We start from the raw sequence: 115,343 nt of genomic DNA on the forward strand, positions 1-115,343 counted from the left end.
AGCTGTCCTATTTTTGGGGAGGGGTACAAAAGCATGCGGTTGTAAAGCTCTACTCTCTCTATTATCACATCAGCAAGGCATATTTTTTACACAATGTTATGGTACGTTGCTTAATTGAACTTCCTCAATAAACTCTTAAAAATACTATCAGAATTTAATGATGGATTTAATTGAACTTTTGAGAACCCAACTTTAAATTCATAATCAGAAGGATCTCTAAAAACACAACTATTATTATATTCTCTTCCTGGGTCATGAGATTCAAACGCTTTACTTACAAATAAATCAAACGAATTTAAGTCAGATGAATCTAAAGTAATATATGTTTGAAAATCAGTATCCTTATCCTTAATTAAAATCCACTCATAAAGATCGTCTCCAATCGCGGCTTTCTTTAAAGTATAATTATTCGTTCCACCTCCTGCAATTCCACCATGAAAATTTTCTTTTATCTGGACTTCGTCAGCGTTTAATATCTTATCCTTTAACTTATCATTTGAAGAAGTACACGCAGTAAGTAGAATCAGTATTAAATTTGTTATCTGTTTTTTCATTTAATGTACCATAACATTTGAATATACGTCATGTGGCGTATATTTTTCTTTTATCACTAATCTAACTAATTTTTAAATTTCACAACGTCCTCAAATAATCATCAGATGCAGATGACCAAATTGCCAACCTCAAATTGCCAGAGCAGAACCGGATAAATTGATCCAACAATGGTCTTTTATAAATGTGATAATTAGATAAAATCTGCTTCTCTATCTAGTTCCTGCTTAGAGGTATGGATCAAAGTTTCATCATGGTTCTGTATTAAAAATATCCTCTTGTCTGCTTGCCTTTCCCAAAATCTTCAAAAATATCCCCGTCAACAAATATATAAAATGTGTTACAACTTACGATAAATTCCAAGCTAAGTTACCTGAGACATATAGATTTAAGTATTTCCCACAATATAATCTCAATAAATACCGCTCAATAAAGAAAGACCTCCAAAATTCATAGAAACAGCCATCAGCCAATGCCCTCAGGGCTTTCCCCTTCCTCTGCACTGCTTAAGCCCTTCCCCATAATACTTCAATAATATCTTCTCAGCCATTATCCTCCCCCATTTTTGCTTTAGCCTCGAGCTTTTGGGCTTTAGCCTGAGGGTTCCAGGCTTTAGCCTCACCGTTCCAGGCTTACTCCCGGAGCTTCCAGGAGCATCCTGATACTTCCAGGAGCGTTCCTGACGCTTCCGGGAATTCTCCTGGCTCTTTCAGTGGGCTGCTGAAAGGTCCAGGGATAAGCAAAAAGATAGGAGGCTATAGCCTGAGAATCCCAGGCTATAGCCTCAAATTTCCGGGCTAAAGCCCGAACGCCCCAGGCTTACTTCCGAAGCTTCCAGAAGTATTCCTGAAAACTTCAGAAACACTTCTGGAAGAGGCAGGAGCACTTCTGAATCTTCCAGGAGCAATAACTTAGAAAAAAAGTTGCACGACATTAATTAAAGTTCTAACATTGAAGCTGTTAATATTTTTATCTAAACCTAAACTTTTAATTACAGCTATGTCAATCAACAATGGATATCTGCCAAAGGCAGATAAAGAAAAAGCAATCTGGCTTAAAAATTTCTCTGGTAAACTTCAAATCCATGCAGCAAACGTGGGCATCGCCTCGGAAGAGGTAATCGGTGTCTCCAATGACGCATTAGCGTTCTTGTATGCCCTCGAAATGGTGGAAAATTCAAAGAATGAAGCGGCTCAGAAGGTCGCCTTCAAAAACCTGCTTGCAGATGGTTCGGAAGCTGTAGCGCTTACCTATCCGGCTTCAATCCCTGCTCTTAATCAACCTGCGTTGGTAAAGGCCGGTATCTTCAAGAGGACAGGAAAACTGGTGCAGAGAATCAAAAATCACCCCAACTACAATGATTCCATTGGTAAGGATCTCGGCGTTATCGGGGCAGAATATACTCTGGACAGAATTACCATGAAGCCTGAAATCGGTGGTGGACTGGACGCTCACCGTCCGCTTATCAAGTGGAAAAAAGGAACTGCGGATTCTATAGACATCTATGTAGATCGCAAAGATGGTAAAGGGTTTGTGTTCCTCGCCAACGATTCCACTCCGGACTATATAGACACACATCCTCTGTCTTCAGGCTCTGATACTGCTATCTGGTCTTACAAAGGAATCTATAAGATACAAGATGAACAGGTAGGTGAATTCTCCAACATCATCAACATCACTGTCACAAGACAGATAGAGGTATAAGGGAGCTTTTGCAGTTTTGAATAGATCCATAACCCTCCGGCTTTAATTGGTCTGGAGGGTTATTTTTTTGTGTGGCTGTGGAATAGGGATACTGATTTTAATAAATAATTTATTAATACTATTAATCTAAAACGAAGTTGGTATACCACCCAACAATGCTAGTGAAACCCCAAAGAAAGTAGAATACAATATTGACAATGATTAAGGTGACAAACAGCTTTTTTTCAATGTCAATTTTAGTAAAATAAAATTTTAGTATAAACACCATCGGAACAAACCCAATTAGAAATACAAGTGAATACATATAGGCAAGGATAATTTTAAAACCAATCTTCCCGGGAAAAATATTCATTGACTTTCCTGAATCACCAATTAACTCAGGAATATAATCTTGCGAAAACGGTACACTTCCAAAAGTTAGATACACACTTAAATAAGAATAAACCGAAACTATAAATAGCGTGCAAACCAACAACAATGAGAGATAGCAGATTACCTTAAGCGAGGTATTAATTAATAACATAGAAAAGATTTTAATAAAGTTTCTGCAATACAGATTTATTTTTTGTTTACTAATATACGCGGAAAAGCGATTAAACATTGGAACTATTGCAAGAAATAACTGGTGTTGAGTTTTTCAAAGTTGAACATAGCTTCATAAGAAAAGAAGAAGAGCAACAGTAACAAGTTGAAGATCTTGCTCACGCTCTTGATAACTAAAAAAATCTAAACTTTTTCTAAGACCAAATTAACCTTTATTCAAAAATTTGGTTTTCCATCCTGGAATTAACACTTAAGGAAAACTTCTGTATTTCCATACATCCTACAAAAGAACTGTATAATCCGCATCTACGGTTTAAAACATTTAAGTATCAAGAAATATTTTTATGAAGAAAGAAGCACATATTTCGGGCATTGGCACTGCCCTTCCCTACCCGGTTTCAACAGAGAGAATGCTGGAAGTTGACGAAGCAATGAGAAGATTTCATGGTCAACCAGATTCTGTTATCTCTAGAATGAAAAGTTTTGTAAAAGGTACTGGCATTCATACAAGACATTATTCACACCCAGTCTGGATCGAGGACAATAGATCCATTGATGATTATGAGGAAGCAAAACGTGTAGCGCTTTCACACGATATCTATACCCCTAATGATTTTATTCCACCGTATTGGCAACGTATGGAAGTTTTTAATGATACTGCAATAAAACTTGCTGTAGAAGCTGCCCGCAGAGCACTTGACAATTGGGGTGGAAAAGCTTCTGACGTTACTCATATTATTACGACCTGCACAAGTGGATGGAGTGAACCAGGTGTTGCCGTTTCTGTTATGGAAGCCTTAGGACTTTCAGATGATTGTCAGAAGGCAGAATTAAATTTTAACGGATGTTTTTGTGGCGCTACTTGTTTGCGAATCGCAAGAGATATCATTCGAGCCGGTGATGCCAAAGCTGTATTGGTCGTTGCCGTTGAAGTTGCCTCATCACATTATGATGTGAATGCCACTGATATTTCTTCACTGGTTGCACATTCTTTGTTTGCTGATGGAGCTGCTGCAATAATCCTTTCAGATGAAGGGAAATGGAAGTACACTCAAACAGGAATGTCACTTGTACCCCAAAGTCAACATTTATTAGGACTAGTGCCCCCAACAGGACCAGACCATACAAGTTACCGCATGACATTGAATCGTGAAGTAGGGAAAAAATTAGGTGAATATTTCTGCGATGGAGCGGGAAGTAAGATCCTTAATAAATTGCATCCTAATGCAGATAAGCCTACACCAGCATTAGGAATTCATCCCGGAGGACCAAATATTTTAGATCATGTGGGAAGCGTATTTTATGATTTGGGCTGGCCAACAAATGCACTTCAATCATCCTATGATACATTGCAAAGCATTGGCAATTTAGGTGCAGCAGCCATGATGTTTGTATTAGCAAGAAGATTAGACACAATAGAAGAAGACGAATTGATCACTCTTGCTTTTGGCCCGGGAGTAACAGTAGAGTGGGCTAAGCTTGAAAAAGTAAGTTCATAAATCAGCAAGAGTGTGAGCAACAGCAACAGATAAAGCTCTTTATCAAAATGCCTTTTGCCTTGTTGCTGTTGCTCCCTACTGTTGCTGTCCAAAGATCCTTTTATTTAAATCGTATCAGAATTCAAGATTTTTTTACAATTAAGCTTTCAGTCATTGCATACAACATTTTTGAAAGTTCTTCCAACTGGCAATAGAGTTTTTGAAAAATCTCTTTAGAAATAATTCCTTCATCTTTGAGAATATCAAAGATTGCGACACATTCAAAAACAGAACCTCTTGCAATTATAAAGAAGTTGCGCTTATCTGCATTGGTCTTTCTTCCTGAGCCCTCAGCAATATTCAGTGCAATACTTAAAGAAGATCTTCTTAATTGATTTTTAATGGCAGAGTCAAAAGCAAATTGTTTTAAAAGTTTACTAAACTCCAGATTATAACTTTTCGCTTTTAAATAAACGGTGAGTTTTTCAAAGTCAAACATAGCTGATATTAAAAAAAAGCAACAGTGTGAGCAAGAGCAACAGGTTGTAGCTATTTATTAAGGCGTTTTCCGTCTTGTTGCTGTTGCTCCTTACTGTTGCTGAAAATGGAGCAAGAGTGTGAGCAAGAGCAACAGATTGTAGCTTTTATCAAGCGTCTTCATTCTGTTGCTCTTGCTCCCCACTCTTGCTGTTCCTGTACCCAAGGGGGGATTTGAACCCCCACGCCTTACGGCATACGCACCTCAAACGTATATGTCTACCAGTTTCACCACCTGGGCATCCTTATTGGTTTTACAAACTTATGAGTATTTAAAGATAATTCCAAAATCATAAATCAAATATTACCATTTTTCACGATGATTTTCCAAAGCATGCCTCATACCGCCATAAAGATTATTCCGCATACCATCATTCACCAGGAAATCATGAGGAAATCCAAGTTCTATTTTACTTGCTTCATCCAACCTTTTTATCTGATCATGAGTAAGTTTAAAATTAAGACAAGCCATATTTTCTCTCATCTGATTTTCTTTTCTTGCACCTATCACCGGTATCACCACCTGATTTTTCTGTCTTAACCAGTTCAGTGCCACCTGTGCACAAGAACAGCCTGCCTCTTCTGCTATTTCTCTTACTGATGATACGATTTCCTGATTGCGGGCATTTAACCTTACACTATCAGCTTTAAGTCTGTTACCATCTCCTCCTCCACCTAAATATTTTCCGGTTAATGCTCCTCCGGCTATTGGGGCCCATGCAGTCACTGCAATATCAAGGTGCTTTGCCATAGGAAGAAACTCCCGCTCAGGTGTACGTTGCAGAAGACTATATTCCACCTGCATACCTGCAAAAGAAGACCAGCCTCTTAACTCTGCAATAGCATTGGACATAGAGATGATCCATGCTGGCGTATCACTAATGGCAATATAAAACACCTTACCTGCTCTTACCAGATCATCTAATGCTCTTAATACCTCTTCTACAGGTGTTGTGAAATCCCAGGCATGAAGATATAGAACATCAACATAATCTGTTTTAAGCCTCTTAAGACTTCCTTCCAAGGACTGCACAAGGTTCTTTCTATGATTACCAGATGCATTTACATCATGCATTCTGTTATAAAGAGAATATTTCGTCGCAACCACAAAGGTAGAACGCTCGCTGGCTATAAAATCACCTACAAATTTTTCACTTGTACCTTCAGTATAGCGGTTGGCAGTATCTATAAAATTCCCTCCTGCTTTTGTAAAGATGTCGAACATCTTCTGACATTCATCTTTATCAGCACCATATCCCCAGTCTCCGCCGAAAGTCATAGTTCCAAGACAAAGCTCAGACACTCTGAGACCGCTCTTTCCAAAAAGTTTATATTTCATTTTGCAATAATTAAGAAGTTACTGATACTGATTTGAAAAAGTATGCTACAAATTCAAAAGATTATTGTACCACAAAAGACGTTACCATTCTTTTGCATCGCTGCATAACTCAATTCAAGGTAAAAGTGTTTTGTAAAAAACTTATTTTCTATTTAATAATCTAGAAATTAAATGTCACCCCCGGACCAAATACAGCAAAGAATGTATTGTTCTTCAACAGATATCCACATCCCGCATACAAAGGAAAACTAAACTTGGATTCTTTTCTAACAGGGAACAATGAGCCCAGCACTACAAAACCAAGATCTCTCTGCTTGTTATTTTCACTTAAGTTAAAAATATCCAAAGCAATAAACCCCGCCCCAATCTTATATGGCTTTAGCTTACCCACCTTTTGCTGATCATAGAAACTGAACTGAGCAAGAAAGGCAATACTTATACCTGTTAAATTGCCAAAACCTGATTGTGAAAATTTCTTAACCAAAAGACCTGTAGGAAAGGAAACCTGAAGATCCAGGGCTGTTACCATTTCTTTAATAAAAGTAATCTTCTGAGAATATCCCGGAAGGCTATACTTCTGGTCATTATGTTTTATAATGATCTCTAGTCTCCACCAGCCTTCCATGTCATAGGTTTTATGCAGAAGATAATCATTAATATTGATCTCGCCTTTTTTACAGTCTTTTACATCATAGAAAAAATATCTTGGAGACGCTTCTCCAGGACATACTACAACATTATCTATCTTTTGAAATTCAATAAGATCACTTTTAGTATTATAGATCCTTACCTCAATATTCAGATATTGCTTACCATAAAACCTTGTTTTCGTATCAATATTATTTTCAAAAAACACAATATTGACATCTTTAATCGGGGCCCTTGTTAGAACGGGCTTATTGAAGACGTTCCCCGAAAGCGGTATTACTTCTTTATCATAACTTACCCCTACAAAGCCCAATGCCTTGGGAACCTGAAACTCTCTTAATTGCAAATCATACTTAGTGATAGTACCATTCATATAAAGAGAAATTCTTCTTTTAATAATATCTGTAGGAATTTTAATAAGATAGAATTTAACATTATCAGAAGTTCTTGTCGTGTCATAACTAACATCTTTCACACCATCAAAATAAAAATCAGCTTTGGAAAGTCCTCGCCCCTCTATCTTCACTTCTACTCTTTCTCCAGGATATACGACAGTGCTGTTCGTCCAGTCCTGCCCCTCTCTGAGCACTGATATATTTTCAACATTAGGTTTTTCCAAGACGTTAAAATTTGTAATAAACTCTAATTCATCACCGTCTTTAATAAAAAGATAACCTTCAGATATTTTATGCAGTGTATAAGGTCTCAACACTGCAAGAATTTTATTACTGTTTCCAACCACTGATACAGTATACAGTTCTGCAACAAGGCGTCCACCAGGTTTCTGTTGATTTTCTATCCTATAGGTTTTTCCAAGTTCAAAGTTTCTGTGAAAATCAATCTGTACTTCTTCAGTTTGAAGAGAACCAGGGTCAAGGAAAAATTCATTCCTGTCAAGATTTACATAACCAATCCGACTGGGCTTTATATTAAATTTTAATTTTACAGGAGGCAAATCAAAACTTAATTGGTTATTGTCTTTCAGAAAAGGAGCTACTGTCCTAAGATTTAAAATCAACTCTTTATAACCCAGGCTTTCCGGGTGAATAAAAAGTTTAATAGTATTATTATCTCCCTTTTGTAACCTGAACTTTAGAGGTCCAGCTACCTGCCAATCTGAAGGAATTCTGATATTAAAGATGTTTTTTGCCGGAAGATCAATAGTTCTGTCTTCACCTATGTACAGGTCCTGGGCTTCGGCAGGGGCTCCCACAAAGGTCTCGAAGAAAGGACTCATCTTTATTTCATCCGTGATCAACCCTGCATCTGTCTCCGCAATCATGATCAGTCTAAGGAATTTGATGTCCGGAAGATTCAGTAATCTTATCTTTCCCCGAAAATATTTATTTCCTATCTCTTTTAAAGAATCAAGTACCATGTAATCTGAAGATCCTGCAATATGTAGTCGCGTTATCTTTATCCCCTCTTCAGGAAAAACTGTAATTTCCATGATCTCATCTTTGTTTTCTGCTTTAAAAAACAAAGTCTTTTCATCTTTATAAACTCTTGAATCTTCAGGGTATTGGTATTCAGAAATATCTATACGAAAATTTATTTTCTTAAAAAAATTTGATTGTTGTGCTTGAGCAGATACAACAATCAACAGAAATATAATAAACAGAAATGCTCTCATGAATTACAATTGCGCAACATAAATAACTCTTCAATCCTGAAAAGATAAGGATAAAAAATCAGAATGAAAGATAATCCTTCATTATAGCAACAGAAGAAGAAGTGCCAATGCGGTCAGCTCCGGCATCAATCATTGCTTTAACATCCGCTAGCGTTTTAATTCCTCCGGAAGCTTTGATCCCCGTGGATGAAGGAATATTTTGTTTTATAAGCTTTATATGCTCAGGAGTAGCACCAGCAGGTGCAAGCCCTGTTGATGTTTTGATGAAGTCGGCTCCAGCGTCGGCTGCAGCTCTACTTGCCTTCACAATCTCTTCATCAGTAAGATATGCTGTTTCAATAATCACTTTTAAAATCTTCTGTTGCTCATGGCAACATTTGGCAGCTTTCGCAATATCAATCTTAAACCACTCCATTCCGGATTTAAAAGCTGAAATATTCATCACCAGGTCAAGTTCATCTGCTCCCATTGCAATGGCATGCTTGATTTCTTCAAGCCTTGTTTCTGTAAGCTGGTACCCTAATGGAAAACCGATCACGGTAACCAAACTGATATCTGCATCACCTATTTCCCTCTTTGCCCTTTTAAGCCAAAAAGTTGGAACACAAATGCCAAAGAGTTTAAACTCTTTGGCCTCTGCTACCAACTTATCTATGTCTTTATCGGTAATAACTGGTTTTAAATTAGTGTGCTCTAAGTATAAATTTATTTCACTCATCTTATGATATCACTAACTTACCGAAATGAATCGGAACCATTACCTTAATTTCATTTTTATCTTGATTCTCCATAGTAAAGGCTACCTCCTGACCATCAACTTCGCACTTTCTAGGTTCAAATGACAGACCATGTACATTGACAGCATAACTATGGTAAGTCGGAGTAAATTCTCCTTGAGCAGACTGTTCTATTACAAACTGATTATCCGAACCATTGGTATTGAACGTTCTAACATTATACTGCCCTTGTTCATATCCATAACCATCGCCTGAATCTTCATAAACAACAGAAGTATGAGACTTGGTATAGTAATAAGCATGAAGAATTAATTCTTTCAATTCAATTTCTCCAACATATTGCATCACAGGATACATTGGAATAATAGAACCAGCTCTCACGAAAATAGGCACTCTGTTAAGATCTGCTTCTGCCCATACTTCCATATTTCCATGGAAACGCTCGTCATCCCAGAAGTAATACCATACTCCTGAAGGAAGATACAACCAACGACCATCAGCTTCCGCTTGAGTAACAGGAATTACAAGCAGATTATCACCTACTCCGAATTCATCCTGACGGAAATAAGTTTCAGTATCGCTCTGATCAAGGAATGTCAATGGTCTTAAGAATGGTGTACCGAATTTTGAATACTGCCAGAAGGTGGTATACAAATAAGGCAACAACCTGTATCTTAACTCAATGGTCTTTTTAGCCAGCTCTGCATATTCATCCCCAAATGACCATGGCTCCTGATCTCCGTGATCACCAGATGAGTGTGTTCTGCAGAATGCATGGAATATACCAAGTTGCAGCCAACGTATATACATTTCACCAGAAGGAGTTTCAATAAACCCACCTATGTCAGATCCACAGAATGAAATACCTGAAACAGCAAGCCTTTGACACATTACATTAGCAAGCCACAAATGCTCCCATGAAGCTACGTTATCACCCGTCCACACACTTGAATATTTCTGTATTCCGGAGTAAGCAGATCTTGTAATATTGAAAGGACGATAGTTAGGGGCTAGGAATCTTTTAATGCCATCATAAGTGGCTTTTGCCATCTGCATTCCGAATACATTGTGAGCTTTCCTGTGACTGCATGGATCACCATCATAATTGTGTCTTACATCATTAGGAAATGTTTCAATCTCAAATACAGCAGGTTCATTCATATCATTCCACACACCCCGAACCCCTGTTTCTATAAGGCCTTTAAACAAGCCTGACCACCACTCTCTCACTTCTGGGTTGGTAAAATCAGGGAAGTTACATTTTCCAGGCCATACGGATCCTCGCATGAGCGGGCCGTCTTGTCTTTTACAGAAATAATCCTTTTCAATTGCCTCCTGATATACCCAATAATTTTTATCAATCTTGATACCTGGATCTATAATGACTACAAGCTTATAACCATCTTTGGATAATTCGCTGGTCAACCCTTTAGGATCAGGGAAATAATCTTTATTCCAGGTGAAGCACCTGAAGCCATCCATGTAATCTATATCAAGGTAAAGGGCATCGCATGGTATACTTCTTTTTCTGAATTCAGCAGCAATGTTCTTTACAACCTTTTCAGGATAGTAACTCCATTTACATTGGTGATATCCCAGAGACCACAGAGGAGGAAGCTCCGGCTTACCCGTCATATTGGTATAGGTTTCCACTACATCCATAAGCTCAGGACCATAGATGAAATAATAATTCATTTCCCCTCCATGTGCCCAGTAGCTATATACATTCTTTCTTTCAAAACCGAAGTCAAAAAATGTTCTGAAAGAATTATCAAAAAGAACACCATATCCGATTTTATGGTGAAGCCCCAGGAAAAACGGAATGTTCTTATATAAAGGATCTGCATTTTTCATAAACCCATAGGTATCTTTCCCCCAGAGTTCAAACCTCTTACCTCTAAGATTCAGATCTGTTGGCTTATCTCCAAGCCCAAAGAAGTGTTCTCCACTTTGAACCTTTTTACTCATCATTACAATCTCGCCACCATAGTCTTTGTGCTCTTCCCAATGAAACCCCTTTTCATCGTCGATCACAACTTTACCTTCTTTATCAAAGATGGTGATAAGAAGACGGTGCTTAGTAATTACGATATCCAAAAAGGCAGTGCCGATTGTAAACTTCTCTTCATCTTCTTTAATATCCAGGGCTTTCACCTTTCCCTCATAATTATGAGCACCTGAATAGGAAAAATCTCTTTGAAAAATGCTCTCGGGAGAATACCTGAAGCGAATCACCTTATCGCTTTTAACACTCACCTCTAACGCAGATTCCGTACAATAGAAATAAAAGGTATAACCATCGCGTTTCCAGCTTTGAACTGTATCGGGAAACTGTTGAACAGATATCTGATTCTGCCCTAGATTCATGTAACTTTCCATAAGAACAATTTTAAAGCCCTTTATGCAAAACCCGGCAAAAGGTTGCATAAAAAAGACATAGTACAATTTTAAATTCGTTTATTAACACTTTCCAATAAAGTTCTTCTTTGCTTTACTAGAGTAAAAACTTTTTTTAACAATAAAAAAAGAAAGCATGAAAACATCTCCTTTTTTTTATTCGTTAATACTCTCTTTGAGCAACTTTCCAATGGTTTCAAAAGTCTCAACTAAAACTATTTTTATAATGTTGAGTTATTGATAAACTGATTTTGTTCAATTAAGTTTATTTAAAAAAAAGAAAAACACTACGCTGATAATCTGGTTATAAAGTAGATTTTTCAAGGAAAGACTAATATGAGAAAACCAAGAGTACTAATGCTCGGATGGGAGTTCCCTCCCATTATAAATGGCGGCCTTGGGGTTGCCTGTCTCGGCTTGTGCAAAGCTTTATCCCAACATGTAGAGCTGTCCATGATCATCCCAAAATCAGATCCTAATTACATGGTTAATAATGTGGAACTGATAGGGCTGAATAACGTCGAAGTAGAAAATCTTAAAAAGATACGCACTAGCAAATACTATAAAGAATTTGCTCACGTCACTACTGTAGAGGCCAATATTTTTCCTTACGAAACTGCTGAATCAGATTTTGATATCATTAGAGGAAAGTCTATAGACTTCAAGTTGGATACCAACGTGAATATTTTCAAGGTAGGCGACCTTTACGGAGATGATGTCATCAACAAAGTGATTGAATACGCTAAGTTTTGCGCTCGTCTTGCAATGACAAAAGACTTCGATATCATTCATTGTCATGACTGGATGACTTTTCTTGCAGGCATTGAAATTAAAGCTCTGTCAGGCAAGCCATTGGTGCTTCATGTTCACTCTTTGGATTATGATAGAGGCGGACCTGATAGCAGAGGTTGGGTGTACGATATTGAAAGATGGGGTATGCACTATGCTGATGCCATAATTCCAGTAAGCCGTTATACAGGTTCAATTGCTAAAAACCATTATGATGTGGATGAAAGAAAAATTTATCCTGTTCACAATGGAGCAGATCCTGTTCATGTATTCCATGACACGAAGGATTTTCCAGAAAAACTTGTTTTGTTTTTAGGAAGAGTTACAGGCCAAAAAGGTCCTGAATATTTCCTTGATATAGCTTCTAAAGTTATAGAGCATGCACCCAATTCAAGATTTGTAATGGCTGGAACGGGAGATAAACTAAGAGGACTCATAGAATCAGGTGCTTACAGACAAATTGGAAATAAATTCCATTTCACTGGATTCTTAAATAAAGAGAAAGTACACAAGCTACTTTCAATTGCTGATGTTTATGTGATGCCATCTGTATCAGAACCTTTCGGACTTTCTGCTTTGGAAGCTGCTCAGTTTGGAATTCCTTGTGTGATATCCAAGCAATCGGGAGTATCAGAAGTGTTATATGGCGCTCTGAAAGCCGACTTCTGGGATGTTGATAAAATGGCAGGTCATATTATATCCTTGCTTCAGAACGATTCTCTAAGAGAATCCGTAGTTAAAGATGCATTCCGTGATCTGGAAAATTTAACATGGGATAAAGCTGCTGATAAAGTAGCAGATGTTTATAAAAGAGTACTTTAAAAATATTTAAAAATCATTCGGATTATGCCAGCAGTTTGTTTTTATTTTCAGGTACATCAACCATACCGGCTAAAACAGTATTCGTTCTTCAATATAGGTAATGATCATAATTACTCGGACGAAAGACTAAACAAAGAAATTCTGAATAAAGTAGCAGATAAGTGCTATTTACCAGCTAACAAGCTGATGCTTGAACTGATCAAAAAGTTCAACAAGCAGTTCAGAATTTCATATTCCATCAGTGGAATAGCTCTGGAACAATTCGAAAAATACAGACCCGATGTATTGGAGTCTTTTATTGACCTTGCTAGAACGGGCTGTGTGGAGTTTCTTGGAGAAACCTATCACCATTCACTAAGCTATCTTTATTCTAAAGATGAATTTGTGAGACAGATAGAACTTCATGAAAAGAAAATCAAACATTACTTTAATCAGGAGCCGGTTGTTTTCAGAAACACAGAATTGATATACAATAACGATCTGGCTGATTTTATTCAGAAGATGGGATACAAAGCAATACTCTGCGAAGGTGTTGATAGTCTTCTCCAAGGTAGAACACCTAATCAGATTTATACGGCTCCAAACAATAAGAAAATAAAATGTCTTCTGAAAAACTTCAGGCTATCAGATGATATTGCCTTCAGATTTTCAAACAGAGACTGGCCTGAATATCCGCTTACTGCACAAAAATTTGCTTCATGGCTTCACAATGCTCATTCAGCAGATACAATCAATCTGTTTATGGATTACGAAACCTTTGGCGAACACCAATGGAAAGAAACTGGCATTTTTGAATTTATGGAGCATTTGCCTGGAGAAATTTTAAAGAATAAAGATTTTTCATTCAAAACTGTTGGAGAAGTTGCTGATGATTATCAAATCAAAGATGTTTATGATGCACATGCAACTACATCTTGGGCAGATTCCGAAAGAGACCTCAGCGCCTGGTTGAGCAACTCAATGCAATCTGAATCTCTCTCCAAATTATATGCTATGGAAGAGGATGTAAAAAACTCTGGAGATAAAGACCTGATAGAAAGATGGGCAAGGCTGCAATCCTCAGATCTCTTCTATTACATGTGTACAAAATATTGGTCAGATGGTGTGGTACATAAATACTTCAGTCCTTATAACTCCCCCTACGATTCATACATTTACTTCATTAATGCACTTGCAGATCTGGAAGTAGAGGTAAATAAACATTCATTGGCTACAGCTAGAGTGTTTTAAGTTTGCCTTATATTCACTTACTTTGCCTTATTGCAAACTTTCTGAGTATGCAATAAGGCTTTTTATTTTACAAGAAATCAACTCAATGAATTATCTTTCAGGCGAATCTCTCGGAAAATCATACAATGAAAAATGGTTGTTCCAGGATTTAAACTTTGGCATTAGTAAAGGTGAAAAAATAGGACTGGTTGGCGCAAATGGCGCTGGCAAATCAACTCTGTTTCAGATTCTATCCGGAAAATTAAATCCTGACCGCGGCCATGTTGCTGTTTCATCCGGAATAACTGTGGGATACCTTGATCAGGACCCCGAATTTCCAGAAGGCATTACTGTAATGGAAGCATTATTTTCTTCAGAAAGTCCATCTTTACTTGCTATTAAAGAATATGAAAATGCACTGAACAATAGCGAAGATTCCAACGCTTTGCAAAAAGCCATGGAGAAAATGGATGCTCTGAATGCCTGGGATTACGAAAGTAAAGTAAAGCAGATCATCGGCAAAATGGGTATCACCATTCTTGATCAAAAGATAAAGGACCTTTCCGGAGGTCAGAAGAAAAGAATTGCCCTTGCAAGGTTATTGATAGAAAGCCCTGATTTGTTGATTCTCGATGAACCTACCAACCACCTTGATCTTGATACTGTGGAATGGTTGGAAGGATTTCTTTCCACCAGTAATACAACCCTCCTACTTGTAACCCACGACCGATATTTCCTTGACAGAGTTACCAATGAAATTGTAGAGTTAGATGGAGGTAAAATATACCGATACAAAGGTAATTATAGCTTCTTCCTGGAGAAAAAGGCTGAGCGGCTTTCCATAGAACAAGCTGAAACAGACAAAGCCAATAACCTTTTACGCAAAGAGCTTGAATGGATGCGCAGGCAGCCAAAAGCAAGAGGAACCAAAGCTAAATCTAGAGTAGATGCTTTCTATGAATTGGAGGAAAAGGCTGGCAAAACTAGAAACGACCAAGCACTTGAACTAAAAGTTGAAACTTCCAGACAAGGAAATAAGGTCATCGAAATTGACCATATAAGTAAAAAATTTGCGAAGCCGATCATCAATGATTTTTCTTATGTCTTTAAAAAGAAGGATAGAATTGGAATTATTGGTAAAAATGGTTCCGGTAAATCTACTTTCTTGAATATCATTACCGGAAAAATACAGCCGGACAGTGGAAAAATTGACGCCGGATCAACAACCAAGATTGGATACTTTTCACAAACAGGTCTTGATTTTAAAGAAGATCAACGAGTGATAGATATTGTTAAAGAAGTAGCTGAGCATATACCAGTTGGAAACGGTGAGACCCTCAGCGCTTCCCAGTTTCTTCAGAAATTCCTCTTCCCCCCTGCTGTTCAATATACGTATGTCAATAAACTAAGTGGAGGAGAAAAAAAACGCCTTCAGTTGCTAAGGGTTTTGATCAGCAATCCTAATTTCCTGATTCTGGATGAGCCAACCAATGATCTTGATATCCCTACTCTAAACGTTCTCGAATCATTTCTGATGACCTATGAGGGATCGCTGGTAATTGTTTCACACGACAGGTACTTTATGGATAAACTGATAGATCATGTTTTCATTTTTGATGGTTCAGCTACTATTAAAGATTTTCCCGGAAATTACACTGACTATCGTAATCATCTGGAAGAATTAGAGAAACAATCAGAGGGAAAATCAAAAGAAAAACCCAAAGAAAAGCAAGTAGAGCAAATAACACCTTCAAAACCGGCAGAGGAAAAGAAAAAGCTTTCTTTTAAAGAGAAACAAGAGTTTGAGACGTTAGAAAAAGAAATTGATAAGCTTGAGAAGAAAAAGGCGGAACTGACGGATAAGTTATCCTCTTCTTCAATTAGCCATGACGAGCTGACTAAACTTTCCAAGGAGTTTGAAAATGTAAATAGTACTTTGGAAGAAAAAACTTTACGCTGGTTAGAACTATCTGAAAAAGCTTAAAACTCAGAAATTAAGATTTATTTTTGAATTTGTACATTTACAGGAAAGAGTTGAAAATTAGTATATTTTTTCCCTTATAAAAGTACTTTTAAAGGTAAAAGACAGAAATTTTTGAACTATATTTATAAATTATTAAATATTTTATCCAAATAAGGTAAAAAACTATGATTAAATTGGTAAATATCAAAAAGTTAGCACTTTTTTCTCTTCCAATTCTATTACTTACTCCGGAAGCACAGTCGCAATCAAAACTTACGGAAGATATCCGCCTGAATCAGGTAGGATTTTATCCATCTGGTCCTAAAACAGCAGTCATTGTAGATGCACCTTCAGACAAATTTTATGTAATAAAAGAAAATCTGAAAGATACAGTTTTTACAGGGCAGTTAACCCCTAGTGTTATATGGGAACATTCTAAAGAAAACGTTAGCAAAGCTGATTTTTCCAAATTTAAAACTCCAGGTTCTTACCGAGTATTTGTACCAAAATTAGGATATTCATTCCCTTTTGAAATTAAAGACCAGGTTTTACTTCCTGTAGCCAAAGGAAGTATCAGAGGATATTACTATCAAAGAGCTTCTATCGACCTTCTCCCTGAATTTGCAGGAAAATGGGCAAGACCTGCGGGTCACCCAGACAACAAAGTAATGGTTCACGGATCTGCAGCTACAGCGACACGTCCTGAGAAATTCGAAATCTCCTCTCCAAGAGGATGGTATGACGCAGGTGACTACAATAAATATATTGTAAACTCAGGTATAAGCACATACACATTACTTTCTATTTATGAACATTTCCCTAAGTTTGCTGATACATTAAAACTGAACATACCGGAAAGCAAAAACAACATACCTGACCTTCTTGACGAGATTCTATGGAATGTAAGATGGATGATGACTATGCAAGATGAAGATGGTGGTGTTTACCATAAATTAACCAACCCAAGCTTCGATGGCTACATCATGCCTGCAGATGCCAAAGCTCCAAGATATGTAGTTCAGAAAGGAACAGCTGCATCTCTTGACTTTGCAGCAGTAACTGCCCAGGCATCAAGAGTATTTGCCAAATACAAAAAAGAACTACCAGGTCTTTCTGATTCTCTATTAAAAGCAAGTGTAAAAGCTTATACATGGGCTAAAAAGAACCCTAATATCGAATACAGACAAACTTCAGTAAATCAAAAATTCCAACCAGGCATCAGAACAGGTGAATACCCAGATACAAAATTTGAAGATGAGTTTCAGTGGGCTGCTATAGAACTCTTTGTTACTACAGGCAAAGGCGCATATTTCGAAGAATCTAAACTTGAATATGCTTTATCAGGTACCTATTCCGTACCTAACTGGGCAAACGTGTCTACTCTGGCTCTTTATACCATTGCACAAAACACCAATAAACTTGCTGAATTTGAAAACATCAATCCTGATGTCATTACCAATAAAATCTTGACCACGGCCAATAAGTACAAAGAAAATGCTCAAAAATCCGCATACGGAACGGCAATGGGTACATCAGGAGGAGATTTTAACTGGGGAAGTAATAGTAATGCTGCCAATCAAGGTGTACTATTAGTTCAAGCTTATTTAATAAGTAAAGATAAAGCATATCTGGATGCGGCTCAAGCTAACATGGATTATCTATTGGGAAGAAATGCAACTACATATTGCTTCCTAACTGGATTTGGAAGCAAAAAAGTAATGCATCCTCACACCAGACCTTCAGAGGCTGATGGTATTGAAGATCCGGTTCCTGGCCTTCTTGCTGGTGGTCCGAACCCAGGCCAGGAAGATAAGGCTGACTGCCCAGGATCTGTATATACATCAACAGCTCATGCAAAATCTTATATCGATCACAAATGTAGCTATGCGTCCAACGAGATTGCAATCAACTGGAATGCACCATTTGTATATTTAAGCTTTGCATTAGAAGCTTTAAGAGGTAAATAGATACTTTCAAATAATATAAAAGGTTTAACAAACCTAGCAAGAGGCTAAAGATCAATTCTTTAGCCTCTATTTTTTTTCTCCAATCAACAACCTGTAATATTTATCTGTTACTTTTTTGAATAGGTGTATATTCTTCAAAATTTAATCTTTTTTTGGGTATGGATAGATTTACAGCGGATGTTAGAAACAATTACAATAATTATTACCTGCTTTTCTCAACAATGGGGTCCGTGTGGCTTTTAGCAGGTTGTTTAGGCGCATATAACTACCCTCATTTGGCTATGCTTGCATTGCTGGGTGGAGCTACATTATTTCAACCAATTTACAGAGTTGTAAGAAAGACCTTTGGAATAAAACAAACTAAAACAGACCATCCCCTAAGGATGCTCACAACCCTGCTGGCAATAGGAATGCCACTTGGAGTAACTGTCGGTTTTTTCCCGTTCAAAGAAAACATGAACTTGTTTTTTCCGGCTTTCAGCCTGCTATTTGCAATGATCTTTGGTATTATCGGATATATATATAAGATAAAATCATTTATCATTCTAGGATTAACCAACATGGCCGGAAATGTCTACATTTCTCACTTCTATTTTGACCACTTTGCCTTTGCCGGCCTGTTTACAGGTATTTTACTACTGGCAACTGCAAGCGCAGGAAAAATTTACGGAGAAATTGACTTGAGATATATTTCATTAAAGAAGAAAATTAAAATTCCTCAGGGAAATTAAAAAGGGCCCGAAAGGGCTTTTTTTATATATGAAACTAGGCGTAAAAATCCTAACACTAATAAAAATCATTAAAAAAATCCACCAATATTACTTCAAAAAATACATCAAACCACAAACAAGATCCCTAAATAACTCAAAACATTCTAAATAAAACACAATTAACTAATTGTCAGAAATTTAACGTCATATACTCGTTAAATAGCCTAACACTTCAATACTACAGATCAAATGTAGTATTTATCACATAAACGCTATTTTTTATAAGTATTCAACCACTCTATTGCTCTCGACTTTGTTCTAAATAACTCAGTTTTAACCTTAGGTTTATCAAGCAACAAATACAGACGTCCACCATAAAATGCAACATAACTATGCATCAAAAATGCTGATGCACTTATAAATTGCAAGGAATGAGGACTTGAAAACAACCTCCTTGTCTCATTATCTACAGACTTAAGATTTGCAAAATCAACAAACAAAGGCATTGTAACGCCATTGGAAACTTTCAACCTATCCTCTATTACCCTCTTTGCTACCTGGGGAGTAAGAGATGTAATGTCAGGTTTAAAAACTTCCATTAAAATTCCATCCTCAATCCAGAATTCTGCAAATTCATTTTCAAAATATGAATTTTTAATCATCTTTTTTTCAACCATATCCGTATAAACTTTTGATAAAACCTTACACCTAACTAAAACTAAAATCTAAATTATGAAAAATGTTCTAGAACTCATTAATGAGATTGTAACAAATGGAAAAAATCGTGGGGTTGGGCAGTTTACTACAGAAGATGAATTTTATGACGGAAGAATTATTACCGTTGAGGGAAATAAGCTAATTAACTTTGGTTCTTGCAGTTACCTTGGTCTTGAACTAGATCAAAGACTTAAAGATGGAGCCATTGAGGCGATAAAAAAATTTGGCGTACAATTTTCATGTTCCCGTACATATATGTCATGTACATTATATAGAGAACTTGAAAGTCTGGTCAGGAAAATTTTTGATGCCCCAGTAGTATTATCAACTTCTGTTTCACTCGGACATCATGCAGTGATTCCTGTAGTGGTAGGAGAAAATGATGCTATAATAATGGACCAACAGGTTCATGCAAGTGTTCAAGATGCAGCTATAAAAATGAAAGCAAAAGGAGTCTTTGTCACAATTGTTAGGCATAATGACATGGATGAACTAAGAAAAAAAGTAACCGAACTTAGCCATTCATATAATAAAGTTTGGTACATGATGGATGGAGTTTATAGTATGTATGGCGACTTCGCTCCAATGGAGCAAATTTCCGAAATGTTAAAAAGTCACAAAAAATTCCATATTTATGCAGATGATGCTCATGGATTAGGTTGGATGGGACGACATGGACGCGGATATGTACTCAATCAGATAAACCTACATCCTAAAATGATTGTAGCCACTTCGCTTAATAAAGCATTTGCAGCCGGTGGAGGTGCTTTTGTAATTCCGGATGAAGAACTTTGCCAAAAAGTAAGAAACTGTGGAGGTGCATTTATTTTTTCAGGACCACACCAGATTCCGGTTCTGGGAGCCGGCATAGCATCCGCTAAAATTTTATTATCAGATGAAATTTACGATAAACAAGCTGCACTTGCCGAAAAGATAGCTTACTGTCATGAACTTTTGGAAAGTCACAACCTACCTGTAGTATCCAACCCCAAAACTCCAATATTCTTTATAGGATTAGGATTGGTAAGAGTAGGCTATAATCTGGTTAAAAGAATGCTTGGAGAAGGTTGTTTTGTAAATATCTCGGCCTTTCCTGCAGTGCCAGAAACCTGCACAGGAGTTAGATTTACCATTACATTGCACCATACCAAAGAAGATATTGAAAAACTTGTAAAAGGACTAGCATACCATTTTCCAAAAGCTCTTGAAGAAGAAGGCAGAACTATTAATGATGTTTACAGAGCATTTAGAAGAATAGCTAATTTTAAGGAGAAAGAGGAAATCTCAATTCCTACATCAACGTCAGGGTTTTCAATTCAATATGAACACTCCATTTCCAAAATCGACAAAAATCTTTGGAATAAACTTTTAGGAACAGAAGGAATTATCGATCACGAAAGCCTTGAAATAATGGAAAGAAGTTTTTCCCAAAACTTTGAACCGGAAAATAATTGGAACTTCCATTATTATATTATAAGAGACAAGATTGGCATACCGGTACTTGCTACTTTTTTCACAACAGCTCTAACAAAAGATGATATGCTTGCTCCCCCTGAATCATCAAAAATTATTGAATCTGGAAGGCAAAAAAATAAATATTTCCTAACCTCAAAATCCCTGATCATGGGTACATTGCTTACTGAGGGTAAACATATGTACCTTAATCAAAATCATAATGAATGGCAGAAAGCATTAATGTTATTACTCGACACTATCTGGAAGCTTCAGGATACAGAAAAAGCCGTCGTTTTAAACCTAAGAGATTTTTACAAAAAAAATACGGATCTATATAATTTCTTTAAAGACCAGGGGTTTATTCCTGTTCCTCTTCCTGACACACATGTAATTGAAAATTTCAATTGGAAATCTGCTGATGACTTCATTGATCAGGTAACTAGTGAGAAACGCTACTATATTAAGAAAAGGGCCCAAAATTTTGAATCTTTATATGATGTAAATATTATTACTAATCCTTCTGAAAATAGGATTGACGAATACTATGAGCTATATAAAAATGTAGCGGCAAAAAGTTTCGTTTTAAATACCTTTTTACTTCCTAAAAAACTATTCCTGAATATGGCAAAGAAAAATTCGTGGGAATTTATTGAACTAACCATAAAAGGAACCAATCATCCTGCAGGTATTGCAATTTGTCATAAGTCTGCAACAGAGTACTGCTTTCTGCTCACAGGAATGAACTATGAATTTGTTGATTCTCATAATTTATACCCTCAGATACTTTGGCAAATAGTTAAAAGAGCTGGTGACCTGAATGTTCCGACTGTTTCTCTAGGATTTACTGCTTCACAAAATAAAAGGAAATTTAATGCTAGTGTGATTGAAAAAATTGGTTTTGTTCAAATGAAAGACAGCTTCTCTGTTTCATTCATCAATACCCTTGCAGGTGGCGGAAAAGCAGCCTAAAAGCGGAAACCCTAAAGCTAAAAGCTAAAAGCTGAAAGTTTAAAGTCTCAAAATGACATTTTAAACTTTCAGCTTTTTTAAGTCGTGAGATTAAATTTTATGAATATTATGTGTATATCATATTTAAGCTTTGTGCTTTCTGCTTTAAGCTTTTAACTTTATCAAATAAATGATATTCTCTACCTTCCCTGCCTGCATAATTAAAGAAACATTCAATACAGAAGAGATCAAACTACCATTCCATCGAAATTGAATAGGAATATTATTAAGGCTGCCATCCCACAGCATCAATTCCTCAATATTGCAATAGTTTTCAATTATTGTCTCAATTTTTTGCCCAATCAAAGTCTCTTCCTTAAAATCAGTCAGATCTTTAGCAGTTGAATTGGCAAAAAATATGTTCCCATTTATTCCTGTAATGAAAATAACTCTGTCTTTATTTTCCATTACATCAATAACCTTATGAACTCCATGTTTTGAAAGGGAATTTTCAGCAAGCTGCTCATTAATCATATTTATCCCTAAAGTCAAGAAGCTTAAAAAATCATGCTTAAAGCCAATATCCGTCGGCAGTCTTTTACTGAAATCGTGTAAAGCCATAGAAGCAAACACATCTACCATTTCCTCATAAATAGTATCATATTTCCCCAAAATAAAATCAACTTCCTGAAGCATTTCAAAAATTTTGGTTTTATTCTCAGGTTTGATGTTTTGCTCTTCAAGGATTAGCTTTTTTAACTCTTTTAAAGTTTCAATTGTAAATGCTTTGTCCGAATCAAAAATGTTATCCTTCATTTCAATTAATAGTTAAGTACTGATTAAAAATATAAACTAGAAGATAAACAGGCCCTTATAAAAGACAAGTATAAAACGTTAATTCCTTAAAACCAAATGATTCCCACAATTTTATACCAAATATCCGATTAAAAATCACTGAAAAAAACAGAGTAAAAATATATCGTATTTTTATTCATTAAGATTTTACTCTTCATTCTCCTTACTTACTGAAAACTCATTTTCCCCTATTGTAGTTATTTATTTGAAGGGCATTTATTTGGATGTCTATGGTATCTGTGTCGACTAGAATTTATATTTCTGATGAGGGCATTATCAATAGTTTTTTTCTTACTTTTTTTGAATTCATGTGATTCTAAAAAAACAACTACTTTTCAGAGAGACTACAATGACAGTGTCTCATTCAACATTGTGATGCCAGAACAAATCACAATTTCTCACACTGAAATAAAAAACTTTATTAAGAAACATCCGGAATACCACCCCTTTCAGAAAAAACTGGAAAAATTTTACATGCGAAGGAACTTCCAGCCAGCCTGGTCAAAAGACTACAAGTTCATTCCTCAGGCACAAATGCTGGTAAATTATCTCAACCATATGAACAAACATGGCTTGCGAACCGACAGTGCAAATCTGATCGCATTAAAGGATGCCATAAAAAAAAGTAATGACGCACAATGGTTTAGATTTAAAGACAAGCAGGAGACGTACACCTATGCTGATATTCTGTTGTCTGCTTCTTTTTTTAAGGATTCCCAAAAGATCTGGAGAGGCCACTTTAAAAACGATGATTTGGAAAACTTATGGAAAATCAAACACAAAAAAGTAAAGTACGGCAAAACCCTTGATTCCATTCTGTCTTCTAACTCTAGCGATCCTTTTTCTGAGTTTGAACCGTTACATAAAGATTATAAAGAGCTCAAGACTGTACTAAATAAATATGCAGAAATTGCCGGAAACGGCGGATGGCCTACTATCAATCCCCAAGGCAAGGTACTAATCAAAGGAGATATTGATCCTGAAATTATACAGCTGAGAAAACGACTATATCTCTCTTCAGACCTTAGTCATTTTGAAGATAACAAAACCTTTGATCGAGAACTTGAGCAAGCTGTTATGCATTTCCAATACAGACACAAGCTGAAAGAGGATGGCATAGTCAAAGGTGAAACGCTTAAAGAAATGAATGTCCCGGTCGAAGATAGAATAGATCAGATTACGATCAATATGGAACGCTGGAGATGGGTACCTGAAGAGCCTTCGGAAAAATACATACTCGTAAATATTCCTGAATTTAAAATGCATATTTTCGAAAAGAACTCCGAAATTTTTAACATGAAAGTTATCGTAGGCAGAAGCGGAGCTTACACACCTATTTTTAGCGACCAGATAGAAAAAATAGTTATTAATCCATCCTGGATAGTACCCGCTAATATCGCGGTAACAGAGCTTGTACCTTTGATCAAAAGAGATACTAGCATACTTTCTAAGCAAAATATAGAAATCTATACAGATTATTCGTTTAACACAATGGTTAAGCCTGACTCCATAGACTGGCTTAATCTTGACAGTCAAAAATTCAACTATGTGTTAAAGCAAAAACCGAACTTCTACAATCCATTAGGACATATTAAATTTTTATTTCCCAACGAATACGATATATACCTGCATGATACTCCATCGGATTATCTCTTCGAGGAAAGTGAACGAAACTTTAGTCATGGATGCATAAGAATCGAAGATCCTGTATGGCTAGCTTCTTATCTCTTGAAAGATGAACCTGATTGGAATAAAAAGAAACTTTATCAGGCTATTTACAGACAGGAGGAAAAAACCATTTTATTAAAGAAAAAACTACCCGTTTACATCCTTTACTTTACTACATGGGTTGATGAGAAAGGAGCTATCCATTTCCTAAAAGATATCTATGACCACGACAAACAGCTCAGATCTATTCTGGAATCAAAAGAATAATTTCCTAAATTGATCCCGAAAAATTATTAACCGTTTAGATATTTGTGAAATCAAAGCAACTCCTAGTTCTACTTTTCTCACTCCTCAGTATGATTTTATTTTCCTGCAAGGGAAAAGTTAATTCTCAAAAAAAAGTACATTCCGTAAAACTTCCGGGTATTGAGAAAACAGATGAGAACCTTATAAATCTATATTTTCACAACCAACCTGAAGACAGCATTTGGAAGGAAGATGTACATGCTTTTTATAAGAAGAGAAATTATAAACTTGCCTGGTCATATAAAGGAAAATTCATTCCACAGGCTAATTATGTCATCAATATGATCAAGCATATTGATGAAGAAGGATTCTCTATGGAATGTTTTCCTACCAATGATATTTGGCATCATTATATTCAGCTTTCCGACTATCAGAAGTCTATACAACCTGAACATATAAAGGCCAGAGAAGAATTTGACATTTTCCTTTCCATAACTTTTTTTAAATATGCACGGAAAATCTGGGCAGGTATCAACAATCCGGAAAAGTACGATTGGTTTATCTCCAAAAAAACAATAAACGAAAGAGAACTACTAAGCTCCGTTCTCAAAGCAGACCTGGACAGCAATTTTTCTGCATCCAAATTCCATCCATTGCACAAACAATATAATCTATTAAAGAAAACACTTATTGAATACCGAAAAATAGCTCGTCAGGGAGGCTGGGGAAATATTGCCAAGAGCACTTATAACATTAAACCAGGTGATACTTCTGAAATTATAAAGCAACTGCGTTATCGACTTTCTTTTGAAAACAAAACATTAAAAGTAGATACAAGCTCATATTTTGATTCGACTTTGCTAAAAGCTCTAAAGAAATTTCAGTTCTGTCATGGTCTTGATACAACAGGAATTCTGGATCCTTTCACTACGGACGAACTGAATATTCCGGTTGAAAAAAGAATCTTACAAATCTCCGCAAATATGGAAAGATGGAGATGGCTTCCGGAAAAAGGCGGAGACCTTTATTTGGCCATTAATATTCCTGAGTATGCCTTACATGTATATGAAGATAATAAACATGTATGGCAAATGAATGTCATTGTAGGAAAGACGTTATCGCATACTCCAATATTTTCAAATGAAATTCAATTTCTCGTATTTAACCCTTCCTGGAACGTACCCAAAAGTATTGCGATTAAAGAATTACTTCCAATGCAAAAAAAGGATCCTGCTTATTTATCAAGCCATCATATGCAGATTTTCCTTGGAAATAAGCTGAACAACCCTGTACATCCCGATAGCATCGTATGGCATTCGATCAACGAACAAAATTTCAATTTAACCTTCATACAAACACCTGGCCCTGAAAATCCATTAGGCAAAGTGAAATTTTTATTTCCTAATACCTTTGATGTTTACCTTCATGATACTCCCTCCAAATACCTTTTCACACAGAAAGAAAGAGGATTTAGCCATGGATGCATTCGTTTGGAGGAACCCATGAAGCTTGCTCAATACCTTTTAGAACAACAAGGCATGTGGAAAGAAAAAGAAATTAACAAACTGCTGGGAAAGGAAAAAGAGGTATTTATGAAACTCAAGAAAAAAGTACCTGTTTATATAGTATACTTCACCACCTGGATGGACGGTAAAGAAAATGTCCATTTTAGAAAGGATATTTACGGTCTGGATAAGAAACTTATTGACGAACTGAACTTTTAATCCTGATTTTTAGGTTAATAAATATTAAATCTGCCAAACTGTCAGTTTGAAATAAATTTCTTATCTTTGCAAAAATAAATTATTAAATGGAAGACAGGATCAATCATAAGGAATCAATGACAGCAGAGGAAAAAGCCGCCTGTGACTTACCTAGAATTAGTACTGAACAAAATACTGGTAACAAGAGAAAATTATATATAGAAAGCTACGGTTGTCAGATGAATTTTTCTGACAGTGAAATCGTGACTTCTATTATGCATAAGAACGGTTTTGATACAACCAACAGCATGGAACTTGCTGATGTGATTTTTATCAATACCTGTTCTATTAGGGAAAATGCCGAGCAAAAGGTAAGAAACCGTCTTGCCCAGTTTAACGCTTTGAAAAAAAGAAAGCGATCACTCACCATCGGTGTTTTAGGGTGCATGGCAGAAAGGTTAAAATCCAAATTTCTGGAAGAAGAGAAAATTGTTGACCTCGTTATAGGGCCAGATGCTTACAGAGACCTGCCTAATTTAATGGCAGAAGCAGATGAAGGAAATAAAGCCGTTAATGTCTTTTTATCCAAAGAAGAGACTTATGCTGATATCAGTCCGGTAAGGTTAAATTCAAATGGAGTCAGTGCATTCGTATCCATTATGCGAGGCTGTGACAACATGTGTTCATTTTGTGTTGTTCCTTTTACGAGAGGCCGCGAGCGCAGCAGAGACCCTCAGTCTATACTAAAAGAAACCCGAGAACTTGTAGAACAAGGCTATAAAGAAGTAACTCTTCTTGGCCAAAATGTTGATTCCTATAAGTGGCAATCAGAAGACGGAAGCGAAAAAGTAAACTTCGCTCAGTTACTTGAAAAAGTAGCGCTTGTCACTCCAGATCTGAGAGTAAGGTTCTCAACTTCACATCCAAAAGACATTACAGATGAAGTACTTTACACAATCAAAAAGTATGAGAACATCTGTAACTACATACACCTTCCTGTTCAAAGCGGCAACAGCAGAATACTGGACTTGATGAACCGTACTTATACCAGAGAGTGGTACCTAGACAGAGTAAAGGCTATAAGAAATATTATCGGTGAAGACTGTGGTATATCGTCAGATATGATCACTGGATTCTGCACCGAAACAGAAGAAGAGCATCAGGAAACGTTATCTCTTATGGAAGAGGCAAAGTTTCATTTTGCATATATGTTTGCCTACTCTGAAAGACCTGGAACCCTTGCTCAGAAAAAGTATGCTGACGATATTCCAGAAGAAACCAAAATGAGACGACTTACTGAGGTAATCAACCTACAGCAAGAGCATTCTTTATATAGAAATAAGGAAGCGTTGGGGAAAGTACACAAAGTACTTGTTGAAGGAGAATCTAAAAAGTCAGATCTGGAATATAAAGGTAGAAACTCTGAAAACACAGTGGTAGTATTTCCTAAAGGAGATAGCAAAATTGGTGATTATGTGAATGTACTTGTGACAGACTGTTCGCTTGCCACTCTTTTTGGAGAGATTATTGAAATAATTCCTTCTTCAACAAAAATCAGTTAATTAAAATCGAAGGGAGAATCCGTGAATCTGAATGAAGAAATACAAAGCGTAAAGCAAAGATTTGGGATTATTGGCAATGCTCCTGTTTTAAATCATGCAATACAGGTCGCTATTCAGGTAGCACCGACTGATATGACAGTTTTGATTACCGGAGAAAGTGGTAGCGGAAAAGAATCCTTTTCCAAAATAATACATTCCCTAAGCTCTCGTAAACATGGGCAATTTATTGCCATTAACTGTGGTGCAATTCCAGAAGGTACTATAGACTCTGAACTATTTGGTCATGAGAAAGGATCGTTTACAGGAGCCCATGAAGCCCGAAAAGGATATTTTGAAGTAACTAACGGAGGTACTATTTTTCTTGACGAAATAGGTGAAATGCCGGTAGGAACGCAGGCCAGACTCTTAAGGGTACTTGAAAATGGTGAATTTATAAAGGTAGGTTCTTCCAAAGTTCAGAAGACAAATGTAAGAGTTGTAGCCGCAACCAACGTAGACCTATATCAGGCAGTGGAAAAAGGGAAGTTTCGTGAAGACCTGTATTACAGATTAAATACAGTGCCCATTTTCGTGCCTCCACTGAGAGATCGTGAAGGCGACAAAGAATTACTTTTTAGAAAATTCGCTGCCGATTTTGCCGATAAATACAAAGTACAGCCGATTAGGCTCAATGACGAAGCAAAGGTTGCCCTTAACAACTTTAGATTTCCGGGGAATATTCGTCAGCTTAAAAATATTGTTGAGCAAGTCTCTGTTCTGGAAACCAATAGAGATATCACTAAAGAGACTTTATTAAAATATCTTCCTGAGCCTCACAGTGGCATTCCAGCGGTATATAATAAAGATAAGAACAAAACCGACGATTTTTCAGAAAGAGATATTCTCTATAAAATTCTTTTTGATATGAAGAAAGACATGACGGAGTTAAAAAAACTCGTTTTTGACCTTCTTCAAAATGAAAATTATGGCTCACAGATGATCAAAGATCATCCTGACTTGTTTACAGGAATCACAGAAGAGATATATCCCAGAGAACAACGTCCGGCTAAGTTTTTGCTTCCTCCTCCTCCCGAAGAGCATATACACGAACATGCACCTATTGAAATAGAAAAAATAGAGGATGCAATTCAGGAATCGGAAGAAGAATCTCTTTCTCTTGAAGACAAGGAAAAAGAGATGATTTTAAAGGCTCTAAAAAGAAATCACAATAAAAGAAAAAATGCTGCACGTGACCTTGGCATTTCCGAACGAACATTGTACAGGAAATTAAAGCAGTACGAAATCGAAGAATAATTTTGATTTAATAAAAGAATTTTGAATATAGTATCATGAATAAATTTATCCCTGCCAGAAACCTGTTTAAATTAAGCATCAATGCACTTATTCTGGTATTTATTCTTTCTTTCCTTACAGGTTGTGGCGTATATTCCTTTACTGACGGAAGAATTCCTCCGGAAGTAAAAAATATTTCTATTCTGAATTTTCCAAATGACGCAGGTAACGGTCCTCCTACTCTTTCTCAGAATTTCACTGAAAAACTAAGAAGCTACTACCAGCAAAACTCTAACCTTGTTTTAGTAAAAAGTAATGGAGACTGGCAACTTGAAGGACGAATAGTTGGTTATAACATTACCAATGCTGGAATTCAGGCTAATGAAATTGCCGGTATCAACAGATTGGTCATCAAGATCGAAGTAAAATTTATTAATACACTGGATGAAAAGGCAAGCTTTACCAATGTATTCACCAGCCCGCCTACAAGCGGTGACTTTCCTGCCAATCAGTCATTGTCACAAGTTGAAGGAACATTGGTAAACAAGATGCTGGACCAGATGGTATTGGATATCTTCAGCAAAACAACTTCCAACTGGTAAAATTTTAAACACCAGATAATATTGAATAAGCAACGTTTCATAGATTTAATCACAAACTCCACGGAAGTTTCTTCTACAGATCTCAAAGATCTTGAAGAAGTCGTGAAGATTTTTCCTTACTGCCAGGCAGCACATATCCTGTTTGCCAAGGCTTCCTATGAAACAGACAATATGCTTGCTGAAAAAAGAATCCGAAAAGCAGCGGCCTATTCTTTTGACAGGAAAAATCTAAAAAAGATTATTCACCATTCTAAGTATTCTTTTAAATCAGAGAATAAATCATTTAATCCTATAGTGCAGGCTCCTGCACCGGAAAATCTTCTTGAAGAAAAAGTACTCATTGAAGAAATTGAAGAAGAAAACATTGCCATTAGTGAAACAGCAAATGAAACTTCCAGCATTGCTGAAGAGGAAAAAGCCGAACTGATTTCTGAACCACCTAGTAATGACAAAGCGATAGTTGAGGATGAAAAAGAAAGTCCTCCTCAAATAAAAAAAGCTGCTCCGGTTGAAACTGAAAAATATTCCCCTCCTACAGGGCAGGTTATAACGAATTCAAAAGAATTCTTCGAAGACCTTCAGAAAAACCTGCAAGATCTCAGAAAACTGAAAGAAGAAGCTGCCAGAGATAATTCTATCAATACAGAGTCCAAAGAAGAAAAACCTACTTCTGGTCCTCTTCCAACCGTCCAACCAGCGGTAATGCCTGAAAAAAAATATGCTTTTCCTGAAGACAAAATATTAGAAGAACTTTCTCAGAAAGAAGCATTTAAAGGCAAAAACAAAATCAATATCGAGAAATTCCCTTGGGAAAAAGTTGAAATCTTTTTAAAGAAAGAAGAAGAGAAAAACGCTTTTCTTGAGAAAAAAATCATCGAAAAAAATATTGATAATGAGGAAATCAGTAATAATGATGCAGATTTGCACATTCAATACCTTGAATTCCTTGATAGAGGTAGAAAACAGCTTGATAAAAAGCAAGTTGAAAATATCATAGACAAATTTATAAAAGAGGATCCGACAATTCCTCCATTAAATCCAAGAACTATTGCTGAGGAACAAGAAGACCTATCTGCAAAATCTGGCGTAGAATCCAAAGGATTGATATCTGAAAATTTTGCTAAAATTTTGATAAAACAAGGTAAAATTCAGAAAGCCATTGATATTTACACACAATTAAGTTTGAAAAATCCTGAAAAAAGTACTTACTTTGCAGGCCTTATTAATGAATTAAAAAACGAAAAATAATTTATAATGGAAATTTTAGTCACGGTTTTAATATTTATTGCCTGTTTTTTCCTTGTTGTTCTGGTACTTGCGCAAAATTCTAAAGGTGGTGGTCTTTCCGGAAACTTTGCAGGTGGTTCTACTCAATTCATGGGTGTGAAAAAAACCGGTGATTTACTTGAAAAATTAACTTGGGGATTTGCAATAGCACTAGTTGTTCTTTGCCTTGGCATTAATCTTCTTTACAAAAACAATGTTGAAGATAATGATGGAGGTATAAACAGTGTGAATGTTGAAAGAGCTCAGGAAGGAAATAAACTGATGCCTAAAGCTCCGGGAGAAGGTCAGGAAAAAGCTCCTGCTAAAAATGATACAGCTAAATAATGCTATTGTAAAAAGAATAAAAAAAACGCCTCTAAATCAGAGGCGTTTTTTTTTATCTCTACCATAATAGTTCTTACTTTAATTTATTGAGCTTCGGAATAAAGCTTTTTTACTAGCAATCTTTTGGTTATCGGCATTACAGTTTCTTCAAAAGGATAGTTTATTTTTGAATTCACTAGAAAGGTAGCGGGGTTGGGTAACTTTTTATACTTTTTAATCAACTCCAATTTTATATTTTCAAAAGTATTCCCAATAGTCTTACTTATACTTTCGACAAAGTGTGTATGAATTCCTCTGTATTTAGCTTCTGCTGTTTGAAATAACGTCACCTGATACTCATAAACCTGCGTTTCACTTCTGTTATTTGTATGAAATAAAAGGTATCCAGCATCCAAATTAAGAGGAGACAATCCTATCGGACTTATTGACAGCTTGTCTTCAATCTCTTCATAAATCTCCTTTCCTTCCACCAACTGATCTTTAAGTTTAGGTATTGCGAACAAAACAATTTCCTCAAGTTCCCTCATAATCTTGTCGTCATTGACTAATTCCTCATAGATGACTTCTAGCTTTTCGAAATCAGCACTAGAAATTTGTTTAGGAAAATGTTCCTTCAGAAGCTGTTTATTTTCCTTTAAACGCAAAAGATTCTGATAGTGAAAAAGTAGATCGGAAAGGAATGGATAAAGTTTTTTTTCATTAAAGCTTCCCTTTACATCGTGAAGGTAAGCGAGGAGCATATATTTTTTATACTCAAAATCTATAAGTCCTTCTGTCAGCCAGTTTTTATTTAACTCTTTCATAATCCCAAAAAAGTTATACTAGATATACGATTTCAATGCCATTTTGTTAGCTCTCACATAATTTATCCAATTCTCCTCAAAAAACCAAATGAAAAAATGACAGGTTTTAAAACAAAAAAGGCAGATCTTGGTTTAGTTGCCTCACCGTTCACTGACAAATCTTCAGCTTTTTACCTCTGGCACAGGAAATGCAGAACTGGCAGTATCCAAGAATTAAATAACTTTTAAACGTATAAAATTAAACGCTTTAACAAAATGAGTAACAACGTAAATATCAGACCACTAGCAGACAGAGTTTTGATTCAACCTGCTCCTGCTGAAGAAAGAACCGCTTCTGGTATCATTATTCCTGATACAGCTAAAGAAAAACCTCAAAGAGGATCTGTTGTTGCAATTGGAACAGGGAAAAAAGATGAGCCTCTGACTGTAAAAGTAGGCGATACTGTTCTTTACGGTAAATATTCAGGCACTGAGATCACCATTGATGGAAAAGAGTATCTTATGATGCGCGAAGCAGATATTTTCGCAGTTCTTTAATCACTTAATTGTCTAAAAGCAAATCAATTACAAAAACCAAAAAAATTAAAAATACCATGGCAAAAAATATATTTTTCGATACTGAAGCCAGAGAAAAACTGAAAAAAGGTGTAGATGCATTGGCGGATGCTGTAAAGGTGACATTAGGACCAAAAGGAAGAAATGTAATCCTTGACAAAAAGTTCGGTGCTCCAACAGTTACTAAAGACGGTGTTTCTGTTGCGAAAGACATTGAATTAAAAGAACCAATCGAAAATATGGGTGCACAACTTGTAAAAGAAGTGGCATCTAAAACTGCTGATGCTGCCGGTGATGGTACTACTACTGCTACTGTACTTGCTCAGGCTATTTTTAACGCTGGTATTAAAAACGTAGCAGCAGGTGCAAACCCAATGGATCTTAAAAGAGGTATCGACAAAGCTGTAGAAGCTATCGTTGCTGATCTTAAAAGACAATCTAAAAAAATCGAAAGCTCTCAGGAAGTAGCTCAGGTTGCTACAATCTCTGCCAACAACGATGAGGAAATTGGTAAAATGATTGCCAATGCTATGGATAAAGTGGGCAAAGACGGAGTTATCACTGTAGAAGAAGCTAAAGGGACAGAGACTGAAGTAAAGATCGTTGAAGGTATGCAATTCGACAGAGGATACCTTTCTCCTTACTTCGTAACCAACGCTGATAAAATGGAAGCTGATCTTGACAATCCTTTCATCCTTATCTACGACAAGAAGATCTCTTCAATGAAAGAACTTCTTCCAGTATTGGAGCAAGTAGTTCAAACAGGAAAACCATTGTTGATTATTTCTGAGGACCTTGATGGCGAAGCTCTTGCTACTCTTGTTGTAAACAAAATCAGAGGTGCATTAAAAATTGCTGCTGTAAAAGCTCCAGGCTTCGGAGACAGAAGAAAAGCAATGCTTGAAGATATCGCAGCATTAACTGGTGGAACAGTAATCTCTGAAGAGAGAGGATACAAACTTGACAACGCTACTCTTGATTTCCTAGGTACTGCTGAAAAAATCATTGTTGACAAAGACAACACTACCATTGTTAACGGTGCTGGTCAAAAAGAAGAAATTAAAGCGAGAATTAATCAGATCAAAGCTCAGATTGAATCTACTACTTCTGACTACGATAAAGAAAAACTTCAGGAAAGACTTGCTAAGCTTTCAGGTGGTGTAGCTATCCTTTATGTTGGCGCTGCTACTGAAGTTGAAATGAAAGAGAAAAAAGACAGAGTTGATGATGCATTACATGCAACAAGAGCTGCTGTTGAGGAAGGTGTTATCCCTGGTGGCGGTGTAGCTCTTATCAGAGCTAGTGCAGCACTTGATAATTTAAAACTATCTCACGAAGATCAGATCACTGGTGTACAAATCATCAGAACTGCAATCGAAGCTCCATTAAGAACTATCGTATTCAATGCAGGTCTTGAAGGTTCTGTAATCGTTCAGAAAGTAAAAGAAGGACAAGGTGATTACGGATACAATGCCCGTGATGACAGATATGAAAACATGTTTGCAGCTGGTATCCTAGATCCTACAAAGGTTACAAGACTAGCTCTTGAAAACGCTGCTTCTATTGCTGCTCTTCTTTTAACTACAGAATGCGTAGTTGCAGATCAGCCAGAAGAAAAAGCTGCTCACAGCCACATGCCTCCAATGGGTGGTGGAATGGGCGGAATGATGTAATAGCCTGTTTTACAAAACAATAACAAAAATACCTCTGTTAAATTAACAGAGGTATTTTTTTGTTATTTACAAAAGGATTAAATTTACAATGTTAAACCTTTTAAGTTTATGGTTCATCAAAATGTGACGATGAATTGGGTTTACGAACACTTCCTTGCTTATTTGCATTTAAGCATTGCGGACTGTGATTGTATCGTATCCCAAAAAGAGCTGAGCAATCTTTCATGTTTCACTCTTCTTAAAAATCTAAGCCCTGAAAGAGGCTTAAAGCTTGTAAAAGAGGTCTATATAGAATTTCTTTCTCACACGGAAGAAGAAAAGAGGGCTTATATCAGGGAGAATGTCTCCAAATTTCTCCGCACAGATTCCATTAAAAACAGAGTAATAGTCGATTTAGAAGACGCTGTCGTTCAAAAAGATGAGGAAAGTGAAGAATATATCATGTTTAGATATATCAGAAAAGTGATCAATAATTGTAAATAGCCAATCTCCCCTTTCCAATTTACACCTCTCATACTTTTCAGGGGAAAAGTATGCTTTTATAATTAAAGCGACCTGATACTTAACAGTATTGCTGCAGTGATAACCATTATTAGAGTCAGCAGGTCAAAATCCGGTAAATTTGATTTTAAGAAATTAAAGTTCATTTCTTTTCTACTTTGTTTTTTACAACACAAAGGTAGAATGCTAATGTAAACTTATTGTAAGCCTAAAATTAAAAAATCCTTTTTCCCAACTTAACTCACAGCCTTACGGACATGTGATTGTTCTTTATATTTAAGTCCCACAAAAATAAATATAACAGCTGTAATCAACATAAGTCCGGAAAAAAACCAGAAGTATGCAGGACCAGCTAACTTTGAAGTTTTATCAGGATTCTGAATAAACCAATTTATTAAAGCTGTAAACAAACTTCCCAGAGAAACCGAAAGTAGGAAAAAACCCATGATAAGTGATTTCATATCATTTGGAGCTTGAGTATATGAAAACTCCAACCCAGTTCCATAAATCATTACTTCTGATATAGTAAGGATCAAATATGCAAAACACTGCCATAAAATCGAAATATCTTTTCCTGCATAAAGGCTTGTTTCCATATACGCAACAATGGCGAATGAAGAAGCACACACAAACATGCCTATCGTAATTTTTCTTAATGAAGTTAAATTCATAAACCTCCCAAGAAAAGGATATACAACCAAATCAAATAAAGGCACCAAGATTAATACAAAAATCGGATTTAAAGCCTGAACCTGATCAGGAAGAATTTCAATTTTATATCCAAATAATTCAAATGATTTAATCATATGTGGATTCATAGCTTGAATCACCCATGAAGAACCTGTCTGCTCATATAATGACCAGAAGACTGCAATAAAAAGATATATCACAACAAGTCCTCCCAGTGCCTTCATCCCTTCTTTACTAAGTATCTCTTCTTTATATTTTTTCCAACCAACAGGAGGTATAACTGCATATTTTGATCTACCTAACCAAAATATCACAGTAGCTAAAAGCATTAAAGCTCCAGGAACGCCAAAGGCTACGGAAGGACCAAATCTTCTCAGAAGGATGGGTGTAAAAATGGTTGAAACAAAAGCACCCATATTTACTGATAAATAAAAATAGTTAAATATTTTAGGTAATAAGTCTTTATTCTCCTCTGTAAACTGATCTCCTACATTCGCAGATACACATGGCTTAATACCTCCTGAACCAATTGCTATCATTGTTAATCCGAAAGAAAGTCCAAGTCTGGTTTCATCCAGAGACAGTGCCAAGTGGCCTAAGCAGTATATTATAGAAAGAGAGATAATGGTTTTGTATTTTCCCCATAAAATATCAGAAAGTAAAGCTCCTAGAATTGGGAAAAAATAGTTAGCACTCACAAACATGTGATACCAAAATTTACTTTCCTCTCCAGACATCACATCAAGGTTTCCTGTACTATCCATTAAGTATTTGGTCATGAAAACAGTAAGAATAGTTTTCATCCCGTAATAACTAAATCTCTCAGCCAGCTCATTACCTATAATATATGGTATACTCTCTGGCATTCCTTTCCTTCTAACTTCTCTACTGCTCATAAAAAATCGAATAGTTCAAAAACTAAATTTAATGTGTATGATTTCTTAATTGTATTTTATATTTAAAGATTTAAATATACAAACTTTAAAGAATTTAAAAATCACCCTTGTCGAGTCTCAAATATTAAGTTTATTCTCTTTTAACATTTGTTTATCCACCTTGTTTAATTTGCATAAAACAATATAACCATGCACTTTATTATACATCTTTTAGTAGATGCTTTTGCTGTTTGGCTGGTGTCTGCAATATTGCCAGGCGTATCAGTAAAAAGTTTTGGCACTGCATTATGGGTCGCCATACTTTTGGGACTTATCAATGCAACATTAGGTTGGCTTCTCAAATTTCTAGCATTTCCATTAAATTGGCTTACACTCGGTCTTGTTAACTTTATAATTAGCGTATTTATGATTATGCTGGTAGACAAGCTTGTAAAAGGATTTGAGATCAAAAACTTCTGGTGGGCAGTTATATTTGCCATTCTGATCTCGGTTGTAAATAATATTGTATTCTGGATCTTTTAACTAAAGATCTGAATTAGGCAAGAAACAAAAATGGCACTTTAAACAAGTGCCATAAATATTTCTTCTGAGATCTTATCTAGCCTGTTGTCCTGATCATATTCTTCATCCAGGCATTTCTGAAGAGTTTCACAATCACTTTTATAATCCAGAATTTTAGCACAAGTAAGAGCGCTTGAATATGAAGCAATCTCAAGATGTTCGATTTTTTGCAAAATCATGGTGAGATTTGCTGCATTATCTTCTTTCTTCTGCATTACCAAAGCACGCGCTTCTTCAAAAAGTTTTTCCATAGGTTCGGAAACTGAAGAAGCTACTTTTGATATTCCAAATCTTCTCATGATCTCAATACATCTGGAAAAATGCTTTTGGGTATAATACAAATGCTCCTTTATGGCTTCTCTTAATTCTTTATTAGTAGTATGTTTGAGAAGAACCGGTAATAACTGAGCCTGCTTTTTTTCCATTGCATATAGCTCAGTGAGACGAGTCAGGTAAACTTTATCCAATCCTTTTTCCATGGCACCAATCCATTTCCGTTTATCTAGAATTAACAATTAAACCATTAAGAGAAGGTTTTTGTTATTTGTAAAATATTCATGTTTTAATTAGCTTATTCAAATACCAACCAATAATCTACTGAGAATCACTTAAAGATAACAATCAGATCATCAGTAGTTATCAGGATTACAGCCCTATCAATTAAAAGAATAATCGTTAAAATCCGATTTTTAATTGTATCTTTACAGTTATTCCAAATTTCTTTGGGGTATTTTGAATATTTCTTTCTTTTATTTTGTTTCAATTTTCAATGACAAAAATCAAATTTGATTCGCTGCCTCTTTCAGAAGAGACACTCAAGGCATTAACAGAAATGGGCTTTGAAGAGGCATCACCAATCCAATCGCTTGCTATTCCAGTCGTACTTCAGGGAAAAGACGTAATCGGGCAGGCGCAAACGGGGACAGGGAAAACAGCAGCCTTCGGCATACCGGCCGTAGAACTATGCGACCCTGCAATTAAGTCTCCCCAGACAATCGTCCTATGTCCTACACGTGAACTTGCCGTACAGGTTAGCAATGAGTTAAAGAAAATTGCCAAGTTCAAGAAAGGTATTAACGTACTACCTATTTTCGGTGGAGAGTCTTTCGAAAGACAAGTTACTGCACTTAAAAGAGGCGTACAGATTGTAGTCGGAACTCCAGGTAGAGTGATCGACCACTTAACAAGAAAAACATTGTCGCTTCAAAATGTTAAGCAAGTAATTCTTGACGAAGCTGATGAAATGCTGAACATGGGTTTTGTTGAAGATTTGGAAAGAATTTTATCTTCTATTCCAAAAGAAAGACAAACAATCCTGTTCTCTGCTACAATGGCAGAACCTATCATGAAACTGACAAGAAAGTATCAGACTAATCCTGAACTTGTCAAAGTAGTAGGAAAAGAACTTACTGTTGATTCTATCGAGCAATTGTTCTACGACATTTCCGATAATCAAAAAGTTTTATTGCTTAAGCACCTTGTAGAAATCCACCAGGTGAAACTTGCTCTTGTCTTCTGCAATACTAAGAGAGCGGTTGATGAACTAGTTGAAGAAATGCAGAAACATGGCCTGAAAGCTGAAGGTCTTCACGGTGATCTAAGCCAGAATCAGCGTAACCATGTAATGGGCAAATTCAGAAATTATACATTAAATCTACTTGTAGCGACAGACGTTGCAGCTAGAGGTATAGATGTAAATGGTGTTGATGCTGTATTTAACTATGACGTTCCTCTCGATAATGAATTTTATGTTCATAGAATCGGAAGAACCGGTAGAGCTGGTAACACAGGAAAAGCCTTCACATTTGTATCCAATGGTAAAGACTTCTTAAGACTAAAAGACATTCAGAACTACTGCAAAGTTAAAATAGCAAGAGGTCCGCTTCCTACGGGAGAAGAAATTCTGAAATTGAAAAAGCAGAATTTATTCGATCAGATCTCTTCCCTATTAACTCAAGGTGTTCCTGATTTTTACTCATCAGTAGCTGAAGAGTTTAATGGAACAGGTATTTCAAATGAAATGCTTTCTGCTGCTCTTGTGAGAATTGCTTTAGGAACTGTTGAAGAACTAAAAGACGATCGCAGAAGAGATGGTCGATCAGACAGAAACTCAAGAGGTGATAGAGATAGATCCGACAGAGGTTTCAGAGGTGATAGAGATAGAGGACCAAGAGGTGATAGAGACAGAGGTTCTAGAGGGGACAGATTTGACAGAGGCTCTAGAGGGGATAGATTCGAAAGAGGTTCTAGAGGCGAAAGATCTGAAAGAGGTCCAAGAGAGGATAGAAACAATGGAGAGAAAATGGTTAGACTCTTCATCAACCTTGGAAAAAAAGACAGAATCAGTCCTGGTGATATTGTAGGTGCATTTGCATCAAACTCATCTATTCAGGGAAAATCAATAGGAAGTATAGATATCTATGATAGCTATTCTTTTATTGAAGTTCCTGAAGCTAAAGTTGATGTTGTGATGAGCTCAATGGACAACAATAAAATCAAAGGCAAAACAGTTAGCCTTGAACTAGCAAGTAAAAGGAGAGCTTAATCAATGCATTTATTTTATTTACCTGGATTTATTCCCGGAGAAATAAATGAATTACCGGAAGATGAGTCTAAACATGCTTTAAAAGTATTACGACTTTCTTCCGGTGATAAAATTGAAGTAACTGACGGAAAAGGCACATTATACCTTGCCGAGGTTAAAGATTCAGGAAATAAAGCATGCCGCTTTAAAATCCTTTCACAGACCACCAGCAAACCCAAAGATTTTTATATCCACATAGCAATTGCTCCCACCAAGAATGCTGATAGAATAGAATGGTTTGTAGAAAAATGTATAGAAATAGGCATTGATGAGATAAGCTTTATTCAATGTTCCCGTTCTGAAAGAAAAAATATCAATCTGGATAGAATTGAAAAAATTGCGGTCAGTGCCATGAAGCAGTCACAGACAACATCATTTCCAATATTGAATCCTTTGACTTCTATTAAATCCTTTGTTGAAAACTGCAAAGAAAACGATAAGTTCATAGGATACCTTTCTGAAGAACACAAAGAACTCCTTCAAAAAGCAGCACCGGCCAATTCAAGGTACTGCATTTTAATAGGACCTGAAGGCGATTTTACAAAAGATGAAGTCTCTCTTGCTTTTAAAAATAATTTTAAACCTGCATCTTTGGGAAACAGCAGGTTAAGAACAGAAACAGCAGGTATTGCAGCTTGTCACATTTTGAACATCATCAACAGCTAACACAATGAAAAAGATATTTCGATTCTCACTTCTACTGCTTTCTTACATACTCATTTCCAATTTTACTTTTGCCCAGCAGCCATCATTTAAAATAGCAAAACTTAAGTATAACGGAGGTGGAGACTGGTATGCCAACAAAACGTCTCTACCCAACCTAATAAAATTTTGTAACCAGCAGTTAAGATTAAATCTATACCAGGAAGAAGATGTAGTCGAAGTAGGAAGCCCTGAGCTTTTCTCCTACCCTTTTGTACACATGACGGGGCACGGTAACGTAGTCTTTTCAAGACAGGAAGCTGAAAACCTCAGAACTTATCTCACCGGAGGAGGTTTTCTTCACATAGATGACAATTATGGTATGGATAAATTTATTAGACTGGAAATGAAAAAAGTATTTCCGGAGCTGGATTTTGTGGAATTACCTTTTAATCACCCTATTTATCATCAGAAATTTGAATTCAATAATGGCCTGCCAAAAATCCATGAACATGATAACAAGCCTCCCAAAGGCTACGGTATAATTTTTGAAGGAAAACTTGTCTGCTTTTATACCTATGAAACAGATCTTGGCAATGGATGGGAAGACCAAACTATTTACAACGATCCGGAAGAAAAAAGGCAAAAGGCACTTCAAATGGGGGCAAATATTATCTCATTTGCATTAACAACCTTTTAACTAATAAGTTAAATATACCCAAAACGAATTCATCGCATAATTTAGGCAAACAATTATCCTTCTTTATAGAATTTTTGCTTAACTTGCGACGTATTCAATAATTCCCATTACACTCATGGGAGCTTATTAAATAATATTTACAAAACAATTCAATCCGATAATGTATATAGTTCTCACATTCTTTATTATTCACTGGTATCTCTCTCTGTTTAGTCAGACATTCTTCCTGCACAGGTATAGTGCACATAAGATGTTTACCATGTCAGCTTTCTGGGAGAAATTCTTTTATTTTCTGACTTATCTCTCACAAGGTTCTTCATATCTGAACCCAAGAGCATATGCAGTGTTACACCGTATGCACCATGCTTATAGTGATACCCCTAAAGATCCTCACTCTCCACATCATACCAAAAACCTTTTGACTATGATGGTTAAAACTAAAGATACCTACAATGATGTCCTTAATCACAGAGGCGACATTGAAGAAAAATTCCAGAAAGACGTACCTACTTGGAACTTCATAGATACTTTAGGTGACATGTGGGCATCTAGAATTGGCTGGGGAGTTGCTTATGCATTATTTTATATCTGGATTTCTCCCCCATGGTTTATGTTCCTTTTATTACCAATCCACTTTTTGATGGGCCCTGTTCATGGTGCCATTGTAAACTGGAGTGGTCACAAATACGGTTACTCAAATTTTGACAACAACGATAAATCAAAAAACAGCCTTTTTATCGATTTCCTTCTTGGAGGCGAGTTATTTCAGAATAACCACCACAAGTATGCAGGAAGAGCGAATTTCGCAATGAAATGGTTTGAATTTGACCCTACATATCCTGTTATTAGAATCTTGTCCTTCTGCAGAATAATAAGACTAACTAAAACAGCTTTGGCTTAACTTATCTTTTAAAAATTATAAAATAAAAAACTCCCGGGGTAATAAACTTCGGGAGTTTTTTTATTTTACATGCTTCCATTAACTAATTAATAACAAGATTTTTACCTCAAAATTTAACAATAGTATAATCTTAGCTAAATAATCAAGCATATTTTGACTAAGAAAATATTCACTACTTATCCCCAGTCTAAGAACGTTTTTGTTGATAATCCTGTTGAGAAAAACGGTTCTCTGCACTACTATATATCCGTTAGTATCCTGTAATTTTAAACTTCCATAATTCCAAAAAAGGGGTTAATTCATGCAGTTAAGCAAATTAGAGATTAAAGGATTCAAGAGTTTTGGTGATAAAGTAACCATCAATTTTGATGAAGGTATTACAGGTATTGTTGGGCCTAATGGCTGTGGAAAATCCAATGTTGTAGATGCTATAAGATGGGTTTTGGGTGAACAAAAGACAAAGGCTCTCCGGTCCGAAAAAATGGAGAATGTGATCTTTAATGGTACCAAAACACGTAAGCCACTGCAAATGGCCGAAGTTTCCCTAACTTTTAATAATACAAAAAATCTCCTTCCTACTGAATATTCTCATGTTACAATCACCAGAAGATATTACAGATCCGGTGAAAGCGAATATTTGCTAAATGGTGTAACCTGCCGTCTTAAAGATATTACCAACCTTTTCCTTGATACAGGTATCGGTTCAGATAGCTATGCCATCATTGAGCTAAAAATGGTGGATGACATCCTTAATGACAAAGACAACTCCAGAAGAACATTATTTGAAGAAGCTGCTGGAATTTCCAAGTTTAAGGTTAGGAAAAAACAAAGTCTTAAAAAACTTGAAGATACAGACAAAGATCTTGAGCGCGTAGAAGACCTACTTTTTGAGATCAATAAAAACCTGAAATCACTAGAAAAACAGGCCAAACAGACAGAAAAATACTTTCAGGTAAAAGAACAATATAAACAAGTTAGTATCGACCTAGCGAAGGTCACCATTCAGGGACAAAAAGAAGATTTCTTATCAATTCAGAAACAGCTTGAGGAAGAAACAGACAAGAGAATAGGATACAATACTCAGATAGCAGAAAAAGAAGGTGGAGTTGAAAAAGAAAAAGCTGAGCTTGTAAACAGAGAAAAAACGCTTGCTTCCAGACAAAAAACGCTGAATGAACATGTTAATAAAATAAGAAATTACGAAAGTGATAAGAAGATAAAGCATGAAAGACTTTCTTTCCTGAACGATAAGAATAATAACCTTCGTGAACAAATAGAGCAGGATAAGAAGAGTAATGAGAGAGCCGAATTCAGCATTTCCAGTCTTCAGGCAGAAGCTGAAACTGCTGAAAAAATAATGGCGGAAATCGAGGTTAAAGTACAGGCATATAAAGAAGAATACGAAAACCAAAAGGCAAGTACAAGTCGCTTACAGGAAGAACTTTCGGTATTGAGCGGACAGCTAAGAAAAAAACAGGAAGAAGTATTTCATCTAAACAAAAACATTGAGATATATCAGATTCAGGCAAGTTCATTGAAGCAGGAGCTTGAGAAAACTACATCTGATTCATCAGCACACTCTGCCAGCCTTGCTGATTTTGAAGGAAAGGTTCAAGAGATTTCAGAGGAACTTGAATCCAAAAACCTGAAATTGGAGAAACTTGAAAATCAAGAAAAAACTCTTCAGGAAGAAATCGCCCAGCTTGAAAAGGAAATTGAAACGATAAAGGATCAAATCACTCAGATCAACAGGAAGCTCGATTCTAAACAGAACGAGTATAGTCTTACTAAATCTCTTGTTGATAATCTTGAAGGATTTCCTGAAGCAATAAAGTTCCTGAAGAAAAACTCTCATTGGGGAAAGGAAGCTCCTCTACTTTCTGATATTCTTACCTGTGAAGATCAATATAGAGTCTCTATAGAAAATTACCTGGAGCCTTTCATGAACTACTATGTAGTTGAAAATGAAGCCCAGGCTGTGCAGGCTGTAAATCTCCTTAGTGATTCTGCAAAAGGAAGAGCCAATTTCTTTGTACTATCCACCTTTGAAAATTTCAACTCTACTCCTGCCAAGTCATTTGACCATTGCAAAGCGGCAAAGGACATTATAGAATTTGACCCGAAATACAAACACCTGGTATCATTTATACTGGACAATGTATACATCATTACCAACAATCAGGAAGAACTTCCTAATGATAGTGATGCTATCTTCATTACTCAGAATGGAAAACTCACCAAAAGAAAATTCAGTATTTCCGGAGGTTCTGTAGGTCTATTTGAAGGAAAAAGAATCGGACGGGCCAAAAACCTCGAAAAGCTTCAACAGGAAATCAAAGACCTTTCTGCAGAATTGGATGAGTTAAAGCTAAGTCTAGAGAAAAAACAAAGAGAACTTTTCAAATTCAAGGAAAGCACTTTAAAAGTAAGTATAGAAGAGCTTAAAAAAGAAATCAACCTAACCAGTCAGAACTATATATCTGTAAAAACAAAGCTTGAGCAGTTTACAGAAATGATCAATAGCAATGCTCTGAAAAGAGATGATATTATTGACAAATTAGAAAAACTCGAAGAGGATATACAGGACGCCAAACCAAGAGCAGAAGAAGAAAAATCTTTTCTTCGAGACCTTGAAAGCAGACAACAAGAGCTGAATGAAGATCTGATTATCCAAAATGAACAACTCACCAATAAGAGTGCAATATTCAATCAGGAGAATATTATTTACCATCAGCAAAAAAACAAGATTTCAAGCCTGCTCCAGGAAATTGAATACAAACAGGCTGCATATGACAATAGCAAACAAAGGATAGAAAAAAACCTTGAAGATGCTCAAAAAACAGAAGAAGAGATAAGTATCCTTCTGGAAAGAGCTGATGTCAGTGATGATGAGCTTGTTGAGTTTTACAAGGAAAAAGAAGCTATAGAACAAGGAGTTAATGAAGCTGAAAAAGAATATTACGGAGCAAGAGCATTCATTGACGAATTAGAAAAAGAATCCAGGGATTTAAGGAGATTGCGCGACAACTGCGATGCCCTCCTTTTAGAACTTCAGACAAGATTAAACGATAATAAACTAAGCCTTAGCTCAATCAAAGAAAGATTATCTGTTGAATTCAACATAGATATAGATGAACTTCTTTCTCAGGATAGTAATGTTGACGCCAGTGAAGAAGAGCTAAAGCAAAAAGTAGTGCAAATAAAGAACTCTCTTGATAAAATGGGGCCGATAAACCCTATGGCTATGGAAGCATACCAGGAAATTCAGGAGAGACATAAGTTTATAAGTGAACAAAAAGATGACCTTACGAAAGCTAAGGATTCTTTATTGCAAACGATCAATGAAATTGACTCTGTTGCAAAAGATACCTTTATGGAGGCTTATGATAAAATCAGAGAGAACTTCGTGCGAGTGTTCAGGTCTTTATTTTCAGAAGAGGATAGCTGCGATCTTAAACTAGAGCATCCTGACAATCCACTTGAATCTTCTATAGATATCATAGCAAAACCCAAAGGTAAGAGACCGTTAACGATTAATCAGTTGTCTGGAGGGGAAAAAACACTTACAGCAATTTCACTATTGTTTGCGATTTACCTGATAAAACCAGCACCATTCTGTATTTTCGATGAGGTAGATGCACCATTGGATGATGCCAATATTGACAAGTTCAACAATATCATCAGAAAGTTCTCACAAGAATCACAATTTATAATTGTGACACACAACAAGAGGACAATGTCAAGTACAGATATTATTTATGGAATTACAATGGTAGAGCAAGGCGTATCAAGGCTAGTACCGGTGGATTTGAGATCGTTAGCCTAAACAATAAAAGTCTTTTAAGAGCAAATCAACAACTTGAATTCTACCTTCGTCAGAAGCTGATCTCTTAAAAGACTCTTAACCAACTCCTTATTTTCCATTTTTAAACGATATACTTCGTAAGCTTTTTCAATGATTATTTTCAAATGCTGCTCTTCCCAGGGCTTGCTAATGTATTGATAGATATGCCCTTTATTTACTGCATCTATAACTGCCTGAAGATCTGAATATCCCGTCAATAAGATTCTGATAGGGTCAGGATAAGTTTCAATAATTGATGAAAGAAACTCAACACCTGTCATTACCGGCATCCTCTGATCGGTAATAATGATCTCAACCTTTTCAGCTTCAAGAACTTTCCTTCCCTCCTCAGCAGATTCAGCTATAAATATTTTAAAATACGGTCTGAATGTGGCCTTGAAAGCTGTCAGATTATTTTTTTCATCATCTATATATAGAATCCGTATCTTATCTTCCATAATTTTTTTGAAAAGTTTTTACGCAAAAACAAACGTATTTGTTGAATTTTTCCTTATTAAAGATATCTTAAATTGAATCAAGTAAAAATATAACCAATAATTAACTTTTTATCGTAAACGTAATCTTAGCTAAAAAATACTCAGATGCATAACAAACTAAATTTACTAATTGAAAAAACAGAGAACCTGAGGGCTACCTATAAGCCTCTGTTATTCAGACTTAATAGAGAAGAAGAGTTTGTTAAATTTAATGATCTCCTTAAATCCGAGTCTAATCTTTTAGTATTTGACGAGTTGCGCGGCCAGGTAAAAGAGCTGATTAAGTTAAGAAATCCTAAGACGAATCTGACTCAGGCAGAAATGGAGAATGAGATAAATAAATATTTTGCCAATAAAGATTCTGATAAATTAGGTGTTTGGGCATATTATCCATGGGCAAATAAAATAGTACATTTACTTGATGAAGAGGAATTTGTAGAAGTAAGAACAAACAGAAATTTTTACAAAATCACTCCTGAAGAAAAAGATATACTTGCTCAGAAAAAAGTAGGAATTATAGGGCTGTCGGTAGGCCAGTCTGTATCGATGACAATGGCTATGGAAAGAAGTTTCGGGGAGATAAGACTAGCGGACTTTGACATACTTGAACTTAGCAATTATAATAGAATAAGAACTCCATTATCCAATCTTGGAGTTTCCAAAGCCATCTCAGTAGCCAGAGAGATTGCAGAAATAGATCCGTATCTTAATATTAAATGTTTTCCAGAAGGCCTTAATCAAGAAAACATGGACAAATTCTTCTGCGAAGGAGGAAAACTAGATTTGCTAATTGATGAATGTGATGGTTTTGACATAAAAATTTTAGCCAGGGTAAAAGCAAAAGAGTTAAAAATTCCAGTGGTGATGGAAGCCAGCGACAGATGTATGCTTGATGTCGAACGTTTCGATCTTGAACCTGAAAGACCTTTACTTCATGGACTTGTTGGTGAATTGAATTTGGAGACGCTAAAATCATTAAAAACCAATGAAGAAAAAATTCCATATCTACTGGCTATGATTGGCGTAGAAACCATTTCTACCCGATTAAAATCTTCAATGCTTGAAATTGAAGAAACAATAACGACCTGGCCACAACTTGCTTCGGCAGTTACATTAGGAGGCGGTATCACTGCAGATATCTGTCGGCGAATATTTACAGACGAATTTAAAAGTTCAGGGAGGTATTATGTAGATCTCGAGGAACTAATATGTGATGACAAAGAGGATCATTCAAAATTATCAGAACCTGAGCATAATTCACCTCTTACCAAACCAGATCTAATTGAGCTGAGTAAGACCATTGCAGTAAATAGTCAGCCCTCGATTAAAGTATCCTCAGATCAAATTCAGGAACTTGTCTCTAGCGCTATCTTAGCGCCATCAGGGGGAAATAATCAACCATGGAAGTGGTTGTTTTCTGATAATAAGTTATACCTCTATCTTAACCCTCCATTTCAGAATTCATTACTTGACTTTGACTATAATGCTTCAACGATATCATTGGGAGCAGCTACAGAAAATCTATTACTTAAAGCAAAGGAAATAGGATTAAATATAGAAACTCATCTTTTTCCTAATCCGGAAGATGATAAATTGGCAGCTATTTTTAATTTTATAAGGGAAAAGAATGAAGAGAATCAAAAAACAGAACATGGTTTTGAATATCTTTCAAAATACATCGATAGAAGAAATACAAACAGAAGTTTAAAAAATACTGGCAAAATTTCTTCCAAAGATATAATAGAATTAACAAAGGTAGTTGAATCAATCCCAGGCGCAAGCTTACAGATAATTTCAGAAGAAGAAAAACTAATAAAACTCGGAATGATGATGGGCGTTGCTGACCGCCTAAGGGTTACTAATCCAAAAGGACACGCTGAATTTGTCTCCGAAATTAGGTGGAGTAAAGAAGAATCTGAAGATAAAATGGATGGAATTCCGGTAAGCGCCATAGACTTCACCCCTACAGAGTTGATAGGATACAGACTTGCTAAAGACTGGAAAGTTGTGGAAAATCTGATTAAGTGGAACAAAGGCAAAGGATTTGAAAAATTATCCAGAAAACTAACGAATGCTTCCTCTGCATTTGGACTAATTACAATGCCCTCTACATCTAAGGAGGATTACTTTAAAGGTGGCAGGGCTCTTCAAAGACTGTGGCTTCACGCAACAAGCATGAATATTAATATCCAACCCAATACCGCACTGATATTCTTATTCGCCCAAATGTTCGGACAGAACAAAACATTAAATAAAAATTTACTAAGTGAACTTAATTTAATTCGGCCAGATTTCGAATCATTATTTAACCTTAATAATGCACAATGTTCAGAAATTTTTCTTTTCAGACTTTTCAAAACAGATATGACATTTGAAATTTCTAAAAGAAAGCCTATTGATAGTGTTTTATATTTCAATTGATAATAATGTATTATTTCAAGGCTTTTAAGGCAACGAGCAGTATAGAAACTTGCAGAAAATTTAGAGAAGGCCATAAAAAAGTCTTATTTGATTACGGAATTTCCAATATCACTACCAATAATGATGATTGGATGTTTTATGAATCGGTCTATGGAATTACTGCAGAAGATGAACACGGCGAAATAGTTGGCGGTATTCGTATACATGTTGCAGACGATGACCACCCTTTGCCTGTAGAAGATGCGGTAGGAGAAATAGATCCTAAGATATTTGGGCTTATCAGGCAATACTCAAATACCGGAACAGGCGAACTTTGTGGCTTATGGAATGCTAAATCAGTTGCAGGAATAGGCATTAGTTTGCTTTTGATCAGAGCAGGTATTTCTGTTGTTAATCAAATTAAACTCAATTCGCTTTTCACTATTTGTGCAGACTACACAATGCCAATGGTTAAAAAAGTTGGTTTTGAAGTAGAAGATTCTTTAGGCAATAAGGGCGAATTTATTTATCCTAATGAAAATTATATAGCAAGGGTCTTAAGAAGGATGAATGCCATTACCCTTGAAACTGCTCAGCCAGAAGATAGAGAAAGAATTTTAAATCTAAGAAACAATCCTGTTCAGATTACCTCAGAACAAGGACCAAAGGGAGATATCAGCATAAATTATAATCTCATTATTTCCAATGTCTGAAAGAACTTCAATAGTTAAGGTTTTTATTACACTTTTAACCATAATATTATTCCAGGTATGTTATTCAACGCATTCTTTTGCAGCTGAATCAAATAAACCACTCATTGTAAAAAACAATGATACACCTTACATGCTGGGAAAATATATCTCAGTTTACAAAAGCCTTAATAACTCTGAAACTATTAGTGATATTCTTAATGAAAATAAATTTGTAAAATCGGAAAATGAAGTCCCAAACCTTGGAATATCACCTTATTCCTTCTGGTTAAAGTTCTCTATCAAAAACGAAAGTGGACAGGACACCCTACTCCTATCTATAGAACAACCTTATCTCGACTCTATAGAATTTTATTCTCCTGAAAAAGGTACTTATAAAGTCTTTAAAACAGGTGATAATTATACCTTCAGCAAAAGGCAATTTAAAAATCATAACTTCATCTTTAAGTTACCTGTAAAAAATAATCAGCTCCAAACCTATTTTCTAAAAATCAAAACAGGAGAACAACTACTACTGCCCATGAAAGTGGGCACTTCCAAATCTATCTTTGAAGAAAACCATACAAAGGATATTATCTTCGGAATTTACTGTGGAATCATCTTCGTGATGTTCTTTTACAATCTATTCTTATTCTTCACCGTGAAGGATAATATTTACCTGTCGTATGTTATTTATATATTATTTATCGGTTTAACTCAAGCATCAATATTAGGTTATCCAAATCAGTACCTATGGCCTGAATCTCCTTACATTGCCAATCTTAGTGTTTATATATTTTCATGTCTGGTCAGCCTTTCTGCACTTGAATTTGTAAGGGTATTTCTATTGACTAAACAATATCTACCTACTATCCATAATTTATCTTATTTGATTATTGCCGCATATTTAGTAACTGCTATTCTTGCCATATTAAAAATATATAACATAAGCTATTTCCTGGTTTTGTTTAATGCAGCAATGGTTTCTGCATATATGTTAATTGTCGGTTTTTTGATATTAAGGAAAGGATATAAACCAGCTAAATTCTTTTTACTCGGCTGGTCCTGGATGCTTGTTGGAATTATTATTTATGTTTTAAAAGATTTCCAGATACTTGGTAACAATATTTTTACAAATTATACAATGCCAGCGGGATCAGCAATGGAGGTCATTCTTCTTAGCTTCGCTCTTGCTGATCGTATTAACACTTTAAAACAGGAAAAAGAAATTTCTCAAGCTGAAGCTATTAGAGCTATGGCAGAGAATGACAGAATTATAAGAGAACAAAATATAATCCTTGAGTCCAAAGTAGAAGAGCGTACGTCGGAACTACAACAATCTAATCAAGACCTTAACAAAGCACTGACTAACTTACAGGAAGCTCAATCGCAGCTTGTTGATGCTGAGAAAATGGCATCCCTCGGTCAGCTTACTGCTGGTATTGCACATGAAATTAATAATCCAATTAACTTTGTAAGCTCAAGTATAAATCCACTTAAGAGGGATATCCAGGGCCTAATGCAGATTCTTGAAGAATATGAAAAACTTCATAAGCAGGAGCCTCAGAATGTAAATCTCAAGGAGATCGAAAGATTAAAAGAAGACCTTGAATATGATTATCTGAAAGAAGAAATAGATATGATGCTCAGCGGAATTGCAGAAGGTGCCACCAGAACAGCTGAGATAGTTAAAAGTTTAAGAAACTTCTCTCGCCTCGATGAGGATGCTTTAAAACCTTCAGATCTAAACCAAGGTATTGATTCTACTTTAGTGCTTCTAAACAACAGCATGGATGGAAAAGTAAAAATTTCCAAATGCTACAATGATATACCATTTATTGAATGCTTCCCTGGAAAGATCAATCAGGTATTTATGAATATCCTTACCAACTCTATCCAGGCTGTGAAAGCAAAAAACATTGTAGATGGAGAAATTTCAATATCAACATTTGAGAAAGATGAATTTATAGGAGTTTCAATCAAAGACAATGGGATCGGAATGTCAGAAAAAACTAAGATGAAAATTTTTGAGCCCTTTTTTACTACAAAAGATGTTGGGGAAGGCACAGGCTTAGGATTATCTATCGTTTACACCATTATTGAAAGTCATAAAGGAAAAATTGAAGTACATTCTGAGGAAGGCATTGGAACTGAATTCATCTTATACCTTCCTAAAAATCTCCAATCTTTAAAATAAGCAATTAAGCTTTATACTTTGAAATGGAAACCTTATTGGAAGATTTCCAGTATAAAAGGTTCGTTTATATGCAAGCGTGGGATCTGAAACATTAGATTTTACTTCTTCCTAACTACTATACTCTTATTTTTTGGTACTTTTCACCTTTTTAAAGGGAAAGAAATATAAGTAATCCGGGAATAAAGTATTTGGTATAAATTTTATATTATATTTACTAAAAAAACAAAACACTTTGAAATAGAATAATTTTCAACACCTTATGGAAGACAAAATCAGGGTTTTGTATGTTGATGACGACGAATACAATTTGAGAGTGTTCAAAGCTTCTTTTCGATTTGATTATCAAATTTTTCTTGCAAAATCAGCAAAAGAAGGTCTTGAAGTACTTAAGGATAACGAAATTCACGTAATCATAGCTGACCAGAAAATGCCTGAGGTGACCGGTGTTCAGTTTTTTGAATCTCTGATCAGCCAATACCCGGAAACCATTAGAATATTACTTACCGGATATAGCGATATAGAATCCGTTATTGATGCCATTAACAAGGGAAAGATTTTTTATTATATCAAAAAACCCTGGAACGAGACAGATATCAAACTGGCTATTGAAAAAGCAGGAGAAATATATCTTACCAAAAAACTTCTAAAAAAAAGAACTGAGGACCTGCAGAAGGCAAATGAAGAACTTACAAGATTTGTGTACAGTGCTTCACATGAGTTAAAAGCCCCGCTTATGACCATTATTGGGGTTTTGAAAGTAGCAGATATGGATCAAAATAAAACCGACGATATGTATCTCAGCATGATCGAAAAATCTGTCAAAAACCTTGATCTCTTTGTAAGAAACATTGTCAACTACTACAAAAACTCCAGAATAGAAGAAACACTTTCAGAAATCAATTTTGACCAGATACTGGATGAAAATATAAAAAGCTTTGATGGCTTTAATGGAATTAATTTCGCAATCGATATTGTCAACCTTTCTCCTTTTAAAAGTGATGATTTTCGGATTAAGGTAATCCTCAACAATATTTTATCAAATGCGGTCAAATATCAGAAGAAAGACAATCCTGAAAAGAAAATAGAAATCAAAATCCATACTACACCCGAAAAAGCAGAAATTTCTATCACAGATAATGGTATTGGCATTCAGGAAAAACATCTTCCAAGTATCTTTAAAATGTTTTTCAGAGGTACTCATTATAGCGATGGTTCTGGTATAGGATTATACATTGCCAAAGAAGCTGTTGACAAGCTAAATGGTTCTATCAAGGTTGAATCTGAAGAAGGAAAATTTACCAGATTTATGATAGAAATTCCAAACAGCTTTGCAACATCTCTTCAGGCAGCTGCTTTGAGATAAACCTTAAATGTGGTTCCTTTGTCAGGAGCTGATTCCACTTCAATTCTCCCTCCATTTTTATCTACTATTCTTTTCACCAAGTACAAACCGATTCCGCTTCCATCCACATGAAAATGTAATCTTTTGAACATTGAAAAAATATTATTTTTCAGACTTGGGTCAAAACCAATACCGTTGTCACTCACTTCAAAATATACATAATCATTCTCACAACCTGTCTTTATCACAACACTCGGTGTTCTGAAAGGAGATCTGTATTTGATAGCATTAGATAGAAGGTTATATAAAATGCTCTTTAGATTCGTGCGAGAAAACCGGATATTGGGACAATTAGAGAAATCTGTGATTACTTCTGCATTGCAGGAAGAAATCATTTCTTTAATATTTTGTTTGATTTCATCAACGACCTGACCTATTTCAATTATTGCATGATCATCAGAAGACGCGTCACTTATTTTTGCTATGTCTGTAAGACCTTGCAAAGTATCTTTAAAGTTACCAATTGACCTGTGTATTAAATCCATTATCATAGAGGTAGCTTTGCTGTTCCCTGCTTTAAGCTCAGCATCCAAGGTAAAAATTAACCCTTCAATGTTCGACATCGGAGCTTTTAGATCATGAGAAGCGCTATAGACAAAATTGTCCAGGTCATCGTTAATTCTGAGTAATTCTTCATTCCTTTGTTTTAACTCTCCTTCAGCTTTCTCTCTTTCAATTACTTCCTTTTGAAGCTCTTCATTTAATACTGAAAGCTGAAAAGTTCTTTCTTCTACCCTTTCCTCCAATTCATTATTGATTACAATCAATGCCTCTTCAGCTTTTTTGAGTTCTTCATTCTTCTCTGACAAAGCCTGATGTTTTGCCCTTATCTCCTCTTCTATTCTTCTACGTTCAGATATATCCAGAATGATGCCTTTAAGCTTATAAGGGCGATTATGAATTGAAATGACCTTTCCCTTTATAAATAAAAACTGATCTTTATCTTTTATCCTTATCTCTGTCGAAAATGACTTATTTCCCTCAACAGATTCCTTAATAAGCTCTTCTAATATTTCACAATCAACAGGATTAATAAAATCCTTAAAGCTTGTAAAGGTTAAATCTCCAGTATTATCCAGATTAAATAGTTTTAAAATCTCCTCTGAACATTTTAGTTTATTGGATTTTATATTCCATTCCCATATGCCTAACCTAGCTATATCCTGCACTTCCTTTAATTCCGCAAGGCTGTTCTTCAATCTATCTTCAAGAACCTTCCTTTCTGAAATATCATTAACTATGCAGATCCCACCTGTAATCTTCTTTTCCTCATGTTTCAAAGGTATCAGGACTGCATCGAAAAAACCTTTTTTACCATTGCGGTTTAAATCTTCTAGGTTTATAATAACTCCTTCCAGTACATTTCTAAAAAACACTTCTTCGCCTGAAAATTTGTATTCCGGGAACAAATCAAATAAGTGTCGCCCTATAACATCTTCTTTCTTCAGATTATTATGCTCCTCTAACAGTCTATTCCATGTAGTTATCCTGAAATTTCTGTCAAAAGAAAGAACACCGAAATTCACATTGTTGATCAAGGTATCTTTAAATCTCCTTTCTCTGGCTACAATTTTCACAGCTTTTTCTTTTTCCCTGATTTCTCTTATCAGCAGCTCATTGGAAATTTGTAACTCTTCATTTTTCTTTCGGATTATATCATTATGAATTTCTGAAGAAAGCTTTAAAATAAGCTCTTCTATATGCAAATGGTAATCATTCAATTCCTGTACAATGGAAAGAGCCTTCTTTACATCTTTTGTAAATTCTGGTAAGAACTGAAGTAAAATATCTTTTCGAATTCCAAATCCTATAAGCAAATCAGAAGGTTGTACTGAATATTTATTCACCTCATAAGGCAAAGCACCATGCTTCCATTGGTCAGTAAGTTGCATTATCTCCTCCAGACACCTGTTGGCAATAGCATCATTTAAAAATAACACCAACCTGTCTCTGAAAAATGACATCAGCACTTTTTCCGGAACATCCCGAAACAGGGTGATCAAAGGCAAATCAAGTGACTTTATATTATTAAAATAACTTACACAAATTTCCTCCAAAACATTGCTCAAACAAAACTCAGCAAACTCTTTAAAATGGTTAAATATAAAACTTGTAGTTTTCATCCTTATGATATTGCCTATCAAATGAAAAAACAGGGTATACCTAGAATTGTTTGTTATTACAATAATTGATTATGGAATCCTTAATTTTAAGGAGTAGTTTTTTTTATAACATTCATGAATTAAAAAAATGTAAAAAATAGATATCCTTGAAATATCTAACCAAAATCTTATGACTCTTTAACCTAATTTTTTATTCTATTACATCCGAGGATATCAATTCAAGGGTATTTGAAATATTAGCACTTAAAAGGTCCGCAAAATATCCCCCATGGACCATAGCAGAAGACTGACTCGCAAGGGAATAAAAGGAACCATTTCCATTTACTAACATTTTCTGAATATCAAACTTCAATATAATCCTTGTAGTTTTTCCTTTTTCAACCTTAAACGAAGTTTTAGGACTAAGCACATTTCCGAAGGAGAAAGGCATAATCCTTTTATCTTCTCCTATGCCAAAATGGAACTTATTCTGATAAACATCCGGACCATTCCCTTCAGCCAGGAAAAATATGTATCCTGAATTCCAGCTCCAGTACATATCTGATTGAGCTAGGTTCAGCGGAGGCAGCGCAACTGTAGGATCTGCATGATTTACATCTCTTGGTAGTCCAATATTAAAGCGTAATCCTTTATATTCCCCTGTTTTCACATCAAACTCTAGTTTTTCACTATTCGGTAAAGAGGTGAAATTTACAAGAAATATATTCCTACCTGAACTATCTTTAGCAGCCTCTTCAGAGGAATTACCTGAAGCCAGGCCAATATCTGACACAAAAAACTTTAATTTGGTTAGTCTGAATTGTTCTCCTGCCCCATTTATGTAAATAGAATCCATCAACAAATTATCGCTTCCTGCAACTGGAACAAAAATCAATTCTACCTTGCCATAATCCTGATCCGCGGCAATAGGTAATACTCCTTTATCTTTTTTGCAGGCGCTTATCAGTAGAAGCAGAAATACCCCGAAAACAATATTTTTCATAGTAATAAGAATTTATCTCTTTGTATTAGCATTCACAAAAGAGGTATCTGTAAGAGTTTTGAGAAAGTTAATTACATCTTTCTTTTCCTGATCGTTAAGACTTTCTTCATGGTAATGCACATGCGGTGATTTATTGGTATTGAATTTTCCTCCCCTTAGATAATGTTCAAGAACTTCTTCCAGCGTTGCTATGCTCCCATCATGCATATATGGTGCAGTCAATTCTACATTTCTAAGAGTCGGTACTTTGAACTTTCCCTTATCTGATTCATCTCCTGTAATTAAATATCTTCCCTGGTCAGGGTAAACTACATAAAGCCCGGTATTCTGAAATGAACCATTAGTGAAGTTTATTCCACTATGACAAGAAGCACAATGTAGTCTATCACTGAAGAAAAGATTCATACCATTTATTTCTGATTCAGAAAAGATCTCTTTTTTCTGATAAAAATATTGGTCGTACTTTGAATTTCCACTTATAAGGGTCCTTTCATAGGCTGCAATAGCCCTGAACAATGAAAAATCATCGGGGTCTCTGTCATATGCCTTTTTAAATAAGGAAGGATAAACAGGATGCTTTTTAAGGCGGGAAATAGCTTCTTCTAAGGGTAGATTCATTTCTAAATGATTCGTAACAGGAGCCAATACTTGTAGCTCCAAAGAAGGGATTCCGCCGTCCCACATGAATGAATTAAACCAGGCTAGATTCATGAGTGGCATTGTATTTCTGGTCCCCATTTGTCCATCCACTCCCATACTTAGAGAAGACATATCACTGAAAGCTATAGCCGGATTATGGCATGATCCACATGAAATGGATGAATCGGCTGAAAGAATCGGATCAAAAAATAACATTTTACCAAGTGCTATCCTTTCCCTCGTAAGCTGATTGTCTGTTGGAATTTCAGGTTGAGGGAAACCTTCAGGGATTATTAACTCATATGCAGGTTCAATAGAATTCTCTTTTTTTCCTTCTTTTTTGCATCCAGAAATTGATACTATAAAAAGAAACAAAGCGAAGCCAGCAAACGACTTTAAAACGGAAGTGCTCATTAGTTCAAATTTAATTCAAAATCGGAAATTCAGTGTTTCCAGCTTTCCTTTTAATGAAGTCAAAAGGAAGAGACTTACTTTTTCGGAATAGTATTTTTTTTGGTAACTTTCCATAAATATGGTAAAAAAGCTATTATTTCTATTGATTTTCCTGGTTAATTCATTTTACGTATTTAGCCAAGATACACTTAAGCATATACATCTTGGAGAAGAAATGACAGCATACAGGTCTGATTACTATGGTTATACTTGCGGATATGCTACAGGCCAGAATTGCTGGTTTTCTGAAAACTATGCCGAAAAATACAGAATAATGGGATCTGCTGAAGTTATAGGAGTTATCAGTTATCATAAAGGTTATCTGAATAAACCAAACCGACAGCTGACTTTTGATATATGGTCTGTTGGTCCAGACCACCTTCCTGCGGATTCCTTGGGTGGAAGATTTATGAGTTACAGAAATATTCTTGTTTATGGAACCCCTGTTCAAACCCTTTTCTATGAGCCTGTACCTGTACAAGATTCATTTTTTGTAGCTTGTAACTTTTTACTTTATGCCCATGAACCCTTTACTGATACCCTTGCTATTTTAACTTCTCTGGACGGCTCACGCCCAGACAGTGATCTTGCTAATATAGGAACGAATGCAGTCAGATATCATCATTCCAATTGGAAGGATTTGTATAGTAAACTTGGATATAAATTCCATCTTGCGCTTTTTCCGATTGTAAAATACAATACTGTTGCTGGAAATATAAATTATCAAGATGCAGTTAGCTTCGTGTCAGCATATCCAAACCCTTGCCCTGATGAGGCACTTGTTTCCTTTTCCATAGGAATTGAATCAAATATCAAAATAAAAATTAACAACTTAGATCAGAAGGAAATAATGTCGATAGATCTTGGTCGAAAATATCCCGGACTATATCATGAAAATATTAACGTAAATGAATTGTCTTCCGGAATATATATGTTAAGGGTTGAATCGGATTTTTCCAGTCAGGTTTACAAATTTATAAAGGGACAATAAAGTCTTTTAAATGTGTGGGAGAATTAAAGATTAAGAGAATATTATCTAAATTAGAGTTTTAATTAAATTTTTGAATTAAGTTTTTTAATGACATCTACATCTGCACAATTGGAATCAGTAATGATTATTGATGATAATGAAATGGATAACTTACTGAACAAAATTATCCTGGAAAAATATAACTACTCTCAAAACATTCAACTTTATAATAGCCCTACAGTTGCTATCAAAGACCTGACAGAGGGGAAAATAACGCCAGATGCAATTTTTGTAGATATAAATATGCCGGAAATGACCGGATTTGAATTTGTCGAAGCATTTGAAAAAATTGAAAGGCCGGAACTACTCAAGTCAAAGCTATTTATCATTTCCTCCTCGGATGATAAGCAAGACATAAGGAAGGCATTCAGCTTTAAATCTGTTTCTAAATACTTGACCAAACCATTGGACATTATTCAACTAACATCAGAATAAGATCCATTCTGATTAAATAAGGACAATTTCCGGATTAACTCTAATAAAAACAGAGAAGGTAGTACCTTTACCCTGTTCACTATCTACTTCTATTCTTCCTCCACAGTTTTCTACAATTTTCTTCACTATGTAAAGGCCAATACCTGTGCCTTCCACATGATCATGGAGGCGTTTAAACATGGTAAAGATTTTTTCTTTATCATTCGGATTAAAGCCAAGACCATTATCAGATACGGATATTATGATATATTCATCTATCCTTCCGATATTGATTTCCACTTCGGGAATTCTATCTGCGGACCGATATTTTATTGCGTTGCTGATGAGATTGTACAATACACTTTTAAGATTTTTTCTTGAGAAACTGACTTTAGTATCGCCATCATGAACAATATTTAAAATGGCTCCAGTGTTCTCTATCATGTCCCTTATGCCAACCTTAACATCCTCAATAACATCCAAAATATCAATAGTATTCACATCTTCATCTATACTCTTCTGTATCTTGGTAACTTCAGTAAGATCATGAATTGTCACCTTAAAACGGGATATTGATTCATTGATCATTCCAATAATCATTTTCACATTGTCATCCTCAAGCATATCCGGAGAAAAGAAATCGGTAAGAGAGGCTAACAATCCTTCAATATTTGAAACCGGAGCTTTCAAATCATGCGAGGCTGCGTACACAAAGCTATCAAGATCATTATTAACCTTCTTTAATTCGAAGTTAGCTCTCTCCAGCTCTACGTTTTTATCAGTAAGTTCTTCTGTCCTTTGGCGCACACGATCCTCAAGTTCATTGTTCATTTCCCTGAGCTGCTTTTCATGAGCAACCAATAGATGTGTCTTCCTGTATAATTCAGCAAACACATTAACCTTAGCTCTTAAAAGTTCCGGGTTAATTGGTTTATAAATATAATCTACCGCCCCTGCCTGATAGCCTTTGTAAACGTACTCATCACTATAGCTATGAGCTGTTACAAAAATAACAGGAATGTGCTTAAGCTTGTCTCTTTCATAGATAAGAGAAGCTGTCTCGTATCCGGAGAGATCCGGCATCTGTACGTCCAGCAATATCAGGGTGAAATCATGTTCTTTCAAAAGAATCTTCAGTGCTTCCCTTCCCGATCTTGCTGTGCGAATTACATAGCCATCCCTTTCAAGGACAGTACTCATTGAGAACAAATTATCCTCCCGGTCATCTACTAATAATACTTTAATCTCGGGCTTGGTTTCCAATTCCTTAATAATTTTAAAGATTCTCTATTATATTTACTTTCTCATCCATACTCGCATCAGCGCCAAAAGTTGATCAATTTTAACAGGTTTGGTAATGTAATCTGAAGCACCTGCTTCTATACATTTTTGCCTATCACCTTTCATAGCCTTTGCTGTAACAGCAATTATAGGAAGATTGAAATTCTTATTTTCTCTTCTGATTTTCTGAATGGTTTCATAACCATCCATCTCCGGCATCATAATATCCATTAAAATCAGATCAACGTTATCGTTGGAATTTAAGATATTTATTGCTTCTTTCCCACTTTCCGCCGTAATTGAATTGATATTTAATCTCTCAAAAACAGTGGTTAAAGCGAAAAGATTCCTAATATCATCATCTACTACTAGAACATTCTTTCCATTTAATATATCCTCTTCACGTTGTATTTTTATTATTCTGTTTTTAATATCCTGAGGCAAATCATTAAATGAAATATGCATGTGAATGATAGCCTCTTCAAGTAATTTGTCCAGGGAATTAACATCCTTCAGAAGGATGCTTTTGGTTATTTTTTTGATTTGAGTTGCTTCTGCTGGAGAAAAGTCTTTAGCAGTGTAAATTATCACCGGTGTATACTGAAGCTGCTTCTTATCATTAAACTGACGTATAAGGTCTTTCACTTCTATATCAGGTAGTTTATAATCCAGTATTATCGCATCAAAGCCATTTGCATACCATTCACTTACTGCTTCTTTGCCGGTGGAAACAACAGTTACATTGATTGTTTGGATCTGTAGAAAAAGATCTTTAATTCTTGAAGAATCAATTTCATTATCTTCTACTACCAGGAGATTTCTGGTCTTCCTCGAATGAAAGTCTTGAATATCCTTAAATAATTGATCGAGGACGTCCTTTTTCACAGGTTTCATCAAAAAGCTTCTAGCTCCTCTATGATATGCCAGATCTGCGTTTTCTTCACCTGAGATCATATAAACAGGAATATGTCGAAGGTTGGGATCATTTTTGAAGAGGTCAAGTACACGCCATCCACTGCTTACTCCTGGCATTTTAATATCCAGAGTTACAGCAGCGAGTTTATATGTAATGGCCATTTCAAAGACTTCCCCATAGCTCGCAGCAATTATTGCTTTAAACCCATAATCGTGGGCCTTGTCAAGAATAATTTTTGCAAACCTCTGATCATCCTCTACGATCATCATCACATTATCTCCAGGCTTCACTGTATTTCTATCATCCCCAGGATCGGGAAACATTTCAGATAACAACTCAAAGTCAGGAATCTCAATATCCAGGCCTCCTACTTCAGAAGGATTAAGAAGACTTCCCAATGTTTTAGCTGTTCCGGAATTAACCGCATCAAGTGATACTATTTTGGTTTCCGGTACTTTGGTGATTTTTAAATCTTCCGGAGTGGATTTTACCGGAATATATAGAATGAATGTACTTCCTTGGTCTACTTCACTTTCAAGTTCAATGGTTCCGCCTAAAAGTTCCGCAAGACCTCTGGAAATTGAAAGTCCAAGCCCTGTTCCTCCATATTTTCTTGATGTAGATCCTTCTGCCTGTTGAAAGGCTTCAAAAATAATATTCTGTTTGTCAATTGGAATACCTATACCAGTATCCGAAATTGCAAATGCTATAACTTTATCAGCATTTTCAAGCTGCCTGTTTCTCTGTTTCCAGGATTTTTCAGCATTGTATATTTTTAACCTTACTTCACCTTTTTCAGTAAATTTAAATGCATTGGAAAGCAGATTTTTTAATATCTGATTTAACCTTTGCATGTCTGTTTCTATTGATTCAGTGAGATCTTCAACTATAATGTTGAACTTAACTTTTTTAGTCTCAGCGACAGGCTTAAATGTTGTCTCAACAAAGCCAGTAATTTCACTGATAGGAATTTTAGATACCTGAATAGATATATACCCAGATTCAATTTTGGAAAGATCAAGAATATCATTGATCAATTGTATCAGATCGTCTCCGCATGAATATATGGTGCGAGCGTAATTAACCTGTCTATCCGAAAGATTTCCTTCAGGATTTTCAAACAGCTGTTGTGCAAGTATTAACAAGCTGTTAAGCGGAGTTCTCAGCTCATGTGACATATTCGCCAAGAACTCCGATTTATATTTGGAAGTCAGAGTAAGCTGTTCTGCCTTATCTTCCAGAGATCTTCTTGCTTCTTCAATAACTCTGTTTTTCTCTTCCACTTCCTGCTTTTGTTTCTCCAACAGGAAGGCTTTATCCTGAAGCTCTTCATTGGTTCTTGTAAGTTCGTCAGCAAGCGACTGAGACTGTATAAGCAGTTCTTCTGTTCTTGTATTGGTTTCAATAGTATTAATTACTATACCGATACTTTCTGTCAGCTGATCAAGGAAATCAAGGTGAGTGCTGGAGAATGTATCAAAAGAAGCCAGCTCAATTACGGCCTTGATCTGATTTTCGAATAATACCGGAAGCACTATAATTGACAAAGGACTTGCTTCTCCAAGGCTGGAGCTTATTTTAAGATAGTCTATAGGTACATTCTGTAAATGTATTTTCTCTTTTTCAAGCGCACATTGTCCTACCAGGCCTTCTCCAATATTAAACTCTCTTGGAATGCTGGTATCATCTGCATAGGAGGCAAATAGCTTCAGCTTTACCTGATCCCCTTCATCATTCAGGATATAGAAGGATCCTTTTTGAGCTACCACTACCTGAGCAAGTTCTGAAAGAATTTTCTTAGCAACAGTATTTGTGTCTCTTTGTCCTTGAAGCATTTGAGTGAATTTGGCAAGGTTGGATTTTAGCCAATCCTGCTCGTGGTTTCTGAGTGTAGTTTCCTTCAGATTGGCAATCATCTGATTGATTGTATCTTTAAGTGCCTCCACTTCTCCACTCGCTTCTAGCCTGATCGTTCTTGTTAAATCGCCTTTGGTAACAGCAGATGCTACTTCTGAAATAGATCTAACCTGAGTGGTAAGATTTGCAGCAAGCTGGTTTACGTTCTCTGTAAGATCTTTCCAGATACCTGAAGCACCTGGTACACTTGCCTGTCCACCCAATCTTCCTTCTACTCCTACTTCCTTCGCCACAGTTGTTACCTGATCAGCAAAGATCGCAAGGGTATCAATCATTTCATTGATAGTATCAGTCAGCTGCGAAACTTCTCCAGAAGCATTAATATTTAATTTTTGTTTCAGATTACCTTTCGCAACAGCAGTTACAACTTTAGCAATTCCACGGACTTGACTTGTAAGGTTTGAAGCCATGAAGTTTACACTGTCTGTCAAATCTTTCCAAGTACCTGCAACACCTTTTACCTGTGCCTGTCCTCCTAGTTTACCTTCAGAACCTACTTCCCTTGCAACACGGGTTACCTCAGATGCAAAAGAATTCAGCTGATCCACCATGGTATTAATAGTATTTTTCAAATCAAGGATTTCTCCTTTTACATCCACCATGATTGTTTTAGAAAGGTCGCCACTGGCCACGGCTTTAGTTACTTCCGCAATGTTACGCACTTGGGAAGTCAGGTTACCGGACATGTGGTTTACAGAATCAGTAAGGTCTTTCCAAATACCAGCAACACCAGGTACAAATGCCTGACCACCCAACTTACCTTCAGTACCTACTTCCCTTGCCACACGGGTTACTTCTGATGCAAATGCTCTCAACTGGTCCACCATGGTATTGATGGTTTCCTTTAACTGAAGGATTTCACCACGGACATCAACGGTAATTTTCTTAGACATATCACCGTTTGCCACTGCTATCGCAACATCTGTAATATTACGTACCTGAGCTGTAAGGTTACCAGCCATCTGGTTTACGGAATCTGTAAGATCTTTCCAAACACCTCCAACACCTTCTACACTGGCCTGGCCACCAAGTTTACCTTCCGTACCCACTTCCCTAGCAACACGGGTTACTTCTGATGCAAAGGCTCTAAGCTGGTCCACCATCGTATTGATGGTATTTTTAAGTTCAAGAATTTCTCCTTTTACATTTACTTCAATCTTCCTAGAGAGGTCACCTTTTGCTACTGCAGTTGTTACCTCTGCGATATTTCTTACCTGGGCTGTAAGGTTACCTCCCATTTTATTAACAGAATCAGTAAGGTCTTTCCAGGTTCCTGCAACACCGGGAACATAAGCTTGCCCACCCAGCTTTCCTTCAGAACCTACCTCACGGGCAACACGTGTTACTTCAGAACCAAAAGCATTAAGCTGATCCACCATGGTATTAATGGTATTTTTCAATTCAAGAATTTCCCCCTTAACGTCCACAGTAATTTTTCTTGAAAGATTACCTTTGGCCACGGCTGTTGTTACTTCAGCAATGTTACGCACTTGAGCAGTAAGATTGCTGGCCATCTGATTAACAGAATCAGTCAGATCTTTCCAAACACCGCCAACGTCTCGTACTTTAGCTTGTCCGCCCAGTTTACCTTCTGTTCCTACTTCCAAAGCTACACGCGTTACTTCTGATGCAAATGAATTAAGCTGATCCACCATCGTATTGATGGTATTTTTAAGTTCAAGGATTTCTCCTTCAACGTTTACTGTAATTTTCTTGGAAAGGTCTCCATTTGCCACGGCTGTTGTTACATCTGCAATGTTACGCACCTGAGCAGTAAGGTTACTAGCCATTTGGTTTACGGAATCTGTAAGATCTTTCCATACACCTCCGACATCTCTTACTTTAGCTTGCCCGCCTAACTTACCTTCAGTTCCCACTTCCACAGCAACTCTGGTTACCTCAGAGGCAAAGGAGTTCAGCTGATCCACCATCGTGTTAATGGTTTCCTTTAATTCAAGAATCTCCCCTTCGACATTTACTGTGATCTTCTTGGAAAGATCTCCATTTGCCACTGCTGTCGTAACATCAGCGATGTTACGTACCTGAGCGGTAAGATTGCTGGCCATTTGATTTACAGAATCTGTAAGATCTTTCCATACACCACCAACTCCTTTTACTTTGGCCTGGCCCCCTAGTTTACCCTCTGTTCCTACTTCTAGTGCCACACGGGTTACCTCAGATGCAAAAGAGTTCAATTGATCCACCATCGTATTGATGGTATTTTTCAATTCAAGGATTTCTCCTTCTACATTTACAGTGATTTTCTTCGATAAATCTCCTTTGGCTACAGCGGTCGTTACATCAGCAATGTTACGCACCTGAGCTGTAAGGTTGCTAGCCATTTGGTTTACTGAATCTGTAAGGTCTTTCCATACACCTCCGACTCCTTTTACCTTAGCCTGTCCACCCAGTTTTCCTTCTGTACCTACTTCCAGCGCCACACGGGTTACTTCTGACGCGAAAGAATTCAACTGATCCACCATCGTATTGATGGTATTTTTTAACTCAAGAATTTCGCCTTTTACCTGAACAGTGATTTTTTTTGATAAGTCCCCTTTTGCTACGGCTGTAGTCACATCAGCAATGTTACGAACCTGAGCTGTAAGATTACTCGCCATTTGGTTTACGGAATCTGTAAGGCCCTTCCAGGTACCTGCCACACCTTTTACCTGCGCTTGTCCACCTAGCTTACCCTCAGTACCCACTTCAAGAGCCACACGGGTTACCTCAGACGAGAAAGAATTAAGCTGATCCACCATCGTATTGATGGTATTTTTCAGCTCTAGAATTTCTCCTTTTACATCGACAGTGATTTTCTTAGACAAATCACCTTTAGCAACCGCAGTGGTAACTTCAGCAATATTTCTTACCTGGTCAGTAAGGTTGCCTGCCATTAGGTTTACAGAATCTGTAAGATCTTTCCAAACACCTGCTACACCTTTAACTTTAGCTTGTCCACCCAATTTTCCTTCTGACCCCACTTCCCTTGCAACACGGGTAACTTCCATTGAAAAGAGGTTAAGCTGCTTAACCATGTCATTAACCTCTTTGGCAATCCGGTAAAATTCCCCTTTCAGCTTATGATTACTGACTGCCAGAGGCATTGTATTTGAAAGATTACCTTTAGCCACAGAACTGATTACATCTGCAATTTCTATAGTTGGTTGTACTAAATCAGTGATTAGTGAATTAATAGAATTAGTACCTTCTTTCCAGGCTCCTTTTCCATCGGTAAATGAGATCCTATGCTCAAGTTGTCCATTTTTACCGATTATGGTAGCAGCTTGAGTTAGCTCAGCCATGAAGCGCTCGTTCATTTCGACAATGGTATTCATGGTATCCGAAATTTTTCCTTTTATACCAGTCTGGTCCAATGCCATCCGGGCAGAAAAATTCCCATTTTTAATTTCAGTCAAAACTCTGAGCAACTCTTCATCCAAAGAAGAGATTTCCCTTGTTGCAGCTTTTACTTTCATAAATCAATTACTCTGAAAAATTTACCTGGACTTTTTTCCTTAGTTTGGAAATTTGATAACATGCATCATTGACAAGAATACTTTTTTGCCAAAGAGCAAACCTGAAAAGGCATGAAATGTTTTAAATGTAATCTTAAATAGATCCTATTTTAAAAGCAATATATTGCTTATCAAATGGATTAAAAAATAAAAAAAGTGAAAATTATAGGCGTAATAATCCCTATCAGATTCATGTAAAAACCATAATCTGAAATTTATTCAATTTCAAATTATGGCCTGAAAACTATTAAAAATGTGCCCAACCTTGAGCTTTTATAGGGAAAAAATTTCCTCCTCCTGTAATCAACTGCACTCCATCTGAATTGTCAGTTATATGCCCGATGATTGTAATATCAGGATGGTTTTTAATTTTATCAAATGCACTTTGATTAACTGTAAACAATAATTCATAATCTTCTCCTCCATTAAGAGCAACCGTAGTAGGATCAAGATTAAACTCTCTGGCAGTATCAAAGGTCATGCTATCCACCGGGAGTTTATCCTCATAGATTCTAGCTCCTACATTAGATGCTTTGCATATATGAAGAAGCTCACTCGCTAATCCATCTGAAATATCAATCATGGAGGTAGGTTTAATTTTAAGCTCTTTCAGATCATAAGTTACATCCATTCTAGCCTCAGGCTTGAGTTGTCTTCTTACCACATATTCCTTATCTGAAAGTTGAGGCTGCATTTCAGGATCCTGTTTGAAAACCTGTTTTTCCCTTTCTAACAATTGTAACCCTATATAAGCGCCGCCTAAGTCACCAGTAACACAAATCAAGTCATTTACCTGAGCGCCTGATCTGTATGCTATTTCTTCTTTTTTTGCTTCACCAAGCACCGTCACTGAAATAACGAGGCCAGACCTTGAAGAGGTAGTATCTCCACCAGCCAGATCAACTTTATAATCTTCACAAGCTTGATTAATTCCCTCGTACAACTCTTCAATTGCTTCAAGAGAGAATCTGTTACTTAGTGCTACCCCTACCACAATTTGCTTGGGTATACCATTCATTGCTGCTATATCAGAAACATTTACAGCTACAGCCTTATACCCTAAGTGCCTTAATGGGGTATAAGTAAGGTCAAAATGAATACCTTCGGCAAGAATATCTGTAGACACTAATGTCAATTCATTCCTGTTTTCAATAACAGCTGCATCATCTCCTATGCCCGTTTGAGTTTCAGGATTCCTTAAAACAACTTTTTCCTTCAAACGATTAATTAATCCAAATTCTCCTAAATCACTTAATTCCGTCCTTTTATTATTTTCCATCAGATTTTTTTTGTATATTGTATAAGTTTTGTAAAATCTTATTTATTTACTTTATCTAAGATTTCATTTAAATTTGCCAAGCCATCAATCAATCGAAAAACATATTAATTATGAAAAAAGCAACGATACTCTCAATTTTCCTTGTTCTTTTTGCTTTCTCATTTTCGGCAACTTCTTGTGTAAGAGCTAATCCAAAGTGTAAGAAGAATGCTAAGAAGGTAAACAAAATGAGAAAAAGCGGACAAATTAAGATGTAAATTTATCCTTTTCTTTGGATTTCTCCTATCACTGGTCTATGACCGTTTAAGATAAAACGGATAATAAAACTATTCAAAAAGGGATCTTAAGATCCCTTTTTATTTTCCTGACATAGCTCTATCAAAGTTCCTCCAGTTGTTTTGGGATGCAGAAAACAAATCATTTTATTATCTGCACCTGTTTTGGGTTGGTCATTCAAAAGAGCAAAACCTTCATCTTTCATTCTCAGCATTTCTTGATTAATGTCTTCTACTTCAAATGCAAGATGATGAATTCCTTCACCTCTTTTTTCTATAAACTTTGCGATAGCGCCGTCTTCAGTCGTTGATTCCAAAAGTTCTATCTTAACATTTCCACATTTAAAAAAAAGTGTTCTTACCTTTTCCCCTTCGACAAATTCTTCTTTATAGGGTTCTCTATTTAACAGCTTAGAAAAAAGCGGAATAGCAGCTTCAATACTTTTTACAGCAATGCCTATATGTTCAAGGTTTTTCATAATTATTTAAAGGTTCGCCAATTATCAGGATTTTTTATTAATAATTAGTAAATTTAAGTGTTCTGAAATGAACTTATTCTAAAATAAGTACGTTTCCGATTTAACCATAAAAATGTTCTAATCATGATTAATATTACAGAAAAAGCTAAAGAACATGTCTTTGACCTGAAACAAAAAGAAGGTTATACGGACGATTATAATATCAGAGTAGCTGTTAATGGTGGAGGTTGCTCAGGATTAATGTATGATTTGAAATTTGATAATCAGATCAATCCGGCTGATCAGATTTTTGAAGATAAGGGAATTAAAATTCTGGTTGACAAAAAAAGTCTTCTTTACCTTTTAGGCACAACTCTTGATTTTTCTGATGGATTAAACGGAAAAGGTTTCCAGTTTATTAATCCTAATGCTAGCAGAACTTGCGGCTGCGGTGAGAGCTTTGCAGTTTAAGTAATGTGATCAAAAATTATTAAATAAAGACGTAAAAAAAGAGCAGCTAAGCTGCTCTTTTTTTATTATCACTTATGTAAGTTCTTATTAATACGCTCTAACAGTTTTTCCTTCCATAAAGAACATATAGGCTTTATTAGCAACTCTGTTTCCACCAGGAGTAGCATAATCACCAGTGAAATACCAGTCACCAATATGTTTCGGACAAGCTTTATGAAGGTTATCTATCGTCTGAAATACAACCTGAACCTCTGCTTTACAGTTTTTAGGAGTTACAATCTCCGATACCTTTTGAGAGATTTCATCATATGAAAACTGAGCATAAAGATTTTTCACATGATTTTCCATATTCCCACTTAAAGTTTGAATAGCTCCTTTACATTGTTCATATACATCTTCCAGATGAAATTCTCTTCCCGATTCTTTCAACAACTCAAGCACAGCACGGAATGCAACGAACTCTTTCATCTTGGACATATCTATTCCATAGCAGTCAGGGAACCTGATCTGAGGAGATGAAGAAACTATTACAATCTTTTTAGGACCAAGCTTATCAAGCATCTGAATAATGCTTCTTTCAAGAGTAGTACCGCGAACAATTGAATCATCAATGATGACAATAGTATCTTTACCTTTTTTGATTACATCATAAGTTGTATCATAAAGGTTTGTTACAAACTTGTCACGTTCGCTATCTGCAACAATAAATGATCTTTGTTTTGCATCTTTAATGACAAGTTTCTCTACTCTTGGCTTTAAAGACAATACTTTTTCGGGATCAATCCCATTAGGCTTACCTTCAAGAATTACCTTTTTTCTGTACTGAGTCAGGTAATCTTCGATACCTTCCATCATACCCAAAAAGGCTGTTTCAGCTGTATTAGGAATATAAGAAAATACTGTATTCTCTAAATCAAAATTAACAGCTTCAAGAACTTGAGGTACAAGTAATTTACCGAGCATTTTTCTTTCCTGATAAATTTCAGGATCAGAACCTCTGGAGAAATATATTCTTTCAAAGCTGCAGGATTTTTTCTCTAACTGATCGATAAACTGCTTTTGAGCATAGTCACCATTTTTCTCTATTATAAGAGCATGGCCCGGCTCAATTTCTTTTATCTGATCATAGTTGATATTGAAGGCAATTTTAATAGCAGGCTTTTCTGATGCTACAACAACCACTTCATCATCAGCATAGTAATAAGCAGGTCTGATACCGGCAGGGTCTCTGGCAACAAAAGAAGCGCCATAACCAGTCATTCCCGCCATTGCATATCCTCCATCAAAATCTTTGCAAGAACGCATCAAAACTCTTTGAAGATCAAGCTCATCTTCAATTAATGAGGAGATTTCGTGATTGCTATGCTGGTTTTTAAATTTATTGAATAACAGTTGATTTTCTTCATCAAGGAAGTGCCCTATCTTTTCAAGAACTGTAACTGTATCATTCTTTTCCTTAGGATGTTGACCAAGCTCGACGAGTTTATTGAAAAGCTCATCAACGTTAGTCATATTGAAATTTCCTGCCACAACCAGGTTACGGCTCCTCCAGTTACTTTGTCTGAGGAATGGGTGACAGTTTTCAATTTCATTGCTGCCGTGAGTTCCATAACGGAGGTGCCCTAATAACACTTCTCCTGAAAATGCAGTATTTTCAAGGATCCAATCAGCATCCAGGTACTTTTCTTTATTATCTCTTAGAGCTTTTCTGAATTTTCTGTTGATTTTATTAAAAATCACAGAGATAGGTTGAGGATCAACAGATCTGTAACGGCTGATGTACCTTTTTCCTTCTGGAACACCTATTTTTACAGCTGCAACACCGGCTCCATCCTGGCCTCTGTTATGCTGTTTTTCCATCAGGAGGTACAGCTTATTGATGCCGTACATCGGGGTTCCGTATTTTTCTATATAATAAGAGAAAGGTTTACGTAACCTGATTAAAGCGATACCGCATTCGTGTTTTATTGCGTCACTCATATATTAGCTTAGTAAGCTGCCTGTATTAGATCAATTCAAAAACGTTTCTACTAGATTAATTAACCAGTTCGGTTTGAAGAATAAAACCAGCAATGGAATCGATAATAAAGATACGAAAATATCAGATGCAGAAATGGTCGATGTAAGTATAAGGTTATTATTTTCTGCTTTGCGGAAATACAAGTAATATGGTATTCGTAAATAATAAAAAAGTGCCAGCACAGTATTGAGCAAACCAGCCATCAAAATCACCAGATTCAATGTTAATCCGGATGATTGATAACTTTCCCAAAGTGCTGAAAAAACTAAGAATTTCGCATAAAATCCTGCAGTAGGAGGCAATCCTGTCAATGATATCATTATAATTACTGCTAAGGTTCCGATAAATGGTAATTTTCTTCCTGCTCCGTTAAAACCAGATATATCATCTGATCCGGTGTATCCTGCTAATTTTTCAACCAATAAAAAAGCGGCGAAGTTCATAAGTAAAAGAATTAACAGATAAAACATTAATGCTTTCACTGCCAATTGATTTAATGCAAATAATCCTAAAAGGATAAACCCTGTATGAGCAATTGAGGAATAAGCCAGCATCCTCTTTGCATTTTTTTGAAATAAAGCCGCAAAATTTCCAACTGTAAGACTTAAAATGGCAAATGCTGCTATCATTACTTTCCAATTGTAATGGAAAGGTGATATTTTAAAAAATGTATATGAAAATTTAAAGAGAACAGCCATTGCTCCTGCTTTTGGGGCAATAGAAAATAAAGCTGCCACAGGGTAAGGAGCTGCTTCATATACATCAGGGGTCCACTCATGAAATGGTACTGAAGCGATTTTAAAAAGGAAGCCGGAAAGAATTAGTATAAATCCAAGAAACAATGGAAATTCCTGTGCTTTTCTCACTCCTTCAATAAAGATGGAATCAGTAAATATCAAAGACCCAGTAAGTCCATAAACAAGAGAAATCCCATAAAGCATTAATGCTGAAGAAAATGCCCCGAAGATAAAATATTTAAACCCTGCTTCAGCGCTCTTTTCCTTTTTACCATAAAATGTAAGGACAAAAGAGGATATAGAAATAAGCTCAATTGCCAGATAAATAATCAGAAAATTATCTGCCATTACAAGAAATGAAAGCCCTGCAATCAGAATTATGATAAATGAATTATATTCACCTGTCCCTGATTCCATCTTCTTAGTATCCTGCGAAACTATTGAGAAAAAAGAGGTAACTAATCCCGCTATTGCAAAAAGGAATTTAAAAAACAGAGACCATTTATCTAATGAAAGCATTTCATAATAGATCTCCCTCGAACCTTCCAATTGAACTAATAACAGCTGATCCAGAACAAGTTTTAAATATATTACAAAACCCAGCGAGCTCATTCCTGCAAAAACAGTTTGCCCTGTTTTGGGATATATAATCTGGATTACTAATAGCAATATAAACAGAGAAACCAGAAATAATTCCGGCCCTATAAATCCGGTACTTTGCAGAATATGAAAGAGTTGTTCTTTCATTATTTTAAGTATTTGTTTATCTGAAAAACGGACAACTTACTTGATACATAAATCGTCATTTCCCATTTGTTAAATTTTGTATTTTTCTAACATTACAGAGATCTGAAATTTTGCATTGTTTTCAGATTATCCAATCCTGAGCTGAAAATCTGTCCTATTAGGACCTCCACCGAATCAGAAACAGGTTCAAGAAGGATACCTGGAAAAACACCAAGCACGAGTGTAATTATAATCAATGGTACAAGCATGATCATTTCTCTTGAATTCAGATCATTAAATTTATTATTGAATGTAATATTTTTTGAAATCCAGAATTTTCCGAAAAACATTCTTTGTAATGTCCACAGGAAATAAGTTGCTCCGATCAGAATACCGAGAACTGCAGTGATGGACATCCAATATGGAACGAGGCCATTGGTGGTTGAGGAATGAAAGGCTCCCAACAAGGAAAATAATTCTCCTATAAAGCCGGAAAATACAGGTAATCCGAGAGATGCAAAGAATAATATTGTTACTGCAATTGTATAAACAGGCATTTTAGAAGCAAGGCCTCTGTAGTTTTCGATTCCTCTGTCATGCGTCCTGTCGTAAAGTACGCCAGCAGCAAGAAACAACCCGCTTGACAAGATTCCATGACTGAACATCTGAAAGATCGCGCCATTGATACCTTCAGGTGTACCGCTAGCGATACCAAGCAGAACAAAGCCCATATGCGATACTGATGAATATGCTATCATCTTCTTCAGATCTTTCATTCCCAAAGCATTCATAGCCGCATAAACTATGGATAGCACAGCCAGAAAAGAAATGAATGAGCCGAAATAAACCATACCTTCAGGAAATACCGGCAGAACGGTTCTTATCAAACCATATCCTCCTATTTTCAACAGAATCCCTGCCAGAATAACAGATACAGGAGTCGGTGCCTCTACGTGAGCATCTGGCAACCAAGTATGAAATGGAACAGCCGGCAGTTTAATCAAAAAACCTAATAGTAAGGCGAGGAATGCTGCCATACGAATCGGCAATCCCATAAAGTTGATTTTAGTAAATACATGGAAGACAGATCCTGGAATAAAATTTTTAGGACTGGTCATATCCGGTATATTGAATGAATGTACTATTGCCCTTTTGGGAATCTGCTTGCTTTGAAGCATGCCTTGTACATTCGAAACATCATTTACAGTAACTGCTTCTATGTTTTCTGCCAAGCCTAATCTGACAGAGGTTTCCACTGGATCTGCAACAGAAAAATATAATCCGATAATTACAGCCAAGATCAATAAAGAACCTGCAAGCGTATATAAAAAAAACTTTATTGAAGCATATTCTCTCCTCGGCCCTCCCCATATTCCAATAAGGAAATACATCGGAAGAAGCATAAATTCAAAAAACAGAAAAAACAAAAACAGGTCAAGAGAAAGAAAGCAACCTAAAACTGATGTGTTCAAAATAAGGAGAAGCGCATAATATCCTTTAAGATGCTTTTCTACCGACCAGGAAGATATTGCTGCAATAAGCATTACAATAGCAGACAATAATACCATTGTTACATTTAATCCATCTAGCCCAATGAAATAATTGATTGAAAGGCGTCCTATATTTCCAAGGTCAATGGTAATCCAGTTAAGTCGCTCAGTCAGTTTAAATAAGCCATATATAGGATCTGTTACAAGGCCAGGTTTTGAGTACAAACAAAAAACAAAAACTGCCAATATGGTTTGCAACAAACATACCGCCAGGTTAATATATTTATAAATACCAGATCTGCTTTTCGGCAGCACCAGTAAAGGGATTAAACCTACAAGAGGTAAAAAGATCAGTATACTTAACACTTTTTCCGTCACGATGGGTAAGTAAATTATTTCAGCAAATATTTTAATTCATTTTTCATAGCCTGCTATTTCATCCAATTGAAAAAGATATAAATCAATATCATTACGGTAGCAAGCGTATACACAAAGTATTGTTGAACTTTTCCGGACTGTAAATTCTTGAAAAATCCAGATATAAAGACTGCGAGGGTTGCCATCAACCTAACAATACCATCAATAATATTTTTATCAAACCATGCCACAATATGGCTCAATACTACATATGCGATAGCTGTACCTTCTATTAATCTGTCAATCAGATAATCAATTTTGGTAGTATAAAAAGCCAATCGAAAACCAGGAAGAACCATTGCTTTGTAGTAGAATTTTTCAAGGTACCAGTTATGGCCGAATAACTCCAATACATCTGATTTTTCTGCTTTATCCGATATATAAACTTTATTTCTATATGTAAATATACCAAGTACAATTCCAGCCAAAGCTAATAATACAGTAGTATAAGTTACCCAGTGTGCAAACTCGAGATTGCTTTCAAATAATTGGTTAAATTCCTTTAAGAACCAGCTGGATTGAGGGGAAAATGGATTTAAAGAAAATGGTAGCGCAAAGGATAACACACAAAGTACTACCAAAGGTAACGAAATCAAAAGTGATTGGTGGTGATGCTCGTGTTTTGCATTAAGGTATGGAATCAGGTTCTCAAGTCTGAAATCGCCGAAAAAAACCATCATCAGTTGTCTTATCATGTATAGAGCAGTAAAGAATGCCGTTACAAAGCAAGATAGTGGAATCAGATAATAAACAAAGCTATTATTCGTATTACTATACGAATCAGCCCAGTTAAATGCAGCTCCTATAACTGCTTCTTTTGAAAGAAAACCAGACAACAATGGTAATCCGACTAAAGACGAAGAACATACTATAAAAACAATAAATACGAGTGGTACTCTCTTCCTTAAACCACCCATAAGTCTCATATCCTGGGCATCAAAATCATTATAGACACCTTCATGAAACAATACATGTTTTATTTCATGCATATAGTGGATTACAGCACCAGCAGAAAGAAACAAACCTGCTTTGAAAAAAGCATGGGTAAATAAATGGAACAACGCAGCTTCAGGAACACCGGCTCCGATTCCAACAAACATATACCCTAATTGAGAAATTGTAGAATAGGCCAGCACTTTTTTGATGTCATTCTGAAACAATGCAGGAATAGCACTCATTAACATAGTTATAGCACCTATTGTCGCTATTGTTGTAAGAACATCTTCACTAAGCAAGAAGAATACTTTTGCCAGAAGGAATATACCAGCTGCAACCATTGTAGCAGCGTGAATTAATGCCGATACAGGAGTCGGTCCTTCCATTGCATCCGGAAGCCACACATATAAAGGGAATTGAGCTGACTTACCGATACATGCAAGCACTAAACCTAATCCGGCCAAAGTAAACCATATACTTTGGTCTTCAAAACTATCACCCAGGTATTGAAACTCAAAAGTTCCCGCAAATGACCATATAATCATCAAAGCCAATAAAAAACCAAGATCCCCTATCCTGTTGAAAAGAAAGGCTTTTTTACTCGCTTTAACAGCCTCTTCTTTAGTAAACCAGAAGCCAATCAATAAATATGAAGTAAAGCCAACCAATTCCCAGAACATAAAAGTAATCAGAAGATTATCAGAGATAACCAAACCAAGCATTGCAAAGGTAAATATCGACAGATATGGAAAGTATCGGGTATAATTCAATTTTCCCTTCATATACTCCATTGAGTATAAGTGCACCAACAATGAAATGAGGCAAACTGTCAGTATCATAAAGCTTGATAACTTATCAATGCTCACAGATATAGAAAAAGCATTTTCCGGAATACCCGACAAGGCTATCCATTGGAATGTCATGGAACCTGCCCTTCCCTCCCAAACAGAAAAGAAAACAAGTAATGAGAGAATAAAAGAAAGACCTATCAGTAATGTAGCAAGCCAGTCACCTTTGCGTGGTAATTTTTTGCCGAAAAAAAACAGAATAAAAAAAGCACTTAGCGGTAATAATGCCGCAATCAGAGAGAAATATACGAGGTTGTCAAGGTCTGTTATTAAATACGAATTCATGTCTGACCTAGCCTTTTAATTTAGAAATTTTATCCAGGTCTGAAGTTTTATAACTTTTATAAACCTGAAGTAATAAAGCTAATCCTACAGCAGCTTCCGCCACAGCAACAACAATCACAAAAATCACAAACATTTGTCCATCCATCTGCCTGTTCAGGTTGCTAAAAACTACAAGATTGATGTTCACAGCATTGAGCATCAATTCTATTCCCATCAATGCTGCAATTGCATTTCTTTTTATTATAAGTATTATGATACCTATAGAAAAAAGGAATGCTGCAATTATCAGAAAATGCGTAGATGGAATCATTTTTTAATTTTGTCTTTTATTAAATACCCCGCTACAATGGAAGCTCCGATTAATGCTACAAAAAGAAACACTCCTGCAAATTCAAATGGTAAGACGTACGATGTCATAAGTTCAACTCCGATACCTGAAACCGTGCCCTTATCAGGATAATATGAAAGCTGCTCTTTATACCCTGCATTTAAAATAGCTGTGGCAAAAATAATAAAAACCACAATGCCAAGGATAATTCCAGAAAGAAGGTTTTTATGCTCTGTGATGATATAATGCTGTCCTGTAAGCTTATTTGCAAACATGATCGCAAACATAAAGAGCAATAACACACCACCTATGTAGATGACAATTTGCATGATACCCAGAAAGTCCGCAGATGCCAGTACAAACAATCCGGCTACTCCCAGCAAGGTACTCAGTAAGGCAAAAGCCGAGTAAACTACATTTTTTGTAATAAGTAAAAACAAAGCTGAGCCCACAATGATGCTGGCAAAGAAATAAAAAAAATATACTTCCGGATTATTGATCACCTTGCTCTCCTTCCTGCTTTGGTTTTGGCTTAATTACAGGTTTAAAGATTGGCTTGGCCGGTTTCTTAACCTCTTCTGATTTGGGTTCTTCTGAACCTTTATTTTTTTCTTCAGCTTTATTTTCCTTATTCTCTTGATCAGCTTGCTCTTCTCCAGTTTGATGAGCTTTGGGAACAGGTGGTTTTATAACGGGTTTAAAGATTGGCTTCGGAGTTTTCTTCTCTTCCGCCTTCAATTCTCCTGTTTCTGAAGGTTCTACCGTGTTTTCTGGCTTTTCGCTGCCTTCCTCTGCAGGCTTAGGAGAAGAACTCGGTGCTTTTATTACTGGTTTAAAAACTGGCTTCGGAGCTTTCTTCTCTTCCGCCTTCACTTCTCCGGAGTCTAATGTCCCAGCCTTGTCCTCTGGCTTGACACCGGTTTCCTCTGCAGGCTTAGGAGTTGAAGTGGGAGATTTTATTACTGGCTTAAATACTGGCTTGGCAACCTTCTTTTCCTCTGACTTCACTTCTCCTGACTCTGAGGTTCCAGATATTTCTTCTGATTTCACATTGCTCTCTTCTGCAGACTTAGGTGGTGAAACTGGAGGTTTTATAGTAGGTTTAAATGCAGGTTTAATGCTTGATTTTTCTCCTACTTCTTTAGTATTCTCAACACCAGGCTTTGCTGCCTCCTGAGATTTAGGTTTAGCTTTTTCTTTTTGCTTTTCTTCGTAAAGTTTCTTTTTTTCTTCGGCCTGCTCGGGTGTAAGATTGGTGAAATGGTAAACCATGTTTCTGATGTCTAACTCACTGTAATCGTAAGTTTTGGTCATCGTAAGGCATTCTGTCGGGCAAACTGTAGTGCATAATCCACAGTAGCAGCATTTGGCCATATCTATGTCAAAAGTACCGGCATAAATCCTTTTAGTAGAGCCATCAGAGGTTTTGCCTATTTCCTCCGTCGATTTGATTGCGTCTATCTCTATGCAATTTACAGGACAAATCTTTGCACAGAGGTCGCAAACGATACAATCATCTATTTCATTATGAAGACGATATCGACCATTATCTGGAACCGGAATGGCCTCATGCGGGTATTGAAGCGTAACAATTCCTTTATCAAACGAAAAGTAATCTTTATTTTCAACTCCTATAGGCTCTCTTTTAAATCTCAGAGCCTGGAATAAATGTTTCAATGTTAACAGTATACCTGTCCAAAGTGAAACGATGCCCTCTGCAATACTTCCCCAGTATGTATTTTTAGCTCCTTTATTTATATGGCCTTTAGTCATCATGCATCTCCTCTATTAATTCATCATGAGTCGCCAGAACCCAGAAATTAAAATGATAATCAATGCCAGGGGAGTAAGGACTTTCCAGCATAAAAACATAAGCTGATCTACTCTAAGCCTTGGATAAGTCCATCTAATTACCATTTGTAAACCAATTAAAGAAAAAGCTTTTGAGATCAACCAGAAGGTTCCCCAGGCAATACCTGAAAAAGTACCTGGATATCCGTTTGTCCAGTCTGCAAGTCTTAAGAAGCCCATATTGGGAAAAGGGCTGTTCCAGCTTCCTAAAAATAAGATAGAGGCTAGAAAAGATACAAGCAACATGATTGCATATTCTCCAAGAAACAATATTGCGAATCTGAATCCAGTGTATTCTGTATGAAAACCTGCAACAAGCTCTGATTCTGCTTCAGGAATATCAAAAGGAGCTCTATTACATTCTGCAAGTGATGCAACAAAAAATACTACAAAACTTAACATTAAGACAGGATTTCTGAAAATATTCCAGGTAAGAAACCCTCCCACTTCTGTGATATTGATACCTAAACTTTCTATGCCCAATAAATAATTTGAATCTGATATTTTTGAATAATCTCCAATCCACAAACTTTGCTGATAGCTTATTTCCTGCAAATCAAGCGACTGACAGGTCATAACAACTGCTAGAACAGAAAGACTCAATGGCACTTCATAGGAGATCATCTGAGCAACCGCTCTAATGGCACCATACAATGAAAACTTATTGTTGGATCCCCAACCAGCCATCAATAAGCCTATTACATCTAATGAAATGATTGCCAACAAGTAAAAAACTCCGACTGAAACACGCGAGGCTTCCAAACCTGGAGCAAAAGGTAGGACTGCATACCCAGCAAATATTGCAGAAAATATAATTGCAGGAGCCGCAATAAATAACTTTCTGTCAGCTGATTGAGGAACTATATCTTCTTTAATAAGAAGCTTGATAAGGTCGGCAATTGTCTGTAATATTCCATAAGGTCCCACTTCCATAGGCCCGTATCTATCCTGAATAAACCCTGAGATTTTTCGTTCTGCATACACTGCAAATACAGTATAGACAAGGATGATTGACAGAAATACCGGAATTAATATCATTACTGTTTAAACCAGGGGAGTAAAGTTACTGCATTGAAAGAATAATAAAAACCAAAAACATATAATTCAATAAAGACATTTATCAACAACATTATTAAAAAAAAATCAAAAAACTGAGGATACTTTTTTTCTCTTAAAAGGATTAACCATTTAAGGAAAAAATGAGCAACAGTAAGCCCTGGAAAAAGTACATTTTAGGAAAAACCATACATTACTGATTATTAATATTTTAAAAATTTTGTAGATTTTTTTAAAGAAATCTTCTCATTTTTTTTAAAAAATAGATTAATCTTACACAAATTTTGATTTACCTTTAAAGAAGGAGGAGCCTACTTTCTTTAAAGAATAAAATAGATTTCATACCGCCATGAAAAAAATCAAAAGCATTTTATTAGTTGACGATGATAGTATCAATAATTTCATCAATGAAAAACTAATTAAAAGGCTGAATGTAGCAGACGAGGTAAAAATAGTTCTTAATGGGGAGGAAGCTTTAAACCTTCTTCAAGAAATAATAAATTCTGGCCAGAAATGTCCTGAGTTAATTTTATTGGATATTAATATGCCGGTCATGGACGGATTTGAGTTCCTTGAAGCATATAAAACACTTGATTTCCCCGATAAAAAATCTGTAGTAATAGTAATGCTTACCACTTCCACAAATCCTCTTGATATAAAAAAATTAAACGATTCAGGTGTTTTTGGTTATGTGAACAAACCTCTTACGGATGAAAAATTCTCCAGTATTCTGAATGAGCATTTTGTAATTAACTGATTAAATAAAAAAGGCTGTACAAATTGCACAGCCCGATATTTTTAGCAGATTTTTTTCTAAACAACTTTTGCTGGATTCCCAAATACTGTTTCTCCGTCTTTAACATCACTGATTACTACAGAACCGGCTCCCACTCTGGCATTTTTACCAATAGTAACTCCTGAAATAATTATTGCTCCGGACCCTATGAATGCTCCTTTTTCAATCTTGACACCAGAATTAATAATACTTCCGGCTCCAATCTGAACAAAATCATCAATCTGAGCATCAAAATCTATCAATGCATTGCAACTGATTATACAATGATTAGAAATCTTTGCATTGCTATTAATAATAGCTCCTGCATTGATCATATTGCCATAGCCAAGAAAGGAATATTCCGATATAAATGCTTTGGAATGGACAGCATTTACAGGCATAATCTTTCTTTTCTCCTTAAGCATTTGCACAAGATTCTGCCTTAGTTTATTGTCATCACTGGCAACAAAAGCTGAGCATTTTTTCCCTAAGTATTTTAAAAAGCCATCATCATCTGTGCGGCCAAGAACTGCGACATCGCATATTTCCTTGCCGTGCAGTTTATCATCGTCATCTAAAAAACAATAGGTAACAACATTATTACTTTGAAAAATATCCAGAGCAACTTTTCCTAGTCCCTTTGCCCCGAAGATAATTACAGGATTATTATCCATGCTCATATTTTTTTACCAAATATAAATGTAAAATAGTTTGTTTCTGAAAAGAATTAACGATCCAGTAACATTTAAGAACTCCGATAAAGTTCAATTACTTCTCATATATACTACAACGTACTGATTTTCAATAAATAATTTATATCCTTTATGATAAAAATTGCTATGTGGCTTTAAGATCAGAAAGTCATAATCTACAAAGGCTTCAAAATTATCATCCACATTCAAAGGTACATGATGCTTTATTCCATAATAGTTTAAAAAGACGTAATATGTGTCTTCCTCACAATATACGTTTTGAGGAATAGCTTCAAATATTTTTGACAGGGTCTGATTCATTTTATCATAAAACTCGAAATCATTCTTAAACGCTCTGAGATCTATAAATAACGTAGCTACTGTCAAAGCTAAAATATAAGTCAACTTCAGATAGCTCTTTTTCAAACCTGCACATATGCCACCAATCCAGTAACTTATAACTGGAATCAGATATATCCAGATTCTGAAAAATGGCAATACTCTTTGAACTCCAATCAGTAGAACAGGACTAAGCAGATGAACTATCGAAAGCAATTGAAAAACCCTTGCAGACCTTTGAGTATGTATAAAGATATTACAGATCATAATAAACATCAGTAATAATCCTCCTCCCATTTCTAAATTTAATAACCAATTGGTCGAGTCACCCAAATATGAAGGGATCTCCTTGATCCAATTGCTTAACTGCAGAGGCTTTACCCAACTGTTAGAAACTACAGAAGAAACTCCGCTTACCAAAAATACTGGAGCATAAAGCAGCAAAACTCCTATAAGAACAGCACAAGACGCAGCATATATTTTAAACAACGGATTAATATTTTTATTCAGAATAAAATAAAAATGAAGAAAGATCATTGAGGCGACGAAAGGATAAAGGAAGGTTGGAATTGTATAAAACCCAGCAATAGAAATAAGGATAAATATCCAAATATATGGGCTTTTCTGGGTGATTGTATACTTGAAACAAATTATTGTCAGAATGAATACACACAATGTCAGCAGCAAATAACCCCTCCCTTGAACTGCATAAAAATTCATTTCAAAGCTTAATGAATAAAATAAATAGGCTGTAATGGCCGTAAAAAATGAAAACTGTTTTTTGTAAAACAGAAATAACAACCCTCCTAGAAATATTGACAAAATAAATGATGGCAAACGCATTACCAATAATGCATTATCAGTAAAAAGCTGAACGATACAAGACAACAAGTTACTTAATATATGATTATTCGGAGCAGGGTAATAACTAGCCGTAACAGGAAATCCTTTACTTACAAAATACACATATGAAAAGGCTTCATCAACCAAAAAAGGAATTTTAAAGAAATACCAGAGTTTCAAAAGAAGAGATAAAAGGGTTATTAAGGAAAAAGCAATTACTTCCTCTCTCTTTAAATGAGAAAATTCTTTTTTTACCAATGCAGCGAATCTAAAGGCATTTGCCGTAATTAAGCCTGAGAGTGAATTTGATTTTCTAAGCAATTTTGGAAAAAGCAGAGAATAAACTAAGGCTACCAATAAAGTAAAATAACGAAATATAATGAAGGTAACCGATGTCAGATATTTATTCCTTAATGCAAATTCCTTATCCTGAATATTGTAGCGCAACACTATAGAATGAAGAAAATCATTATAAGTTATAGTCCAGAGGAAAAAAGGAATCGCGATTACTACTAATAATCCTGTAAGAAATAGTAATTTTAAAACTGAAGAAAAAAAGTATTGGTTTTTAGGATTCATTTAGCTATCATTCCCGTACGTGTATTCAATGAAGATAAAGTTAAAAAATATTATCATTACAGTTTTTATTGCTGCACTTATTCTTCCATTTATTTTAATCACTGATTTTTTTCCATTTGCGAGATTTGGCATGTTTGCCGAACCTGTCAGCTCAGTCGACACCCTCAAAATATTTGAAACAGAATATTACCAATATCATCAATGGCATTACCTGGATGGTAAGCAATTTAATATGGCTTCAGAATCTTTTATGTATCTTGCTGGTAATTACTTCTACAGAAATCAGTCGAAAGAATTTCTCCTCAAATTAAGCCAGGCCATTCCCGATACTTCTATCTATGCTTGGAGATTAAAGCAAATACAGATTCATGGAAACAATCTGAAACAATCCGATACTGTCATCATTGAAACATTAAAGATACGATGAGCAAGCAAGACAAGGTATTTATCTTCTTTTTGCTATTTGCAGCCTTTACTATACCTGCAATTTATCTTTCATTCTTTAACCCATTAGTAAAAGAATACTTTAATGGTTCAGCTCCAGATTGGTTTAGCTCATTGGTTGAACATATTTATCCAAGATTGACAACCGAACGAAATCGTTTCCCGGTTTCATTCTTTGAAGAAAAAGCTATGCAGATCGTTGTACGCATTTCCTTTGTGCTGTCAGCCTTTGCTGTTTTCATTTTTTTAAAAAAGAGATTTATTTCTTTCAGAAAATTCACTAAACAATTCTTCCACGGGTATGCGGCTTACCAGCAAATAAATATCCTCAGGATTTTATTCTACTCATCCTTATTATATTTTTCTCTAGAATTCTACAATGATCTTCTTGTTTTATCATCAATCAAAGTATTCTTCAAACCTGTACTTTTGCTAAAAATAACGGGGTTAGGGTTTCCTTCTGAACTCTTGGGATTGAGCTTATATGTGATTTTACTAATCTCTTGTATTCTGTGCATCCTGAATATTTATCCTGTTTTTACAGCTACCACTGCAGTATTAACCTTTTTATATTTCCAGGCGATATTCTTCAGTTTTGAAAAAATTGACCATGGTTACACTACTTTAAACTATGCTGGCCTGTTAATGCCATTACTTCTTTATCAGCAGAAGAAGAATATTAACAGCGAATCCCTACTCCTTCCTGACTGGCCATTAAAACTCATAAAACTTGCATTGTGCCTTTGTTATCTTCTAGCAGGTCTTGAGAAACTATTTATATCCAAAGGTGCATGGCTATCACCTATAACATTCAAAAGTTATCTATATCTTCATCAGGCTCCGTTGGGCATGCAGGTTCTAAATTATCCTGTACTCTGCGCTGCATTGCCTGTAGCTGCCATGATTTTCCAACTTGGATTTATAAGCATTCTCTGGAATGAAAAACTAAAATGGATATTCCTTCCTGCAGGAATACTGTTTCACATAGGCACCGTGGTACTTTTGGGCATTTCATCAATTATAAATCCATGGATTTTCACATACCTATTTTTTATTCGATGGGATGAAATCGAGCCATTAAAGAGGCTTTTTAAACCTATGGACTATTTTTCCAATAGGAGGAGAATACCATAATAAAAGAAAAATGAAGAAAGGTAAAAAGCCAATCTTATATCTAGCCAGTGTGCCTAAGTTAGGTGATGAGAATGCAAGTAAAGAAGCAAGCAACACAATGTAAAATGTACCACTTGTAACAAGTAAAATATCTGTGTTTCCCTTACTCCTCTTCAGATTAAAAAAGACATAAAAAGTTAAAATTACAAGACAGGTGTTTTCGATTCCTGTTATGATCATAAATACATTTCTGGCTTCAAATATCAATGGTCTGAAGAGGCCGGCAAATATAGCTATGGGAAGGTTTATCAAAAATGAAGAGATAGCAGGTCTAAGGCTATAAAAATGAATAAGCTTTTCATCTGATGATAAAAGAACTGTAGCTACATTATTTTGATAAACTGACTGGAGGAATGTATTGATCGATAGATATGGATTCAGAAACGATACTGCAATAAAGAGGATAAATAATAGGATAAAAAATGCTGTCACCTGCATTGACGATTTAAGCACTACTCTTCTGCTCAAATACTGTGTAATTCCCAAGGCTATCAGCACAGAGATGAGTACAACTGCATAGTAGAACTTAATAAAGAAAACAAGACCGCACATCAGCACAGTAAAAATAGCTGACAAAAAATTAATGCTTCTTTTTTCGTATAACCATGAAAAAAAATTACCTGTTATAATAAGCATTGCAGGCATTACAATACTTTCCTTTATGAATCCTGAACTCCAGAATACTACAGATGGAAAAAATAAAAATGCAACAGCTATATGCCACTTGGATTCTGGCAAAGCTGATACTACTTTATTGGCGAAATAAAAGAAGCCACTAAAAGAAATTAAAGAGAAATATACTGTAGCAATCCAATAGTTATTAAAAGAGATAAAAGTTATCAGGGATGCAATTTTAATAAAAGCCACCACACGTGGTTGAGAGGTTAAAAACTTATCATCTGTAACATTTTCAAAGAAAAACTCAATAAACCCATAAGGGTCATTTGAGATCATTTTTGAATATTTTACTGCATATTCAAAAAAGCTAAAAGTATCTCCAGTTCCATTGTAAAACTTGAGAAAAACAAATCCAAGACAAATTCCGGATATTAATTTCTGTAACAAAGCAGGAAGAAATACTCCACCGAGCGCAGTATTTCTGGTGTTTTTATAATAAAAAAAACAGATTAACGAAATTAAAATTAAATGGATGCCCCACTGATACATGTTTCCTTCAAGATATTTATTCCAATTTTACACTTCAGACACTGTTTTTTCAAGCAGAAATTGGTATAAAGTTCTATGGAAGCCTGCGTATCGAATGCTGACTTCAACTTCAGTGTATTTTTTTTCCATTTTTGAGTAATGAAATTTTCTTCTGCTGGCAATGCTTCCAGGAATTCAATTGCCTTATCTACCAGACCAGGTATATCCCTTTGCTTTCCATAAGCAGCCATAAGAGGTACTACTGAATTAATAATGAGATTATAAATAGAAGTCTTTCCAAGCTTTTTTTCCTTCCCATCTGACAAAACATCAAAAGTATAATGATTTATCCAATATGGACCTGTAGCAATATCAAATACTGCAAATAATTCTTTGCGAGATTGGCTTTCAATGAACTTATAAAACAACTTTTGGTGATGGGCCAGCAATGCTGCCAGCTGAGCAATTCTCATACTTGGAAATCCTGCTGGCCTTACTCGGAGAAATTTCCATTCAGCACCAGACATTTCTTTATTCTGTAGTGAAAACTTCACGGAGAGATAGGTAAACTCCTTTTGTAATGCCCGTGGATATTCATCTTCAAAACGTCCTTTCAAAAGACCTGACATTCCAAATAGCAATGCCTCTATCTGGAATTGATTGCCCGAACATTTATTGATAAGCTTATAAGGCAGTATTTTACTTAGCCTGAGAAATGGATCATTGTTAAGTTTAAATCCGAAATTGGATGCCAGCATCTGGTAGCAGGTTTCTTCCCAGTCATTGTTGTTTCTCCCAAGCTCTGAAATTATCTTTTGTGATTTCCTTTCTAGACGCTCTGATAATGCGGAATCCAACATATTGAACTTAATCACCTCAGGAACATCCGAAAATCTGGAAAGACAGGGAATTCCTTCGTCTTGTATAAAAGCTCTGTATTTTTCTATCACTTCCGGAAAGATTCTTTCCTTCAGTTCAAGTACCGGAACTATTGTTCCATCTTTCCTATAAACATTTTCATCATTAGAAAAAACTATATGAAGGACTACAGAATTGTATGTCTCATCCTGCTCATGATGGTGGTCTTTCCAAGCCGAACTATTGACGTGTATTTCAATATTTCCGATCCACTCTACATTCTCAATTCTGATTTTGCCGTTAAAAAAATCAGGTCCTGCATCTGTATTTGGATGGCCTTGAAAAAGCACATGCAATGGTTTTCCGTCAGTGGTTTGGAGTTCTTCTTTATGGAAGTACTGGTACTGCCATATAAAATGGAGTAAATCTTCTTTCATAGCTTATAAAAATTGGTTGAACTGCTGGTAAAAATCATGGAGCTGCTTATTCACTAAAACAGCTCCGTACTAAAATTACAAATATTTGCTGAGATAAACCTTCATCTCATCTCTGAGCTTAATCGCTTCTTCCTTCGCTTTTGTGGTGAAGTCATCACCTGATGAAGCATATATAATGCTTCTGGAGGCATTTACCAGCAAGCCACAGTCTTTATTCATTCCATTCAGAGAAACTTCTTCTAAGCTTCCACCTTGCGCACCAACACCGGGTACCAGAAGAAAATGATCAGGTATTATTTTTCTGATATCCTTTAATAAACTTGCCTGGGTTGCCCCAACTACATACATTAAGTTAGATGCATTTCCCCATTTACAGCTTTTCTCTAGGACTTCCTGATAAAGATATTTACCATTTTCAAGTTTCATCATTTGAAAATCTTTACTTCCTGAATTGGATGTCAAAGCAAGCAAAATAACCCACTTTTCTTTGAAATCAAGAAATGGAGTAACAGAATCTTCTCCCATATAAGGCGCAACAGTGACAGAATCAAAATTCATGTTGTCAAAAAATGCCCTTGCATATAATCCTGAAGTATTTCCTATATCACCTCTTTTTGCATCAGCAATTGTAAATATTTCTTTAGGTATGTACTCTAATGTTTTTTCGAGCGTATCCCATCCTTTTGAGCCCATAGCTTCATAAAAGGCAATATTAGGTTTATAAGCAACACAATATTCATGTGTTGCATCAATTATCCTTTTATTGAATTCGAAAATCGGATCATCATATTTCTGAAGGCTTGCCGGAATTTTTTTAAGATCTGTGTCCAAGCCAATGCACAGATAAGATTCTTTGGATTTTATTTGCTTTACCAGTTCTTCTCTTTTCATCATAAATCAGGAATGCATAAAAATAAGGCGGAAAGTTGAAAGTTGAAAGCAGAAAGTATAAAGTTCGTAGAGACGCCATGCATGGCGTCTCATTTTATTGTGGTAGAAAAACCAATTTAATTATATTAAAAAGAAAGAAGCCTGAAGCTAAATTTTCATTTTAGACTTCAGGCTCTTTTATAAATTCTGGGTTAATTTATCTTAAATCGACAACCTCCACATTTTTATACTTTGATTTGTCAAATGAAAACAATGACTCGTCCACTTTAAAATCAGGGAAAAAGTTTTTCACAGTGTAAAGATATCTGTTACCATTCTTTTCAAATATTTTCCAGCTTCTTATGGTCTTGTCCTTTTTATTAATCTCCAATCTTACTTTAAAAAACTGATTGTTTTTATCTTCAGGAATGAGGTCAATAATTTCATAGACTTTGCCACCTTCTTGCTTTTCTTCCAGGAAAGCGTATTTGTACCCTTTCTTGTATATGCTGTAGATTCTTGAAGGAGTGATATCCTCCTCGCCAGGTTCATAATTAGTAATATTCACTTCGTTGGATTCTTTAAGATAGGTCCATACAGTAGTGCCATTATTAATGATTTCCTGCCCACTTAATTTCAGGTTAAATTTGGGTCCCTGAACTATAATTTCTCCTTCAGAGGTTTCATTGATTCCCGCTGTAGGACTTTCCAATGAATAGGTAAACTTTGCCTTAAAGGATTTTATTTGTTGATACTTTTTACTTACTGCGTCAAGTGTTGCGGCGGCTTTAGGATCCTGTTGAGCATAAACTGCTCGGAAACTTAAACAAATTGCTAAAAGCCCCAGGGTGATTTTTTTCATTGTCTCTTTTTTGACTCTCTATCTTAATTCAATCACTTCAACGCCTTTATGTTTTGAAACATCAAAACTAAAATAGTTGTCTTCCACTTTAAAATCTGGAATAAATTCTTTTACCGTATAATAATACTTGTTTCCGTTTTTCTCAAATATTTTCCAGCTTTTCAGAGTTTTATCTTTCTTATTTATTTCCATTCTAACTTTGAAAATCTGAGGTTTTCTGTCTTCAGGGATTAGATCTACAACTTCGTAAGTTTTGCCATTCTCATTTTTCTCTTCCAGGAAGGTGTATTTATAGCCCTTCTTATACATTGTATAGATCTTTGTCGGACTCATATCATTTTCATCCGGCTCATAATTTGAAACATTCACTTCATTAGCATCCTTAATATAAGTCCATACAGTGGATCCGTTATTAATGATCTCCTGACCGTCAAGTTTCAATGTAAATTTAGAACCTTTTACAACAATTTCACCCTCAGCTGTTTCTTTTACATTATTTGGAGCTTCAAGTGTATAGACAAATTTTGCCTTAAATGAAGGCATGCTTTTATACTTCGAACTCATTGCATCCAATATCGCTGCAGCTTTTGGATCATACTGAGCGAAAGATGCTTTTGAAAGACTAACAAAAAGGATTATTAGAAGGCTTGCAATTTTTCTCATTTAAATAAAATTTCGTATTCCTATTTTTTCTTATCTAACTCATTCAATAATTGTTCCAAACTATATTCGTCGGTCACAAGTACCTCTCTGGCTTTGCTTCCTTCGAACGGACCAACAACTCCCGCAGACTCCAATTGATCTATGAGACGACCTGCTCTGTTGTATCCCAGTTTTAATCTCCTTTGTAATAATGAAGTACTTCCCTGTTGGTGTGTAACAATAATCCGGGCTGCTTCTTCAAACAGACTGTCTCTTTCTGCAAAATTGAATTCACCCTTATCGCTTCCCTCTCCTTCTTCATCTACATACTCTGGAAGCATATACGCCGAATCGTAACCTCTCTGATTTCCAATAAATTCGCAGACTTTTTCAACTTCCGGAGTATCTATAAAAGCACATTGAACACGAATTAGTTCAGATCCCATTGAAAATAGCATATCTCCTTGCCCAATAAGCTGCTCTGCGCCTCCAGCATCTAAAATTGTTCTGGAATCTATTTTAGAAGTCACTTTAAAAGATAACCTCGCCGGGAAGTTCGCTTTTATTATACCCGTAATGACATTGACAGACGGTCTTTGCGTTGCAACAACCAAATGAATACCAATAGCACGGGCCAGCTGGGCAAGACGAGCAATTGGGGTTTCTACTTCTTTACCAGCCGTCATCATTAAGTCGGCAAGCTCATCTATAACGAGTACGATATAAGGCATAAAGCGATGCCCTTTATTCGGATTAAGTTTACGCTCTACGAATTTCTTATTATACTCTTTTAAATTTCTGCAATTGGCATCTTTGAGAAGATCATAACGCATATCCATTTCCATACAAAGGGAATTTAGAGTATGAATTACCTTCTTAGTATCTGTTATAATAGCATCTTGAGTATCAGGAAGTTTAGCCAGAAAATGTCTTTCTATTTTATTAAATAGAGAAAGCTCTACTTTTTTAGGGTCAACCAATACAAATTTTAACTGAGATGGGTGCTTCTTATAGATAAGGGAAGCTAACAACACGTTCAAACCTACAGATTTACCTTGCCCTGTAGCTCCTGCCATCAGTAAGTGCGGCATCTTAGCAAGGTCACCGACAAATACTTCATTTGAAATAGTTTTACCAAACACAACTGGGAGATCTTTATCACTCTTCAAAAACTTTTCCGTCGAAAGCACTGAACGGATAGATACTGTTTCCTTATTGCTGTTTGGGACTTCAATACCTATCGTACCTTTTCCCGGAATCGGTGCTATAATCCTTATACCTAAGGCTGCAAGGCTCAATGCGATATCATCTTCAAGGTTTTTGATTTTTGAAATCCTGATACCAGCATCCGGCACAATCTCGTATAGTGTAACAGTAGGACCAATAGTAGCTTTGATATTAGAGATACCAATGTTATAATGAGAAAGCGTTTCTACAATTTTATCCTTGTTTGCCTCTAGTTCTTCTTTACTTACCTGAATTTTGGCTCCTTCGTATTCATTAAGTAAATCAAGTGTAGGATATCTATAAGAAGATAAATCTAGCGTTGGGTCATAGTTTTCAGCAATTCCCTCTTCAACAATTTCTTCTTCCGGCGCTTTAGCGACCATCAGACCTATCCCGCCTTCTTCATTGGAAGGAATATACTCATGAACCTCATCTTCTTCTGAGTTTTCATCATATTCGTATTCTTCCTCTGTACCTTCCTCTTCACTAACTTCTTCTTCATATTCTTCTTCCTCATATTCTTCCCCTTCTGCAGTCGCTGCTTCCTCTGATTCTTCTAAAGCTTCTTCAGCTGTCTCCTCTTTTTCATCTACAACTTTCACCAGCCAGTCTTCATCTGAGATCTCTTCTTCAGCTTCTTCCTCATCTTCAGAAGCAATTTCTTTCAAATGGTTTTTAGCATCAGCAACATTTTCAGCAAGCACCTCTTTAGCACTTAAAATGGTAGTGATGTTAAAATAAAATATGCTGAAAATTACCAAAGTGAGAAGCATAACAAGTGGTGTTCCCCAGCCAATCATGGCGTTTGTAATAAATGCAAGTTCAAAGCCAATACCTCCACTCAGAAAACCAAGGACAGACTGATTATCAATCGCAAATACAAAATAACCGGAGGTAATAGAAATCCAGAATATAAAAAAGGTACAGAATATAAATACTCTTCTGAAATTGAAGAGGTCCTGTTGAAATACTAATTTAAAACCTATTAGGAAAACCAGTGGAATAAACAGAAAAGATGCGATTCCAAACCACTTAAATATAAACCAATAGGATAAAATTGATCCAAATAACCCCAGCCAGTTTCTGGACTCTAGCCCCGACTCCTGAACGTTTGTAGAAAATAATGCCTCTACGACACTTTGATCTTCAGTACCATTAAACAGGAAAGAGATAAAGGCAATGACCAAACAAAGAGAAAATACCAATAATGTAAATCCTGAAGCAAGCAAAAATCGCCTGTCTTTTACAAAACCTAAATTAATTTTAGGAAGCTTGCTTCCAGAGCTTTCTTTTTCCTTCTTTTTATTAGGTTTCTTATAGGTATTTTCAGCCATGGTATTTGAAATAAAGGATTACAAAATTAAGAATTTTTACCAAAGATTCGGTTTAAAATGTGAGTAGGTCTTACTAATAAAAATCCTATTTTTCTTTAAGTAATTTCTTATTAATTGCACTGACGAGCGCCGGTCCTTCATAAATAAAACCTGTATACAACTGTACCAGGGCAGCACCTGCTCTGAACATCTCCATAGCATCTTCGGCAGAATGAATCCCACCAACGGCAATGACAGGAAAGGCATTTCCTGATTTTTGCACTAAGTATTCAACCACTTCTACAGATCTTTTATGTAAAGGTTTTCCGCTTAGACCTCCCAAGGTACCAATCTGATCTAACACAGCCTGATCAGTCTTAAGGCCAGACCTTGAAATAGTGGTGTTAGTAGCTATTATACCTTCAATTTTAACATCTTTTAATATAGATATAACATCGTCTAATTGTTCATTGGTAAGATCTGGAGCTATCTTAAGAAGGATTGGTTTGGGGGAAGACTTTTTAAAATTTCTTTCCTTTAAAGTTCTTAATAATTGAGTAAGAGGTTCTTTATCCTGAAGTGCTCTCAAATTAGGCGTATTAGGAGAACTTACATTCACCACAAAATAATCTACATAGTCAAACAGTACTTCAAAACTATATTCATAATCCTTCACTGCATCTTCATTTGAAGTCACTTTATTCTTGCCAATGTTTCCTCCAATAATAACTTTTTCCTTTCTGTTTTTCAGTCTTGCAACTGCTGCCTCTACCCCTTCATTATTAAAGCCCATTCTGTTTATAATGGCTTCATCTTCTCTTAATCTGAACAAGCGTGGTTTATCATTACCGGGTTGAGGCTTAGGCGTCAGAGTCCCGATTTCTACAAACCCAAATCCCATGCAAGACAGCTCATTGAATAACCTGGCATCTTTATCAAATCCTGCTGCCAGTCCAACCGGATTAGGAAATGTAATACCAAAAACTTTCCGCTCTAGCCTTTTATCTTTTACCCGATAAAGCAATTTGAACAGCAGTGATATTCCCGGTATTTTAAAGAAAAAACGAACTAGGTCGAATGTCAGATGGTGAACTTTTTCAGGATCGATTTGAAAAAGAAGCGGGCGTAGAATTCTTTTATACAAAACTATTTGTCTTTTTCTATCAAATTTAGGTCAGAGAAAGGGATTAAAAAAGCAAGCTTAACAGGTTGACAAAACTTTTTTAAAAAAGACTGGAAAAAGGATTTTTTATCACTAAATTATTATTGGTTCTGGTCATTTTTAATTTATGAAAAATATATTTCTGCAAGCTCAATGGAGAAACCTTATTCTAGCCAATTACGAATTCGATCCTTCTGATTTAAAAAGATTTCTTCCGCATAAAACCGAAATAGACTTCTTTAATAATAAATGTCTGGTAAGCCTGGTAGGATTTAAATTTTGTAATACAAAAGTTAAAGGATTGAAAATCCCTTTTCACACAGATTTTGAGGAAGTCAACCTGAGGTTTTATGTAAAATATAAATCACAGAATGGCCAATGGAAACGAGGTGTTGTATTTATTAAAGAAATTGTTCCCAAACCCGCTATTACACTTGTCGCCAATACACTTTACAATGAAAATTATGAAACGATGCCAATGAGGCATTTGTGGAAAAATGGAAATAAGTTTGAAGTAGCATATGAATGGAAATTTCAAAACTCCTGGAATCGATTAAAAGTAAGTGCTGATAACCAAACTACCAGTTTTGCTCCAGATTCAGAAGAGGAATTTATAACTGAACACTATTGGGGTTATACAAAAATTAAAGAGAATAAAACCGCTGAATATGGCGTGGAACATCCAAGGTGGAATGTATATCCAGTGGAATCCTTTGAAATTGAAGTTAATTGCAAAGAACTTTACGGCAATGAGTTTGCTTGCCTGGGTAATCAAATACCAAACAGCGTCTTTCTTGCTGAAGGTTCGGAAATTTTTGTACTTAATGGAAATCAAATTTAGCATTCTGATAATGGTCTTTTATATTTAATAATTATATAAATTGCTGCTTCATTTTTCTTGCTGAAGTTGAGTTTATGAATCATTGTATTGTTTATCAGGCCTATGGCCATAAAAATGTATTAAATGAGTTGATTTATTCCATTTATACATTGATCAGACAACATGATGGTCTACAGCCTCCTTATAAAATCATTATCTACACAGATAGCATTCAGTATCTGAAAGAATTCCTTCCAGAATACATTGAATACAAAGAAATTAACAGGCCTCTTATTGAAGAATGGAGTGGCCCGAATAAGTTTGTGCATAGGGTAAAAATTGAAATGCTGAAAGACGTATTGATGTATAATCAATGTACATCATTACTTTATGCGGATACTGACACTACATTTCTTTCGAAACCAGATCAGCTGTTTGCCCAGATAGATGCTGGAAATTTTGTGATGCACAGAAAAGAAGGCTTGATTGATTCAGGTTCAAATATCATTTTTAAGAAGCTAAAAAGAATTCTAAACGACAAAAATCTCCAGAGGAAAACTACCCTTCCTTCTCAGACTGATATGTATAATGCAGGAGTGTTAGGAATCCCCTATTCACTTAAACATGTAGTGGATGAAGTTTTAGAACAGACAGATATCTTATATGATCATGCCAGTAATCATTGTATGGAACAATTGTCTTTTTCTTATACACTGAATCAACATTCAAAAGAAAAAATCATTGAGGCGGAATCAGACATTTTCCATTATTGGAATTTTAAGGAATTCAGAGCGATACTTGATCACTTTTTTACTTTTTATTCAGCCAAACCTTATCAATTTATATTAACTAAAATTGATATCATAAATCCAAAAGTGCTCATAAAGCCTAAAATGCATTATGAAAGTCTTCGCTTTTTTCCAAAGACCATCCAGAAACTTAAAAAGAAGAGGTGGAACATGCCTGTTTATACACTTGATTGATCTCTCGATTGTATTTTTTTTATTTTTTTTTACAACACAGTTATATTTTTCGTTAAAAAATTGTTAAATTTTATACAAAATACACTAAAGTATTACATACGTTAGTTATTTTAGCAAACTGCAATTCATCATTTCTAGGGGTATTTATAAATTCCGTTGTTTATCAGGTAAAACCAACGGAGTTCATTTCGTAACTAATTAAAAAATAGGGGAAAACCCTCAAAAAAACTGAGGTTAGAAAATTTTAATCTCCTATTATTTTACTTTATATTCAAAAAAATAATAAAAACTTAAAATTTTTTGATACAGGGATTTGTACAAGAAATTATTTAATTAATAAAATTTGCTAAATGGCAAAACATATTGGAAAATTGATTCTTTCGAGACTTGCTGAGCTTGGAATGAATAAGAGTGAATTCGCAAGGCGAATAAACAAATCGCGACAGAATGTGCAGGATATATTTAAGAGAGAAAGTGTAGACACAGATCTTCTCCTGCAAATTTCAAAAGTATTAAACTTTAACTTCTTCACTTTACTTGCAGCAAATGAGGAGCTTGCAAAAGCAGAAGTACATGAAGACGGAGTAATGTACAAGAAAAAGCAAAAAGGAGATAAGGTAAATGGTGGTTCTGAAGACATAAAAAAGCAATTAGATATTGCCCGGAGGGAGATCTCTTATCTTGAGAAAATTAACACATTATTAGAGAGTAAGATTGGTAAAAAATCAGCTAAGCCTGCCTTAAAAGTATCCGCCAAAAAAACTGCCAAAAAGGTTAGAAAATAGGCACTTACGGAAATTCTCTTATTGAAATATATTTCTTGAAAACATTGTGAATCGCTTCTCAATTATTTTAATATGAGAAGACAGGAGAATATTGAAAACCTCAGAGCGATTCAGGATCAGATTCATGAAAATATGTTTTCAATACTGGTAAAATCCAAGGTGATTTCCCATTTGAGCTCTACAATAAAGACGCAAAAGCCATTATTTCAGTTTACCACATTGTATGATTTGGTAAGAGAAAAAATGCCTACTCACGCGGATAATTTTCTTCAGGCATTTCACAATTTACTAAAAGCTAATTTTCTCTATCTATTAGTGGTAGACAGGGATTCGCACCAAGTTCAGTTTATGCTGAAATCTGACTATAATGAATTACATCTTGTAGAAAAGATGTCTTTCTCTATAGTTCCTATGGAAATAGTTTTAAGTATGCAATGCCTTAACTAATTATACTGCTTTCCTGCAAATAAAAATCTTTGCACGAGTCTTGGGTGGGTTAACTTCGAGGATGAAAATCTTTAATAATTTGTTTTAGATAATCTCTGTCCAGGTGGGTATAAATCTCTGTGGTTGTGATGGATTCATGACCGAGCATTTCCTGGACTGCTCTTAAATCGGCTCCCCCTTCTATCAAATGGGTTGCGAAAGAATGTCTGAAAGTATGGGGACTAATACTTTTTTTCATTCCTAAATTTTTCGCCAGGTTTTTGATAATTGTAAATACCATTACTCTCGTAAGGCCTGCTCCCCTCCTATTCAGAAATACATGATTTTCTGACCCCGGTTTGGCAACTACGTGACAGCGTAATTCTTTCACATAAATATTTATATACTTCAATGCCTCTCTGCCTATCGGCACCAGCCTTTCCTTACTTCCTTTACCTATTACTCTTAGAAAACCCTGATCTGCAAAAACATTATTAAGTCGGAGTTCTACAAGTTCAGAAACCCTAAGACCTGAGCTGTACAAAGTCTCCAGCATTGCTCGATTTCTCGTTCCTTCCATGGTTGACAAATCGATAGAGTTAAGTAAGTCTTCTATCTCCGGAAAGCTCAATGTATCTGGCAGTTTCCTTCCTAGCTTTGGACTTTCAAGAAGCGCTGATGGATCATTTGTGACAATCTCTTCAATCATCAAAAACCTGTAAAAGCCTTTTATTCCTGAAATAATTCTCGCCTGTGAATGAGGAGACATCCCAAGCTCCGAAAGAAAAACAAGAAAGTCTGCCAGATCATTATAGGTAAGTCTGGCCGGGTTATTTTCCTTATTGGAGATTTCTAAAAACTGTCTTAGTTTTACAACGTCATGCACATACGCATCAATAGAATTTATCGATAACGACTTCTCTAACTTAAGATAATTTTTAAATTGCTTTAACAGGAGATCCCAATTCATATTATAAATTTAACAGCAATAAAGGATTCATGAAAATCATAATTATAAACGGACCAAATTTAAATTTGCTAGGCATCCGCGAGACTTCCATATACGGTTCCGAATCATTTGCAGATTATTTTAAAAAATTAACGGCTGAATTCCCTCAAGCTGGATTGGAATATTATCAATCAAATGTTGAAGGTGAAATCATTAATAAATTACATGAAACAGGATTCTCCTATGACGGAATCGTGTTGAATGCAGGCGCTTATACTCATACCTCAATTGCCATCTCTGATGCCATTGCTGGTATTAAAACGCCAGTATATGAGGTACATCTCTCCAATGTGTATTCCAGAGAAGATTACAGACATAAAAGCATGCTCGCCAAAAACTGTAAAGGGGTTATTTCCGGTTTTGGAATGGACAGCTACCGTCTTGCTGTGTATCAATTCCTTTCTCTCAAGAAATAATGATTACCTTTTATCCCGGACCTTCAAAAATTTATAAACAGGTAAAAGGCTTTCTGAATGAGGCTTTTGATTCGGGAATATTAAGCATGAACCACAGGAGTTCCGGATTTATGGAACTTTATAAAGACTGCTTAGAGCTAATCAGGAACAAACTTCTATTACCGGAAGATTATTCGGTTTACTTCGTTTCTTCTGCTACAGAATGTTGGGAAATTATTGCGCAATCTTTTATCAAAGAACAGTCCTTCCATTTATACAATGGAGCATTCGGTGAAAAATGGATGGACACTAACGGTAAATTGGGACTTAAAACAATTGGCTATAGATATAATATAAATGAAGTTGTTCATACTGAAATGTTGAAAAATGCTTTAGTATGTGATTTAATAGCTTTAACCCAAAACGAAACCTCCAATGGTACTCAGATTCAGAATGAGCAGCTGTCGGAAATCAGAGCTTCTTTTTCCGAAAAACTAATAGCTGTAGATGCAACTTCATCTATGGCTGGTGTCTATCTGGACTTTTCTATGGCTGACATCTGGTATGCTTCAGTACAAAAGTGTTTTGGTCTTCCATCCGGTCTCTCTCTGTTGATATGCTCCCCAAAGGCTGTTAACAAAGGCCTGGAAATTGGTACCAACAAATATTACAACAGCTTTGTGAATCTTCATGAAAATATGCTGAAGTATCAGACAACTCATACGCCCAACATTCTTGATATAGTTTTATTAAAGAAGGTATTGGAAAGTATATCTCCTATTGGCAATATTGATCAGAGAATAAAAAAACAAGCAGACGAATGGTATGACTTTCTGCAGGGATTTCAGTCTGTAAAACCATTGGTAATTGAAAATCAAATGCGTTCAGATACAGTTATAGCTGTAAAGAGTGATGCTTCATATGTAAAAAATATAAAAGAGCAATCGTTAAAAGCTGGCATCACTCTTGGCAATGGCTATGGAACATGGAAATACGACACATTCAGGATTGCCAATTTTCCTGCGATTGAAGAACAGGAGATAATGCAACTGAAAACTTTCCTAAAAAATACATTGTAATAAAACATGATTGTCATTTATACAGACGGCGCTGCAAAAGGAAATCCAGGACCAGGAGGCTATGGCACTGTGCTTAAATACAAGCAGCATAGAAAAGAGCTTTCTGAAGGGTTCAGACTTACAACTAACAATAGAATGGAGCTTCTTGCTGTGATAAAAGGACTTGAAGCTTTAAAAGAGCCGGGACAACAAGTGACGATTTACTCAGACTCCAAGTATGTAGTTGATGCTGTAGAAAAAGGTTGGATATGGGGTTGGGTAAAAAAGAATTTTAAAGATAAAAAGAATGAAGATCTGTGGAGAAAATTCATTGAAGTCTATAAAAAACATGAAGTCAAATTTCAATGGGTGAAAGGTCATGCGGGGAATGTAGAAAATGAAATCTGCGATAGGTTGGCCGTAAAAAGCGCAGAAGGTCCGAAGCTATTGATAGATGAAGGTTATGAAAGAAGTGCTAACAACAGAGATAGCTTATTCTGATTTAAATTATTTTATTTAAATGGGTAATTCTTATTTCAGATTCAAGCAATTTCAAGTCAATCAGGAGAAAACTGGTATGAAAGTCTGCACCGACTCATGCATATTCGGTGCTTATATTGATCCAGGAGAAGCTAAAAATATACTTGATATAGGAAGTGGTACAGGGCTACTTTCATTAATGCTTGCTCAAAAATCAACTGCGGAAATAGACGCAGTTGAAATAGATGTAGATGCAGCATTACAATCCGAAGAAAATTTTAAAAACTGCCAATGGAAAGACAGACTTCACATATTCTCTTCTTCCATTCAAAACTTCAGTGCATCAGCAATGAAGAAATATGATCTTATCATTTCCAATCCACCCTTCTTCTCCAATCATTTATTATCGCCCAATCCTAAACTAAATAAGGCTATCCACAACACAACTCTTTCTTTGAAGGACCTTTCGGAATCTGTTGCTAGTCTCTTGTCATGTGAAGGAAAATTTTACGTTTTGCTTCCACCTTATGAAGCCTCTGTATTTGAAGAGATTCTCGGAGAGGCAAATCTTTTTCTTCAAGACAGACTTGAAATCAAAGATAAGAATGAGGGAAAAATAATACGGGTAATTGATTGTTATAGCAATACACGAATAGCTACAACTTCATCTAATAAATCCTTCATTATCAAAAATTCTAAAGGCCAGTATACATCTGAATTTTCCGACCTGCTTCGCCCTTATTATCTTTTTCTTTAAGATAGTTTTTACAACTCTTTCATCTTAAATCTGATTCCTTCCTGTTCTAATTCCCGAAGGATTGGATAATATAATTCTTTGCTGGTAGGTACATGAACACCGGTAAGTTTGATTTGGCCTTCCATTAAAAGTTTCGCCGCTATACCAAGAGGAAGACCAACTGTTTTTGCCATCGCAGTATTTATCTGATCATCTCCGTTTACAACCAAAGAAGAAGATTTTCTGAAAAATTCACTTCCAACTTTATATTCAAAATAATGAATCATAACGATTCTGTCTTTATCATTTGCTTCCAGCTTCCACTTCTCTTCAATTAAGCTCTGTAAGTGCTGAGCTGGTGTAGCATTTGAAAATTTGATTTTATTACCTGGATCAAACAAACCAAGCCATTTCATTAGTTGTATTTCATTACTTTGAAGAGCCAAATCAAGGTATTTGCTTGTTCTGTCTGTTACACTTCCTGTTCCTGCAGGCAAGTATGACTCTACCAGATTAACAAAAGCAGCACCCTCTGGCAGATCAATTGTATAAGAATCTTCTGTAAGACCAAGCTGAATAAGGGAATTCCAGGCACTGCAATATCCTTCCCCCCTGAGAGTACCTCTGATAAAAGTATCTATGCCATTCAAACCATAGAGATCTATGTATTTTAATGAATCTCTGTTCAGATATCCTTCAAACATTCCGGCATCATCCACTTCAATATTTTCAATTCTTGAAAAAAGCCGATGATAAGGAACATATTTATAGATTCCATTTTCCAGATATTTTACTGTACCTTGTCCAGCAAGGACTACATTGCGTGGGTTCCAGCTTATCTTATAGTGCCACGGATTGGTATCAGATTCCGGAGCAACCAGTCCACCTGTATAGGACTTAAAACTAATAAGTGCCCCGCCCTCAGCTTTAATTTTATCAATCTCTTCCATTGCAGACATATGATCAATGCCTGGGTCTAGACCACTTTCCATCAGTATTAACAAACCTTTTTCTTTTGCTTCTTTATCAAGCGCTTGTATTTCCGGAGATACATAAGAAGCTGTTATAAACGGAACCGACATATTGAGACATTCCCTGGCAGCAAGAATATGTAGCTGTGGGGGAAGCAGTGATATTACAAGATGATGACTTCCTATCTCTTTTTTCCTCTGCTCTTCATTATTAATATCAAAAATTAAAGGAATGCCAGAAGGATGATTCTTTAATTTCCCATTGATCAGTTTTTCATCAGCATCTGCAACTGTTAGCATCCAGCCATTAGTGGCTGAAACTTTTAAGAGATAAGTGATCAATGCAGAAGAGGATCTTCCAGCTCCTAGTACCAATATTTTTTTCATATCTGAATGATTTGCCTAGTTCGGATATACGAGTCTGCTCTAAAAATAGAAAATAAATTTTTATGTTTGGACAGATAAGGAATTCTATGAAAACACATTTTCTTAAAGTTGAAAAAACTGCTCGCTATTGTACACTTGGGGAGATGAATGAGCAAACCAAAAGTATCTGGATTGTTTGTCACGGCTATGGCCAGCTGGCTCCTTATTTTATTGATAAATTTAAAATATTAGACGATGGTAAAACTTTGATAGTAGCTCCTGAAGCCTTATCAAGGTTCTATCTTGAAGGTTTCAGCGGAAGAGTCGGTGCAACCTGGATGACAAAAGAGGAGCGTGAAAAAGATATCGAAGATTATGTGGAGTATATTGAAAAGCTTTATAATGAAATAATTCAAGGCTATTCCTCACATCAGTTAAAACTCAACATTTTAGGGTTTTCACAGGGCGTGGCAACGGTGTGCCGATGGGTAGTAAGTAAAAAAAAGAACTTTGATAAGCTGATATTATGGGCGGGTATATTTCCTCCAGATTTGAATACAGACTTTCAGTTTAGTATGGAAACCTTTCAGGAAAAAGATATTTATATAGTATATGGTGATAAAGATCCTTTGCTAAAAGAAGATCATTTGAAAGAGTTAGAATTACTTGGATCAAAGTTTAAGAATTTAAAAGTATTAACTTTCAATGGAAAACATGAGATTAATCAAGAAGTTTTAATTTTTTTAAAACAAAATAACTAATAATCTTATTTGAAGGGCTATACTATTTTGGCTTCTTTTTAAAAAAAAATTAATCGATGAAGTATATCTAATCTTCAAAAATATTATATTTGGCTGTTTTAAAACTAAAATTTATTTAAATAAACCTTAGAAAAACTCACTATGAAAAAAAGTTTACTAGCGTTTGGTTTTGCATTAGCAAGCTCTGCTTCTTTCGCTCAGCTTTCAACTACAGCATTGCCAACTCCAGGCCTTCAGCCAACCTACATTTATGATGATATGGCTGATACTGATCCTACTACAGACGGAACTCAGGAATATTATGATGCAGCTACTGAAAGAGGTATCTTTTATTTCACAGGAGATGCAGATGGAGATACAGTAGCTAATCCAGTTAGAGCTAATGGAAAACTTAGCATTGAAGTGAATAATGCAGGTTCTTACAAAAACCTTTTCGGTATTTCTTTTGGAGATGGCAAATCTTTTGATTTTTCAGGAAACTCTGACATTCAACTTGTAATCAAAAACGATGGGGCTACTCCAGGCGATACTCTTCTTATTCAAATGCAGTTACAATCTGCAAATGGAAAAGGTGAATACACTCCTTCTAGCGTTGTAGAAACAAATGCAAATGGTACTTCTTGGGCTAGCCCTCTAAGAAAGAAAAAAATTGAATTCTTTGTTCTTTCTGGAGAAACAAAAAACATCTACCTTGACCTAACTCCTGCTGGTGCTGGTGAAGGAACAGGTGGTTATGCTGCTGATCCAGTAGATCCATTCCCTTGCTCATCTCCAGCTACTTGCCCAGTTACAGTTTACAATTTAGATCCTTCTCAATTAGAGAAAATTCTTTTCTTCATCAACCCGATCGTAGAACTTCCAGAATCTGACAAAACAGATTATGATCCATTAGGCCCATACTCTGGTACAATTGAAATCTCTAGATTACTTGTTGGTACTGATCTTGATGTTACTAGCAACAAAGCTAAAACTGCTGATGTAGCAAACCTTTCAATTTATCCAAACCCTTCAACTGATGTTGCAACTGTTTCTTACAATGCAAAAAGCTCAAACGTTGTTGTAAACGTATCTGATCTTAAAGGAAACGTTGTGAAGTCTGTAAACGGAACTTCTACTTCTGCTAATGTAGCAACTGCTGACCTAACTGCTGGTCTTTATGTAGTTTCTGTACTTGTAGACGGTGTTCCTTCAGCTCCTCAGAAACTAGTGGTTAAGTAATTTATTAATCACTTATAATAAAAAGCTATTTCAATGTAAAAGTTGAAATAGCTTTTTTTATGCTCTTTTTTAATGTTACACTCAGGTAAATCATTTTTCTACAATCTGTAATTAATCATCTACCCTCAAGCATTTCAAATCACAGGCAAATTCTACTTCTCTTACTCCAAAAACAATTAGATTGCATGAGCTTTAAAAATTAAAACTAATACATACAACCCAAAACCAGATATTGCGAAAAAACACAAGATTATAATAAAACATATAAAGCAAAAGGGCAATTATAACTAAATCCTTTAATTAAAAAAGCAATTCATTTTTAAAAACTTTGATCTATTTTATTACCCAAGGAAAACTCATTATGAAAAATAGTATACTGGCATTTAGCTTTATATTAGCAAGCACTGCTTCTTTTGCTCAGAATTCACCGGCTTTTCAGCCTACTTACATTTATGACGATATGGCTGATGCCGATCCTTCAAAAGATGGATATCAGGAATACTATGATTTAGTTACAGAAAGAGGCATTTTTTATTTTACTGGAGATGCAGATGGAGATACAGTAGCCACTCCAGCTAGAGCTAATGGAAAACTTAGCATCGAGGTGAATCATGCTGGTTCTTACAAAAACCTTTTCGGTATTTCTTTTGGAGATAACAAATCTTTTGATTTTTCAAAAAGCTCCGACATTCAACTTGTAATCAAAAACAATGGCTCTACACCTGGAGATACTCTTCTCCTTCAGTTACTGCTTCAATCTGCAGACGGCAAAGGAGAATACCTTCCATCCAGTGTTATAGAAACAAATGCGAATGGTACTACATGGGCAAGTCCTCTGAGAAAGAAAAAAATTGAGTTCTTTGTCCTTTCTGGAGAAACCAAAAATATCTTCCTTGACCTAACTCCAGATGGGGCTGGTGAAGGAACAGGAGGTTATACTGCAGTTGAGGATGACCCAAACACTATAGATATAAATGAATCGTTCCTTTGCTTAGCTCCTAATAGTTGCCCGGTTACAAATTATTCTTTAGATCCTTCTGAATTAGAGAAAATTTTGTTCTTCATCAACCCGATAGTAGGACTTTCAGAATCAGAAAAAGCAGACTATGATCCACTAGGTGCTTACTCCGGAACAATTGAAATTTATTCACTACTTGTTGTACAGACCTTGATATAACTAGCTACAAAGCTAAAACTGGTGAGATAGCAGACCTTTCAATTTATCCAAACCCTTCAACTGATATTGCAACTGTAGCTTACAAAGCAAAGAGCTCAAACGTTATAGTTAACGTATCTGATCTAAAAGGGAACGTTGTGAAGTCTGTAAACGGGACGTCTACTTATGCTAATGTAGCAACTGCAGACCTAACTGCTGGTCTTTATGTAGTCTCTATCCTTGTTGACGGTTTTCCTTCTTCTCCTCAGAAACTAGTGGTTAAGTAATTTATTGAACACTTATAATACTTTATACAATGTCCTAGCCCCCCTTATCTAACTGGAGCTCCAAGAGGAACGCTATTCAAAATTGAGATATAATGTTACGGTATGAGTAAATACTTTTTTCAAGCTCTTACTATAAATATTATCGTCATGGATGAGCATGTTTTTAATCCCATGAGAAAATCTTAATTCAGGAGAAAATTTGAACAGCGGATAATAAATGTCAAAACCAAAGCCATAATCTATTCTTAAATCGGTGTTTTGAACTCTAAGATCTGTTTCTTTCTTTTCTTTTTTCTTCGCACCAGCCTCTATACCAGGATTTATTCCTCCGAGAATGTACATTCTGGCATTTTTTCTTCTCTGAGACTTGAATTTCAAAAGAAGCGGTAAGTTAATATACGATGATTCGGTAATCTGATCTGATTTATACTTATTCCTAAATTCATATGCTACATTCCTAGTGTATAATGAAAAGTTAGGTAAAAGCCTTAAATCCCAGTGATCATGAAGTTTCAAATTAACAATAAATCCTATTGTAAGGGCTCCATTATTTCCAGGAGCTGCCTGTGTAATGGAATCCAGCTGAAAATAATAGTCAGAATGTACCACGTCAAACTTGGTAAACCCGGCAGCAAGGAAAAATCCATAGTGCAAAAGCTTGTCGTCATAAAAAGGCAGATTCGTATTTGCCGTATATTGACCAAATGACTTGCTCAGGGTAAATAAACAAAAAAATAGAGCTATTGTTTTTTTGCCACGTAAATTGAGGCTATTCCTAAACTTAAAGATTGACATGTTGCTGATTTAAATCCAATTCTGTTTAAAATACCGACAAACTCTTTTCCATAAGGAAATTTCTTAACTGATTCAGGAAGATATGTATATGCAGCCTTGTCTCTTGATACCAGTCTTCCGATGAGAGGAAGAATTTGTTTACTATAAAAAGAATACAATTGTTTAAAGGGAAATTTCTCCGGCTGAGAAAACTCGAGTATCATCACTTCGCCGCCTGGTTTCAGAACTCTAAGAATCTCACTAAGGCCTTTTTCCAAATGCTCAAAGTTCCTTACTCCAAAGGCAACGGTAACAGCATCAAAATAATTGTCCGGAAATATAATATTTTCCGAATCGCCTTGCTGAAGCAATATTTTACTAGAAAGCCCAAGTTTGGCAATTTTTTCTTTTCCGATGGTAAGCATCCCCTCAGAAATATCAATACCGATGATCCTTTCAGGATTAAGGCTAAGAGCTTCAATAGCCAGGTCTCCTGTTCCTGTAGCTATATCCAGTATCAGTTTAGGCTTATTTGCTTTTAATTTACCAATAGCTTTTTTTCTCCATCTGATATCGATTCCTGCGCTTAAAACCCTGTTTAACAGGTCATATTTAGGGGCAATATTATCGAACATCTGAGAAACCTGTTCCTTTTTGCCTTTGCTTAAATCGTCCTTATAAGGTAATACCATCAGTCAAAATTTTGCGCAAAATAAATAAAAAAAGGCTAAACCGAATGGTTTAGCCTTTATAAACTTTTCAGATTGAAATTTACTTTCCCAAAATCCTGATCTCTGTCCTTCTATTCAATATCCTCCCACCCTCTGTATCATTTGGAGCAAGGGGACTGGCTTCCCCATAACCTACAACCGATAAGTGGCTTTTATCTATGCCATTAGTCAATAGATATTCTTCAACTGATTTAGCTCTTTTTTCTGACAATATCTGATTTGCAGCATCTTCTCCAAGATTATCAGTATACCCACCTATCTCAATATTTAATGAAGGATTTTCTTTCAAAATACTGATCAACAGATCAAGTTCATTCCTTGACACTTCATTTAAATCCCACTTAGCTGTCTCAAAGTGAACATTTCTTAATATAAAAGATGCTCCCACAGCTGCTGAGTTAATGATACTCTTGTCAAATTCCATCGTAGGCGTACCTTTAAAATTGCTTTCAAGTCCTACAATGCTGCCATCTGTAAAGCCATCAACAACTTCCAGCTGTGTAGTAGACACGCCTCTGCTTTTTAAATATTCAGAAACACTCTTACTTCTTTCTTGTGCAAGCGTTGGGTTTTCATTAGTTTGTACAGATCCTTTTATTTTGAGTTTTGCCTCAGGATTTTTCTTTAAAATCTCTGCTGCCTTGTCCAGCTCATTTTGATTTAGAGTATTTAAAACTGATTTCCCTGTTTCAAAATGAATATCTCTTAAAAGAAATTTTCCCGAGTAAAACTTCTCAGGCAATATAATCGCTACACCTGAATCTTTCTGAACAAATGGAATCACGAAATCTCTTGTTATTGTCATGTTTTCATCGGCTGTAAAAGGAATATCCAGCTCTTGAGTCAACAATGTATCCTTCCCGTCTATAAGCTTTATCCTATATGAATTATACGCTGTAAGACTAGCTGAATATCTTCCATCCTGAGTGAATGTTGATTCATTTACAGGCTTAGTGGTATTTCTTGTGGAGACAAATAACATCTGAAGATTATTTACTTTTCTGCCTGTCCGGTCTTCCGTAACAATCCCATTGATTTTTACTGATGGTATATATGAAATTTCGTAGATATCCTTTTCTCCATATCCACCTTCGCGGTATGAGGATATATAAGATTTTTTTGATATGGATGATAGATAAAAGTACACATCATCATCCGGTGTATTGATCGGATAGCCCATATTTTCAGGTTCTGACCATTTACCGCTATCACCTAGCACGGATTTGAATACATCATACCCTCCCATATTTTTATGTCCTCTTGAACTAAAATAAAGGGTTTTTCCATCTGGCGTAATAAAAGGAGCATCTTCATCTTCATCACTGTTGATTCCACCTCTGAGTTCAGAGGGTTCCCCCCAAGAACCATCTGCATTTTTCTTTACATAGTAAATATCAAGATCTCCATTTCTTTTATAGTGATTAGTAGCAAAATAGGCAGTTTTACCATCGGCAGAAATGAATGCATCTGCTTCAAAATCTCGGGAATTAATACCTGCAAAAGGCTTAAGATCTCCCCATTTATCCCCATCCCTTTCAGTATAATAAATATCTCCACCTTTTGTAAATTTATACACAAGCAGCTTGGTATCATTATCAAAAAGCTGAATTGAAGCATCGTGTCCACCTGAATTCAGTTGTATTTTCTGCGGTTCTGACCATTTACCTTCATCAATTTTCTTTGATTGAAAGATATCTTCAAAAGGCTCACCATCCAGGTCTTCTTTACTTGTTTCATTTGACCTTCTAGAGGTAAATAAAAGTAATTTGTCATCCATCGAAGTAACAGGACTGTGCTCTGAATAAGAACTATTAATGGTAGGCCCAAGGTTTGAAACCAAATAGTTCTGATTATTCTTAAGAAATTCTTTAGCTGTATTTACCTGATTGATATATTTTTCCAGGTCTTTCTGACGAAGATCCTTTTGGGATAGATTGGACTGATAAATATTGTATTGTTCAAGAGCCTTATCAAACATATAGTTTTGATGATATACTCTCCCCATCCAAAAATGAATATGTTTATCTACCGCAGAATCCAGTGCATAAACCTTTTCTATATATGTCAGCGCTTTTTCTTTAGAATATCTGTGCAGGTAACAAACAGCTGCGCCAAACAAAGCTTTTGTATTTTTAGGCTCCTTAGTCAAAATCCTTTCAAAAAAAGGCAGAGCATTTCTGTAATGCTCTTGCTTCAAAAGACGTTGCCCTTCCCTCAAATCATTCGAAACATCCTGACTATTTGCCTGGGCTAAAAGCCCAAGAGACATTACCAGGATTAAAAAAAATCTGACATTCAACTTCATAGTATTATTTACTCTTAAATTACGGTATAATTACTTATCTATGATTACAAACTCTGTTCTTCTGCTTGCTTCTTCCTCTTTTACGTGCTGACCATTATTAACAGGTGTACTTTCTCCATATCCTTTTGCTACCAATCTCTTTTTAGAGATACCTCTTGATACAAGATAATTCAACACGGCCTCTGCTCTTTTTTGAGACAAATTCTGATTATATTCCTTTTCACCTTTACTATCTGTATACCCTGCGATTTCTATACTTACAGATGGATTGTCATTCAAAAGTATGATTAAATTTTCCAGATCCGACTTAGATTCTGGTTTTAATTCAGATTTATCAAAATCAAAATAAATATTTCTGAGGACAAATCTTTCACCTAAATTCAGTTTTTTCAAATTTATATCATTAACCTGACTATTGGCTGTTTTCTTGTCTTTAGGTATTTCAATATCTTTCGAAAACGGACCATAACCTTTTACATAAGCGGTAAGCAAATATGCATCTGCAGAATCAACTATTATTTTAAAATGATAATCTCCAGCTGAACTACTGGTTATTTCACTGATGACATTTCCTTTATTATCTTTTAGCTTTACCAATGCATTAGATACTGGTTTATTTGTACCAGAATCCAATACCTTTCCTGAAAATAAATAAGATTGGTTCTTGGCAACAGATTGATTGGAGTATCTCTTTTCTCTAATCGTTTGTAATCTTCCCTGAAGGTCCTGAAAGTCAGATCTGGGTGGCATTGATATTCGGTAAATGTCTTTGTCGCCATAGCCTCCTTCTTTTACAGATGCATAATATCCATGTCTCCCATCTCCAGATAGTATAAAGTAAAGATCATTATCAGCTGAGTTTATGGGGTATCCAAGATTTTCAGGTATTGACCATTTTTTTGATTCTTCACTGAAAACAGATTTGAATATATCAAAACCACCCATCCCCTTGTGAGCACGTGAACTAAAATAAAGTGTCTTTCCATCCAGATCCATAAAAGGACTTTCCTCATCTGCATCAGTATTAATCGGAATACCCAGATTAGAAGGTTTACCCCAGCTTCCATTATCCTTTTTCTCTACCACCCAAATATCATTTCCACCTGCTCCCCCTTCGCGATTGCTTGCAAAGAAGAATTTCTTTCCATCAAAAGAAAGACAAGCACCGTTCTCAAAATATTTCGCAGAATTTACTTCACTGCCTACAGAAACCGGTTTTGACCATTTGTGCTCTTCAGAAAAGCTGCAGGCATAAATATCTCCGTTTCCATTATCTTTATAAATAAATAATTGATTTCCGTCAGGAGAGATTCCCACAGATGCCTCGTGTGAGCTAGTATTTACAGGGAAACCTAAATTTTGGGGTATACTCCAACCACCTTCTATTTTTTTGCTTGAATACAAATCCTCGAAATACATTCCCGACTGATCAGTTGCTCCGCCTGTAGAACCTTGTCGTCTTGAAGTAAAAATAAGAAGAGAATCATCTGCTGAAATAACAGGAGCATATTCGGGAAAAGATGAATTGATAACAGGTCCTAAATTATCAATTTTCACAGGAACAGGATTTGAGATAAACTCTAGTCCATTATTGCATTCATAAATTCTGCGGTCAACTTTTTTAATTTCTTCTTTATCTGTTATAGAAGCCTTGTAATTCTGATAATTTTCTATTGCCTTTTCAAAGTTGTGATTGAGCTGATTGGCAATTCCAAGGTATTTGTTGATTTGGTAATCAGGAGAAAGTCCCAATGATGAAGCCTTTTCCAAATAAGGCAAGGCCTTAAATTTAAAATCGCTTTCCAGATATAAGATTCCTATTTTATAATTGACATCGGATTTATTGGGATTTATTTCCCAAGCTTTGAGATATAAATCGAGAGCCTTCTTTTTATCTTTTTGAATCAATGCGGCTTCTGCTTCTTTAATAAGTTTCTTCTCTCCCTGAGCTTGCACCGATACGCTTGCCATCAGAGAGAATGAAAGACATATTATAAAAAAACAAAGCTTTTTCATTTCACCTTATATACTTATCCTGCCTAAATAGTAAATGCAAGATAGGTAATTAAAACCTAATCAGTTTCCGATGATTTCAAATTCTGTTCTTCGGTTGAGCTGACGGCCTTCCTCGGTATCATTGGTTTCCATTGGCCTATCAAATCCATATCCGGCATATTTCAATCTTGCAGGATCAATTCCCTTTTTGATAAGATAGTCTACCACCGCCTGTGCTCTTTTCTGCGAAAGATTTTTGTTATAATCCGCAGATCCTTTGTTATCTGTGTGGCCAGAAATTTCTATTTTTAAAGTTGGAACCTGAACTAGCAAGTCATACAATCTTTCTAATTCAGCAGTTGAAGCAGGTCTTAAAGTCGCTTTATCAAAATCAAAAAATATGTTTCTCAACACAATCTTCGTTCCAACAGCTACCTTCTTGAGTTCCACATCCTTTACAATTTCCTGATAGTTAGTACTTGCTGGAATATCAAAATTTTCAGAATGAAATAAATAGTCTTTCTTTTCAACAGCTATTCCATAATTCTTACCGGAAGGAAGAATAACAAGGTAGCCGCCGGTAAGACTATTTGTTGTTACTTCATGAATGACTTCATTTTTTTCATTGTCAATGATAAGCAATTTACTTTCAAGAGGAGCTTTGGTAAGAGCATCTGTAACTGTACCTTTTAGTATAGTAATAGGGTTAAAAGCTTCTACTTTGGCTATTGAGACAAGTTTCTTCTTTCCCGGTTCCTTAGTTTCATTAACACTTTTTCCTGAAACCTCTGCAAGTTCTTCAGGCTTTGGCATACTGATCATATATACATCTGTCTCTCCTTGACCTCCCTCTCTTTCACTTGCATAATAACCATGCTTATTGTCCGCTGAAAGTACAAAGTAAATATCATCATCAGCGGTATTGATAGGATAACCTAGGTTTTCAGGAGTAGACCATGTTCCATCTGTTTTTAGGGTGGATTTATAAATATCATACCAACCCATGCCGGCATGGCCTTTTGAGCTAAAATATAGGGTCTTTCCATCAGGGTGGATAAAAGGAGCGTCGTCGTCATATTCAGTGTTGATGCTCTTTCCCAAGTTTACAGCTACTCCCCATTTTCCTTTTTTATCCTTTTTACTCATGTAAATATCAAGCCCGCCTAAGCCGCCTTCTCTATCGCTTGTGAAATATATAGTATTACCATCTGCAGTCATCGAAATGGATTTTTCATCCGCTTTGGTATTGACGTTTTTACCAAGATCCTGAGGTTTAGACCATTTTCCTTCTTGCAATGTAGACAAAAATATATCTCCCTTACTATCGTCGCTATCCCTATAAATAAATATCTGACTTCCGTCCGGAGAGATGGCTATACTGGCATCATGCACTTCAGTATTGATTGGTTTTCCAATGTTCTGAGGCGCAGTCCACTGGCCATTTTTATTATAGGAAATATAGATGTCTTCAAAAAGTAGTCCCTGTTCATCAAGAGCCTCTCCAGTTCCCCCTTCTCTTCTGCTGGTAAATACTAGTACAGATTCGTCAGCGGAAATGACCGGACCATGGTCAATAAACTTGGTATTAATTACAGGGCCCATGTTTTCAATCTTAGCTTTAACAGGGTGTTTTACATAAACAGCACCGTTCTCACATTCGAATATTTTCCTATCCGTTTTTTTGATCTCTTCTAAGTCCTTCTTATCAATTTTTACTTTGTAATCCTGAAAATATTTTAATGCTTCCTCAAACCGGTGATTGTATTGATACGATTTACCAAGAAGCTGAAGAATTTTTGGGTCTATATCAGGATTTACTTCATAGGCTTTTGTCAGATAAGGTAGAGACTTGGTGTGGTGAATAGTATTCAGATATGAAACACCAAGTTTAAAATTGGCTTCTGCATTACTTTTTTCAAGATCAAGTACCTCAAGGTAAGCAGCAATGGCTTCCTTATACTTGTGTTCATCGTAATAATAATTCGCCTTTTTTAAAGATTTTTTAATATTAGGTTGAGCGATTCCGACAAAGGAACAAAGCAGGAACAGGAATAGGAGATACAATTTTCGCATATTTGATAATCTTAAGCTTGGATAAGGCAGGATAATAACGAAGAGATTTAGAATATCTGAGAGTTCCCCATCACTAATTCTTAATTTGATAATATTTTTTCTACCTTAAAGTCAATTTAAAATATTTTTTTCAATCAAGAAATATTTTGAGAAATTATTCCAATCCAATCAATACGGTCTAGATTGAAATTGGTTTTGATATATCCTAGAGAGTAATTCTTAAAATACGCTATGATATATTAAGTCATTTCTCTTAATTTTGCCATTCTTATAGAAATTCCAACAGGCGAAATTCCGCATTGAAAGGTTATAGTTATGATAATAAAAAAGGCTGATTTTGTCCAAAGTAAAACCAATTACAAAGATTGTCCCGAGCCAGATAAGTGTGAATTTGCATTTATCGGCAGGTCAAATGTTGGTAAATCTTCTCTGATAAATATGCTTACCGGACAAAAAGGATTGGCCAAAACCAGTGCAAAACCCGGTAAGACACAGTTGATCAACCATTTTATTATCAATGAAAAATGGTATCTGGTCGACTTACCAGGCTATGGATGGGCCAAGGTAAGCAAGGAATCTAAAGCTAAGTGGGAAAAAATGGTTAAAGATTACCTTACTTTAAGGGAAAATTTATTTTGTGTATTTGTACTGATTGATAACCGTTTAGAACCACAAGCTATTGATATAGAATTTATTAATTGGCTTGGAGAAAAAGGAATACCTTTTTCATTGATATTTACGAAATACGATAAACTATCAAAAACGCAGGCAAATAATAACTTAGTGAAATTTGAGAATGAGATGTCAAAGACTTGGCAAGAACTCCCGCCGATTTTCGTTACTTCATCCGAAACAGGCTTTGGCAAAGAAGAGGTGCTCAATTATCTGGATAGCCTGGTAAAAAATTTCGAAGAACAGAAAAATTAAAATTTGGTTAGTAAATAATTCAAAGTATTTTTGCAAATGCTTTTAATATAATTTCGAGTAAAAATATGAAAAAACTAATTTTATCATCCCTTCTTTTCCTAGGAATAAACTTTGTGATTTTTGCTCAAAGTGGAAAAGTTATACCAGCAGCAGAATTTTATCCAGGCGGACAAGATTCTATGTATGCCTTCATTGAGAAACATAAGGTATACCCTATTCTGGCAAAGAAAAACAGAATTTCGGGAGAATGTATTATCAATTTCATCCTTAATGAAGACGGAACTATTTATAGTCCTACGATAGTAAAAAATATCGGAGGAGGTTGTGGTCAGGAAGCATTAAGGGTAGCCAAATTATTGAAATTCAAAGCTCCAGGATATAAAATTCAAACTAGTATTCCTATATATTTCAAACTATAGATTTTTAACCTTATTTAATTTAAAATGGATTTAAAAGATATTGCAGCAGTTTCAGGAAAAAGTGGTCTTTACAAAGTTTTAAAACCTACGAGGAATGGTGTAATCCTGGAAAGTATTGATGAGCAAAAAACTAAATTCATTGCCAATGCTAACACCAGAGTTTCTCTTTTAAAAGAAATTTCAATTTATACAGACGGCAAAGAAGCTTCTCTTCCTTTAGAGGACGTATTTTCGAGAATTTTTGAAAAATACGGAAAAACTATCGATGTTTCTGGGAAATCTACTCCTGTAGAATTGCAAAAATTTGTAGAGTCAGTTGTTCCTGATTACGACAAAGAAAAAGTATACCAATCAGATATGAAGAAATTAGTTGTATGGTACACAACTATTTCAACTTATTTCCCTGAAAGATTTACTGCAGCATCTTCATCCGAGACTGCTTCTGCAGAAACTTCAGAAACAAATGAAGAGGCAGAACCACTAAAAGCAGCCAAGCCAAAAGCTAAAGCAGCTAAAGAAAAAGTAGCCGACAAAGAAGAAAAAGAAGCTAAACCAAAAGCCAAGGCAGCAGCTAAAAAATCATAAATAAAAAAAACCGGAATCACTTCCGGTTTTTTTATGTAATTTTTTAAAAAATAACCCTTAATTTTCTTGGAATCCGTCGAAATCCCTGACTACACTTGGATTACTTTTTTACTTTGAGCTTACTCTACTTTATTCAATGTTAGCCTTAATGATAAAGACAAAGTACTTGTATAAAATTTGCGGCTATACGAAGAGTTTTCTTTTGAATTGATAGGCATAACAGATCTTGAGTAGCGTAAATTCAAATCCAGTCCACGTACAATCCTAAATTCTAAACCGCCTAGGAAACATAGATTGACTTTATCAAAATCCTTAGTATTATCATCATATCCAGTACCCAAATCCATTTTGGACTTTAATAAAAAATTGGGGGAAACTCCAGCATCTATTCCAAACCTTTTTACAATTCTAAAATGAAATACTACAGGAGTTTCTATGTAATTTAATCTCCACCTGAAATACGCAGGGTTATTTTCACTGTTCTTCGCGCCTTTCTGAGAATAGAAGACCTCTGGTTGAAGAAATACTTTTTTAGATAAAGGAAATGTTGCTGCAGCTCCTAGTATCAGTCCAGGTTTATCAAAACCAGAATAATCATCACCATCCACCTGACCAGCATTGATGCCTCCGATAAGTTTGCCACTGATTGACTGAGCAGAAGTTTTATAACTTAAAAAGAATAAGGCAGTTAAAGCCCAAAAAGAAATAATTGCTTTTTTCATAATACAATGTGGGGATAAATATTCAAAAGTAATTACTTATTTGCAAGCAGATTTGGTCCTTATACCATTCCTTATATATAATGCCAGCCAACAAAGAAGAAATTGAACACCTTGCAGGAATTAGTCTGAGACAGGAGTTTGGTCTTTCAACTCCAAATGATTTAAATAGCTCAGTAGATGACCTTATATCCGCTCTAGGCAGAGCTATTGCACAACTTTTGCAAAGCCAGCCAGAGAAGCTGTTTCAGATCCTTTACAGACTTGATGTAAATGAAAATATTGTGAAAACTGCATTTAAAGAAAAAGCCGGAGAAGAGCTCTGTTTAACTCTTGCTCAAAAAATGGTGGAA

98 protein-coding genes and 1 tRNA gene (1 of these 99 running past the window's edge) are annotated in these 115,343 nt (G+C 35.7%); 51 read left to right on the top strand and 48 right to left on the bottom strand.

All coding sequences use genetic code 11. The features are described 5' to 3' along the window. Nucleotides 1-110: 110 nt before the first annotated feature. The 3 genes from J7604_RS02725 to J7604_RS02730 all read right to left on the bottom strand — a co-directional run bounded on the left by J7604_RS02725 (nt 111) and on the right by J7604_RS02730 (nt 1,486). Nucleotides 111-554, bottom strand: coding sequence for a hypothetical protein (locus J7604_RS02725; RefSeq protein WP_293890661.1), 444 nt, complete (start codon nt 552-554; stop codon nt 111-113). 79 nt (nt 555-633) lie between these two features. After that, the gene (locus J7604_RS27020) at nt 634-768 is read right to left on the bottom strand and encodes an NIF family HAD-type phosphatase (RefSeq protein WP_367113550.1); all 135 of its coding nucleotides are present in this window, start codon (nt 766-768) and stop codon (nt 634-636) included. Nucleotides 769-1,336: 568 nt separating this feature from the next. Continuing rightward, entirely contained in the window at nt 1,337-1,486 is a 150-nt protein-coding gene (locus tag J7604_RS02730; RefSeq protein WP_293890664.1) for a hypothetical protein, read from the bottom strand. Nucleotides 1,487-1,551: 65 nt separating this feature from the next. Between J7604_RS02730 and J7604_RS02735 the strand changes: the two genes are divergently transcribed. Further along, nucleotides 1,552-2,256, top strand: coding sequence for a hypothetical protein (locus J7604_RS02735; protein ID WP_293890668.1), 705 nt, complete (start codon nt 1,552-1,554; stop codon nt 2,254-2,256). Nucleotides 2,257-2,377: 121 nt separating this feature from the next. Here the strand turns inward: J7604_RS02735 and J7604_RS02740 are convergent, their stop codons facing one another. Next, on the bottom strand, nt 2,378-2,779 hold the full coding sequence (locus J7604_RS02740; RefSeq protein ID WP_293890671.1) for a hypothetical protein: 402 nt from the start codon (nt 2,777-2,779) through the stop codon (nt 2,378-2,380). Nucleotides 2,780-3,143: 364 nt separating this feature from the next. Between J7604_RS02740 and J7604_RS02745 the strand changes: the two genes are divergently transcribed. Continuing rightward, nucleotides 3,144-4,298 (top strand): hypothetical protein, encoded by a 1,155-nt coding sequence (locus J7604_RS02745; protein WP_293890673.1) that lies wholly within the window; start codon nt 3,144-3,146, stop codon nt 4,296-4,298. A 121-nt stretch (nt 4,299-4,419) separates the two neighbouring features. On the opposite strand, the gene J7604_RS02750 is transcribed toward J7604_RS02745, so the two are convergent. The 6 genes from J7604_RS02750 to J7604_RS02775 form a co-directional block, all read right to left on the bottom strand. Then, nucleotides 4,420-4,776, bottom strand: coding sequence for a four helix bundle protein (locus tag J7604_RS02750; protein WP_293890675.1), 357 nt, complete (start codon nt 4,774-4,776; stop codon nt 4,420-4,422). A 197-nt stretch (nt 4,777-4,973) separates the two neighbouring features. Continuing rightward, nucleotides 4,974-5,055, bottom strand: a tRNA-Leu gene (locus tag J7604_RS02755). 63 nt (nt 5,056-5,118) lie between these two features. Then, complete coding sequence (locus J7604_RS02760) at nt 5,119-6,153, bottom strand: aldo/keto reductase (RefSeq protein WP_293890678.1); 1,035 nt, start codon at nt 6,151-6,153, stop codon at nt 5,119-5,121. A 160-nt stretch (nt 6,154-6,313) separates the two neighbouring features. After that, a complete protein-coding gene (locus J7604_RS02765) occupies nt 6,314-8,434 on the bottom strand; it encodes a hypothetical protein (RefSeq protein ID WP_293890681.1) in 2,121 nt (706 codons plus the stop codon). Nucleotides 8,435-8,492: 58 nt separating this feature from the next. Next, a complete protein-coding gene (deoC, locus tag J7604_RS02770; RefSeq protein ID WP_293890684.1) occupies nt 8,493-9,152 on the bottom strand; it encodes a deoxyribose-phosphate aldolase in 660 nt (219 codons plus the stop codon). Nucleotide 9,153: 1 nt separating this feature from the next. Beyond that, on the bottom strand, nt 9,154-11,550 hold the full coding sequence (locus J7604_RS02775; RefSeq protein ID WP_293890687.1) for a glycoside hydrolase family 31 protein: 2,397 nt from the start codon (nt 11,548-11,550) through the stop codon (nt 9,154-9,156). 354 nt (nt 11,551-11,904) lie between these two features. Between J7604_RS02775 and J7604_RS02780 the strand changes: the two genes are divergently transcribed. The 5 genes from J7604_RS02780 to J7604_RS02800 all read left to right on the top strand — a co-directional run bounded on the left by J7604_RS02780 (nt 11,905) and on the right by J7604_RS02800 (nt 19,049). After that, nucleotides 11,905-13,179, top strand: a complete 1,275-nt coding sequence (locus tag J7604_RS02780; RefSeq protein ID WP_293890690.1) for a glycosyltransferase family 4 protein — start codon at nt 11,905-11,907, stop codon at nt 13,177-13,179. A gap of 24 nt (nt 13,180-13,203) precedes the next feature. Continuing rightward, entirely contained in the window at nt 13,204-14,409 is a 1,206-nt protein-coding gene (locus J7604_RS02785) for a glycoside hydrolase family 57 protein (protein ID WP_293890693.1), read from the top strand. A gap of 85 nt (nt 14,410-14,494) precedes the next feature. Next, complete coding sequence (locus J7604_RS02790; RefSeq protein ID WP_293890696.1) at nt 14,495-16,372, top strand: ABC-F family ATP-binding cassette domain-containing protein; 1,878 nt, start codon at nt 14,495-14,497, stop codon at nt 16,370-16,372. 164 nt (nt 16,373-16,536) lie between these two features. After that, the gene (locus J7604_RS02795; protein WP_293890699.1) at nt 16,537-18,318 is read left to right on the top strand and encodes a glycoside hydrolase family 9 protein; all 1,782 of its coding nucleotides are present in this window, start codon (nt 16,537-16,539) and stop codon (nt 18,316-18,318) included. 158 nt (nt 18,319-18,476) lie between these two features. Next, nucleotides 18,477-19,049, top strand: a complete 573-nt coding sequence (locus J7604_RS02800; RefSeq protein WP_293890702.1) for a hypothetical protein — start codon at nt 18,477-18,479, stop codon at nt 19,047-19,049. 251 nt (nt 19,050-19,300) lie between these two features. On the opposite strand, the gene J7604_RS02805 is transcribed toward J7604_RS02800, so the two are convergent. Continuing rightward, entirely contained in the window at nt 19,301-19,705 is a 405-nt protein-coding gene (locus J7604_RS02805) for a hypothetical protein (RefSeq protein WP_293890705.1), read from the bottom strand. A gap of 55 nt (nt 19,706-19,760) precedes the next feature. Between J7604_RS02805 and J7604_RS02810 the strand changes: the two genes are divergently transcribed. Continuing rightward, nucleotides 19,761-22,169, top strand: coding sequence for an aminotransferase class I/II-fold pyridoxal phosphate-dependent enzyme (locus J7604_RS02810; RefSeq protein ID WP_293890708.1), 2,409 nt, complete (start codon nt 19,761-19,763; stop codon nt 22,167-22,169). Between the two features lie 144 nt (nt 22,170-22,313). Here J7604_RS02810 and J7604_RS02815 read toward each other — a convergent pair whose 3' ends face one another. Beyond that, entirely contained in the window at nt 22,314-22,964 is a 651-nt protein-coding gene (locus tag J7604_RS02815; RefSeq protein WP_293890711.1) for a PAS domain-containing protein, read from the bottom strand. 303 nt (nt 22,965-23,267) lie between these two features. Between J7604_RS02815 and J7604_RS02820 the strand changes: the two genes are divergently transcribed. From J7604_RS02820 to secG, 7 genes are all read left to right on the top strand, one after another. Continuing rightward, nucleotides 23,268-24,938, top strand: a complete 1,671-nt coding sequence (locus tag J7604_RS02820) for a L,D-transpeptidase family protein (RefSeq protein ID WP_293890714.1) — start codon at nt 23,268-23,270, stop codon at nt 24,936-24,938. A gap of 89 nt (nt 24,939-25,027) precedes the next feature. Further along, on the top strand, nt 25,028-26,641 hold the full coding sequence (locus J7604_RS02825; RefSeq protein ID WP_293890718.1) for a L,D-transpeptidase family protein: 1,614 nt from the start codon (nt 25,028-25,030) through the stop codon (nt 26,639-26,641). An 86-nt stretch (nt 26,642-26,727) separates the two neighbouring features. Then, nucleotides 26,728-28,182, top strand: coding sequence for a tRNA (N6-isopentenyl adenosine(37)-C2)-methylthiotransferase MiaB (gene miaB / locus J7604_RS02830; RefSeq protein WP_293890721.1), 1,455 nt, complete (start codon nt 26,728-26,730; stop codon nt 28,180-28,182). A gap of 21 nt (nt 28,183-28,203) precedes the next feature. Next, nucleotides 28,204-29,475: a sigma-54-dependent Fis family transcriptional regulator gene (locus J7604_RS02835; protein ID WP_293890724.1), complete on the top strand. Its 1,272-nt coding sequence runs from the start codon at nt 28,204-28,206 to the stop codon at nt 29,473-29,475. Between the two features lie 35 nt (nt 29,476-29,510). Further along, nucleotides 29,511-30,056: an LptE family protein gene (gene lptE, locus J7604_RS02840; RefSeq protein ID WP_293890727.1), complete on the top strand. Its 546-nt coding sequence runs from the start codon at nt 29,511-29,513 to the stop codon at nt 30,054-30,056. A gap of 21 nt (nt 30,057-30,077) precedes the next feature. Beyond that, complete coding sequence (locus J7604_RS02845; RefSeq protein ID WP_293890730.1) at nt 30,078-31,304, top strand: hypothetical protein; 1,227 nt, start codon at nt 30,078-30,080, stop codon at nt 31,302-31,304. Between the two features lie 6 nt (nt 31,305-31,310). Beyond that, on the top strand, nt 31,311-31,667 hold the full coding sequence (secG, locus tag J7604_RS02850; protein ID WP_293890733.1) for a preprotein translocase subunit SecG: 357 nt from the start codon (nt 31,311-31,313) through the stop codon (nt 31,665-31,667). 83 nt (nt 31,668-31,750) lie between these two features. Here the strand turns inward: secG and J7604_RS02855 are convergent, their stop codons facing one another. Continuing rightward, complete coding sequence (locus J7604_RS02855) at nt 31,751-32,470, bottom strand: hypothetical protein (RefSeq protein WP_293890736.1); 720 nt, start codon at nt 32,468-32,470, stop codon at nt 31,751-31,753. 255 nt (nt 32,471-32,725) lie between these two features. On the opposite strand from J7604_RS02855, the gene groES reads away from it, so the two are divergent. From groES to J7604_RS02870, 3 genes are all read left to right on the top strand, one after another. Further along, the gene (gene groES / locus J7604_RS02860) at nt 32,726-33,007 is read left to right on the top strand and encodes a co-chaperone GroES (protein ID WP_293890739.1); all 282 of its coding nucleotides are present in this window, start codon (nt 32,726-32,728) and stop codon (nt 33,005-33,007) included. Between the two features lie 56 nt (nt 33,008-33,063). Continuing rightward, entirely contained in the window at nt 33,064-34,698 is a 1,635-nt protein-coding gene (gene groL, locus J7604_RS02865; protein ID WP_293890742.1) for a chaperonin GroEL, read from the top strand. Nucleotides 34,699-34,806: 108 nt separating this feature from the next. Then, a complete protein-coding gene (locus tag J7604_RS02870) occupies nt 34,807-35,181 on the top strand; it encodes a hypothetical protein (RefSeq protein ID WP_293890746.1) in 375 nt (124 codons plus the stop codon). A 254-nt stretch (nt 35,182-35,435) separates the two neighbouring features. On the opposite strand, the gene J7604_RS02875 is transcribed toward J7604_RS02870, so the two are convergent. Further along, nucleotides 35,436-36,785, bottom strand: a complete 1,350-nt coding sequence (locus J7604_RS02875; RefSeq protein WP_293890749.1) for a POT family MFS transporter — start codon at nt 36,783-36,785, stop codon at nt 35,436-35,438. Between the two features lie 189 nt (nt 36,786-36,974). Here J7604_RS02875 and J7604_RS02880 point away from each other — a divergent pair, with 189 nt between their 5' ends. After that, nucleotides 36,975-37,307 (top strand): phage holin family protein, encoded by a 333-nt coding sequence (locus J7604_RS02880; protein ID WP_293890752.1) that lies wholly within the window; start codon nt 36,975-36,977, stop codon nt 37,305-37,307. Between the two features lie 38 nt (nt 37,308-37,345). Here the strand turns inward: J7604_RS02880 and J7604_RS02885 are convergent, their stop codons facing one another. Beyond that, nucleotides 37,346-37,825, bottom strand: a complete 480-nt coding sequence (locus tag J7604_RS02885) for a DUF892 family protein (protein ID WP_293890755.1) — start codon at nt 37,823-37,825, stop codon at nt 37,346-37,348. A 290-nt stretch (nt 37,826-38,115) separates the two neighbouring features. On the opposite strand from J7604_RS02885, the gene J7604_RS02890 reads away from it, so the two are divergent. The 5 genes from J7604_RS02890 to smc all read left to right on the top strand — a co-directional run bounded on the left by J7604_RS02890 (nt 38,116) and on the right by smc (nt 45,999). Continuing rightward, entirely contained in the window at nt 38,116-39,891 is a 1,776-nt protein-coding gene (locus J7604_RS02890; RefSeq protein ID WP_293890758.1) for a DEAD/DEAH box helicase, read from the top strand. A gap of 3 nt (nt 39,892-39,894) precedes the next feature. Next, entirely contained in the window at nt 39,895-40,596 is a 702-nt protein-coding gene (locus J7604_RS02895; RefSeq protein WP_293890761.1) for a 16S rRNA (uracil(1498)-N(3))-methyltransferase, read from the top strand. A gap of 4 nt (nt 40,597-40,600) precedes the next feature. Continuing rightward, entirely contained in the window at nt 40,601-41,272 is a 672-nt protein-coding gene (locus tag J7604_RS02900; RefSeq protein ID WP_293890764.1) for a DUF4159 domain-containing protein, read from the top strand. Between the two features lie 160 nt (nt 41,273-41,432). Next, a complete protein-coding gene (locus J7604_RS02905; RefSeq protein WP_293890767.1) occupies nt 41,433-42,173 on the top strand; it encodes an acyl-CoA desaturase in 741 nt (246 codons plus the stop codon). A gap of 301 nt (nt 42,174-42,474) precedes the next feature. Continuing rightward, complete coding sequence (gene smc, locus J7604_RS02910) at nt 42,475-45,999, top strand: chromosome segregation protein SMC (protein WP_293890770.1); 3,525 nt, start codon at nt 42,475-42,477, stop codon at nt 45,997-45,999. A 14-nt stretch (nt 46,000-46,013) separates the two neighbouring features. Here smc and J7604_RS02915 read toward each other — a convergent pair whose 3' ends face one another. Beyond that, nucleotides 46,014-46,475: a response regulator gene (locus tag J7604_RS02915; RefSeq protein WP_293890774.1), complete on the bottom strand. Its 462-nt coding sequence runs from the start codon at nt 46,473-46,475 to the stop codon at nt 46,014-46,016. 144 nt (nt 46,476-46,619) lie between these two features. Here J7604_RS02915 and J7604_RS02920 point away from each other — a divergent pair, with 144 nt between their 5' ends. From J7604_RS02920 to J7604_RS02935, 4 genes are all read left to right on the top strand, one after another. Further along, nucleotides 46,620-48,935, top strand: coding sequence for an Rv1355c family protein (locus tag J7604_RS02920; protein ID WP_293890777.1), 2,316 nt, complete (start codon nt 46,620-46,622; stop codon nt 48,933-48,935). Nucleotides 48,936-48,940: 5 nt separating this feature from the next. Continuing rightward, the gene (locus J7604_RS02925; protein WP_293890780.1) at nt 48,941-49,627 is read left to right on the top strand and encodes a hypothetical protein; all 687 of its coding nucleotides are present in this window, start codon (nt 48,941-48,943) and stop codon (nt 49,625-49,627) included. Next, entirely contained in the window at nt 49,620-51,800 is a 2,181-nt protein-coding gene (locus tag J7604_RS02930; RefSeq protein WP_293890783.1) for a 7TM diverse intracellular signaling domain-containing protein, read from the top strand. Before J7604_RS02925 ends, J7604_RS02930 begins: the two co-directional genes overlap by 8 nt. A gap of 259 nt (nt 51,801-52,059) precedes the next feature. Further along, nucleotides 52,060-53,163, top strand: coding sequence for a hybrid sensor histidine kinase/response regulator (locus J7604_RS02935; RefSeq protein WP_293890786.1), 1,104 nt, complete (start codon nt 52,060-52,062; stop codon nt 53,161-53,163). Here J7604_RS02935 and J7604_RS02940 read toward each other — a convergent pair. The 3 genes from J7604_RS02940 to J7604_RS02950 form a co-directional block, all read right to left on the bottom strand. Beyond that, nucleotides 53,142-55,325: an ATP-binding protein gene (locus J7604_RS02940; protein WP_293890789.1), complete on the bottom strand. Its 2,184-nt coding sequence runs from the start codon at nt 55,323-55,325 to the stop codon at nt 53,142-53,144. The two genes, J7604_RS02935 and J7604_RS02940, sit on opposite strands and share 22 nt — an antisense overlap. 190 nt (nt 55,326-55,515) lie before the next feature. Further along, the gene (locus J7604_RS02945) at nt 55,516-56,307 is read right to left on the bottom strand and encodes an MbnP family protein (protein ID WP_293890792.1); all 792 of its coding nucleotides are present in this window, start codon (nt 56,305-56,307) and stop codon (nt 55,516-55,518) included. Between the two features lie 12 nt (nt 56,308-56,319). After that, a complete protein-coding gene (locus J7604_RS02950; RefSeq protein WP_293890795.1) occupies nt 56,320-57,360 on the bottom strand; it encodes a cytochrome c peroxidase in 1,041 nt (346 codons plus the stop codon). Between the two features lie 118 nt (nt 57,361-57,478). On the opposite strand from J7604_RS02950, the gene J7604_RS02955 reads away from it, so the two are divergent. Next, nucleotides 57,479-58,390 (top strand): T9SS type A sorting domain-containing protein, encoded by a 912-nt coding sequence (locus tag J7604_RS02955; RefSeq protein WP_293890798.1) that lies wholly within the window; start codon nt 57,479-57,481, stop codon nt 58,388-58,390. Between the two features lie 87 nt (nt 58,391-58,477). Beyond that, nucleotides 58,478-58,864 carry a response regulator gene (locus J7604_RS02960; protein ID WP_293890801.1) on the top strand — a complete coding sequence of 129 codons (387 nt, stop codon included), beginning with the start codon at nt 58,478-58,480 and terminating at the stop codon, nt 58,862-58,864. A gap of 12 nt (nt 58,865-58,876) precedes the next feature. Here J7604_RS02960 and J7604_RS02965 read toward each other — a convergent pair whose 3' ends face one another. The 3 genes from J7604_RS02965 to thiL form a co-directional block, all read right to left on the bottom strand. Beyond that, complete coding sequence (locus J7604_RS02965) at nt 58,877-60,106, bottom strand: hybrid sensor histidine kinase/response regulator (protein ID WP_293890804.1); 1,230 nt, start codon at nt 60,104-60,106, stop codon at nt 58,877-58,879. Nucleotides 60,107-60,139: 33 nt separating this feature from the next. After that, a complete protein-coding gene (locus J7604_RS02970; protein WP_293890807.1) occupies nt 60,140-66,433 on the bottom strand; it encodes a HAMP domain-containing protein in 6,294 nt (2,097 codons plus the stop codon). A gap of 286 nt (nt 66,434-66,719) precedes the next feature. Beyond that, complete coding sequence (gene thiL, locus J7604_RS02975; protein ID WP_293890810.1) at nt 66,720-67,751, bottom strand: thiamine-phosphate kinase; 1,032 nt, start codon at nt 67,749-67,751, stop codon at nt 66,720-66,722. A gap of 110 nt (nt 67,752-67,861) precedes the next feature. Between thiL and J7604_RS02980 the strand changes: the two genes are divergently transcribed. Continuing rightward, nucleotides 67,862-68,008, top strand: a complete 147-nt coding sequence (locus J7604_RS02980; protein WP_293890813.1) for a hypothetical protein — start codon at nt 67,862-67,864, stop codon at nt 68,006-68,008. A gap of 86 nt (nt 68,009-68,094) precedes the next feature. Here J7604_RS02980 and mce read toward each other — a convergent pair whose 3' ends face one another. Further along, the gene (gene mce / locus J7604_RS02985; RefSeq protein ID WP_293890816.1) at nt 68,095-68,505 is read right to left on the bottom strand and encodes a methylmalonyl-CoA epimerase; all 411 of its coding nucleotides are present in this window, start codon (nt 68,503-68,505) and stop codon (nt 68,095-68,097) included. A gap of 123 nt (nt 68,506-68,628) precedes the next feature. Between mce and J7604_RS02990 the strand changes: the two genes are divergently transcribed. After that, nucleotides 68,629-68,955, top strand: coding sequence for an iron-sulfur cluster assembly accessory protein (locus J7604_RS02990; RefSeq protein WP_293890818.1), 327 nt, complete (start codon nt 68,629-68,631; stop codon nt 68,953-68,955). 87 nt (nt 68,956-69,042) lie between these two features. On the opposite strand, the gene J7604_RS02995 is transcribed toward J7604_RS02990, so the two are convergent. From J7604_RS02995 to J7604_RS03030, 8 genes are all read right to left on the bottom strand, one after another. Further along, on the bottom strand, nt 69,043-70,935 hold the full coding sequence (locus tag J7604_RS02995) for an amidophosphoribosyltransferase (protein WP_293890821.1): 1,893 nt from the start codon (nt 70,933-70,935) through the stop codon (nt 69,043-69,045). Nucleotides 70,936-70,965: 30 nt separating this feature from the next. Continuing rightward, nucleotides 70,966-72,459 carry an NADH-quinone oxidoreductase subunit N gene (locus J7604_RS03000; protein ID WP_293890824.1) on the bottom strand — a complete coding sequence of 498 codons (1,494 nt, stop codon included), beginning with the start codon at nt 72,457-72,459 and terminating at the stop codon, nt 70,966-70,968. Nucleotides 72,460-72,551: 92 nt separating this feature from the next. Then, complete coding sequence (locus J7604_RS03005; RefSeq protein ID WP_293890827.1) at nt 72,552-74,306, bottom strand: NuoM family protein; 1,755 nt, start codon at nt 74,304-74,306, stop codon at nt 72,552-72,554. Between the two features lie 53 nt (nt 74,307-74,359). Beyond that, on the bottom strand, nt 74,360-76,414 hold the full coding sequence (nuoL, locus tag J7604_RS03010) for an NADH-quinone oxidoreductase subunit L (protein ID WP_293890830.1): 2,055 nt from the start codon (nt 76,412-76,414) through the stop codon (nt 74,360-74,362). Between the two features lie 7 nt (nt 76,415-76,421). Further along, entirely contained in the window at nt 76,422-76,724 is a 303-nt protein-coding gene (gene nuoK / locus J7604_RS03015; protein ID WP_293890833.1) for an NADH-quinone oxidoreductase subunit NuoK, read from the bottom strand. After that, nucleotides 76,721-77,245, bottom strand: coding sequence for an NADH-quinone oxidoreductase subunit J (locus J7604_RS03020; protein ID WP_293890835.1), 525 nt, complete (start codon nt 77,243-77,245; stop codon nt 76,721-76,723). The genes nuoK and J7604_RS03020 overlap by 4 nt, the downstream gene beginning before the upstream one ends. Continuing rightward, nucleotides 77,235-78,518 (bottom strand): 4Fe-4S dicluster domain-containing protein, encoded by a 1,284-nt coding sequence (locus J7604_RS03025; RefSeq protein ID WP_293890838.1) that lies wholly within the window; start codon nt 78,516-78,518, stop codon nt 77,235-77,237. The genes J7604_RS03020 and J7604_RS03025 overlap by 11 nt, the downstream gene beginning before the upstream one ends. A 12-nt stretch (nt 78,519-78,530) precedes the next feature. Beyond that, nucleotides 78,531-79,631, bottom strand: coding sequence for a complex I subunit 1 family protein (locus J7604_RS03030; RefSeq protein ID WP_293890841.1), 1,101 nt, complete (start codon nt 79,629-79,631; stop codon nt 78,531-78,533). A 367-nt stretch (nt 79,632-79,998) separates the two neighbouring features. On the opposite strand from J7604_RS03030, the gene J7604_RS03035 reads away from it, so the two are divergent. Next, the gene (locus J7604_RS03035) at nt 79,999-80,406 is read left to right on the top strand and encodes a response regulator (RefSeq protein ID WP_293890844.1); all 408 of its coding nucleotides are present in this window, start codon (nt 79,999-80,001) and stop codon (nt 80,404-80,406) included. Nucleotides 80,407-80,462: 56 nt separating this feature from the next. On the opposite strand, the gene J7604_RS03040 is transcribed toward J7604_RS03035, so the two are convergent. Further along, the gene (locus J7604_RS03040; RefSeq protein ID WP_293890847.1) at nt 80,463-81,098 is read right to left on the bottom strand and encodes an acetyltransferase; all 636 of its coding nucleotides are present in this window, start codon (nt 81,096-81,098) and stop codon (nt 80,463-80,465) included. Between the two features lie 90 nt (nt 81,099-81,188). After that, nucleotides 81,189-82,877 carry a hypothetical protein gene (locus J7604_RS03045; protein WP_293890850.1) on the bottom strand — a complete coding sequence of 563 codons (1,689 nt, stop codon included), beginning with the start codon at nt 82,875-82,877 and terminating at the stop codon, nt 81,189-81,191. A gap of 28 nt (nt 82,878-82,905) precedes the next feature. Here J7604_RS03045 and J7604_RS03050 point away from each other — a divergent pair, with 28 nt between their 5' ends. Then, nucleotides 82,906-83,304, top strand: coding sequence for a hypothetical protein (locus J7604_RS03050; RefSeq protein ID WP_293890853.1), 399 nt, complete (start codon nt 82,906-82,908; stop codon nt 83,302-83,304). Continuing rightward, nucleotides 83,301-84,455, top strand: coding sequence for a hypothetical protein (locus J7604_RS03055; RefSeq protein WP_293890856.1), 1,155 nt, complete (start codon nt 83,301-83,303; stop codon nt 84,453-84,455). The genes J7604_RS03050 and J7604_RS03055 overlap by 4 nt, the downstream gene beginning before the upstream one ends. Here the strand turns inward: J7604_RS03055 and J7604_RS03060 are convergent. From J7604_RS03060 to J7604_RS03090, 7 genes are all read right to left on the bottom strand, one after another. Continuing rightward, on the bottom strand, nt 84,399-85,559 hold the full coding sequence (locus J7604_RS03060) for a hypothetical protein (protein ID WP_293890859.1): 1,161 nt from the start codon (nt 85,557-85,559) through the stop codon (nt 84,399-84,401). The genes J7604_RS03055 and J7604_RS03060 overlap by 57 nt on opposite strands. A gap of 77 nt (nt 85,560-85,636) precedes the next feature. Next, nucleotides 85,637-86,935, bottom strand: a complete 1,299-nt coding sequence (locus J7604_RS03065) for a DUF2851 family protein (protein WP_293890862.1) — start codon at nt 86,933-86,935, stop codon at nt 85,637-85,639. A 75-nt stretch (nt 86,936-87,010) separates the two neighbouring features. After that, a complete protein-coding gene (gene pyrF, locus J7604_RS03070; protein ID WP_293892033.1) occupies nt 87,011-87,826 on the bottom strand; it encodes an orotidine-5'-phosphate decarboxylase in 816 nt (271 codons plus the stop codon). Nucleotides 87,827-88,022: 196 nt separating this feature from the next. Beyond that, nucleotides 88,023-88,667: an outer membrane lipoprotein carrier protein LolA gene (locus J7604_RS03075; RefSeq protein ID WP_293890865.1), complete on the bottom strand. Its 645-nt coding sequence runs from the start codon at nt 88,665-88,667 to the stop codon at nt 88,023-88,025. A gap of 18 nt (nt 88,668-88,685) precedes the next feature. Continuing rightward, nucleotides 88,686-89,330, bottom strand: coding sequence for an outer membrane lipoprotein carrier protein LolA (locus J7604_RS03080; RefSeq protein ID WP_293890868.1), 645 nt, complete (start codon nt 89,328-89,330; stop codon nt 88,686-88,688). Between the two features lie 20 nt (nt 89,331-89,350). Continuing rightward, a complete protein-coding gene (locus J7604_RS03085) occupies nt 89,351-91,870 on the bottom strand; it encodes a DNA translocase FtsK (protein ID WP_293890871.1) in 2,520 nt (839 codons plus the stop codon). A gap of 85 nt (nt 91,871-91,955) precedes the next feature. Then, nucleotides 91,956-92,993: a quinone-dependent dihydroorotate dehydrogenase gene (locus tag J7604_RS03090; RefSeq protein ID WP_293890874.1), complete on the bottom strand. Its 1,038-nt coding sequence runs from the start codon at nt 92,991-92,993 to the stop codon at nt 91,956-91,958. Nucleotides 92,994-93,138: 145 nt separating this feature from the next. Between J7604_RS03090 and J7604_RS03095 the strand changes: the two genes are divergently transcribed. From J7604_RS03095 to J7604_RS03110, 4 genes are all read left to right on the top strand, one after another. After that, nucleotides 93,139-93,852 (top strand): DUF2071 domain-containing protein, encoded by a 714-nt coding sequence (locus J7604_RS03095; protein ID WP_293890877.1) that lies wholly within the window; start codon nt 93,139-93,141, stop codon nt 93,850-93,852. Between the two features lie 74 nt (nt 93,853-93,926). Next, on the top strand, nt 93,927-94,814 hold the full coding sequence (locus J7604_RS03100) for a hypothetical protein (RefSeq protein WP_293890880.1): 888 nt from the start codon (nt 93,927-93,929) through the stop codon (nt 94,812-94,814). 350 nt (nt 94,815-95,164) lie between these two features. Beyond that, on the top strand, nt 95,165-95,599 hold the full coding sequence (locus J7604_RS03105; RefSeq protein ID WP_293890883.1) for a helix-turn-helix domain-containing protein: 435 nt from the start codon (nt 95,165-95,167) through the stop codon (nt 95,597-95,599). Between the two features lie 72 nt (nt 95,600-95,671). After that, a complete protein-coding gene (locus J7604_RS03110; protein WP_028982012.1) occupies nt 95,672-96,046 on the top strand; it encodes a hypothetical protein in 375 nt (124 codons plus the stop codon). 49 nt (nt 96,047-96,095) lie between these two features. On the opposite strand, the gene xerD is transcribed toward J7604_RS03110, so the two are convergent. Continuing rightward, entirely contained in the window at nt 96,096-96,995 is a 900-nt protein-coding gene (gene xerD, locus J7604_RS03115; protein WP_293890891.1) for a site-specific tyrosine recombinase XerD, read from the bottom strand. A 29-nt stretch (nt 96,996-97,024) separates the two neighbouring features. Here xerD and J7604_RS03120 point away from each other — a divergent pair, with 29 nt between their 5' ends. From J7604_RS03120 to J7604_RS03135, 4 genes are read left to right on the top strand one after another with little or no spacing between them, the layout of a single operon-like run. Continuing rightward, nucleotides 97,025-97,450 carry a type II 3-dehydroquinate dehydratase gene (locus J7604_RS03120; protein WP_028982010.1) on the top strand — a complete coding sequence of 142 codons (426 nt, stop codon included), beginning with the start codon at nt 97,025-97,027 and terminating at the stop codon, nt 97,448-97,450. Beyond that, nucleotides 97,450-98,508, top strand: coding sequence for an aminotransferase class V-fold PLP-dependent enzyme (locus J7604_RS03125; RefSeq protein WP_293890896.1), 1,059 nt, complete (start codon nt 97,450-97,452; stop codon nt 98,506-98,508). Before J7604_RS03120 ends, J7604_RS03125 begins: the two co-directional genes overlap by 1 nt. 6 nt (nt 98,509-98,514) lie before the next feature. Next, the gene (gene rnhA, locus J7604_RS03130; RefSeq protein WP_293890899.1) at nt 98,515-98,988 is read left to right on the top strand and encodes a ribonuclease HI; all 474 of its coding nucleotides are present in this window, start codon (nt 98,515-98,517) and stop codon (nt 98,986-98,988) included. Nucleotides 98,989-99,007: 19 nt separating this feature from the next. Next, nucleotides 99,008-99,724, top strand: coding sequence for a methyltransferase (locus tag J7604_RS03135; RefSeq protein WP_293890902.1), 717 nt, complete (start codon nt 99,008-99,010; stop codon nt 99,722-99,724). 8 nt (nt 99,725-99,732) lie between these two features. Here the strand turns inward: J7604_RS03135 and J7604_RS03140 are convergent, their stop codons facing one another. Beyond that, nucleotides 99,733-101,061, bottom strand: a complete 1,329-nt coding sequence (locus J7604_RS03140; RefSeq protein ID WP_293890906.1) for a saccharopine dehydrogenase family protein — start codon at nt 101,059-101,061, stop codon at nt 99,733-99,735. A gap of 86 nt (nt 101,062-101,147) precedes the next feature. Between J7604_RS03140 and J7604_RS03145 the strand changes: the two genes are divergently transcribed. From J7604_RS03145 to J7604_RS03160, 4 genes are all read left to right on the top strand, one after another. Then, on the top strand, nt 101,148-101,801 hold the full coding sequence (locus J7604_RS03145; protein ID WP_293890909.1) for an alpha/beta hydrolase: 654 nt from the start codon (nt 101,148-101,150) through the stop codon (nt 101,799-101,801). 141 nt (nt 101,802-101,942) lie between these two features. Then, on the top strand, nt 101,943-103,019 hold the full coding sequence (locus J7604_RS03150; protein ID WP_293890912.1) for a T9SS type A sorting domain-containing protein: 1,077 nt from the start codon (nt 101,943-101,945) through the stop codon (nt 103,017-103,019). A 361-nt stretch (nt 103,020-103,380) separates the two neighbouring features. Then, the gene (locus tag J7604_RS03155) at nt 103,381-104,196 is read left to right on the top strand and encodes a hypothetical protein (RefSeq protein WP_293890915.1); all 816 of its coding nucleotides are present in this window, start codon (nt 103,381-103,383) and stop codon (nt 104,194-104,196) included. Nucleotides 104,197-104,237: 41 nt separating this feature from the next. Then, the gene (locus J7604_RS03160; protein WP_293892036.1) at nt 104,238-104,462 is read left to right on the top strand and encodes a T9SS type A sorting domain-containing protein; all 225 of its coding nucleotides are present in this window, start codon (nt 104,238-104,240) and stop codon (nt 104,460-104,462) included. Between the two features lie 72 nt (nt 104,463-104,534). Here the strand turns inward: J7604_RS03160 and J7604_RS03165 are convergent, their stop codons facing one another. The 5 genes from J7604_RS03165 to J7604_RS03185 all read right to left on the bottom strand — a co-directional run bounded on the left by J7604_RS03165 (nt 104,535) and on the right by J7604_RS03185 (nt 112,340). Then, the gene (locus J7604_RS03165) at nt 104,535-105,257 is read right to left on the bottom strand and encodes an outer membrane beta-barrel protein (RefSeq protein WP_293890918.1); all 723 of its coding nucleotides are present in this window, start codon (nt 105,255-105,257) and stop codon (nt 104,535-104,537) included. Then, the gene (gene ubiE, locus J7604_RS03170) at nt 105,203-105,931 is read right to left on the bottom strand and encodes a bifunctional demethylmenaquinone methyltransferase/2-methoxy-6-polyprenyl-1,4-benzoquinol methylase UbiE (protein WP_293892039.1); all 729 of its coding nucleotides are present in this window, start codon (nt 105,929-105,931) and stop codon (nt 105,203-105,205) included. The genes J7604_RS03165 and ubiE overlap by 55 nt, the downstream gene beginning before the upstream one ends. 76 nt (nt 105,932-106,007) lie before the next feature. Then, nucleotides 106,008-108,272: an OmpA family protein gene (locus J7604_RS03175; protein ID WP_293890921.1), complete on the bottom strand. Its 2,265-nt coding sequence runs from the start codon at nt 108,270-108,272 to the stop codon at nt 106,008-106,010. 30 nt (nt 108,273-108,302) lie between these two features. Continuing rightward, the gene (locus J7604_RS03180; protein ID WP_293890924.1) at nt 108,303-110,288 is read right to left on the bottom strand and encodes an OmpA family protein; all 1,986 of its coding nucleotides are present in this window, start codon (nt 110,286-110,288) and stop codon (nt 108,303-108,305) included. Between the two features lie 60 nt (nt 110,289-110,348). Continuing rightward, entirely contained in the window at nt 110,349-112,340 is a 1,992-nt protein-coding gene (locus J7604_RS03185) for an OmpA family protein (RefSeq protein ID WP_293890927.1), read from the bottom strand. Between the two features lie 315 nt (nt 112,341-112,655). Between J7604_RS03185 and yihA the strand changes: the two genes are divergently transcribed. The 3 genes from yihA to J7604_RS03200 all read left to right on the top strand — a co-directional run bounded on the left by yihA (nt 112,656) and on the right by J7604_RS03200 (nt 114,271). Continuing rightward, nucleotides 112,656-113,267, top strand: coding sequence for a ribosome biogenesis GTP-binding protein YihA/YsxC (gene yihA / locus J7604_RS03190; RefSeq protein WP_293890930.1), 612 nt, complete (start codon nt 112,656-112,658; stop codon nt 113,265-113,267). A 65-nt stretch (nt 113,268-113,332) separates the two neighbouring features. Then, nucleotides 113,333-113,686: an energy transducer TonB gene (locus J7604_RS03195; RefSeq protein ID WP_293890933.1), complete on the top strand. Its 354-nt coding sequence runs from the start codon at nt 113,333-113,335 to the stop codon at nt 113,684-113,686. Nucleotides 113,687-113,710: 24 nt separating this feature from the next. After that, complete coding sequence (locus J7604_RS03200; RefSeq protein ID WP_293890936.1) at nt 113,711-114,271, top strand: DUF5606 domain-containing protein; 561 nt, start codon at nt 113,711-113,713, stop codon at nt 114,269-114,271. A 119-nt stretch (nt 114,272-114,390) separates the two neighbouring features. Here J7604_RS03200 and J7604_RS03205 read toward each other — a convergent pair whose 3' ends face one another. Beyond that, the gene (locus tag J7604_RS03205; RefSeq protein ID WP_293890939.1) at nt 114,391-114,993 is read right to left on the bottom strand and encodes a porin family protein; all 603 of its coding nucleotides are present in this window, start codon (nt 114,991-114,993) and stop codon (nt 114,391-114,393) included. Nucleotides 114,994-115,073: 80 nt separating this feature from the next. Between J7604_RS03205 and J7604_RS03210 the strand changes: the two genes are divergently transcribed. Next, on the top strand, nt 115,074-115,343 hold the 5' portion of the coding sequence (locus J7604_RS03210; protein ID WP_293890942.1) for a hypothetical protein. 69 nt of this gene lie beyond the right edge of the window; only the first 270 of its 339 coding nucleotides appear in the window; its start codon is at nt 115,074-115,076; its stop codon lies off the right edge, out of view.

Origin of the sequence: Sporocytophaga sp. (assembly GCF_017745095.1) — a bacterium.
Classification (GTDB): Bacteria; Bacteroidota; Bacteroidia; order Cytophagales; family Cytophagaceae; genus Sporocytophaga.

Coding starts and splice junctions, on each gene's coding strand:
- thiL (WP_293890810.1), bottom strand. CDS start 67,751: ATGGAAAATAATAAAAGGACGGAATTAAGTGATTTAGGAGAATTTGGA.
- J7604_RS03000 (WP_293890824.1), bottom strand. CDS start 72,459: ATGAAAGAACAACTCTTTCATATTCTGCAAAGTACCGGATTTATAGGG.
- J7604_RS03100 (WP_293890880.1), top strand. CDS start 93,927: ATGAATCATTGTATTGTTTATCAGGCCTATGGCCATAAAAATGTATTA.
- J7604_RS02745 (WP_293890673.1), top strand. CDS start 3,144: ATGAAGAAAGAAGCACATATTTCGGGCATTGGCACTGCCCTTCCCTAC.
- J7604_RS02955 (WP_293890798.1), top strand. CDS start 57,479: ATGGTAAAAAAGCTATTATTTCTATTGATTTTCCTGGTTAATTCATTT.
- J7604_RS02815 (WP_293890711.1), bottom strand. CDS start 22,964: ATGAAGGATAACATTTTTGATTCGGACAAAGCATTTACAATTGAAACT.
- J7604_RS02775 (WP_293890687.1), bottom strand. CDS start 11,550: ATGGAAAGTTACATGAATCTAGGGCAGAATCAGATATCTGTTCAACAG.
- miaB (WP_293890721.1), top strand. CDS start 26,728: ATGGAAGACAGGATCAATCATAAGGAATCAATGACAGCAGAGGAAAAA.
- J7604_RS03120 (WP_028982010.1), top strand. CDS start 97,025: ATGAAAATCATAATTATAAACGGACCAAATTTAAATTTGCTAGGCATC.
- J7604_RS03035 (WP_293890844.1), top strand. CDS start 79,999: ATGAAAAAAATCAAAAGCATTTTATTAGTTGACGATGATAGTATCAAT.
- J7604_RS02735 (WP_293890668.1), top strand. CDS start 1,552: ATGTCAATCAACAATGGATATCTGCCAAAGGCAGATAAAGAAAAAGCA.
- J7604_RS02880 (WP_293890752.1), top strand. CDS start 36,975: ATGCACTTTATTATACATCTTTTAGTAGATGCTTTTGCTGTTTGGCTG.
- J7604_RS03080 (WP_293890868.1), bottom strand. CDS start 89,330: ATGAGAAAAATTGCAAGCCTTCTAATAATCCTTTTTGTTAGTCTTTCA.
- J7604_RS02750 (WP_293890675.1), bottom strand. CDS start 4,776: ATGTTTGACTTTGAAAAACTCACCGTTTATTTAAAAGCGAAAAGTTAT.
- groL (WP_293890742.1), top strand. CDS start 33,064: ATGGCAAAAAATATATTTTTCGATACTGAAGCCAGAGAAAAACTGAAA.
- J7604_RS02945 (WP_293890792.1), bottom strand. CDS start 56,307: ATGAAAAATATTGTTTTCGGGGTATTTCTGCTTCTACTGATAAGCGCC.
- J7604_RS02800 (WP_293890702.1), top strand. CDS start 18,477: ATGGATAGATTTACAGCGGATGTTAGAAACAATTACAATAATTATTAC.
- J7604_RS03050 (WP_293890853.1), top strand. CDS start 82,906: ATGAAGATAAAGTTAAAAAATATTATCATTACAGTTTTTATTGCTGCA.
- J7604_RS02780 (WP_293890690.1), top strand. CDS start 11,905: ATGAGAAAACCAAGAGTACTAATGCTCGGATGGGAGTTCCCTCCCATT.
- J7604_RS03095 (WP_293890877.1), top strand. CDS start 93,139: ATGAAAAATATATTTCTGCAAGCTCAATGGAGAAACCTTATTCTAGCC.
- J7604_RS02995 (WP_293890821.1), bottom strand. CDS start 70,935: ATGAGTGACGCAATAAAACACGAATGCGGTATCGCTTTAATCAGGTTA.
- J7604_RS02930 (WP_293890783.1), top strand. CDS start 49,620: ATGTCTGAAAGAACTTCAATAGTTAAGGTTTTTATTACACTTTTAACC.
- J7604_RS03055 (WP_293890856.1), top strand. CDS start 83,301: ATGAGCAAGCAAGACAAGGTATTTATCTTCTTTTTGCTATTTGCAGCC.
- J7604_RS02960 (WP_293890801.1), top strand. CDS start 58,478: ATGACATCTACATCTGCACAATTGGAATCAGTAATGATTATTGATGAT.
- J7604_RS02895 (WP_293890761.1), top strand. CDS start 39,895: ATGCATTTATTTTATTTACCTGGATTTATTCCCGGAGAAATAAATGAA.
- J7604_RS02740 (WP_293890671.1), bottom strand. CDS start 2,779: ATGTTATTAATTAATACCTCGCTTAAGGTAATCTGCTATCTCTCATTG.
- J7604_RS02935 (WP_293890786.1), top strand. CDS start 52,060: ATGGAAGACAAAATCAGGGTTTTGTATGTTGATGACGACGAATACAAT.
- xerD (WP_293890891.1), bottom strand. CDS start 96,995: ATGAATTGGGATCTCCTGTTAAAGCAATTTAAAAATTATCTTAAGTTA.
- J7604_RS03180 (WP_293890924.1), bottom strand. CDS start 110,288: ATGAAAAAGCTTTGTTTTTTTATAATATGTCTTTCATTCTCTCTGATG.
- J7604_RS02810 (WP_293890708.1), top strand. CDS start 19,761: ATGAAAAATGTTCTAGAACTCATTAATGAGATTGTAACAAATGGAAAA.
- J7604_RS03030 (WP_293890841.1), bottom strand. CDS start 79,631: ATGATATTAATTCCGGTATTTCTGTCAATCATCCTTGTCTATACTGTA.
- J7604_RS02980 (WP_293890813.1), top strand. CDS start 67,862: ATGAAAAAAGCAACGATACTCTCAATTTTCCTTGTTCTTTTTGCTTTC.
- J7604_RS02785 (WP_293890693.1), top strand. CDS start 13,204: ATGCCAGCAGTTTGTTTTTATTTTCAGGTACATCAACCATACCGGCTA.
- J7604_RS03175 (WP_293890921.1), bottom strand. CDS start 108,272: ATGAAGTTGAATGTCAGATTTTTTTTAATCCTGGTAATGTCTCTTGGG.
- J7604_RS02940 (WP_293890789.1), bottom strand. CDS start 55,325: ATGAAAACTACAAGTTTTATATTTAACCATTTTAAAGAGTTTGCTGAG.
- J7604_RS02905 (WP_293890767.1), top strand. CDS start 41,433: ATGTATATAGTTCTCACATTCTTTATTATTCACTGGTATCTCTCTCTG.
- J7604_RS03140 (WP_293890906.1), bottom strand. CDS start 101,061: ATGAAAAAAATATTGGTACTAGGAGCTGGAAGATCCTCTTCTGCATTG.
- J7604_RS02970 (WP_293890807.1), bottom strand. CDS start 66,433: ATGAAAGTAAAAGCTGCAACAAGGGAAATCTCTTCTTTGGATGAAGAG.
- J7604_RS03165 (WP_293890918.1), bottom strand. CDS start 105,257: ATGTCAATCTTTAAGTTTAGGAATAGCCTCAATTTACGTGGCAAAAAA.
- J7604_RS03205 (WP_293890939.1), bottom strand. CDS start 114,993: ATGAAAAAAGCAATTATTTCTTTTTGGGCTTTAACTGCCTTATTCTTT.
- J7604_RS03185 (WP_293890927.1), bottom strand. CDS start 112,340: ATGCGAAAATTGTATCTCCTATTCCTGTTCCTGCTTTGTTCCTTTGTC.
- J7604_RS02920 (WP_293890777.1), top strand. CDS start 46,620: ATGCATAACAAACTAAATTTACTAATTGAAAAAACAGAGAACCTGAGG.
- groES (WP_293890739.1), top strand. CDS start 32,726: ATGAGTAACAACGTAAATATCAGACCACTAGCAGACAGAGTTTTGATT.
- J7604_RS03200 (WP_293890936.1), top strand. CDS start 113,711: ATGGATTTAAAAGATATTGCAGCAGTTTCAGGAAAAAGTGGTCTTTAC.
- J7604_RS03195 (WP_293890933.1), top strand. CDS start 113,333: ATGAAAAAACTAATTTTATCATCCCTTCTTTTCCTAGGAATAAACTTT.
- J7604_RS03085 (WP_293890871.1), bottom strand. CDS start 91,870: ATGGCTGAAAATACCTATAAGAAACCTAATAAAAAGAAGGAAAAAGAA.
- J7604_RS03075 (WP_293890865.1), bottom strand. CDS start 88,667: ATGAAAAAAATCACCCTGGGGCTTTTAGCAATTTGTTTAAGTTTCCGA.
- J7604_RS02760 (WP_293890678.1), bottom strand. CDS start 6,153: ATGAAATATAAACTTTTTGGAAAGAGCGGTCTCAGAGTGTCTGAGCTT.
- J7604_RS02795 (WP_293890699.1), top strand. CDS start 16,537: ATGATTAAATTGGTAAATATCAAAAAGTTAGCACTTTTTTCTCTTCCA.
- J7604_RS02950 (WP_293890795.1), bottom strand. CDS start 57,360: ATGAGCACTTCCGTTTTAAAGTCGTTTGCTGGCTTCGCTTTGTTTCTT.
- secG (WP_293890733.1), top strand. CDS start 31,311: ATGGAAATTTTAGTCACGGTTTTAATATTTATTGCCTGTTTTTTCCTT.
- nuoK (WP_293890833.1), bottom strand. CDS start 76,724: ATGATTCCATCTACGCATTTTCTGATAATTGCAGCATTCCTTTTTTCT.
- J7604_RS02825 (WP_293890718.1), top strand. CDS start 25,028: ATGATTTTATTTTCCTGCAAGGGAAAAGTTAATTCTCAAAAAAAAGTA.
- mce (WP_293890816.1), bottom strand. CDS start 68,505: ATGAAAAACCTTGAACATATAGGCATTGCTGTAAAAAGTATTGAAGCT.
- deoC (WP_293890684.1), bottom strand. CDS start 9,152: ATGAGTGAAATAAATTTATACTTAGAGCACACTAATTTAAAACCAGTT.
- lptE (WP_293890727.1), top strand. CDS start 29,511: ATGAATAAATTTATCCCTGCCAGAAACCTGTTTAAATTAAGCATCAAT.
- J7604_RS03135 (WP_293890902.1), top strand. CDS start 99,008: ATGGGTAATTCTTATTTCAGATTCAAGCAATTTCAAGTCAATCAGGAG.
- J7604_RS03105 (WP_293890883.1), top strand. CDS start 95,165: ATGGCAAAACATATTGGAAAATTGATTCTTTCGAGACTTGCTGAGCTT.
- J7604_RS03145 (WP_293890909.1), top strand. CDS start 101,148: ATGAAAACACATTTTCTTAAAGTTGAAAAAACTGCTCGCTATTGTACA.
- rnhA (WP_293890899.1), top strand. CDS start 98,515: ATGATTGTCATTTATACAGACGGCGCTGCAAAAGGAAATCCAGGACCA.
- J7604_RS02885 (WP_293890755.1), bottom strand. CDS start 37,825: ATGGAAAAAGGATTGGATAAAGTTTACCTGACTCGTCTCACTGAGCTA.
- J7604_RS02855 (WP_293890736.1), bottom strand. CDS start 32,470: ATGAAAGAGTTAAATAAAAACTGGCTGACAGAAGGACTTATAGATTTT.
- J7604_RS02870 (WP_293890746.1), top strand. CDS start 34,807: ATGGTTCATCAAAATGTGACGATGAATTGGGTTTACGAACACTTCCTT.
- J7604_RS02900 (WP_293890764.1), top strand. CDS start 40,601: ATGAAAAAGATATTTCGATTCTCACTTCTACTGCTTTCTTACATACTC.
- J7604_RS03150 (WP_293890912.1), top strand. CDS start 101,943: ATGAAAAAAAGTTTACTAGCGTTTGGTTTTGCATTAGCAAGCTCTGCT.
- J7604_RS03065 (WP_293890862.1), bottom strand. CDS start 86,935: ATGAAAGAAGATTTACTCCATTTTATATGGCAGTACCAGTACTTCCAT.
- J7604_RS02990 (WP_293890818.1), top strand. CDS start 68,629: ATGATTAATATTACAGAAAAAGCTAAAGAACATGTCTTTGACCTGAAA.
- J7604_RS03155 (WP_293890915.1), top strand. CDS start 103,381: ATGAAAAATAGTATACTGGCATTTAGCTTTATATTAGCAAGCACTGCT.
- nuoL (WP_293890830.1), bottom strand. CDS start 76,414: ATGAATTCGTATTTAATAACAGACCTTGACAACCTCGTATATTTCTCT.
- J7604_RS03045 (WP_293890850.1), bottom strand. CDS start 82,877: ATGAATCCTAAAAACCAATACTTTTTTTCTTCAGTTTTAAAATTACTA.
- J7604_RS03110 (WP_028982012.1), top strand. CDS start 95,672: ATGAGAAGACAGGAGAATATTGAAAACCTCAGAGCGATTCAGGATCAG.
- J7604_RS03025 (WP_293890838.1), bottom strand. CDS start 78,518: ATGATGACTAAAGGCCATATAAATAAAGGAGCTAAAAATACATACTGG.
- J7604_RS02725 (WP_293890661.1), bottom strand. CDS start 554: ATGAAAAAACAGATAACAAATTTAATACTGATTCTACTTACTGCGTGT.
- pyrF (WP_293892033.1), bottom strand. CDS start 87,826: ATGAAAAGAGAAGAACTGGTAAAGCAAATAAAATCCAAAGAATCTTAT.
- J7604_RS02820 (WP_293890714.1), top strand. CDS start 23,268: ATGAGGGCATTATCAATAGTTTTTTTCTTACTTTTTTTGAATTCATGT.
- J7604_RS02915 (WP_293890774.1), bottom strand. CDS start 46,475: ATGGAAGATAAGATACGGATTCTATATATAGATGATGAAAAAAATAAT.
- J7604_RS02805 (WP_293890705.1), bottom strand. CDS start 19,705: ATGGTTGAAAAAAAGATGATTAAAAATTCATATTTTGAAAATGAATTT.
- yihA (WP_293890930.1), top strand. CDS start 112,656: ATGATAATAAAAAAGGCTGATTTTGTCCAAAGTAAAACCAATTACAAA.
- J7604_RS02790 (WP_293890696.1), top strand. CDS start 14,495: ATGAATTATCTTTCAGGCGAATCTCTCGGAAAATCATACAATGAAAAA.
- smc (WP_293890770.1), top strand. CDS start 42,475: ATGCAGTTAAGCAAATTAGAGATTAAAGGATTCAAGAGTTTTGGTGAT.
- J7604_RS03040 (WP_293890847.1), bottom strand. CDS start 81,098: ATGGATAATAATCCTGTAATTATCTTCGGGGCAAAGGGACTAGGAAAA.
- J7604_RS02875 (WP_293890749.1), bottom strand. CDS start 36,785: ATGAGCAGTAGAGAAGTTAGAAGGAAAGGAATGCCAGAGAGTATACCA.
- J7604_RS03125 (WP_293890896.1), top strand. CDS start 97,450: ATGATTACCTTTTATCCCGGACCTTCAAAAATTTATAAACAGGTAAAA.
- J7604_RS02765 (WP_293890681.1), bottom strand. CDS start 8,434: ATGAGAGCATTTCTGTTTATTATATTTCTGTTGATTGTTGTATCTGCT.
- J7604_RS02730 (WP_293890664.1), bottom strand. CDS start 1,486: ATGTCGTGCAACTTTTTTTCTAAGTTATTGCTCCTGGAAGATTCAGAA.
- J7604_RS02890 (WP_293890758.1), top strand. CDS start 38,116: ATGACAAAAATCAAATTTGATTCGCTGCCTCTTTCAGAAGAGACACTC.
- J7604_RS02925 (WP_293890780.1), top strand. CDS start 48,941: ATGTATTATTTCAAGGCTTTTAAGGCAACGAGCAGTATAGAAACTTGC.